This window comes from Microbacterium sp. EST19A (assembly GCF_019969685.1).
Taxonomy (GTDB): Bacteria; Actinomycetota; Actinomycetes; order Actinomycetales; family Microbacteriaceae; genus Microbacterium.
Genome location: NZ_JAHXYZ010000001.1, coordinates 1,736,922 through 1,850,274, shown reverse-complemented (window position 1 = coordinate 1,850,274; position 113,353 = coordinate 1,736,922). Strand labels below are relative to the sequence as shown.

The window sequence follows — 113,353 nt, the reverse complement described above, 5'->3', positions numbered from 1 at the left end:
GTCGAGGCCGAGCTCGGATGGGTGCTCGATCCCGCGTACACGGGCAAGGGGTACGCGACCGAGGCGATCCGCGCGGTGATGGACGTCTGCTTCGGACCGCTCGGGCTGCGTCGCGTGCACGCCGGATGCTTCGCCGACAACGAGCCCTCGTGGCGGCTGATGGAGCGTCTCGGGATGCGGCGCGAGGAGTTCAGCCGCAAGACTGCGCTGCACCGCTCCGGCGAGTGGCTCGACGGCATGAACTACGGCATCCTCGCCGAGGAATGGGCAGAGCGCTCGACCGCGTCCCTAGGCTGAGGTCATGAACTCACGCAGGGCCCTGATCGTGCGCGGCGGCTGGGCGGGCCACCAGCCGGTCGAGACGACCGACCTCTTCGTCCCGTTCCTCGAGCGCAGTGGGTTCGACGTGCGGATCGAGGACTCGAGCGAGACCTACGCGGATGCCGCGGTCATGGCGGAGACCGACCTGATCGTGCAGTCGGTGACGATGGCGGAGATCTCCGCGGCCGCCATCAAGGGGCTGCGCGACGCGGTTCTCGCCGGAGCGGGCTTCGCCGGATGGCACGGCGGCATCGTCGACGCGTACCGCGCCAACTCCGACTACCTGCAGCTGGTCGGCGGGCAGTTCGTCAAGCATCCGGCGAAGGCGCAGGAGCTGATCCGCGGAGACGGCGCCGACAGCTTCCTCCCGCACACCATCGACATCACCGAGCTCGGCCGCGATCACGAGATCACCCGCGGCATCTCGGACTTCGCGCTCACCACCGAGCAGTACTGGGTGCTGCACGACGACCTCAACGACGTGCTCGCGACGACGACGCATCCGGCCCGCGCCGATCAGCCATGGCACCGCCCGATCACCTCCCCGGCCGTCTGGACCCGTTCGTGGGGTGCCGGTCGCGTCTTCGTCGCCACCCCGGGTCACGACACGGGGGTGCTTCGCGACGCGAACGTGCGCACCATCGTCGAACGCGGGTTGCTGTGGGCGAGCCGAGGGGAAGCGGTCTAGCGCGGCATGGGCAAATGCTAGCGAGCCGTGCGGACACCGGGTTCACCCCGCGACGAGCGCCAGCACCAGCCCGGCGACAGCGACCGTCGGTACGGCCACCACTACTCCCCAGAGCATGAAGCGCGGCCAGCTGATCGTGACGCCGAGCGCGACGATGCGGTGGTGCCAGAGCAGTGTCGCGAGCGAGGCCCACGGAGTGATGAGCGGGCCGAGGTTCACGCCGATCAGGAGTGCCATCAACGCCACGGGGTCGCCCGCCGCGGGTTCGAGGATCAGGTAGGCCGGGAGGTTGTTCACGCCGTTCGCGGTGACCGCGCCCATCGCCGCGAGCTGCAGGAGCGCCCCCATGCCGTGTCCGCTCGGCGCGACGGACGTCAGGAAGTCCAGGATGCCGTTGGCGTGCGCCGCCTCGACCAGCACGAACAACGCCGCGGCCAGCCCCAGCGCCTGCCACGGCACCAATGAGAGTCGCAGCACGTGCCGACGCCGAACAGCGAAGAGAACCAGCATCAGCAGCGCTGCGGCCGTGGCCGGAATCCACACGTCGTGCGTGAGGGTGAGCATCGGCAGCAGCACCACCAGCACGCCGGCCGAACCCCAGAACAGCAAGCGGTCGGACGGGGTGCCTGCCTGCGGCACCCGGTAGGCGCCGAAGAGGGTGCGGCGATGCACGATCGTCAGGAGCGCGACGGGGATGAGCACGCCGACGAGCGTCGGCGCCCAGCTCAGCGCGAGAAACGCGGCAGGATCGGCGCCGATCGCGGGGGCGGCGAGCAGGTTGGTCAGGTTCGAGACCGGAAGAGCGAGGGATGCCGTGTTCGCCAGCCACACCGTCGCGAGCGCGAACGGCAGCGGGGAGACGCCGATGCTCTGCGCGAGCACCACGACCACCGGCGTCCCGATCACGGCCGTCGTATCGAGTGACAGGAAGACGGTGCTGACCACGGCGAGCGCGACGACCGAGGCCCAGAGCGCGATCACACGGCCGCGGCCCCAGCGGGCGAGCCGCTGCGCGAGCACGTCGAAGACACCGGCATCGCGGGCGAGCTCGGCGACGATCGTGATCGCCACCACGAACCCCAGAACCGGCGCTGTGCGCAGGCCGAGGGCACCGGCATCCGCACTCGGCAGGATGCCGCTGACGACGCACACCGCGGCGACGGCGATGAGCGCCAGGACGATCACCGTCCCCGCCCCGATCCGCCGCCTGGTCGCACCCACTCCGTGAGCATAGGGCCGGAGGCTGTGGTCGCGGTCGCAGTTCGTGCCGCCGCGCCGCATTCCGGTCGCAGGTCGTGCCGCCTTACGCGTTGAGGACGGCAGCAACTGCGACTGGAACCACGGACCGACCCGCCCGTCGTGAGGGCGGCGCATGGGTCGGGCGGGAACCCGTAGGGGAACCGTGAGGATCGTCGGATGCCGCCTCGCACGGGAGTTGTATCGACTCCGTGCTCGACATCATCTACATCGCGCTGACTCTCGCGCTGTTCGCCCTCGTCTCCCTCGTGGCCAAGGGGGTGGAGAAGCTGTGATCGTCTTCGAGATCATCGCCGCCGCCCTCGCGGTCGCCGCCGTCGTCTACCTCGTGGTCGCCCTCGTCGCTCCGGAGAGGTTCTGATGGATACGTCGATCTGGTTCGGCGTGCTGCAGGTCGTGGCCGTCGTCGTCGTGCTCGTGCTGCTCTACCGCCCGCTCGGGGACTACATCGCCCACGTCTATACGACCCCGCGCGACCTCCGCGTCGAGCGCGGCCTCTACCGGCTGATCGGTGTCGACTCCCGCTCCGAGCAGACCTGGCGCGCGTACGCCCGCAGCGTGCTCGCGTTCTCGGTCGTCGGCGTCGTGCTCGTGTACGCGCTGCAGCGGCTCCAGGCGTTCCTGCCGCAGTCGCTCGGCCTTCCCGCGGTGCCCGAGGGGCTCTCCTTCAACACCGCGGCCTCCTTCGTCGCCAACACGAACTGGCAGTCGTACTCGCCCGAGCAGACCATGGGCTACACCGTGCAGCTCGCCGGCCTCACCGTGCAGAACTTCGTCTCGGCGGCCGTCGGTCTCACGATCGCGATCGCCCTCATCCGCGGCCTCGCCCGCCGCGGCTCCACCACGATCGGCAACTTCTGGGTCGACCTGACCCGCGGCCTCGGGCGTCTGCTGCTCCCGATCGCCCTGATCGGCGCGGTGGCCCTCCTCGCCGGCGGCGTGATCCAGAACTTCGCCGGGTTCACCGACGTCACCACGGTGTCGGGCGGCACGCAGACGATCCCGGGCGGACCGGTCGCCTCACAGGAGGCGATCAAGCTCCTCGGCACGAACGGCGGCGGCTTCTTCAACGCCAACTCCGCGCACCCGTTCGAGAATCCCACCGGGTTCACGAACCTGGTGCAGATCCTGCTGATCCTCGTGATCCCGTTCGCGCTCCCCCGCACGTTCGGCCGCATGGTCGGCGATCACCGCCAGGGCTACGCGATCGCGGCCGTGATGGGCACGATCTTCCTCATCTCGACCTTCGCGCTCTCGGCCCTCGAGCTCGCCGGAGGCGGCAGCGCCCCCGAACTCGCCGGCGCCGCGATGGAAGGCAAGGAGCAGCGCTTCGGCATCCTGAGCTCCACGCTCTTCGGCACCGCGAGCACGCTCACGTCGACCGGCGCGGTCAACTCGATGCACGACTCGTACACGGCGCTCGGCGGCATGATGCCGATGCTGAACATGATGCTCGGCGAGGTCGCCCCCGGCGGCGTCGGCTCGGGTCTGTACGGGATGCTCGTGCTCGCGATCATCGCGGTGTTCGTCGGCGGGCTGCTCGTCGGCCGCACCCCGGAGTATCTCGGCAAGAGGATCGGGCCGCGGGAGATCAAGCTCGCGAGCCTCTACATCCTCGTGGTGCCGGCACTCGTGCTCGGCGGCACGGCTCTGAGCTTCGCGATTCCCGGCATCCGCGAGGACGTCGAGTCGACCAGCATCCTGAACCCGGGTGTGCACGGCATGAGCGAGGTGCTCTACGCGTTCACCTCGGCCGCGAACAACAACGGCTCGGCATTCGCCGGACTCACCGCCAACACTCCGTGGTTCAACACCGCCCTGGGCGTCGCGATGCTGCTCGGCCGCTTCCTGCCGATCGTGCTCGTGCTGGCGCTGGCCGGCTCGTTCGCGGCGCAGGAGCGGATCCCCGCCACCTCCGGCACGCTGCCCACCCATCGGCCGCAGTTCGTCGGCCTCCTCCTCGCCGTGACGGTCATCGTCACCGCACTCACCTACTTCCCCGTGCTCGCACTGGGACCCCTCGCTGAAGGACTCGTCTGACATGACACTCGACACCGACGTTTCTGAGCCCGACGTCTCGTCTCGCTCCTCTCGCTCGACGACCGACGCCCCGGCCCGCGCGTTCGGCTGGGCGCAGCTCGTGCAGGCACTGCCCGGCGCGCTGCGCAAGCTCAACCCGGCCTCGCTCGTGCGCAACCCCGTCATGCTGCTGGTCTGGGTCGGCGCGGCCTTCACCACGGCGCTGGCGATCGCCGAGCCGTTCCTCGGCGGCCCCGCCGACTCCGGCGGGACGCCCGTGCCCGCCCCGTTCACCTGGGGCATCGCGGTATGGCTGTGGCTCACCGTCCTGTTCGCGAACGTCGCCGAATCGGTCGCCGAAGGCCGCGGCAAGGCGCAGGCCGCGACGCTGCGGAAGACCCGGACCAGCACCATGGCGCGACGGGTCGTCGGTCACGACCTGGCCGCGGATGCCGCTGCCGAGCACGCGGACACCGTCGAGGTCTCGTCGGCGGAGCTCCAGCGCGACGACGTCGTGATCGTCGAGGCGGGCGAGCTCATCCCCGGCGACGGCGACATCATCGCGGGCATCGCGACGGTCGACGAGTCGGCGATCACGGGCGAGAGCGCGCCGGTCATCCGCGAGTCCGGGGGCGACCGCAGCGCCGTCACCGGCGGCACCCGCGTGCTCTCGGACCGCATCGTCGTGCGCATCACCTCGAAGCCGGGCGAGACCTTCGTCGATCGGATGATCGCCCTCGTCGAGGGCGCGAGCCGTCAGCGCACCCCGAACGAGATCGCGCTGAACATCCTGCTCGCCAGCCTGTCGATCGTGTTCGTCGTGGTCGTGCTCGCTCTCAACCCGATCGCGTCGTACGCCGCATCGCCCGTCAGCATCCCGGTGCTGATCGCCCTGCTCGTCTGCCTCATCCCGACCACCATCGGCGCCCTGCTGTCGGCCATCGGCATCGCGGGCATGGACCGGCTCGTGCAGCGCAACGTTCTGGCGATGTCGGGACGCGCGGTCGAGGCCGCCGGAGACGTGACCACCCTGCTGCTCGACAAGACCGGCACCATCACCTACGGCAACCGTCGCGCCCACGAGGTGCTCCCGCTTCAGGGCGTGGGAGACGCCGAGCTGCTGCGCATCGCCGCTCTCTCGTCGCTCGCCGACCCGACGCCCGAAGGAGCCTCGATCGTCGACCTCGCCGCGAGCCGCGGCATCCGGGTCGAACAGCCGACGGATGCCGTCATCGTGCCGTTCACGGCCCAGACGCGCATGAGCGGGCTCGACCTGGCCGACGGCACGCAGATCCGCAAGGGCGCCGGCTCCGCCGTGCGCGCATGGCTGGACCCGTCGTCGGGCTCAGGGACCGTGGAAAGGGACACGGAGCTGACCTCTCTGACGGATGCTGTCGCCTCCAGCGGCGGCACCCCGCTCGTCGTCGCGGTGAAGGGCCCTTCGACGGGCTCAGGCACCCAGGACGCCCGCATCCTCGGGGTCGTGCATCTCAAGGACATCGTCAAGGACGGTCTGCGCGAACGGTTCGACGAGCTGCGCAGCATGGGCATCCGCACCGTCATGATCACGGGCGACAACCCGCTCACGGCCGCCGCCATCGCGAAGGAAGCGGGCGTCGACGACTTCCTCGCCGAGGCGACGCCCGAGCAGAAGCTCGAGCTCATCCGGCGTGAGCAGGAGGGCGGCCGGCTCGTCGCGATGACGGGCGACGGTACGAACGACGCCCCCGCCCTCGCGCAGGCCGACGTCGGCGTCGCCATGAACACCGGCACCTCGGCCGCGAAGGAGGCCGGCAACATGGTCGACCTCGACTCCGATCCGACCAAGCTGATCGACATCGTGCGCATCGGCAAGCAGCTGCTGATCACCCGCGGAGCCCTCACGACGTTCTCGCTCGCGAACGACGTCGCCAAGTACTTCGCCATCATCCCGGCGATGTTCATGGGCGTCTTCCCCGGGCTCGCGGTGCTCAACATCATGCAGCTGCACTCCCCGGCATCCGCCGTCACCAGCGCGATCATCTTCAACGCCATCGTGATCGTGTTCCTCATCCCGCTCGCGCTCCGCGGCGTGAAGTATCGCCCCGCGAGCGCCTCGCAGATCCTGCAGCGCAACCTGCTGATCTACGGCCTCGGCGGCGTGATCGCCCCGTTCATCGGCATCAAGCTCATCGACCTCGTCGTGAGCCTGATCCCCGGCTTCTGACAGTTTGGAAAGGCCTCTCATGTCCTCCACCCGCACCGCCATCCGCACCACGGGCGTCGCCGTCCGCGCGATGCTCGTCCTCACCCTCGTGCTGGGTGTCGGCTACACCCTCGTCGTCACGGGGATCGGGCAGCTGCTGCTGCCGAACCAGGCGAACGGCTCTCCCCTTCCCGACGACAAGGGCAGCTCGCTGATCGGCCAGTCCTTCACGGACGCCGATGGTGAGGCTCTACCCGAGTACTTCCAGTCCCGCCCCTCGGCAGCAGGCGATGGCTACGACGGCACCGCGTCGAGCGGCAGCAACCTCGGGCCGGAGAACGCCGACCTCGTCGCCGCGATCGAGGAGCGGAAGACGGCGATCGCCGAGCGCGAGGGCGTCTCACCCGACGAGGTCCCGGCCGATGCGGTGACGGCATCCGGCTCCGGTCTCGACCCGCACATCAGCGTCGCGTACGCCCTGCTGCAGGTGCCCCGCGTCGCCGAGGCGCGCGGCATGAGCGAGCAGGACCTGCGCGCGATCGTGGAGTCTAGGATTCAAGGGCGGGATCTGGGATTCCTCGGCGAAGAGCGCATCAACGTCGCCGAACTCAACCTCGCGCTCGATGACGGGGAGGGTGCATGAGCGGAGCGCACGCGCGGCGCGGTCGCCTCCGCGTTCTCCTGGGTGCCGCACCCGGCGTCGGGAAGACGTTCGAGATGCTGGCCGAGGGCCGGCGTCTGCACGAGGAGGGGCACGACGTCGTCATCGCGATCGTCGAGACCCACGAGCGGGCCGCGACGCTCGCTCAGACCGTCGGACTCGAAGAGGTCCCGCGCCGGATCGACCAGCACCGCGGCGTCGCACTGACCGAGCTCGATCTCGACGCGGTGCTCGCCCGCTCGCCCGAGATCGCCCTGGTCGACGAGCTCGCGCACACGAACTCCCCCGGCTCGCAGCATCCGAAGCGCTGGCAGGACGTCGATCAGCTGCTCGCCGCGGGCATCGACGTGATCACGACCGTGAACGTGCAGCACATCGAGTCGCTCAACGCCGTGGTCGAGAAGATCACCGGCGTCGCCCAGCAGGAGACGATCCCGGATGCCGTGGTCCGAGCCGCCGACGAGGTCGAGGTCGTCGACCTCGCCCCGCAGTCGCTGCGGGATCGGCTCTCCGCCGGCCTCGTCTACCCGGCCGAGCGGATCGACGCCGCCCTCTCGAACTACTTCCGACTCGGCAACCTCACCGCTCTCCGTGAGCTCGCCCTCCTCTGGCTCGCCGACGAGGTCGACAGCGCCCTGCGCACCTACCGGGCCGAGCAGGGCATCGAGGGCACCTGGCAGGCGCGCGAACGCGTGGTCGTCGCTCTGACCGGCGGTCCGGAGGGCGAGACGCTGCTGCGCCGGGGCGCCCGCATCGCCGCCCGGTCCGCCGGAGGAGAACTCCTCGCCCTCCACGTGTCGGCGCAGGACGGCCTGCGGGATGAGACACCCGGCGCCCTCGCCGCACAGCGCACGCTGGTCGAATCGCTCGGCGGCAGCTACCACCAGGTCGTCGGCGACGACATCCCCGCGACCCTGGTCGAATTCGCGCAGGGCGCCGACGCCACCCAGCTCGTCATCGGCGTCAGCCGGCGCAGTCGCCTCACCGCCGCACTGACCGGCCCCGGCATCGGCGCCGAGGTGATCCGCCGCTCCGGTGACATCGACGTGCACATCGTCACGCACGCCGCAGCCGGCGGACGCCTCGCACTGCCGCGGATGACCGGCGGGGCCCTCGGGTGGCGGCGGCAGGTGCTCGGCTTCGCGGTCGCCCTCGTCTTCGGCCCCCTGCTGTCGTGGGTGATGTTCACGTTCCGCAGCCCCGAGTCGATCACGGCCGAGGTGCTCGCGTATCAGCTGCTGGTCGTCGTGGTGGCCCTGATCGGCGGCATCCGCCCCGCCGTGTTCGCGGCCGTGCTCTCGGGCATCACGCTCGACTTCCTCTTCGTCGCCCCGCTGTTCACGATCACGATCGCCCATCCCCTGCACGTGCTCGCTCTCGCGCTGTACGTCGTGATCGCGATCCTGGTGAGCATCATCGTCGATCAGGCGGCGCGACGCGCACGCACGGCACAGCGCGCGGCTGCCGAGGCCGAGCTGCTCGCCGCGGTCGCGGGCAACGTGCTCCGCGGAGACAACGCCGTGCTGGCCCTGGTCAGCCGCACCCGAGAGGCGTTCGGTCTCAGCGGGGTGCGCCTGCTCTCCCCCGACGGCGAGGTGCTGGCCAGCGACGGCGAGCCCGTGCCCGACGGCCGTGCGACGACCGTGCCGGTGGGGGTCGGCGCGAACGGCGCGGCCCGCGGCTCGCTCGAACTGAACGGCGAACCCCTCGCCGGGCCGGAGCGTCGCCTGCTCGACGCGATCGTGGCACAGCTCGCGGCAGCGATGGAGCACACCGACCTGCGCGCGACCGCGCTCGAAGCCGAGGCCCTCGCCGAGACCGACCAGGTGCGCAGTGCTCTGCTGTCGGCCGTGAGCCACGACATCCGTCGCCCGCTCGCCTCGGCCGTCGCCGCGATCGGAGGACTGCGCGGTGCGCACGAGCTCTCCGACGATGATCGCTCCGAGCTGCTCGCCACCGCCGACGAGAGCCTCGCCACCCTCTCCGCCCTGGTCACCGATCTGCTCGATGTGAGCCGCGTGCAGGCCGGTGTGCTCGCCGTGTCGGCGACGCGCCTGGAGGCGACGGCCCCGATCCTCGCGGCGGTCGACGAGCTCGGCCTCGGTCCCGCGGACGTCGAGCTCTCCCTCGATCCGGCCCTTCCCGTGCTGCAGGCCGACCCGGTGCTGCTGCAGCGGGTCATCGTGAACGTGCTCGCCAACGCGCACCGGCACGCCCCCTCGGGCACGCGCGTGCGGGTGTCGACGAGCACTCTCGGCGACCGCGCCGAGATCCGCATCATCGACCGCGGTGCCGGCGTCGCCCCCGAACGCCGCGACAGCATCTTCCAGCCGTTCCAGCGCTTCGGCGACACCGACAACACGACGGGGCTCGGACTCGGACTCGCGCTGTCGCGCGGATTCACCGAGGGCATGGGCGGTACCCTGACACCCGAGGACACCCCTGGCGGCGGCCTCACCATGGTCATCTCCCTGCCGCTCGCCGCGGCCCTTCGTCAGGCTCAGGGACCGCGAGAAACAGAGGCACAGTGAAGCTCCTCATCGCCGATGACGACCCGCAGATGGTGCGGGCGCTGCGGATCACCCTGGCGGCGCACGGCTACGAGGTGGTCGTCGCTCCGGACGGTGCCGCCGCGATCGCCGCCGCCGCGCAGACCCACCCCGACATCATCATGCTCGACCTCGGGATGCCGCGGCTCGACGGCATCGAGGTGATCCAGGCGCTGCGGGGGTGGACGAACGTGCCCATCATCGTGGTGTCGGGCCGCACCGGGTCCGCCGACAAGGTCGAGGCCCTGGACGCCGGCGCCGACGACTTCGTCACCAAACCGTTCCAGGTGGACGAGCTGCTGGCCCGGCTGCGGGCGCTCTCGCGCCGGTCGATGCCGGCGGGAGGCGAGTCGGTGGTGTCGTTCGCCGACGTGGTCGTCGACCTGTCGACCAAGACCGTCACCCGCGCCGGATCCCGCGTGCACCTGACTCCGACGGAATGGCGGATGCTGGAGCATCTGTCCCGGCACCCGGGCGCCCTCGTCACCCGGCAGGACCTGCTGAAGGAGATCTGGGGCAGCGAGCAGGTCTCCGACTCCGGCTACCTGCGGCTCTACATGTCGCAGCTGCGCAAGAAGCTCGAGCAGGAGCCGAGCGCTCCCGCGCACCTGCTGACCGAGTCGGGGATGGGCTACCGGCTCGTGCTCTGAGCGCTGCGGCGGCGGAGCACGGCCACGACGCCGGCGACGACGAGGAGGACCGCGACGATGATCGCCGTGACCGCGGTCGTGGTGCTCTCCGGCTCACCCGTCAGCCGCCCGACGGCGAGCCAGGCGAGACCCCAGGCCGTGGCGAGCGCCGGGGCGATGCGTCCGGTGAACCACGCGGATGCCGCGCCGATCACGAGCACGACGACGAGCACGGCCACCGCCCAGACCTCGGCCTGATCAGCCCAGCTCGCAGGGACCGTCTGCGTGAGCCATGCAGTGATGTTGGCGACGGTCGCGATGGTGACCCAGCCGAAGTGCAGGCCGTTCGCGCCGTCGGTGAGGATGCGGTCGGCGAGGTTCTTCGGACGGAAGCGACCCAGCAGCACGATGACGCGGCCGATCGTGGCGAGCAGCACCGCGATCACGATCCAGGTGAGGACCAGCGTGAGGAACTGCGCGGTGACGAGCCAGAGGCCGTTCAGCACCATCGTCGCCGCGATCCAGCCGCCGACCGCGCGCTGGCGCTCGTCGGCTCGCTGTGGCGGCAGCGCCTGCCACACGGTGTAGGCGATCAACCCGAGGTAGATCAGGGACCAGATCGAGAAGGCGGGTCCGGCCGGAGCGAGGTACGAACCCTGCGCCGAGAGGGCGCCGTCCTGCAGTTCGTTCACCGATGTGCCGCCGAAAGCGCCCGAACCGACGGCCGCGGCGATCAGCATGAAGGCTGCCGCGGCGATGATCAGTGTCTGGCGGAGGATGTCCTGCGTGCGGGATTCCATGGCAGGGACTCTAGCATTTAATCGCTAACCAGGTTAGTGACTTGCTTGGCTAGGCGGCGACCGCCGCGTCGATGAGCACCTCGGCGGCACGGCGCGCCTGCACCGCGACCTGCGGGTCGGCCGAGATCGCGGCTGTGCTCTGCGCACCCTCGGCGAGGATCGACAGCTGGGCGGCGAGCAGCGGAGACGCCCCGGCGCCCGCGACGAGCCCGGCCATGTACTCCTGGAACGACGCCTTGTGCGTGCGGACGATCTCGGCGACCTCGGGGTTCGTACCGCCCAGCTCGCCGAAGGCGTTGATGAACGCGCAGCCGCGGAAGTCGTCGGTGCAGAACCAGTCCTCGAGATATCCGTACACGGCGAGCAGGCGCGTGCGCGGGTCACCACCGGCATCCGTCACCGCGGCCGACAGGCCGTCTTCCCACTGCGCGTGCTTGCGCGCGAGGACGGCTGCGACGATGTCGTTCTTGGCGGGGAAGAGCGAGTAGAGGCGACGCAGCGACACGCCGGCCGCGGTGCGCAGCTCGTCCATGCCGACCGCCGCGTAGCCCTTGCGGTAGTACAGCTCATCGGCCGCCGCAAGGATCTGTTCACGCACCGTTTCCTCGTTCATGCTCTCAGTGTACTTGACATGAGAACGCACGTTCTCTATGTTGGACGTATCGAGCGAGAACGACCGTTCTCACCGGAACCGAAAGGATCAGGATCATGGGTTACATCACCGTCGGAAACGAGAACAGCGCCCCGATCGAGCTGTACTACGAAGACCAGGGAGCCGGTCAGCCCGTCGTCCTGATCCACGGCTATCCGCTCGACGGCCACAGCTGGGAGCGTCAGACCCGTGAACTCCTCGCCCAGGGCTACCGCGTCATCACGTACGACCGCCGCGGCTTCGGCCAGTCGTCGAAGGTGAACGCCGGCTATGACTACGACACCTTCGCCGCCGACCTGAACACGGTCCTCGAGACCCTCGACCTGCGCGACGTCGTGCTCGTCGGCTTCTCGATGGGCACCGGCGAGCTCGCCCGCTACGTCGCGAAGTACGGTCACGAGCGGGTCGCGAAGCTCGCCTTCCTCGCCTCGCTCGAGCCCTTCCTCGTGCAGCGCGACGACAACCCCGAGGGCGTGCCGCAGGAGGTCTTCGACGGCATCGAGGCAGCTGCCAAGGGCGACCGCTTCGCGTGGTTCACCGACTTCTACAAGAACTTCTACAACCTCGACGAGAACCTCGGCTCACGCATCAGCGAGCAGGCCGTCACCGGCAGCTGGAACGTCGCGATTGGCAGCGCTCCCGTCGCCGCCTACGCGGTCGTCTCCTCGTGGATCGAGGACTTCCGCGGAGACGTCGAAGCCGTCCGTGCGGCTGCCAAGCCCACGCTGATCCTGCACGGCACGAAGGACAACATCCTCCCGATCGACGCGACGGCACGCCGCTTCCACCAGGCGGTGCCGGATGCCGACTACGTCGAGGTCGAGGGCGCACCGCACGGCCTGCTCTGGACGCACGCCGACGAGGTCAACGCCGCACTGAAGGACTTCCTCGCGAAGTAGCAGCCGCCGGCTCCGGCATCCCCCTCCGTCTGGAGGCGGATGCCGGAGCCATCAGGCGCTGCGCCGCCTGCGGATCAGCAGGATGCCGCCGCCGAGCAGCAGCGCGCCGAGGGTCGCGGCGGCGGCTATCCACGCGCCGTCCGCTCCTGTCGAGGAGAGCGCGCCGGTCGAACCGCGCTCTGCCGGCCGCTCCGGGGAGCCCGGCGACCCGGGAGCACCGGGTGCTCCCGGTGATGCCGCACTCACCCGGACACCGGCGCCGATGCTCAGCTGATCCGGGGCGCCGGGCGTCAACGCGACCCGCACGAGGCCCGTCGCCGGATCGACATCCGAATCCGTCTCGGATCCGCCGACTCCGCGGAACGTGAACTCGAACCCTGCGGGGAGATCGAGGAACCCGACGTCGTAATCGCCCAGCGGCAGGTCGGGGAACAGGTACGCACCGCTCGGGTCGGTGCTCACGCGCTCGATCTCTTCGCCCGGCCCGCCGCCGGCCTCGTACAGGACCACGGTCACGCCGGGAACACCCGGTTCATCGGCGTCCTGCCGGCCGTCGCGGTCGCGGTCGTCCCAGACGCGGCTGCCGATCGATCCGAGCAGGGGAAGCAGGCCCGCATCCACGCCAGTCTCCCCGGGGGCCTCATCGGTGAGCGAGACCGGCGGAGTGCGACCCGTGTCGGGGGCGGGATCCGAGTCGAGCGCGCGGTCGTCGCCGACACCGGGGGTCGTGAGGACGGCCCCATCCGGGAGGCCCTCGAAGCCGACGGTGTAGTCCCCCTCCGGGAGCCCTTCGAACAGGTAGTTGCCGTGGTCGTCCGTCGCGGTGCGGTCGACCTCGGCGCCGTCACCGTTGCGCAGCACGACCGTCACGCCAGGCACACCCGGCTCGGTTGGATCCTGCACACCATCGCGATCGTCATCCGACCAGACCCGGTCGCCGATCGAACCCGGCGGCGGCGGGGCCACCAGACCCGCATCCACGTCGGTCACATCCGGCACCGCGGGCGTGGGGGAGATCGTGCCGGTCCGGCCTGTCGTGGGGTCCGCGTCCGAGTCCGTCGACGGATCGCCGCTCCGGGCGATCCCCGTGAACGAGAGTCCCACCGGAAGGCCCTCGAACCCGACGGTGTAACCGCCCAGGGGGAGATCGTCGAAGAGGTAGTGGCCGTCCGCATCCGTCGTCGTCCGAGCGACCTCGGCGCCCGCACCATCGCGCAGCACGACCGTCACGCCTGCGACGCCGGGCTCACCGGCATCCTGAGCGCCGTCCCGATTCTCGTCGCGCCAGACGGTGTCGCCGATCGAGCCCCGCGGCGGGCTGACCAGCCCCGCATCCACGTTCGTCACGTCGGGAACCGCGGGGGTGAGGGTGATCGTGCCCGTACGACCCGTCGCCGGATCTGCGTCCGAGTCGGTCGACGGGTCGCCGCTCAGCTTCGGTCCCGTGAACTGCAGACCATCCGGCACCCCCTCGAAGCCCACCGTGTAGCCACCCAGAGGGAGAGCGTCGAAGAGGTAGTTCCCCGACGCATCCGTCGTGGTCCGAGCGACCTCGGTGCCCGCGCCGTCGTACAGCACGACCGTCACACCCGGAACACCCGGCTCGCCGGCACCCTGGGCACCATCACGGTTCGCATCGCGCCAGACCGTGTCGCCGATCGAACCCCGCGGCGTCAGGAGACCCGCATCGACATCTGTGACATCCGGCGCCGTCGGAGGCAGAGTGATCGTGCCGGTCCGGCCGGTCGCGGGATCGGCATCCGAATCCACCGCTCGATCACCACCCGCAGCCCGCGGAGCGAAGGTCGAACCCGTCGGCAGGTTCGTGAACTCCACCGAATAGTCACCCATCGGGAGGCCGGTGAAGGAGTACTTCCCGCCGGCATCCGTCGTCTTCCGCGCGACCTCGTCGCCGGCACCGTCGCGGAGCACCACCGTCACACCCGCGACTCCCGGCTCCCCGGCATCCTGGATGCCGTCGCGATCGTCGTCGCGCCAGACCGTGTCGCCGATCGAACCCAGAGGTGTCACCAGGCCCGCGTCGACGTCCGTCACATCCGGCACCGCAGGGGTGAGAGTGACCGTGCCGGTGCGGCCCGTCGCGGCGTCGGCATCCGAATCCACGGCACGATCGCCGCCCACGGCCCGCGGAGTGAACGTCAACCCCGCCGGAAGACCGGTGAACTCGACGATGTGATCGCCCATCGGCTGGTTTCCGAAGCGATACTTTCCTGCCGCATCCGTGGTCGTGCGCGCCGTCTCGGCACCGGCACCATCGCGCAAAATGACGGTCACACCCGGAACACCCGGCTCGCCGGCATCCTGCACGCCGTCGCGGTCGCCGTCGCGCCAGACCGTATCGCCGATCGACCCCAGAGGAGACAGCAGCCCTGCGTCGACGTTGGTGAGATTCCTGTTCTGAGAAGTCAGCGTCAGGGCACCGGTCCGGCCGCTCGTGGGATCGGCGTCGGAATCGACCGTGTCGTCGCTGCCGGCCCGTGGTGCCGTGAGCGTGGCCCCGGTGGGGAAGCCCTCGAAGCCGACGGAATACACGCCGAGCGGCAGGAAGGGGAACAGGTACGTGCCTTGAGGGTCGGTCGCCGTCCGAGTGATCTCGGTGCCACCGGGTCCGTAGAGCACGACGGTCACGCCGGCGACTCCCGGCTCGTCGACATCCTGCCCGCCGTCGCGATCGTTGTCGAGCCATACCGTGTCGCCGATGGAACCGTACTCCCCGATACCGGCGTCGACGGTGAGGTTCGCGGGCGCTGCGGTGTCGATGCGCGCGACGCTGGAGAGACCGGTCGCCGGATCGGCGTCGGAATCCGCGTCATCGGCGCCGACGTTCGGCCGCGTGAACGAGAACCGGGCGGGGAGGCCCGTGAACCGCACCCGGTAGTCGCCGAACGGGAGACCCGGGAACAGGTACGAGCCGTCGGCCGCTGTCACCGTCGTGATCGGGTTGCCCGCAGTATCGGTGACGGGAGCGCCTGCGGCATCCGTCAACGTCGCGGCGACGCCGCCGACCCCGGGCTCGCCGGCATCCTGCACGCCGTTCCCGTTCGCGTCGTTCCAGACCCGGTCGCCGAGGGATCCCTGCTCGGGCAGACGGAAGGACACGCGCTGCAGGTCGGAGTTGTCACTGTCGCCGGGGTTGCCGGGAACGCGCAGCGTCTCCGTGAAGACGACGTTGCGCCCGTTGACGCCGTCGGCGCTGGTGGTGCCGTCGTTGGCGAAGTAGGCGGCGCCGGTGCCGAAGGTCGCCGCCGGGAAGGCACTGTACGGCGTCACCTCCGACGTGAGGTCGAAGGTCACCGCGGTGTACGTGCCGGAGAGGCGCACCGATCCGCACCCGGCGAAGTCCTTGTTCGGGCTGCGCGTGCGCGCACCCGCCGGCTGGTCCACCGCATTCGTGTCGCACCGGGCGTTCGTGTTGCGGTTTCGCACCTGCATGACCTTGTCGGTGATCGAGAGATTCGTGGCGCCGCTCGACGGCTGGGCGAACGACGCTCCCGCGCTCGTGATCGTCCAGATCGTGCTGTTGAACGAGCCGCGCTGATAGGCGCCGACGCCGGCCGCCGACCATCCCCCGAGACCGGAGATGTCGAGCACCACGTCGGTCATCGGCCGCGAGAAGGTGACCGTGAGCGTGCCGATGCTGCAGACACCGTTGAAGTTCTGGTGGGCGGCGCTGCCGAGCGGGCCGCCGCAGCCTTCCGAGCCGTTCGTGAGGATGCCGAGCGCCGGCAGCGCCGCGGGGGTCGGTGCACCCACGAAGGTCGCCGGCTGCGCGCCGTAGCTCGACTGGTTGGTGCCGGCGGCGAGGAAGCTGGCACCGGGTGTCCGGCCGGCGAGGGGCGTGAAACGCGCGTCGATCGCGACCGGACCCGTCGACGTCGGCAGCACGCTGGTCGCCCGACCCGTCGCCTGCGTCCGGTATGCCGTCGGCGTGTATTGGCTGGTCGCGGACCCCGGCGTCTGCAGGACCCAGGGGTCGTTGAAGACGTAGTCGTTCTGCTCGGCGGCGACGGATGCGGGCGCACTGACGACCTGCGCACCGAGCAGCCCGAGAGCGACCAGCGTCGCGCCCGTCACCATCGCGGTCGACCGCACGAACCTGTGTCTCTGCATGACGAAACCACCCCTCCGAGGACGAACCCCGGATCATGGTCGCAGAGGACAGATCCTCGATGTGCGGTATATTGATATTCTTTTGTTTATTACCGCGAGGAGACCTGCGTCGTCCCCGCAGACGCTCAGCCGCGCATCGCGACACCGCGACGCCAGTAGCCCATGAAGGCCACCTGCGACCGGTCGATGCCGAGGTCCTTCACCAGGTGACGGCGCAGCGTGGTGACGACACCGCTCTCACCGGCGATCCAGAAGTACCGCTCCGCCGGAGCGTCCGCCGCAGCGATCTCCTCGCCGAGGCCCGAATAGTCCGGGGTCTCCCAGACGAGGTCCTCGCTGTCGATGTCGGTCAGACGGATCTCCTCCGTCGCATCCGCGTCACCCAGGTATGCGAGCACGGCGGGGATGAGCGACAGGCCGTGCAGCTCGCCGGCGTCGCGGGGCAACCAGTGCACCTCGACGCCCTCCGGCACGTCGATCCGCAGGATGTCAGCCGGCGACGGAACCTCGATGAACGCGACGCCGCGCAGATCGCGCGGAGCGTCCTCCAGGATGCGGGCGATGGCCGGCGCGGCCGTCTCGTCACCCACGAGCACCACCGAACGGGCGCCGCCCGGCTCGTATTCCGCCCCTCCGTGCGCATCGGCATCCACTCCGCGGCGCGGGCCGACCAGGAAGAGCTCCTGCCCGACCTCGGCCCGGCTCGCCCACGACGACGCCGGGCCGGTGAGCCCGGGCTCGAGGTGCAGCACGAAGTCGACGACGACCTCGGTGTCGGCGCCGTCGACGCGCAGGTCGCGCACGGAGTAGGTGCGCATCGACCCGCGGTCCTCCTCCGGCACGGCGAGGAACGACTGCCACCAGTCGTCCGTCGACCGATCGAGCGGAGGAAGGATGCCGGATGCCGGCGGGAACACGAGCTTGATGCGCGAATCGAAGACCTCGCCCGGGGTGGCGAACTCGAACAGCTCGTCACCGCCGAACGTCACCCGCACGAAAGACGGGGAGACGCGGTCGACCGCGCGCACCTCGGCGCGGGCCAGGACGTAGGTGGGGCGCTCGGTGGTGGTCGTCTCAGCGGACATGATGCCTCCCGATAGGTGTGACCATGGGCTTTCCGGAAACCGGGTCGGTGGTGATCTGATTGGCGAGGCCGAAGACCTCTTCGACGAGGTCGGCGGTGACGACGGCCTGCGGGGTGCCGGCGGCGTGCACCTTCCCCTCCTTCATCGCGACGAGCTCGTCGGCATAGCGCGCGGCCATGTTGAGGTCGTGCAGCACCATCACGATGGTCGTGCCGCGCGAGACGCTCAGATCCGTGAGGAGGTCGAGCACCTCGATCTGGTGCGCGACGTCGAGGAACGTCGTCGGCTCGTCGAGCAGCAGGATGTCGGTCTCCTGCGCGAGCGCCATCGCGATCCAGACGCGCTGGCGCTGCCCGCCGGAGAGTTCGTCCACACTGCGATCGGCGAGATCCGTGGTGCCGGTCGCGGCGAGGGCGTCGGCGACGACCTCGTAGTCATGCGCGCTCCAGCGCGACAGCATCCGCTGATGGGGGTGACGGCCCCGGCCCACGAGGTCGGCGACGGCGATGCCCTCGGGCGCCACCGGCGACTGCGGCAGCAGACCGAGGATGCGCGCGACCTCCTTCGTGGGGCGGGCGTGCACCGACTTGCCGTCGAGCACGATCTCGCCGGACGTCGGGGAGAGCAGGCGCGCGAGCGAGCGCAGCAGCGTCGACTTGCCGCATCCGTTCGCGCCGACGATCGTGGTGATCTTGCCCGGTGCGATGGTGAGGTCGAGCCCGTCGATGATGGTGCGATCGCCGTAGGCGAGGGTCACCCCCTCGGCCGACAAGGTGTGCGAGACGGTCATAGCGAACCCCCGGAGCGGTTGGTGCGGACGAGCAGATAGATGAGATACGGAGCGCCGAGCACGCCGGTGACGACGCCGACCGGGTAGCGCTCGCCGAACGCGAACTGCCCGATCATGTCGCCGCCGAGCACCAGCACGGCCCCGACGAAGGCGGACGGCAGGAGCAGGTTCGCGCCGGGCCCCGTGAGACGGGCGGCGATCGGGCCCGCCATGAAGGCGACGAACGCGATCGGTCCGGTCGCCGCGGTGGCGAACGCCAGCAGCGACACGGCCCCGAGGATGAAGAGCAGACGCGTGGCATTGACCCGCACTCCCAGGCCCGACGCGGAGTCATCGCCGAGCTGCATCGCCCCCATCGCCCTGCCGCGCAGGAGCATGACGGGGACGATCACCGCGACGACGATCGCGAGCGGGATCACTCGCTCCCAGGAGGCGTTGTTCAGGCTGCCGGTGAGCCACTGCATGGCGGTCTGGATGTCCCACTGGACGGCGCGTGAGAGCAGGTAGGAGATGACGCTCTGCAGCATCGCCGCGATGCCGATGCCGATCAGGATCAGCCGTGTGCCGGCGAAGCCGCCCTTGATCGAGAGCAGGTAGATCACGCCCGCCGTCAGCAGCGCCCCGCCGAGGGCCATGAGCGAGACGACCGGCCCGTTCAGCGACAGCACGATGATGCCGATGACGGCGGCGGCTCCGGCACCGTCGGAGATGCCGATGATGTCCGGCGAGGCGAGCGGGTTGCGCAGCAGCGTCTGGAAGCACACACCGGCGATGCCGAAGGACAGGCCGGCGAGCACGGCCAGCACCGCGCGCGGCAGCCGCAGCTCGCCGACCGTGAAGGAGGCTCCCGGCACGGTCTGGCCGAGGATCACCTGGACGACATCGACCGGGCCGTAGAAGGTCTTGCCGACCATGAGCGCTGCGGCGAACAGGGCGAGGGTGAGGATGCCGAGCACGATCGACGCCCGTGCGTGCTGGCGATGGCGGGCCCTTCGACCGGCGATGATCGCGGCCGCGTCGGCACGGACCTCTGCGGCGGCAGGACCGCGGGCGGTGCGGAGGATGCTCACAGTTCCCTCACCTTCTGCCGACGGACGATCCAGATGAAGAAGGGGGCGCCGATGACGGCGGTGATGATGCCGACCTGGATCTCCTCCGACGACGGGGCGATCACGCGACCGATCACGTCGCTCGCGACGAGCAGAGCCGCGCCGGCCAGCGCCGAGAAAGGCAGCAGCCAGCGGTGGTCGGTGCCGATCAGCATCCGGCAGGCGTGCGGGACGACGAGACCGACGAATCCGATGGGCCCGGCGACCGCGGTCGCGGCACCGGCAAGGATCACTGCACCGACCGCCGAGATGAGGCGGGTGCGGAACACGTGCTCGCCGAGACCGGCGGCCATGTCGTCGCCGAGCGCGAGCGAGTTCATCCCGCGCGAGCTCGCGAAGCAGATGAGGGCGCCGAGCGCGAGCACGGGCAGGGTGAAGGCGATGCGCGGCCACTCCGCCCCGCCGACACCGCCGATCTGCCACGACTGGAAGGCCTGCAGCAGATCGACCCGAGGCAGCATGATCGCGCTGATGAGCGAGGCGAAGGCCGCGGAGGTGGCTGCGCCCGCCAGTGCGAGCTTCAGCGGAGTGGCGCCGCCGCGACCCAGGGAACCCACGCTGTACACGAAGGCCGCAGCCACCGCCGCACCCGAGATCGCCAGTGCCATCTGTCCGTACGGATCGGTGAGGCCGAAGAAGGCGAGCCCGAACACGACCGCGAGCGAGGCGCCGTTGGAGACGCCCAGGATGCCGGGATCGGCGACCGGGTTGCGGGTCACGGCCTGCATGGTCGCGCCCGACAGCGCGAGGGCGGCACCGACGACGATCGCGAGCACCGTCCGCGGGATGCGCTTGATGATGGCGGCCTGCGAGAGGGTGCCGTCCTGTCCGGAGAGAGCGGCGAAGACGTCGTCGACCGTCACCGCCCTGACGCCGAACGAGAGGGAGAGGATGCTGAGGACGACGATGATCGCGAGTCCGACGAGCAGCCAGAGAGTGCGCACCACCACCGGGCGCCGCAGATCTGCGGCGCCCGGGGCGATCGTGGCAGTTGTCGTCACTGAAGACTCATTCCGCGAGGGCGGACGGAGGAGTTACGGAGCCAGCGGCGCGGCCAGAATGCCGAGGTAGTCGCTGAGCCCCCACGGGATCGACAGGGGCGAGGGGTTGGCGGATGCCGCGATCGGGGTCGCGTCGGGGAGCACCGCGATGCGTCCCTCGGCGATGGCCGGGATCTTCGACAGCAGCGGGTCGGCCTGCAGCATCGGGATGATGGACTCGTCGCCGTAGGTGATGAACAGGTCGACGTCCTCGAACTTCGCGGCCTCTTCGGAGCTGACCGTCAGGTAGAACTGGTCGCTGTCCGCGTTCTCCTCGACGATCGAGGGGAACGGCAGGCCCAGTTCATGGATGTAGCCGGGACGCGTGTCGATAGCCGTGTAGTAGCCGATCTGGCTGAGGTCGGCCGGGTCGATGTACGAGAAGAGGACCTTCTTGTCCTTGAGGACGCTGTTCGCCTCGAGGGCGGCATCCGCATCGGCGTGCAGCTCCTCGATCAGAGCCTCGCCCTCGTCTTCGAGACCCAGGGCCTTCGAGTTCATCTCGATCATGTCGTCGACCGAGGTTCCCCAGGCGACTTCGGGGTACGCGATGACGGGGGCGATCTTGGAGAGGGTGTCGTACTCCTCCTGCGTCAGGCCGGAGTAAGACGCGAGGATGACGTCGGGCTGCGTGTCGGCGACGGCCTCGTAGTCGATGCCGTCGCTCTCGTCGAAGAGCACGGGGGTGTCGGCGCCGAGCTCTTCGAGCTTCTCCTCGACCCAGGGCAGCACGCCGTTGTCGTCGTCATCTCCCCACGCGGCCTTGCTCATGCCGACCGGGACGATGCCCAGCGCGAGCGGCACCTCGTGGTTCGCCCAGGCGACCGTGGCGACGCGCTCGGGCTTCTTCTCGATGGTGGTCTCGCCGTAGACGTGCTCCACCGTGACGGGGAACGCGTCATCGGATGCGGGGTTGCCGCCGGCGGACGAGGTCGACTGCGGGGCATTGGACGAGCAGGCGGCGAGGCCGACGGCGAGCACGGCGGCTGCGCCGAAGGCCAGGAGACGGGAGGTGCGCACGGGCGTTCCCTTTCGGGTTGCGGGTGAGGGTGTCGGCGCGAGATTCGCGCCCGAGGCTTTGGTAAGCCTGGCCTAATCTAACAGAAGGTTAGGCAAGCCTCACATCGAGTCGCTCCCCCGCATGGCCGCGCGAGAGGTCTGCGGCCACGAAGTTCTGCGGCCATCTCCAACTTCTGCGGCCTTGAGGGGCCGGTGAGGCCGCAGAACTTCGGATGGGCCGCAGAAGTTTCGGCCCCGGGCACACGAAAAACCGGCCGGATCCGTGAGGATCCGACCGGTTTCAGGAAGTCAGCGCGCGCTCAGAGAGCGCGGATGTTCGCCGCCTGCATGCCCTTGGGGCCACGCTCAGCGTCGAATTCGACCTTCTGGTTCTCGCGGAGCTCCTTGAAACCGGAGCCGGCGATAGCCGAGTAGTGGGCGAAAAGGTCGTCCGAGCCGTCATCGGGAGCGATGAAGCCGAAGCCCTTTTCCGCGTTGAACCATTTCACAGTGCCAGTGGCCATGTGTTTTCTACTTTCTATTTGACTTAGCCGTTTGCACGGCCTACGCGGAATCGGAACATCCGACACGCGCGCTTGCTCAAGGTACCACGGCTGGCTGACGTGCAGCAGAGAACGTCGGATTCTGTTGGATCAGCGCCGCTTCGGTGCGCGTGCTCACACCGAGCTTCCGCAGCACCGCCGACACGTGCACGCTCACCGTCTTGACGCTGATGAAGAGTCGCTCGCCGATCTGTCGGTTACTCAGCCCCTCGGCGATCAGCTCGAGAACCTGCCGCTCGCGGGCGGTCAGCGGGTCGACCTCGGAGCGGGAATCAGAGGCGGATCCGGCGGCAGGACGAAGTCCGGCGTCGGCAGCGAATCGTGCGACCGCCCCCTGCAGCCGCGCATGACCGAGAGACTCCGCGATGGCGGCCGCCTCGGCGAGCAGGTGCGTCGCCGCAGCGCGATCGCCGTCGTGCACCAGCATCCGTGCCTTCTCGAGGCGCAGGACGACGCGGAAGGCGACCGGCACGTCTTCGCCGTCGGCGCTGCGTAGACCCGCGTCGACGGCATCCGGGCGCGGGTCGAGGAGGGCGTCGAGGATCGTCGACCACGCATCGCCCTGCAGCTGCGCGGGTTGCGCGACCCACGCGGCACGCACGGAGTCGGCGTCTTCCTGGACGTCGGCACCCTCCGCACGCAGCTCGGCGATCAGGGCCGCACCTTCCAGCAGCAGGCGACGCTGATGCAGCAGCGCGGGCTGTTCGTCGTGCAGCATCTCGAGGATCGTGTCGAGCGCGCCGCGGAGATCACCCGCACTCTCGGCCACGGCGACGGTCATCATGACCCGGTCGTACCAGATCTGCCGCTCCGAGCCGCCCGTCTCATGGAACGCGGGCAGCCATTCCTTCAGCACCTCGGCGGCTTCGGCAGGCCGACCGCGCCAGGCGAGCACGCGCACCCGCGTCATGCTCATGTACATGCGGAACACGCGCAGGGTGCCCTGCATGAAGTCGCGTGCGAGCATCTCCTCCACCCGCTCGATCTCGCCGAGCTCGAGCAACGGCACGATCATGTTCTGCGTCATGATCGATCCCGTGGTGCGCTCGACACGGAGCTCCCGCGCCCGACGCAGCCCTTCTTCGGCGACCTCGACCGCCTCGCGGTAGCGGCCGAGCAGCGTCAGCAGGTCGGAGTAGTTGACGCGGTAGCGCATCTCGGCGTTCGATCCGACGGCCAGCTCTCGGGCTCGCTCGTACTCGCGCACGCCGGCCTCGACGTCGCCCAGGTGCGCCAGCGAGCCTCCGCGCACGTTCGCCGCGACCGACAACTGGTCGGTGGAGTCGGCGCGCACGGCTGCCCGCTCGGCCTCGTCGGCGAGACGGATGGCCTCGGCACGATCACCCGAGATCATGCGGCGGCTCGCGAGATGGTTGAGCAGCTCGGCGCGGAACACGTCGTCGTCGAGGTGCGCCTCGGCGATGGCCAGAGCCTGCTGCAGCAGCGGGATCGCCCCGAGACGCCCCAGGTTGACGAGGTACAGCGCCTTGTTGCGCAGCAGGCGTGCATGCTGACGCGGGTCGACCGTCGACGGGTCGAGCTCGTCGAGGGCGAGGTTCGCCACGGCCAGCGCCCGATCGCCGTCGCCGGCGTTCCGCAGGATCGAGCCCAGCAGGAGCAGCAGCTCGAGGCGCTCGGTGGCAGCGGCATCCGCGGCGTCGGGCACCTGCGGCCACAGCTCCAGCACGAGCTCTCCGAAGCGTGCGGCGCTCGCGAACGCGTAGCGCGCCTTCGCGTGGCGCATCGCTCGCGCGGCCGCGATGAGAGCACGCCGGTCGTCTTGCGCGAGCTGCCAGTGGTACGCGAGCGCCGCGTCATCGCCGCTCTCGGTGTCGGCGCAGTGCGCCTCGAGCGTCTCGGCGTAGGCGCGGTGGAGCCGCGCGCGCTCACCGGGGAGGAGGTCGTCGTGCACGGCCTCGCGCAGGAGGGCGTGCCGGAAGCGGTAGTCCTCGTCGACGACCACGAGGATGCCGGTGCGGGTGGCCTCGCGCAGGGCGTCTTCGAGCCGCAACTCGGGCAGGTCGGCGAGGAGCACGACCAGCGGATGCGACAAGGGACGCTCGGCGCCCGACACGACCTGGACGACGTGCCGTGCGTCGTCGCCGAGCCGATCGAAGCGCGCCAGGAGCAGGTCGCGCAGGCTGTCGGGCAGGGGTCCGTTCGAGCAGCCGGCGATCTCTTCGATGAAGAACGGCACGCCTTCAGCACGGTCCTGCATGCGCTCGAGTGCGGTCGCCGAGATCGGCTGCCCGGTGATCTGCTCGGCGAGCTCGCGCACGGCGTCGTGGTCGAGCCGGGCCAGCGTCAGGCGCTCGAGCAGGCGCGAGCGCGTGGCCTCGCCGATGAAACGGCTGACCGCATCGCCCCGGCGCACGTCGTCGGTGCGGCAGGTGATCAACAGCAGCACGCGGCCGCGGCTGAGCGCGCGCAGCAGGAACGACAGGATCGCGAGCGTCGACTCGTCGGCCCAGTGCAGGTCTTCCACCACGAGCACCTGCGGGGCGCGCTCGGACGCCGCCTCGATGAGCGACGCGATCGCGTCGCGGAGCCGCTCGGGACTCGTGCGCTCCCGATCCGTCGGGGCAGACGCGAGCTCGGGCAGCAGCATGCCGAGCGCATCGGCGCCCACACCGACGGACTCGCGCACGCGCTCGACCCCCATGCGCGCGACGATCGAGCGGAGGATGCCGGTCAGCGGGCCGTAGGGCGTGCGCGAGGCGCCGAGGTCGAGGCACCAGCCGACGTGCACGTCGGCCTGTTGCGCGATGTCGCCGCCGAACTCCCGCAGCAGCCGCGACTTGCCGATGCCGGCCTCGCCCTCGACCAGGAGGGCCGCGGGCACCCCGTCGCGCACGACGTCGAACAGTCGACGCACCTCGGCGAGCTCGGCGTCTCGGCCGACCATCGCGGCGCTGGGAGCGGACGGGGGCATGCGACCATCGTCCCACTCCCCTCCGACATGCGGGTCGATCCCGGCATCCGGAGCCGACCCCGAGGGCGTGACCGTCACTGCGCCGGTGCCGCCGCCCGGTCGCATCCCGCGGTCGCACGGTCGTCGACGGTCCGGGGCGCCGTGGTGCGCGTGGTCGACGCGGCCTCGCGGCCGCTGCCGGCCATGCGCCGCAGCATCCGACGGAACGCGCCTTCCCGACGCGGCACGATCTGATCGGCGTGCTCGCTCAGGAAACGGCGCTGCTCGGCCGCGCGTTCGATCTGCTGCTGCTCGAAGGTGGTGATCTGCTGGCTGAGATACGGGTGCTCGAACATGATTCTCCTCGCGGTTCGCTGTATCCCTACACTCCGCTCTGAGGGGGCCCGGCCGGATCGGACGGATGCCCTATCTTTCGGATGCCGATGCCTAGGTGACGTGGCGCCGGCCGTCGACGGCACGCGAAAGGGCCCGACGCAGCGGGAGGCTGCGACGGGCCCTGCGGTCCGGATGGATGCCGGTCAGGCGGGGACGTCACCGCGCCAGGCGCCGGTCTCAGCACCCTGGGCTTCGATGAACTCCTTGAAGTTCTTGAGATCCTTCTTGACCGCATGCGAGCCGGCTCCGACGAGGGAGCCGAGCTTCTCGAGAAGCCCCTCGGGCTCCCAGTCGATCTGCACGGTCACGCGCGTGGACGTCTCGGCGAGCTTGTGGAACGTCACCGCTCCCGCGTGCTCGGTCTCGCCGCCGGTGCTGTTCCAGGCGACGCGCTCATCGGCGTGCTGCTCGGTGATCTCGGCGTCGAACTCGCGTTCGATGCCGCCGACCTTGACCTTCCAGTGCGTGTGGGTGTCGCCGGTCTGCGTGATCGACTCGACCTCGTCGAGGAACTTCGGGAAGCTCTCGAACTGGGTCCACTGGTTGTACGCGACGTTGACGGGAACGTCGACGTCGATGGTCTCGATGATCTGCACCATGTGATGCTCCTCTTTGCTCGTCTTTCGTGTTCCTCCATTCAGCAGGCAGAGGTCACGAAGGGCGATGGGGTTGACAGCAGTGTGCGCTGGAGTCGCTCACCACGCTGGGAAGCGATCACGCCGCCAGTCGGCCCACCGCTCGCGCGCGGATGAGCACGGCCGTGCCGTCGGAGTAGGCGACGGGGAGCTCCTCGACCGCCACCACCTCGATCGTCTCGGGATCGGCCCCGGCGAGCCTGGCCCGCTCGGTCGCCTCGGCGGCGGCATCCGCGCGGGACGCACGCCGATCCGAAGGGTCCGCGCGGTAGATCTTCTCGATCTGGCCGGCGACCTCGCCGAGTGCGGCACCGACGGCGTTCGCCGCACCGAAGTGATCGGGGCGGATCAGCGAGGAGACCCCGTCGAGTTCCGAGGGCGCGATGATGCCTCCGCCGCCGACGAGGATCACCGGCACCGGCGCGGCGTTCGGCTTCATCCGGTCGATCGAATCCTCGAGGATTGCCCGCATCGCGGTCCATGCCGCGGAACCCTGCTCGGGGTCGACCGTCGGACCCGCCAGCCCGGCGATCTCCGCACCGCCGAAGGCGAGGGCGATGTCGGTGGCCGTGAGGGTGGCACCGCCGAACGCGAGGCTCTCCTGCGGCAGACGGTAGCCGACGCTGTCGGGACCGACGGTCACCCCGTCGCCGTGCGGGCGGATGATCGTGCCACCGCCGAGACCGACCGAGAGCACGTCGGGCATCCGGAAGTTCGTGCGGATGCCGCCGATCTCCACGGCGTGCGCGGACTGACGGGGGAAGCCGTCCACGAGCACGCCGATGTCGGTGGTGGTGCCGCCGATGTCGACGACGAGGGCGTCGGTCGCCCCGGAGAGGTGCGCGGCCCCGCGGATGGAGTTGGTCGGGCCACAGCCGATCGTCAGCACCGGGAACTCCAGCGCATACTCCAGCTGCATCAGCGTGCCGTCGTTCTGACCGAAGTACGGGGTCGCAGGGATCCCCCGCGCACGCAGCGCGGCGACGAACCCGCGGGCCATCTGGGTCAGCGTCTGCATCAGCGCCGCATTGAGGACGGTCGCGTTCTCGCGCTCCAGCAGTCCGAGCGAGCCGATGCGCGCCGACCGCGACACCGGAACGCTCAGCTCGTCCGCGACGATCGCGGCGACGCGCTCCTCCTGGCTCTCGTCGATGGGCGAGAACACGCCGACGACCGCCACCGCGTCGACCTCGCCGCGCATACGGTCGCACGCGTCGCGCACCGAGTGCTCGTCGATCGGCGCCAGCAGCCGGCCGTCGACCTCGAACCCGCCGGACAGCAGGTACGCGTGGTCGCCGATCGCGCGCCGCAGGTCATCGGGCCAGCCCTCGAGCGGCGGCACGGCGGTCGTCGCCGGAGCGCCGAGGCGCAGGATGCCGACGCGTCCGAGGCCCCGGCGTTCGACGATGGCGTTGGTGCAGTGCGTGGTGCCGAGCATCGCGTGCGACACGAGAGCGGGGTCGACGCCGGATGCCGCGAGCACGGCGTCGATCGCATCGGCGACCCCGTCTCCGGTGTCGCGCGTGGTGGGCCGTTTCACGGAGGCCACGACGGCGAGGCGGTCGTCGAGGATCACGGCATCCGTGTTCGTTCCTCCGACGTCGATCCCGATGCGGTAACCGGCCATCAGGCGGCCTTCCCTTCCGTCGTCCGCGCGATGGCCGGAGGAGTGGCGTGCTCGCGCGGGATGTCTTCGACGGGCACCCAGTCGACGTCGTATCCGAAGTGCGCGGGCCCGGCGGTGAGGAGTCCCATCGGCGTGCGCCACTTCTCGTGGCAGGGGATCGCGATCACCGCGACGCGCGCGCCGTAGCGCAGCGCCTCGGTCGTGATCGGCATTCCGGTGGCGAGGTCCAGCACCGTGATGAGGTCGGGCGTCACCGCGGCGAGCGCACCGTCGCGGCGGGCGAGCAGCATCTCGTTCTGGAAGTCGAGACGGAAGCTGCTGCCGCGGTCGGCTCCGACGCCGTCGAGTTCGGCCGCGCCACGGGTGAAGCCGCCGTCGACCGCGCGCTGCAGGTCGGCGACCTTGCCCTCGAACAGGCGCACCGCGTCGAGGTCGGCGCACAGGGCATCGATGCGCTCGTCGTCGCGGAGCTCTCGCCCGGCGGCATCCCGTCCGCGCAGGACGCGGCCGATCCGCTTCGCCAGGGTGAGGGTGCCGGGAATCGCGCATTCGCGCACGACGTCGCCGCCGTAGGCGTAGTCGATCATCGTCGCCCCGCCGCCCATCTCGACGGTCACGGCGCGGGCGATGCGCTCCGACCACGCGCCGTCGACCGGCCGGCTGACGACCTCGTTGCCGTGGTGGTCGACCATCACGGTGGCCCCGGGGCCGTAGCCCGCGAGGTGGAAGGTCACCATCTGGGCCTCGGGGAAGGCCCGGCCCATGGCGTCTCCGTCGACGACCGGGAGCCCCGCGAGCGCGGCCGTGGCGATCGGGATCATCGAGTTGCCTCCGCCGACCTCGATCGGCATCACCGCCGTGGGGCGGCGACCGACCGCGCGCTCGATGGCGGACAGTGCCGCGAGCAGCTCGGACTCGGCCTGGATGCGCTCGACGCTCACCGAGGGTGCGCCGATGCCGCCGATCGGGATCACGAAGTCGTCATCGGTGAGCTCGTCGACCTGGAGCAGGGCGACCGGGCCGTGCAGACGGATGAGGCGCTTCGCCATCAGCGAGCCGACATGCGGGTCTCCGCCGCCTCCGGTGCCGAGCACCGCGGCGCCGAGGGCGATCTCGTCGATGTCCCCCTCGGTGAGGTGCGCGCGGGTCATGCGCTGACCCCGTCGTCGAGGCGCGCGGGCTCGGCACGGGCAGGGGCGGATGCCGCGGCATCCGGCTCCACCTTGCGACGCAGCGGCACCAGCGCGAGGTACACGAGGAAGCCGACGATCAGACCGTCGAGGGCCGAGATCGTGGTGAGCGTGAACCAGCCGAAGCCGGGGCCGTCGGCGGGGTTCGTCGTCGCCACCGCCACGAGGATGCCGACCACCCAGGCCGCGATCGACCAGCCGTCGGCCGTGGGGACCGCGGCTCCGTGCTCCCAGCGCGGACCGCGTCGACCGGTGAAGAACGCCGCGAGGTACACGCCGCCGTACGGGGCGATGATGATGCCGATCACGAGGATGAAGGGCACGAAGTAGTCGGCGGCGCCGATCACTCCGATGATGATGCCGATGACGCCGAGCACAGCCGTGACCGTGCGGCGGTCGAGCCGCTTGCTGATCGCGGCGAACGAGAGTCCGGCCGAGTAGAGGTTCGTGGTGTTCGTCGTCCACTGCGCGAGGATCAGCACCACCACGGCGACGCCGCCGAGGCCGAGGGCGAAGAAGATGGCCATGAGCTCGGTGCCGTCCATGATCCGCGCGAGCAGGATCGACACCACGATGATGATCGAGTTGCCGAAGAAGAAGCCGACGAAGCCGGCGATCATCGCCTGCTTCGGCGTGCGGGCCCAGCGGGCCATGTCGGGGGCGAGAACCACGCCCAGGATGAAGATGCCCATCACGAGCGAGACGGCGCCGCCGAAGGTGATCGTCTGCTCCACGGGCGCGTCGAGCCCGGACGGGCCGTTCACCGCGAACGCGACGATGACGCCGACCAGCAGCAGGAGGAGAAGCAGCGGCACGGCCAGGGCGCTCAGGCGGTTGATGGCGCGGTAGCCCCAGAACGCGGTGAGCGCCATGAGCACGGCGCCCACGCCGGTGAAGAGCTGCACGGGGATGTCGATGCCGGTGAACTCGGCGAAGGCGATCTGCGCGTTCGCGCCGAAGAATCCGGCCTGCACCGCGAACCAGCCGATGAGGCTCACCGAGATGGCGAGGGCGAGGATCGCGCCGCCGACCTTCCCGAAGACCGCCCGGGAGATCATGGCGCTGCTGAGCCCTGTCGACGCGCCGACGTAGGCGCAGGCCATGGCGAGCAGTCCCAGCAGGAGCGAGCCCAGCACGGTGGCGGCGATCGCGGGCCAGAACGCCATGCCCGAGGCGAGCGCGACGCCCAGGAAGGCGCCGGAGAGGTCGATGCCGATCGCGATCCAGACGGTCGCGATCGACAGCCAGCTCTTGCGCTGGTCCTGCGGCACGACACCGTGCTCGTAGTCGGTGGTGGTCATCATCTGCTCCTTCAGGAGTGGCCGTGCGGGGCCGTCCGCGGGATTCGGGTTCCCAGAGATGCGGAGGGCCCCGCAGGGCGGGTTTGTTTTCAGCGGGAGAGGATCGTGGCGAGGTGACGCCAGGCCTGCTCGAAGCGCTCGCCGTACACTTCGGGTGCGTAGTGCGTGAGCTGCAGGAAGAGGCCGTCCATGATGACGAAGACCAGGGCGATGAAACCGTCGGCGTCTCCGTCGATGAAGCTTCCGGAGGCGACGCCGTCGTCGTACGTCTGGCGCACGGCCGCGGCGAGCTTCGATTCGGAGTCGAGGAAGATCTCGCGGAGCTGCCGTCCGGCGGGGCCGTATTCGGTGACGGCGGCGCGCAGACTGAACTCGGCGAGGTCGGGGCGGTCGCGGTAGTAGGCCTCGATGCCGCCGAGCAGGTGCCGCAGGCGGGCGAGCGGCTCGAGCTCGCCGCTGCTGCGGGCCAGATCGTCGAAGAACGCCGTGTGCTCGATGGCGACCTCGGCGTAGACCGTCTCGTACAGAGCTTCTTTGCTCGAGAAGTGCGCGTAGAGGGAGGGCGTCTTGATGCCGACGGCCTCGGCGATCTCGCGGAGGCTCGTCTCGGCGTAGCCCTGGCGCGCGAAGATCGTGCGGGCCTCGGCGAGGATCGTTGCTCGGGTCATGATTGCCTAACGACTATTAGTTAGGCAGAGAGTATCCCCGCTTCTCGGTATCGCGCAAGACCCCTCTCGCGACATCCGCACGACTACCGTGGGACCCATGCGCATCCCCGCCGCCATCCGCGCCTCGCAGCGCTCGCCGCTGCTGCAGGTCGGGAAGTCGGCGGCGGCGACGATCGGCGCCTGGCTCATCGCGGGCTGGGTGTTCCCCGCCCAGCTGCCCGTGTTCGCCGCGATCGCCGCGCTGCTGGTCGTGCAGCCGAGCGTGAACCAGTCGCTGTCGAAGGCCCTCGAGCGCAGCATCGGCGTCATCGCGGGCGTGCTGATCGCCGTCGGGCTCGGACTGCTGCTCGGGTCGTCGAGCTGGGTCGTGCTGCTCGCGATCGTCGTGGCGATGCTCGTCGCCTGGCTCGCGCGCACCTCTCCCGGCACCGGGAACCAGATCGCGATCTCGGCGATGCTCGTGCTCGCGCTGGGCTCGTCGAGTCCGGAGTACGCATTCGCCCGCATCGTCGAGACCCTGATCGGCGTCGCGATCGGCATCGTGGTGAACGCGCTCATCGTGCCGCCCGTACTGGTCGCCCCCGCACGCCGCGACCTCGGTCTGCTCGGGAAGGAGCTCGCCGCGAGCCTCGACCGCCTGGCGGACGCACTGCCCGAGCCGCAGACGCCCGCGCGACTGCAGGAGCTGATGCTCGAGGTGCGGTTGCTGCGTCCGATGAAGGACGCCGCCGAGGCATCCCTCGCCGCCGGCGAGGAGTCGCTCACCCTGAATCCTCGTCGCTCCACGCATCGGGCCGAGCTGCGCGAGATGCGGATGCTGGTCGACAGGCTGTCTCCGATCGTCACGCAGACCATCGGGATGACCCGCGCCTACTTCGACCACTACGACGACTCCATCGGCGACGAGCCCGTGGCGACGGCGATCGCGGAGCAGCTGCGCCGCGCCGGGCACGATGTGCGGCTGGCAGTGCAGATCGCCGACGTCGCCCCCGAGCCCGAGGCGCTGACCTCGGCGATCCCGGCGCTGACCGCGCCGCTCGTCGTGCGTCCGCCGTCGTCGCAGCACTGGATCCTGATCGGCTCGCTCCTGGAAGACCTGCGCCGCATCCACGGAGGACTGCTCGGCGAGGACTGACGCCGCAGGCCTACCCTGGACGCATGCCCGACACGACGCTGGCCGAGGCGCTCGGCGATCTCGCCGCCCTCGAAGACCCGAAGATGCGCGCCGCGAACGAGAAGCGCGGCGACGACCACGGCATGAACCTCAGCCGCCTGAGGGCGGTCGCGAAGAGGATCAGGACCGACCAGCCGCTCGCACAGGAGCTGTGGGCGACGGGCGAGACCTCGGCGCGACTGCTCGCCCTGCTGATCTGCCGACCGCGCGACTTCACCGCCGATGAGCTCGACGCGATGATCCGCGAGACCCGGCCGCCGAAGGTCAACGACTGGTTCGTGAACTACGTCGCCAAGAAGACGCCGCTCGCCGAGGAGATGCGGCTGCGCTGGTTCGACGACGCCGATCCGACGGTCGCCGCGGCGGCCTGGTCGCTGACGACGGAGCGGGTGATCAAGAACCCCGAGGGCCTCGACCTGGCGCACCTGCTCGACCTGATCGAACGCGATATGAAGGATGCTCCGTCGCGCCTGCAGTGGTCGATGAACGAGACCCTGTCGAACATCGGCATCCACCACCCCGCGCTGCGCGCACGGGCGCTCGACATCGGCGAACGACTGCAGGTGCTCGCCGACTACCCCACCGCCCCGGGCTGCACCTCGCCCTTCGCCCCGCTCTGGATCGGCGAGATCGTGCGGCGGCGCGAGGGCTGACCTAGCCTGAAGGCATGAGCACGCACATCGCCGCAGAGCCCGGTCAGATCGCCCCCATCGTCCTCTTCCCCGGCGACCCGCTGCGCGCGAAGTGGATCGCGGAGACCTTCCTCGACGACGCCGAGCTGTACAGCGAGACCCGCGGGATGCTGGGATTCACCGGCACGTGGGAAGGACACCGCGTGTCTGTGCAGGGGTCGGGCATGGGTCAGCCGTCGATGGCGATCTACGCCAACGAGCTGTTCGAGTCGTACGGCGTCGAGACCATCGTGCGGGTCGGCTCGTGCGGCGCGCTGACCGAGAAGCTCGCGGTGCGCGACATCATCATCGCGAACGGCGCGTGCACCGACTCGGGCATCAACCGGGTGCGATTCCACGGGCTCGACTACGCTCCGGTCGCCGACTTCTCGCTGCTCCGCGCCGCCGTCGAGGCCAGTGAGTCCGAGCCCCCGGCATCCGCCGTGCACGTGGGACTGCTGATGTCGAGCGACCAGTTCTACAGCACGAGGCCCGAGCTCAACGAGCCGTTCGTGCAGCACGGCGTGCTGGGTGTCGAGATGGAGACCAGCGGCCTCTACACGCTCGCCGCGTACTACGGCCGGCGGGCGCTGAGCATCTGCACCGTCTCCGACCACATCGTCACCGGCGAGGCCACGACGGCGCAGGAGCGCGAGCAGACCTTCGGCGACATGATCCGCATCGCGCTGCGGGCGGCGACCGCGGGTTGAGCGTCGTTTCGGCGTCGCGAGAACAGGCGAACACGCGGGATCAGGCCGATTCTCGCGAGAACTGCCTGATTCCGCGCGTCTGCCTGATTCGGCGCGGCCGCCGGCAATTCACGCGGCGACGGACGTGCGCTCTCCCAGGTACTCCGCCCAGGTGCTCCCCGCCCGCACCGCCGTCTCGTCGGCGAGGTTGTCGCCCGCGCGGTAGGCGCGACCCACGCCGCCCGGGATGCGCAGCGGCAGCAGCCGGTGCGTGCGCCCGCGAGCCGCGTCGAAGGTGCGCACGAGATCCGCGACCTCCTGCACCTCGGGCCCGGCGAGATCCGCGACCCGGCCGGCGGGCTCGGACAGCGTGAGCTCCGCGAGCCGCGCCGCGACGGCATCCACTCGGACCGTCTCGAACCGCAGTCCTCTCGGCGCGATCCGCATGCGCGACAGCGCCTTCACGATCGGCAGGGCGAAGTCGTGCAGCTGGGCGACACGCACCACGGTCCACGGGATGCCGGACTCCGCGAACTCGCGCTCCGCAGCCGCCTTCATGCGGAAGTAGCCGATCGGCATGCGGTCCGCACCGACCACCGAGATGAGGATCAGGTGCCGCACACCCGTCCGCCGCGCCGCCGCGACGAGATTCCGTGCCGCGACGTCGTCGCCCTTCGCGCCACCGGCGAGGTGCAGCACGGTCTCGACGCCGTCGAGCGCCTCGGCGAGCCCGGTGCCCTTCACGGTGTCTCCTTCGAAGGAGCGGATGCCGGGGGCGGCGGCATCCGCGTGCCGGCTGAGGATGCGCACCTCGCGGTCGGCGGCGCGCAGCAGCGGAACCGTGTGGCGACCGATGTTGCCGGTGCCTCCGGTGACGAGAATGGGAGTGCTCATGATGGTCTTCCTTCCGTGTGTCGCGAGGGCCTGTCACATCTCGGCCGTCGCATCCGTCGAGATCATGACGAGCGGCGACGAGGAGATGTGACATGGACGACGAGGAACTGGCCGAGAGGTTCGAGGCAGCTCGACCACGGCTGCGGGCGATCGCGACGAGAATGCTGGGATCGAGCGCTGATGCCGACGACGCGGTGCAGGAGACCTGGTTGCGCCTCGCCCGATCGGATGCCGACACGATCGACACCCTCGACGCGTGGTGCACGACGGTCGTGTCGCGGATCAGCCTCGATATGCTCCGCGCTCCGCGGTCCAGTCGAGAGCGCTCGTGGGAGATCGAGCCGTGGCGCGACGAGCCCGTCGACGCCGCACCGGATCTCGCCGACCTCGTCGATCGCTCCGACCGCGTCAACGTCGCACTGCTCGTCGTGCTGGATGCACTGACGCCGGCGGAGCGGATCGCTTTCGTGCTGCACGACGTGTTCGGCCAGCCTTTCGACGAGGTCGCCCGTGCGGTCGACCGCTCCACCGACGCGGCGCGGCAGCTGGCCTCACGGGCGCGGCGTCGACTGCGCGAGGCATCCGTCCCGGACCGGGCCGACCGACACCGAGGGCGCGCGCTGGTCGAGGCGTGGCTGACCGCGGCGCAGGAGGGCGATCTGGCCGCGCTCCTCGGGCTGCTCCACGAAGACGCCACACTGCACGCCGACTACGGCACGAGCACGCAGGATCTCCATGGCGCCGCCGAGATCGGCGCCCAGGCAGTCCTCGCCGCGCGTCTCGCGGCGCACTCCATCCCCGTGCTCATCGACGGCCGCCCGGGTGTCGCGGCATCCTTCGGCGAGCGCATCGTGTCGCTCATGTCGTTCGAGATCGAGGACGGGCGGATCGTCGGCCTGCAGGTGCTCGCCGACCCCGAGCGGTTGGCCGGCATGACGATCTGAGATACGGCGGGCAGGGGCATCCGACCGGCTCAGGCGGACTTCTCAGCCTCGGGCGGACGATTGCTCGGGATTCCTCCGCCCGACGACGAGTTCTCCTCCCGACGCGGGTGCGACTGATCCGCAGCAGTAGGGGATGATCGAAGGATGCTCCTCGACGCGCTCCCCGACGGATCCGACCCGGATGCCGTCTACCTGGCGTTCGTCGAGTGGGCCGAGTCCACCGGCATCCGCCTGTACCCCGCGCAGGACGAGGCGGTCATCGAGATCGTCTCGGGCAACAACTTGATCCTGTCGACGCCGACCGGCACCGGGAAGTCGCTCGTCGCCGTCGGCGCGCACTTCGCCGCTCTCGTATCGGGCCGCCGCAGCTTCTACACCGCGCCGATCAAGGCCCTCGTGAGCGAGAAGTTCTTCGCCCTGGTCGATGTGTTCGGCGCGCAGAACGTGGGCATGATCACGGGCGACTCCTCGGTCAACGCGGACGCTCCGATCATCTGCTGCACCGCCGAGATCCTCGCGAACCTGTCCCTGCGTCAGGGCACCGAGATGGACGTCGGCCAGGTCGTGATGGACGAGTTCCATTTCTACGCGGATCCCGAGCGCGGGTGGGCGTGGCAGGTGCCGCTGCTCGAGCTGCCGCAGGCGCAGTTCATCCTGATGTCGGCGACCCTCGGCGACGTGACGACCCTCGCCGCCGACCTCACCCGGCGCACCCACCGCGAGACGGCATCGGTCACCGGCGTCGAGCGGCCCGTCCCACTGCACTTCTTCTACGAGACGACGCCGATCCACGAGACCATCGACGATCTGCTGGGCACCGGCCAGGCGCCGATCTACGTGGTGCACTTCTCGCAGGCCGCCGCGATGGAACGCGCCCAGGCCCTGTCGAGCACGAAGGTCGCGACCCGTGAGCAGCGCGACCAGATCGCCGACCTCATCGGAGAGTTCCGGTTCACCACCGCATTCGGCAAGACGCTCTCGCGGTTCCTGCGCGCCGGGATCGGCGTGCACCACGCCGGGATGCTGCCGAAGTATCGGCGCCTGGTCGAGCAGCTCGCCCAACGCGGTCTGCTCCGCGTGATCTGCGGAACCGACACCCTCGGCGTGGGCATCAACGTGCCGATCCGCACCGTGCTGCTCACGGCCCTGACCAAGTTCGACGGCACGCGGATGCGGCAGCTCAACGCCCGCGAGTTCCATCAGATCGCCGGACGAGCGGGACGCGCCGGCTACGACACCGCGGGCACCGTCGTCGCGCAGTCGCCGGAACATGAGAGCGACAACGCCGCCGCGGTGAAGAAGGCCGGCGACGATCCGAAGAAGAAGCGCAAGATCGTGCGCAAAAAGGCGCCCGACGGCTTCGTGTCCTGGGGCGAGCCGTCCTTCCGCAAGCTCATCGACGCGACCCCCGAGACCCTGACGTCGCACATGCAGATCACGAGCGCCATGATGCTCAACGTGATCGCCCGCGGCGGCGACGTGTTCGCGAATATGCGCGCATTGGTATACGACAACCACGAGCCCCGCTCTCGGCAGCGCGAACTCGCCATCCGTGCACTCGGGATCTTCCGCACGCTGCGCGAGTCGGGCATCGTCGAGCGGACGGATGCCGGGGAAATCCGTCTGACCGTCGACCTGCAGCCGAACTTCGCGCTGAACCAGCCACTGTCGCCGTTCGCCCTCGCGGCGTTCGAACTGCTCGACCCGGATCCGAGCGCTGCGGCGAGCTCCGCGTCGCAGGGCGTGGGCACCGGCTCGTACGCACTGGACATGATCTCGATCGTCGAGTCGACGCTCGACGACCCGCGGGCCGTGCTGAGTCAGCAGGAGTTCCTGGCGCGCGGCGAGGCCGTCGCCGCGATGAAGTCCGAAGGCATCGAGTACGACGAGCGGATGGAGCTGCTCGAGCAGATCACGTATCCGAAGCCGCTCGACGAGCTCCTCACCGCCGCCTTCGAGACGTTCAGCGCGGCGCAGCCGTGGATCCGCGACTTCGAACTGCATCCCAAGTCCGTGGTGCGCGACATGTACGAGCGTGCCATGTCGTTCGGAGAATATGTCGCGTACTACAAGATCGCCCGCTCCGAGGGAGTCGTGCTCCGGTACCTCTCCGACGCCTACCGCGCCGCCTCGCAGACCATCCCGGAGGAGGCGAAGGACGAGGACCTCCGCGACCTCATCGAGTGGCTCGGCGAACTCGTCCGCCAGGTCGACTCGAGCCTGCTCGACGAGTGGGAGGAGCTGCGTGCCGGCATCGACAACGGCCGCTTCGACGGCGGGCCCGCGAGCGACGAGCCGATCGTGCCCCCCGCTCCGAAACGGCTCACGAGCAACGTCCGCGCTTTCCGCATCCTCGTGCGCAATGAACTGTTCCGCCGGGTGCAGCTGGCGGCGCGGGAAGACGTCGGCACCCTCGCCGAACTCGATCCCGAGTTCGGTGCAGATGCGTGGAACACCGCGCTCGACGGTTACTTCGCCGACCACGACGAGATCCTCACCGGCGCGGATGCCCGCAGCTCGAAGCTCCTGATGCTCGAGCAGGGCCCCGCGCAGTGGACCGCCCGTCAGATCTTCGACGATCCCGCCGGAGATCACGACTGGGGCATCTCGGCGACGGTCGACCTCGCGGCATCCGATGAGGCCGGCGAGGCCGTGCTCGTCGTGACGGGCGTCGACCGCCTCTAGATCAGCATCTTCTAGATGGTCCGCCAGGTGAATCGGCCGCCCAGCAGGGTCGCCGCGACCTGCATCTCGCGCAGCTCGTCGCGGTCGCTCGCGTAGGGGTCCCGGTCGCTGATCACGAGATCAGCGGGCTGCCCGACGGCCAGCGACGTGCGGACGGATGCCGCGAGCGCGACGTCGAGCGGCAGACGCTGCTCCGGATGCCACGCGTCACGGTCGCCCCGACTGCGGGCGGTCGCCGCACTCAGCGAGATCCACGGGTCCAGTGGCGCCACCGGGGCGTCGGACCCCAGCCGCAGCGACACTCCCGCGCGATGCAGCGAGCCGAACGCGAACGCGCGCCCGGTGCGCCCCGCCCAATGGTGGTCGGCGACGTCGCGGTCATCCATAGCGTGCTCAGGCTGCACGCTCGCGATCAACCCGAGCCGCGCGAACCGCGCGAAGTCGTCTTCGCGTACGAGCTGGGCGTGCTCGATCACGCCCTTCATCCCGAGCGCCTCGAAAGTGTCGAGCACTTCGGTGTTCGCCCGGTCCCCGATCGCGTGCACGGCCGCCTCGATGCCCGCACCCCGCGCACGCTCCAGCAGCCGCCTCAGCTCGGGGATCGGCACGCTCTCCATGCCGCACGCGTGCGGATGCGCGGGGTCCATGCCGGGGTACGGGTCCCAGCACCACGCGGTGCGGGTGTTCAGAGACCCGTCGACGATCACCTTCAGGCGGCCGAAGGTGATGAGCCCCTGCTCGTCGACGACATCGCCGGTGCGTCGACCGTCGGAGATGACCGACTCCAGCCGATCGGACCACACGGCGATGTCGGCGCGGAGGCTCGTGATCCCGGCCGCCGTGCGCTCCGACCACTCGGCGACGTTGTCGGTCTTCTCGTACTCGACGATGCCCACGATGCCCCGCGAAGCCGCGTCGTCGGCGGCCTCCCGATACGCCGAGTGCGGCAGGTCGCCCGCCTGATCGAACGAGTGCAGCAGCTGGATCCAAGGGCCCTCGCGCAGCAACCCGGTCTCATCGAGCGCGAGACCGAACCGTCGCGCGGCCGCACGATTCATCCACCCGCAGTGCAGATCACCGCTCACCAGCACGACCGGCACGTCCGAGACGGCGGCATCGAGCGCGTCCAGCGAGGCAGGCACGGGCCAGAGGCCGTCGCGGAAGCCGTAGCCCATCAGCATCCCGTCGCTCAGCGGTGCTCCCTCGGCGCGGGCGCGCCGCACCACGTCGAGCACATCGTCAGCGCTGCGCGTCTCGGTCAGGTCGACACGACGACGACGGATGACGTGCTGCGTGAAATGCACGTGCCCATCCCACATCCCCGGTCCGATCCACCGTCCGCCGGCATCGACGACCTCGCCCTCGGCATCCGTCGCACCCGCCGGGGCGATCCGCGCGATGACGCCCTCGCGCACGACCACATCGACCGGCTCGCCGCCGTCGTAGGGACGGACGTTCCGCAGGGTGACATCACCCCCGGACGACGCGGTCATGCGCCGTGCTCCCGTCCGTGCACGCGCGTCATCCGCGCCGCCAACGCGGGGTTCCGGTACGGACCGGGCTCCCCGAGCGCATCGATCACACGGTCCACGACCGCGTCCGGCTTGTCCTGACTCATCTTCTCTTTCGCCTCGAATCGATCCACGCGCAGCCGGAAGCCGACTGTGCCGTGCACGATGCGCTCCGCATACGCGCTGTTCTCGAGGGTCCCTCGCATCAGGTACGGCTCGGGCAGCACGTTCTCGAAGTGCGCGACGAGCCGGTCGAGCACCCGCAGGTTCTCGTCGTCCGCCAGGAGCTCGGGGGTGCCGTGCAGGTGCGCGACCGCGAAGTTCCAGGTCGGCACGGCCGGCGACGCGTCGTACCATCCGGGCGAGACGTACCCGTGGGGACCGTAGACGATCACCATCAGCTCGTGCGCGCCGAGTTCGTGCAGGCGTTCGTCGGGACGCCCGACATGACTCACGAGCACGATGCCCTCGGCATCCTCCTCGAGCAGCAGCGGATAGTGCGAGGCGACGAGACCCTTGCCCGGGACGAAACTCACGATCGTGCCCCACGGGTTCTCGCGCACCAGGGCGCGCACGGTCTCGACGTCGTCGAGCATGTAGTCCGGCGTGTGTCTCATCAGGCACCCGCGATCGCGGCCAGTCGCGCGGCACGGCGCTCCTGCTGCACATCCGGGTCAGGGACGGGTGCAGCCGCGAGCAGACGACGCGTGTACGGATCTTCCGGATGCTCGAGCACCTGCGTGCGCGACCCGGCCTCGACGACGCGACCGGTGTTGAGCACCATCACGCTGTCGCACAGCTCGTCGATCACCGCGAGGTCGTGGCTGATGAACACGCACGCGAACGCGAGTCGGGACTGCAGCTCGCGGAACACCTCGAGCACCTGCGCCTGCACCGACACGTCGAGAGCACTGGTCGGCTCATCGGCGATGAGCAGCGCCGGATCGAGCGACACCGCCCGGGCGATCGCGACCCGCTGCTTCTGTCCTCCGGAGAGCTCGTGCGGAAAGCGGTCGGCGCGGTCCGAGAGCCCGACGGATTCCAGGAGCTCCTCGACGCGATCGTTCAGGTCTCGCCCGCGCAGCCCCAGGATGCTGTGGAGTGGCTCTTCGACGCTCTGCCGCGCGGTGTACCGGGGGTTGAGCGACAGCGCGGGGTTCTGGAAGACGACCCCGACGCGCCGACGCGTGCGCCGGCGCTCCGCGCGCGAGGCCGTGCGCATGTCGACGCCTTCGATCCGGATCGTGCCCTCCGTCACGGGAGCCGCGCCGATCACGGCGCGCCCGATCGTGGACTTGCCGCTGCCGGACTCGCCGACCAGCCCGAGGATCTCGCCCTTCTGCACGTGGACGCTCACGCCGTCGACGGCACGGAACGCACCGCGCAGTCGACTTCCGTACGTCACGACGAGGTCGTCGATCTCGAGGACCGCGTCGGCGGCATCCAACGACGCACCGGCGCCACGGGACCCGATGCGCGGCACGGCGTCGAGCAGCTGTCGGGTGTAGCCGGCCGTGGGAGTGAGCAGCACGTTCCGCACCGCTCCCTCCTCGACGAGCGCACCGTGGCGCATGACCACCACGCGGTCGGCGAGTTCGGCCACCACGCCCATGTCGTGCGTGATCAGCAGGATCGCCCTGCCCTCGCGGCGCCCGAGTCGGGCGAGCACGTCGAGCACCTCGGCCTGCACCGTCACGTCGAGCGCCGTCGTCGGCTCGTCGGCGATGAGCAGCTGCGGGTCGGATGCCAGGGCCATCGCGATCCCGACCCGCTGGCACTGTCCACCGGAGAGCTCGTGCGGATACTGCTTCATGCGGCGCGCGGGCTCGGGGATGTCGACGAGCTCGAGCAGCTCGATCGCGCGCCGACGAGCCGCGCGGGAGCTGAGCGAGCGGTCGTGCGAGCGGACCGCCTCGATGACCTGGAACCCGATCGTGAAGACCGGGTTCAGCGAGGCGACCGGGTCCTGCGAGATCAGCGCGATCTCGGCGCCGCGCACCTTGCGCAGCTCGTGCGCCGGCAGCCCCAAGAGCTCCCGGCCGTGCAGCCGGACGGAACCGGCGGCCGTCGCGCCGTCGGGCAGCAGGCCGATGACAGACAGCGCCGTGACCGATTTTCCCGAGCCGGATTCGCCCACGACCGCGACGACCTCGCCGGGGGCGACGTCGAGGTCGAGACCGTGCACCACCTCGACCGGTGCCCGCTTACCGAAGGAGACGCGCAGGTCGCGCACGCGCAGGACGGGTTCAGTGGCATCCATCGATCACGCTTCGTCCTCGCCCGCATCGCGAGCGCGCTTGTGCTCGTGCCAGTCGGCGAGCATCTTGTGGTGGTAGTCCTGCACCCATTCCAGGTAGTCGCGTCCGTTGCGCAGACGCACAGCGGCATCGGTCTCGGTCGGGCTGAGCCAGCGCAGGGCGGTGTCGAGCGAGCGGATCTCCCGATCGAAGTAGCGGCGCTCGTTGGCCAGGAAGCTTCCCCACGGGTCTTCCTCGGCCATGAAGTAATGGTTGCGGTCGCCGGGCAGCGAGTGACGACGGATGAAGTTCGTGTCGATCAGCCGCCGCGTCGCCATCGAGACCGCACCGGTGCTGGCGCCGAGAGCCGCAGCGAGATCCGCCGACGAGATGAACGGCCGATCCATGATCATCAGGTAGCCGAGCACGCGTCCGTCCATCCGCGAGGTGCCCGCCATCTCCCAGATGAGCGAGATCTCCTCGGCGAACTGACGGCGATACTGCTCGCGCTCGGTGGCGGCGACGTTGTCCTCGGTCATGCGTTCTTCCCTTCCGGCGGCGTTCCGATCAGCATGCCAGTCACCGTCTCTCCCGCGGATCGAAGACACTGCGCAGCTCTTCACCGATCGCGACGACGGCGAGCACCGTCAGCGCGAGGAGCACGCTCGGCAGCAGCAGCACGTGCGGCGACGCCTGGAAGACCCGCGAGCCTGCGGCGATCTGCAGACCCCACGAGATCGCGGGCGACGACAGGCCGACACCCAGGTAGGTGAGCGTGCTCTCGGCGACGATCACCGCGCCGATCGTGAGAGTGGCGAGCAGCAGCACCGGCTGCACGGCGTTCGGCAGCACGTAGCGCGACACGATGCGCCCGGTACTCAGTCCCATCGTGCGTGCGGCGAGCACGTGGTCGGCCTTAGCGACCGACCGCACCGAACCGCGCATGAGGCGGGCCATCATCGGCCACCCGAAGATGCCGAGCACCAGTCCGACGGTCAGCACGTTGCGGGCACCCAGCACGTTGAGCACGACGATCGCGGCGAGCAGGAAGGGGAAGCCGAGGAAGACCTCGGTCACGCGCGAGATGATCCAGTCCGCGACCGAGCCGCCCATGCCGGCGAGCGTCCCGAGCAGCAGGGCGATGACGAGAGCGATCGCGGTCGCGAGGAATCCGACCGACAACGAGGCCTGTGCGCCGTAGACGCCGTTCGCCCAGATGTCGCAGCCCTGCACGTCGAACCCGAACGGGTGCCCTGCGCTCGCGGTGCCCGCGCTGTCGGCGAGATCGCAGGCGCGCGGATCGCCGTTGCCGAAGAGCCAGGCGAACGGGGCCGGCGCGACGGCGAAGGCGCCGATGACGAGGAGCACCGCGGCCGCGATCCAGAAGAGCGGCCGGCGCACCAGCATCCGTCCCGCCCCCTCTCGTCGGGAGGCGAGCGGGATGGCGGTGGTCTTCGGCACCGTGATCTTCGCGGTGCCCGGGGTCGGGTTCAGGGGGTCAGCCACGTCGGATCCTCGGGTCGAGCAGCGCGTGGAGGGCGTCCACGATCAGCGAGGTGAGCAGGAAGATGATGATCAGTGCGGTCGAGATGCCGACGACGAGGGTCGCCTCGTGATCGCGGATCGCCAGGAACAGCAGGTTGCCGACACCGGGGAGGTTGAAGATCCCCTCGATCACCACGGCACCGCCGAGCAGGAAGCCGAGATCGGTCGCGAGGAACGTGGCCGTGGGGATCAGCGAGTTGCGCATGACGTGCAGCCCGACGACGCGTGACTCTCCGATGCCCTTCGCCCTGGCCGTGCGCACGTAGTCGGCATCGAGGTTCTCGATCATCGATCCGCGCACGAGACGAGAGACGGATGCCAGCCCGAACAGCGCGATCACCATCGACGGCAGGATGTACGCCAGCGGCCAGCCCTCGCGGATGCCGGCGACCGGCAGCCAGTCCAACCGCACCCCGAAGATGATCTGCGCGGTGATGCCGAGCACGAAGACCGGGATGCAGCTGAGGGCGATCGAGATCACCAGCAGTCCGCGGTCGATGATCGTGCCGCGCTTGAGCGCCGAGACGATGCCGACGGCGAGACCGAGGATGATCTGGATCGTCCAGGCCGTGAGAGCGAGCGTGATCGTGACCGGCCATCGGGAGGCGAGCTGATCGGCGACCGCACGCCCGCGCAGATCCACGCCGAGGTCGCCCGTGAGCAGGTTGCCGATGTAGTTCGCGTACTGGACCAGCAGCGGCTGATCGAGCAGGTAGCGCGCGTTCAGCGCGTCGATCACGGACTGCGGCAGCTGCCGGTCGCCGGCGAGCGCGCGGATGGGATCGCCCGGCATGCTGAAGACGGTGAAGTAGATGATGAACGTCACTCCGAAGAAGACGATCGCGAACCCCACCAGGCGCTGCAGCAGCTTCAGTGCGAGTCCCACGCGCGCGTCCCTTCGAGCTGCGCGTGCGCGGCGAGGATCGCCCCGTACTGCACGCCGACCACCGCGCTCAGCGGCAGCGGCGTGGATTCGCCGCGCTGGAGCGCCTCGTGCAGCCAGCCGTCGAAGAGGGTCTGGGCCTCGACGGCGACGCGGCGCAGCTCCGGAGCCGCGGTTCCGGCGTCGACCTCGGCGCGCAGCGCGCGCACCAGCATCCCGCCCCACCGCAGTCGGTGCAGGCGCACGAGGCCGGACAGCGTCTCGACCTCCGAGACCGTGGCGAGGCGGTCGGACTCCTGCGCGGCGCGGGCGAGACTCTCCTCACCGGCCCCGGTCGCCGCGGGCGCGAACACGCGAGCGGCGCGGAGCAGCGGGGTGTCGAGGCGCAGGTGCGGCTCGACGCGGGTGAGGAGCGCGGTGAGCCGGGTCCCGGCATCCACCAGCTTCTCGCCCGACTCGCGCAGCGCATCGCGGTAGCGGGTCTCGCTGATCGTGGTGTCGTCGGCGAAGGGGTCGCTGAACTGCGGCAGTTCGGCGATGAGCGACAGGGTCCCGTACTTCTGGGCGTACGACGTCGATGCGTCGCCGGCGGATCCGGGCGGGTAGGGGTCGAGGCCGTAGGCCTCCGTCCAGTCGTAGGCGTCCTGCAGAGTGCCCATCTCGTAGATCGCCGACGCGAGCACGGTGAAATGCGCACCCTCGGCCTCACCGGTGTGCAGCGGCACCCCGAGGGCTGCCGGCAGCGCATGCAGGATCGGGTACAGCTCTGGTACCGGACGCGAGAGGTAGAAGTAGGCGCCGCCGCCCTCGCTGTTGTGCAGTGGCACGTAGAGATCGGGTCGCGCGGTGTCGATCGCCCGGGCGAGCGCCTGCGTCTCGGGCATCATGGCGTCGAAGTACGCCTTCTTGTAGGAGAAGGGGAACGTCCACTCCACCTGCTCGTCCGGCGCCGGACGGTAGAACTCCCGCGCATAGCGCTCGCGGTCGGAGGGATCGGCGAACCAGCCCTCGTTGAGCCGCATGCCGTCGGGATCGGCGCAGGGCACGATGTGCCAGGTCGTGTCGAGCTCCTCGCGGAACGCGGCATCCGAGGCGAGCTGCTCGGTGAGATGCAGGATCGTCAGCGAGCCGATCGGCTCGTTCGGGTGCACTCCACCCACGACGAGCGCCGAGCGCGTGCCCTCGCCGATCGAGTAGAGCGTGATCGGCTCGCCGAGGCGGCTGGTGCCGATCCGCTCGCTGCGGATCAGGTCGGGGTGCTGTGCGCGGAGCGCCTCCATCTGCTCGTTCAGCGCGTCGACGGTCGGGAAGGAGGTGTGGCTGGGCGCCGCGCCGGCACGGCGGAGGATGTCCTCCACCGTGCCGGCGGTCGGTGCCGCTGCGGAGTCGTGCACGAGGCGTCGTTCTCTCTCTGTCGGATCAGGATGCCGCGGAGTCGGTGACGACCTTGGTGAGGTCGACGCTCCCCGACACCGTGGACAGGTCGGAGATGCGATCCGAGGTGACGTAGAGGTAGCGGTTGCCGAACAGCGGCACCGTGGGGAAGTCCTCGAGGATGCGCTCCTGCACCTTCACGTAGCCCTCGGAGGACTCGTCGAAGGTGGCGGCCGCGTTCGCCTCGGTGATCAGCGCGTCGACCTCGGGGTTCGAGTAGCCGCCGGCGCCGAAGTTGCCCTCGCCCGTCGCCGTGTAGACCGCGGTCAGCGTGTTCTGCTGGCTCGGGTACAGCGCACCCCAGCGAGCGCGGAACGGTCCGTTGACCTCGTGCGCGCCGACGGTGTCGACGAAGGCCGCGAAGTCGACCGACGGGGTCGCGACGACGCTCTCGATGCCGAGGTTCTGGCGCAGCTGGTTGGCGATCGCCTCGAACAGGTCCTCCTGGCCCCAGTTGGCGATGTAGTGCACCGCCAACTCGCCCTCGAATCCGCCGGCCTCCTCGAGCAGCGCCTTGGCTGCCTCCGGATCGAACTCGCAGTACTCGCCGCAGACGCCCTCGGGGTCGCCCGGCATGCTCGGCGCGGTGAGCGATGTCGCCGGCACCTGGGATCCGCCGAAGATGGCGTCGTTGATCGCCTCGCGGTCGATCGCCATCGAGATGGCCTGTCGGATGCGGGGATCCGCGAACCGCGGATCGGTCAGGTCGAATCCGAGGAAGTCGACACCGGGGGCGTCGAGCTCGTAGACGTGGTCACCGAAGTCGGTGCGCGCCTGCGCGACCTGCGATCCGGCGATGGCGACGATGTCGACCTGGTCGGCCAGAGCGTCGGTGTAGGCGGTCGTGGTGTCGAGGTAGGGCACGAAGGTGACGGCGCCGACATTCGGCTCGGTGCCCGCGTAGTCCTCGTAGGCGACGGTCTCGATCGGGTCGGTGTCGGACCAGCCGTCGACCAGGGCGAACGGGCCGTTGCCGACCGGCGCCTTCTCCCAGGCGTCGATGTCGTCGAGCGCTTCGGACGGGAGCGGGTACAGGCCGGTCTGCCCGGCGGTGAGCTGGAGCGGGAACTGCCGGTCCGGAGCGTTGAGCTCGACGGTGAAGGTGAGGTCGTCGACCACGGTGAGCCCGGCGAGCTCGGTCGCGGTCGGCTCGGCGCCCTCGGCGGGGTTCATGTCGGCGTAGCCGACCACTCCGGCGAGCTGTGCGCCGTTGACCCAGGCGTTCGGCCCGTAGGCGGCGTGGTTCCAGGTGTCGACGTAGTCCTGAGCGGTGACGGGGGTGCCGTCGTGGAACGTCCAGCCGTCGCGGAGCGTGATCGTCCACAGCTTCGCGTCGTCGGACTCGACGGACTCGGCGGCGACATTCGTGATCTCACCCGCGTCGTCGATCGCCGTCAGCGGCGAGAACAACGCGATCACGATGTTGTACGAGGTGAACTGGTTGGCCGGGACGAGGCTGTCGGGCTTCTCGACGGCGAAGCGGATCGGGTCGGCGTCGCCGGCGTCATCCGTGTCCGGCGACGACGCGGAACAACCCGCGAGCGACAGTGCCAGGACCGCGGACGCGGCGATCATCAGTCTTGCAGTGCTGTGCATAACTCCTCCTTGAGCCACACCTGACGGTGCCGCATCGAGTGTGGGCGGGCTCATACCTGCGGGATTTCGCAGGTGTTCCCAGCACGCTAGATCGCGGCGCTTCAACAATCAATGAAACTTCAGTAGAAATTGAAAGTTGTAATAGGAGTGAAACAGGAGGGACTCATGGGCGCAACAGAAGGGGTCGTCCGTTACCGAAACGTGACCGACGCCGTGCGGCGATCGGACCGGTGTTCGCCATCGGCCGGCGGACCGATGGCGAACCGTTCCTCGGTCAGTGACGGTCGCTGAACGCGATCACGGATGCGCAGAGCGCATCGGCGACAGCCTGCCCGTCGATGTCGAAGAGCACGTCGACGTTGGGCTCCCCCTGCCACCGATCGATCATCTGCACGACCGTCTGCCCGCGCGTGTGCTCTCCGTGCAGCTCGACGTCGACGTGCAGATGACGCACCGTGAACCAGTCGGGGTTGAGGGCGTACGCGACGCACGGCACATCGTTGAGGTGCATGCCCTCGGTCTTCCATTCCGGCATCTCGGTGGTGTCATCGTGGCGATCCGGGTACCCGATCATCTCGCAGAGCGCGCGGCCCATCGGCGACTGCGACTCCCAGAGGGCGGCGACATGGTCCGGCGAGAGAGCGAAGCTGCGCGAGACGTCCAGGCCGACCTGCGTGAGCGGAGCACCGGACTTGATGACGATCTCGGCCGCCTCCGGGTCGTTGTAGATGTTGGCGCTCGCGACGGGAGTGACGTTGCCCCAGGTGAGAGCCGCCCCGCCCATGTAGATGATGCGGCGCACCGAGCGCGCGAACGCCGGCTCGAGCTTGATCGCCAGCGCGACGTTCGTCAGCGGAGCGAGCGCCATGATGGTGACCTCGCCGGGAGACGACATGACCGTGTCGATCATCCGCAGCACGGCGTCCGTCGGCACATCGGCGTCCGGAGCAGGGTCGGGGTACTCCCAATAGCCCACGCCACCGGGGCGGTGGATGTGCTCTGCGTAGTGCGGCTCGCCGACCAGCGGCCGAGCGGATCCCTGCCAGATCGGAAGGTCGGGACGCCCGGCCAGGTGAGCGATCTTTCGCGCGTTCGCCGTCGCGGTCTCGACCCGCACGTTGCCGAAGACCGTGGTCAGCGCCTCGATCTGGAAGGCGTCGGACGAGAGCGCCCAGAACAGCGCACCCGCGTCGTCGATTCCCGGGTCGGTGTCGATGATCAGTCGTTCCATAGCCATGCTTTCTCTCCTGTCCTACCGGCGCACTCGCCGGTCGGACGCTTCACGGGGTTCCGAGGTCTCCGAAGTCGTCGCGCTGGCGGCGCGAGCGGCCCGGGCAGCACGTGCCGCCCGGAACAGGTACCAGCAGTTGATCAGGATCAAGGTGATGTTGAGGGCGACCATGGGTGCGCTGCCGAGCAGCAGGTTGTAACCCATGAGCAGCGAAGAGGCACCGAGGTTCACCCATCGCAGGCGCAAGATCGTCGGCTGGAGCAGCGACACGATCAGGAGGGCACTGCCGGCCCAGCCGACGACCTCACGCCAGACGTCCATCAGCGGGTCACTTCCCCACGAAGAGGCCGTTGCGGCGCTTGGCGACGATGTACAGCACGACGCTGATCGCGCAGAGGGACGCGATGTAGATCGGGAACACCCACAGCATCCCCTGGCTCTGCAGCCAGAGCAGCAGGTACGAGGCGGTGCCGCCGAAGATGGCCACGCCGAGTCCGTATCCGAGCCCGAGAGCGGTTCCTCGGATGTGCTGCGGCAGGAGCGAGTTGGCCACGACGACGAAGATCGTCATGTTGAGCAGCAGCACGATGGCGCCGCCGAACATCACGCCGGCGAGCGTTCCGACCCCCGGCTGCGAGTACAGCAGGGCGAGGAAGATCGTCGGGATGGCCAGCAGCCGCGCGACGACGAACCACCGCGACATCGGGAACCTGTCGAGGATGCGGCTCAGGACCAGGGCTCCGACCGTCAGGAAGATGCCCATTCCCGTCGTGATGGCGAACACCGCGGTGGGGTCCTCGCCGAAGGTGCCGTTCGCCAGGTTGGGGAGCCCGGCGATCCACGTGTAGTTGTACGCCTGGATCGCGCCGACGATGAACACGGCGGCGAGCACGCTCAACCAGTACTTGCGAACATCGCGCCAGACCGAGTTCTCCTTGGTGGGAATCGCACCGACGGTGCGGATCGCCGCGGTGTCGAGTGTCTCGGGCAGGGTGCGACGCAGCCACAGCACGAGCAGACCGAACACTCCGCCGATGAGGAACGGGATGCGCCAGCCGAAGGCGGCCAGTGCTGCCGGGCCGAGGAGGAGGCTGATGAAGAAGATCGACAGCGGTGCCAGCAGGTTGCCCAGGTTGTTGAAGAACGCGAAGAAGCCGGCGACGTAGCCGGGCCGGTTCGGCACGAGCTCGAGAGCGTACGCCGTTCCGAGAGGCGCTTCGACGCCGGCGGAGAGCCCCTGCAGGAGCCGCGCGAGGACGACGATGATCGGGGCGGCCACGCCGATGGTCTGGAAGTCGGGCAGCACTCCGATGATGAAGCTGCCCAGCGCGACGGCACCGACCGCGCCGATCATGATCTTCCTGCGTCCGAAGCGATCTGCCACGAACCCGAACACGACACCGCCGAGCGGACGTGCGACGAAGCCGACGGCGAACACGGCCAGCGCGTTCAGGGTCGACGCGAGCGGACTGTCCGAAGGGAAGAACGCGGCGCCGAGATAGACCGACAGCAGTCCGAAGATCGCCCAGTCGTACCATTCGAGTGCGTGTCCCCAGCTCAGCGCCCGGAGGTTCCGGCGCTCTGTCTTGCTGGCCTTGCTCGTCAACTGCGGCGGCTTCGCGGCCACCATCTCTTCAGTGCTCATGGAGCTCCCTTGCTCTGCCTCCGGGGCGGAGGGCGATCGACCTGTGCGTGCGGATAACTCCTGGTCATGGGCCGAGTCCTGTCGTACAGCAGGGTGCTCGCATCACGGGAAGCCGATCCGATTCTGACTATACTATAGCAATATTCTCCCCGATGATGGAAAGAGGAATCACGTGAGATCTCCGCTGAGCGACTCCGATGCGCAGCTCATCGACGCCGCATCCGACCTCCTCGTGCGCGCGCATGATGCCGACGCCCACCGCGTCGCCGCCGCTGCCCGCGGCGCATCGGGCGAGGTCTATCTCGGCCTCAGTCTGCGATCCCCGCGGGTGAGCGTCTGCGCCGAGAGCTCGGCTCTCGCCAATGCCAGGATCGGGGGCGAGGAGACCATCGAGGTGATGGTCTCGGTCGGACTGCGAGCCGACGGCACCGCGGTCGTCGTGAACCCCTGCGGCGTGTGCCGTGAGGTCGTGCCGGCGATCGCCCCCGGCATCCGCACCCTCGCCGACGAAGGCGGCGGCCGAGTCGTGTCGGTCGAGGCGGGCGATCTGCTGCCGATGCCCTGGGTGCGGGCGCGCACCTACGAATAGGCTGCCCCCGCGCGGCGACGCTCGACGTGCGAGGGCCGCCGCGCGGGCCGCATTCTCAGACCGTCAGCGCCACGGGAGCGGACGCCGAAGCACCTCGCCGATGCGCTCGAGCACACCGTCGAAATCCATGTCGAACACGACCCGGTGAACAGGCCGCGTCTCGTTCTTCACCGGATGCACTCCGGCGAGGTAGCGGTCACCCGTCTCGGGATCGAGGAATGTCTCCAGCGGGCGCATGACCGCGCCGGTCACGAGCTCGGGATGCAGCAGACTCGCGACCGCCATGCTGTCGTTGATGCCCATGACGCGTCGACCTTCCGGCTGCGGGTAGGAGCGCGAGTAGAACCCGGCGTAGTCCCGACTGATCTCGGTGATCAGCTGCGCCGGAGCGAAGCCGGTCCTCGACGCGATGTCGAGGAAGAAGTCCTCGGGAACGAGGGCCTGGCGCGTGACGTACGGTCCGCACCAGGTGACGTCGCCCGCATGCTGGGCGACGATGCGCGCGGCGTCGATGTCGAAGGACACGTTGGGGTCGCGCGAGACGCGGAACCGGCGATCCTCCCAGGGCGCGGTGTCGTGGTACAGCGCCGGTCCGAGCGTGCCGACGATCGTGGTCGACCGCAGCCGTTCGAGCAGCCGGGGCTCCGCATCGAGCGCGGTCGCGAGGTTCGTCTGCGGACCGAGCGCGAGGTAGTCGAGCTCTCCCTCGTGCTCATCGAGCAGGTCGAGCAGGACAGGGACTCCGCGAGGCTCCGACGCCACGGGGCTGGCCGGGCGCAGACCGGTGTTGCCGAAGCCGTCCTCGCCGTGGATGCCGGGATTCAGGCGAAGCTCCTGGAACAGAGGGGCATCCGCGCCCCGGTAGACCGGAACATCCTGGCGCCCGCAGGTCTCCAGCACGTAGCGGGCGTTGTCGGCGGCACGCTCTCCGGTGGTGTTGCCGAAGACGCTGATCACCGCAACGATCTCGACCTCGGGGTCGGCGGCCAGCAGCATCAGGGCCAGGGCATCGTCCACACCGGTGTCGGTGTCGACCACGACTTTTCTCATGGGTGTTCTCCTCGTACAGGGGTCAGGGACGGGACAGCCCGAAGGCGGCGAACGCGTCCTGCGCCGACGTCTCGGTCAAGAGGGTGACGAACCGCGCGGCATCCTCGCCCGCCCCAGGACGGGCGCCGACGGCGAAGCGACCGTACGACTGCAGGCCGTGCGGTATCGGCTCGACGATCTGTGCGCCGGACACCGACCGCAGCTCGCTGATCTGCTGGATGGCGACGTCGGCACGGCCGTCGAGCACCGCGTCGACCGTCAAGCCGCTCTCGAAGCGGACGGCTCGCTCGTCGATGCGCTCGAGGAGTCCGCGCTCGCGAAGGACCTTCATGAAGTGCAGGCCACTCGCCCCGCTGAGCGTGTACGCCACGGCGCGGGCCGCGAGCAGGTAGTCGAGGAACGCGTCCTCTGACGCCTCGGCGGGCGCGGGCGAGCCGGCGAGCCGCGCGAACCCCACGGCCGACACGGCGATCTCCGCGGTACGCGACGGGTCCAGCACGCCGTCGGCCGCGAGAGCGGTCACCGCCGACGAGACCCCCAGCACCAGATCCGGGCGCTCCCCCGCGGCGATGCGGTCGAGCAGCACGGTGGTGGGCTCGAACGTCGCCTCGATGCGGGTGCCCGTCTCGCGTTCGAAGGCGGGGATGACCTGCTCGACGAGGGGGTTCTTGACGACGAGACCGCTGTACAGGGTGATCACGGGTGAGTCCTTCCGGAGGGAGCAGCGAGCGCGCTCAGCTGCGCCGGGGTGAGGGGAGCCGTGGCCAGGCCGCGGGTGAGGAGGAAGAGCTGCGCCGTGTGCTCGAGCTCTTCGACGGCATCCAGCGCTGCGTCCAGGTCGACGCCGGCGACGACCGGACCGTGGTTGCGCAGCAGCAGGGCGTGCGACGCGCGTGCGGCCTCCTCGACCGCGCTCGTCGCGGCCGGGTCGCCCGGCGCGAAGTAGGGAAGCATCCGCAGCGTCCCGATCCGCATGCCGTAGTAGGCCGTGAGCGGCGGGATCGGATCATCGGCATCGATGCCGGACAGGCACGACACCGCTGCCGAGTGGACGGAGTGGGTGTGCACCACCGCGTGCGCTTCGGGGCGCACCCGCAGCATCGCGACGTGCAGGAACGCCTCCTTCGTCGGCGGCGGTCCGTCGATGTGCGTGCCGTCGAGAGCCACGACCGACAGTCCGTCCGCGTCGATGTCGGCGAGGCTGACGCCGGTCGGGGTGACGAGCACACGCTCACCCTCCCGCACCGCGAGATTGCCGGTGCGCCCGTGGGTCAGGCCCCGACGGTGGATGGAGTGCGCGACGCGCTCGATCGCGCGGCGGGCTTCCGCGCTCACGACCGCGTCCCCTGCCGCGCGACGTCGATGAACAGGTCTTCGTCGCCGAAGTTCCCCGACTTGAGCACGAGGTGCACGTCGCGCTTCTCGTCGTGGATCCACGGGGCGCCGGGCGCGACCTCCTCCTCCACGACGGCCACGGCCGTACCCAGGGACCGGATGACCTCACCCGAGGTCTCGCCACCGGCGATGAGCATCCGTGTCACGCCGCGATCGGCGAGCGCCGCGGCGACGAGACCGGCGGTGCGCTCGTACAGCTCGCCGGCGCCCGGCACCTCCTGGCGACGCTCCGAGGCGGGACTGGACGAGTAGATGAGCGCCGATGCATCGGACGGCTGACGGTCCCACCACTCCAGGGCGCGGGCGGCCAGATCCTCGGCGGAGTCGTCGGGTTCGGCAGCCACGCGATACGCGGGGAGCCCGGATGCGATGAACCCGTCGATCTGCTCCAGGGTGCGGCGAGAGCAGCTGCCCGCGATGATCGCGGTGCGGCCGGGAGGGGGTTCGGGGGCCGGTTCGCCGGCCACCGTCTCGCGCAGGGCGAGCGCCCCGACGAGGCCCGCAGACCCCGCGACGAGCAGCTCGTCTCCGGCGGCATCCGCGAGCACGGCGAGATCGGCGTCGGTGACGGCGTCGGCGATGAGCTGCCGGATGCCGTCGGCGCGGGCGCGATCCATCGCCTCTCGGACAGCGTCGGCACCTCGTTGCACGACCTCGAGCGGCAGCATCCCGACCGGGTGCGCGGACTGGGCGGCGAGCAGGCGGAGGACCGACGAGTCGCGCATGGGCGTCACGGGGTGATCGCGCATGTGGGTCTCTGCGAGCAGGACGTCGCCGACGAAGAGGTGGCCTCGGTAGACGGTGCGACCGTGCAGGGGCGCGGCGGGCGTCGTCACCACCAGGTCGGCGCCGAGCGCTTCGGCGACCGCTTCGGTGATCGGGCCGATGTTGCCCTCGGCCGTGGAGTCGAACGTCGAGCAGTACTTGATGTAGATGCGATCGGCTCCCCGCTCCCGCAGCACGGCGAGCGCGGCGAGGCTCTGCGCGACGGCCTCGTCCGCGGGCAGCGACCGCGTCTTCAGACCGATGACGATCCCGTCGGGGTCGACCGAGGCCTCGGCGATGTCGGTGCCCAGTGCGAGGAGGGTGCGCAGGCCGGCACGCCGCAGGGCTGCGGCCACGTCGGTCGCCCCGGTGACGTCGTCGGCGATGACGCCGATCATCGAGAACTCTCCTCGAGCGCGGCCGTCAGTCGGCGTGCGGCGGCGGACGGCCCGTCGAGGACCACCGCACCGAAGCGCTCGGCGAGGGGACCCGCGGCCTCCGCGAGCGAGTACTGGGCGAGCACGACCAGGTCGTACGGCTCCTCGACGCCGGAGATCGCCGTCGCGAGCACGTCGACGAGCGCCGACGCGGGAAGAGGCACCGCCGCCTCGGGGACGACGACGGTGTGCGCGCGCGCGGATGACCCGGCTTCGCTGAAGGCGCTCGTCAACCGCGTCGCACTGTCATCCGCGGCCGACTCGAGAGAGGCCACGAGCAGCACGCGGGCGGGTGCGGCGGCCACGGCCTCCGCGAACAGCGGACCGTCGGCGGAGAGGACGGCGGCGCCGTCGACCTCGCGCTCGCGCCGGTCGGCACGATCACCGAACTGGGAGCAGGTGAGCAGCACGCCGTCGGCGCCGCCCGCGAGAGCGATCTCGATGAGGCCGTCCATCCGGGCGGCGAGCGCTCCGGTGATGCCCCCCGCGGTGCGGGCGTCGGCGAGCAGTCGATCGTCGAGCAGGTTCCACACGGTCGCGCCGGGAAGGGCGGCGGAGATCGCGGCCGCGGCCGGCGCGATCGCGAGCGGCGTGGCGCTGATGAGCGCGATTCTGTGGTCGGTCATCGGATGCTCCTCTCGATCCAGGACAAGCCTTCACGGGTACCGGCGACGGGTGCGTACTCGCATCCGATCCAGCCGGCGTAGCCGCTCTGCGCGATGCGGGCGAGCACGCGCTCGTAGGCGATCTCGCCGGTGCCCGGCTCACCGCGCCCCGGGTTGTCGGCGATCTGCACGTGTGCGACCAGGGGATGCAGCTGCTCGAAGCGCTCGATGACGTTCCCGCGGTCGACCTGCGCGTGATAGACGTCGAACAGCACGCCGACGACATCCGGATCGACGGCCTCCGCGACCGCCGCCGCCGTCTCCATCGATGCCAGCCCGTAGCCGGGCTGATCGCGCTTGTTGATCGCCTCCAGCGCGAGACGCACTCCCGTACCCCGCGCCTGCTCGGCCGCCCACGCGATGTTCGTCACGTACGTCGCGAAGGCCGACTCGGCATCGGCCTCGGCGGGCTTGATGCCGGCCATGACGTGGACGACGCGGGCGTCCAGGACCGCCGCGTACTCGAGCGCGCGCAGCACGCCGTCGCGGAACTTCTGTCGCGCTCCGGGCACGTAGGCGGCACCCGAGGCCGTGCGAGAACCCGGAGCACCTGCCGGCGTGTTGATGAGGATCTGCGCCAGCCCGGCATCGTCCAGCAGCCGACGCACCTCGGTGGGCGCGAGCTCGTACGGCGACGCGAACTCCACCGCGGTGAAGCCCGCCTGGGCGGCGGCGGTGAAGCGCTCGGCGAACGGCACCTCGGTGAACATCCACTTCAGGTTGGCCGCGAGGCGCACCGGGCCCGACGACGTCTCGATGATCATGCGGACACCGCGTTGTACTGCGGGTTGACCACGAATTCCGGGGCCGCGCCGCCGAGGGCGCCGATCACGTTGCGCGCCGCCATGCGGCCCGACTCGCCTCGAGCCTCGCGGGTGGCGCCGGCGACGTGGGTGGTCGCGAGGATGCCCGGGGTGTGCAGGAGCGGGCTCGACGCGCCCAGCGGCTCGTCCGCGAAGACGTCGAGGGCGGCGCCGCCGATGCGCCCGTTCCGCACGGCGTCGACCAGCGCGTCCTCGTCGACGATGCCGCCGCGCGCGGTGTTGATGAGTACCGCGTCGTCCTTCATCAGAGCCAGACGGGAGGCGTCGATGAGGTTCCGCGTCGATTCGTCGAGGAAGAGATGCAGGGTCACGAAGTCGGCCTCGCGCAGCAGCTCGTCGAGACCGAGGCGACGGATGCCGTGGGTCGCGGCGAATCCCTCGTCGAAGTACGGGTCGTAGGCGACGATGTTCATGCCGAAGCCGGCGGCGATCGTCGCGACCGCCTTGCCGATCGATCCGAGTCCGAGGATTCCGAGGGTCGATCCGTGCAGTTCCCGGCCCGTGAGCTGCTGCCATGTCCCCGCGGCCAGGTTGCTCACGTTCTCGGGGATGCGCCGGGCACAGGCCAGCGCGAGGGCGAAGACGTGCTCGGCGACGGCCTGGCGGTTGGCGCCGGGCGTGACGCACACGGGTACCCGCCGTGCGGTGGCGGCCGGCACGTCGACGCTGTCGTAGCCGACCCCCGTCCGCACGATGAGCTGCAGGTCGGTCGCGAGCGCGAGGTCGTCCTCGCCGAGCGGCCGGGTCCCCGCGATGATCGCGCGCACGCCGGACAGCGTCCGGGCTCGGTCCGCCGGGGAGAGCTGCGCCAGCTCGGGCTCATGGTGGGTCGTGAGACCTGCGGAGCGCAGCATCCGATCCACTTCGTCGCCGGGTTCGAGGAACGCGGTGGTGATCAGCACATCGTGGGAGTCGGTCGAGGTCACCAGATCCCTCCTTCGTAGTCGGGGGCGGCGAAAGCGCCGCCGTGCAGGGTGGGTGCGGGGGCGGAGAGATCGACGCCGTCGGCGTGATCCGCTGCGTCGTCGAGCGGCACGTATCCGATGGCGGCCCAGCCGGCGTCGCCGTTCCACCAGCGGCCGGTGTTGGCCGAGCAGCCGTAGACGACCTGGCAGCCCACCGGCGCACTCTCGATCGCGCAGCGGAACAGTTCGACGCCGTCGCGCCAGCTCAGCCAGAGGGCGAGCTGACGGACGTCTTCGGGCTGCGGGCGGAAGGTGCCGATGCGCACGAGCACCGACTCGATCCCCCACTTGTCGTGGTAGAGACTGGCGAGCGCCTCGCCGAACGCCTTCGAGACGCCGTAGTAGGTGTCCGGCCGGAGCAGTGCGCTCTCGTCGAGGACCTCGCTCGCGGGATGGAACCCGACGACGTGATTGGAGCTCGCGTAGACGACCCGGCGCACGCCGGCCCGTCTCGCCGCTTCGTAGACGTTGTAGGTGCCGTCGATGTTGACCCGGCGGATGTCGTCGAACGAGGACTCGTCGGCGATTCCGCCGAGGTGCACGATGACGTCGACGCCTTCGGCGGCGGTCGCGAGCCCGTCCAGATCGGCGAGATCGCCGACGACGATCTCCTCGCCGGGGAAGAGCTGCTCATCCGACGCGGAGCGCGCGAACAGCACGACCCGGTCGTACCGGGCGGCGAGACCCTCGCGGATCACCCGGCCCATCCGCCCGGTGCCTCCGGTGTACAGAACTGTCGTCATCGTCGTGTTCTCCTCCTGCGTCATCGGCACTCAGCCGATGCTGCGGTCCTCTTCGCCGTGGGTCGCATCGGCGAAGTAGCCGATCGCCGCACGCTGCGGATGCTGTCGCCGCGCTTCGCCGTTCTCCCAGCGGAGCGCCACGTCGTGTCCTGGCACGAGAGTGGCTCCGGTGTCGGTCAAGAGCGAACGCAGCGCGCCGATGGTGGCCACGCTGGCGTCCGCGTCGAGTGTCGAGTCGACACGGCCCGAGGCCAGTTCGTAGACGTTCTTCACCGCGTCGCCGGCGAACACGCGCTGCTCATCGGCGCGCTCGAGATAGAAGGCGAGGTGATGCGGAGTATGACCGGGGCTGTCGATGGCGTGGATGCCGGGAAGCACCTCTTGTCCGCCGGACATCCGCGCGACACCGCTTGTACGCCGGAGCAGCTCCTGCACATGCAGGTCGGGGATGAAGGGGGTACCGGCCGGCTGATCCGCCGCCCAGCGCAGCTCGCGTTCACTGACCCAGGTGGTCGCGTGCGTGAACATCGGGAAGTTGGAGACATGATCCCAGTGCATGTGGGTCAGCAGCACGTCGGTCACGTCATCCGTCGTGAGCCCGTATCTCTCCAGGCCGGCGTGGATGAGAGGGACGTAGGCGGGCTGACCGGCGTCGATGAGCACTCGGCGGATGCCGTCATCGAGGAGCCAGAGACTGCTCCAGCCGAACGCGCCGTGGGAGCTCGATTTCCCGGGGAATCCGTCGATCAGCGGACGCGCGACGTATCCGGACGATCCCGTCGTTCCGGTCTCCGTCGTCGGCGTGACCTCGCTGTTCTGCGCTCGCATAAAAAATAGTATAGCGCAAACACCGAGAACTGCACCGAGGGATCAGGCGTCGAGAAGCCTCTCGGTCGCGCCGATGATGTGACGGCGCATCGCGTCGGCAGCCTTGTCCGCGTCACCCGCGGCGATGGCCTCGTAGACCTCATCGTGTTCCGGCGCCGCACTGACCGCTCCCGTGCGGCCGACCTTCGAGAATAGACGGAAGCGCTGGATCTGCCCACCGAGAGCGGCGTACGACAACTCCAGGAAAGCGTTGCCGGACTGCGCGGCGATCATCGTGTGGAAGCGGGCGTCGCTCCGCCAGTACAGATCGAAGCTCTCGGTCTCGGTGTCGGCGACCTTGGCCGATCGATAGAAGTCCTCGACGGCCTCCCGAAGTCCCTTCAGGAATTCCGGTGTGGCGCGCTGGGCGGCCTCGTAAGCGAGGCGCGGCTCGAGCAGCACACGCGCTTCACCCAGCTGCTCCACCTCGGCACGCGTCATGACAGGGGCGACGCGATAGCCGCGCAATGCCTCACGTTGGACGAGTCCGGTGTGCTCCAGTCGGGCGAGCGCCTCGCGCAGAGGCGTCTGGCTGACATCGAGCTCGCGGGAGAGGGCCCCGATGTTCAGGCTCTGCCCTGCCGCTCGCTCCCCCGACATGAACTGATGCAGCAGCACATCGTACATACGGTCGGCGATGGGCTGCTTCGTCGATCGCCCGGCCACATCGTCTCCTTACACTCCGTCCCTCGAACAGTATCGGCCGTCTTCCCAGGGACCGGGGGGACTCGCGGCCATCATCGGTTATTGGCCGGCCCGCACGCACAGCGACCGAGCACACCGGCCGTTCATGTGGCCGGCCGGTCGATCCGCGACACGACGTGCAGCGGCGGGTCGATCGGGTTGTCCGGCTCCATGTCCCCCTCGCCCACCCGCCGGAATCCCGCCTTCTCGAGCGCGCGCCACGAACCGATGTTGCCGGCGACGACGGGAACGATGATCGCGGGAGCGTCGGGGTAGGAGAGCCAGGTGTCGGCGACGACCGCGCGGATGATCGCCGTTCCCAGCCCGCGCCCGGTGCTCGCCGCGTCGGCGATGAGGTAGTCGATCGTCACCGCACGATCGGGCACGTCGACGATCGCCGCGAGCTCGTCGAAGTCCTCGGCGTAGTCCGCGATCCGTGAACGCTGCACGAGCGCCGCGGGCACACCGTCGATCGACACGAGCAGGTCCTCACCGGCCTCCTCACCCCGCGTGCCCGGCCCGAAGTCCCGTGCCACACCGGAGACCGAGAAGTCATGATGCCAGTAGCGGTGCACGTGCGGCCGCGACAGCCAATCGGCGAGCAGCGGGAAGTCGCCTTCGACGACGGGGCGCCAGGTGATCCGCGGAGCGACGGGACGATCCATGCGGCCATGATCTCACCGCCGGGCGGCGGTGATGCGGACGAACAGGCTGATCCACACGACGACCAGGATGCCGACCACGAGCTCGACGGCCGTCAACGTGTAGTACCCGGTCGCGAACAGGATGAACTGCACCACCAGGATCACGACGAACAGCCAGCCGAGCGCCGTGAAGAGCCGTGGCAGCCCGGGGATCAAGCGCGGCAGGAAGACGACCACGACACCGAAGACGATGGCCATCGCCGCGGCGCTCAGGGTGTGCGGCACGTAGAACGCGTCGGCGGGGAGGGCTCCGACCAGCATCAGCGAGATGCCGACGACGATGAGGCCGAGCCGCACGCGCGCGACGCCGCGGGCGGGTGCGGTGGGAAAGCGGCGGGTGGCGTACCGGGCGAGCGTGGTGACGATGAATCCGCCCACGACCAGCGTGACATTGAAGGCGACCGCGGATGGATCGTCGGTCTCGCCGAGCGCACTGAGATTCCTCTTCCACCATTCGCGATCACCGGCGGTCAGCATGCTCGCGAAAAGTCCCTCGATGAGGAACAGCGGCAGCAGCACGGCCAGAGACGACGCGCTCATGCGCGTGCCCGACGTGAACGCGATGTAGGCGCTCAGACCGGCGGTCGTCCCGGCGATGAGCATGCTCGGGAATCCGAAGACCGGTGCCCCGGTGAGTCCGCTCTCGACGACGCCGGAGAGGAGCGACCACGACACCAGGCTGATCACGCCGTGCGCGAAGGCCAGCGCCGCGATATCCAGCACGTTCAGCACCGGGTGCGTGCCGCCGGGCGCACGGACGACCCACCGACCGGCGACGAAGGCCACGGCGGCCACGATCGCCGATGCGACCGCACTGTACAGGCCGATGGACTCGTCACCGGTGATCGGCAGCGGACGCAGGCGGAAGATCACCAGGACGACCAGGGCGCTCGCGACCAGCGCGGTCGCGCCGACCCCGAGGGCGAGTGTCTCTCGTCGTCGGTCACCCGAGACCCCGGTGGCGACGAGGAATTCCCCTGATGATCGCCGAACGGCGTCGATCACCCGCGAGGGCACGTCCGGGCGCGCAGTCTCCGTCATCCATCAATCCCACCAGCGAGGTGCGGATGACGACAGTGTGCCTCTGTCACCGACCCCCGTGACATCTGTCAGAGAGCGCGGAGCGACCGGACGAGCCCGTCACCCTGTCAGCGCGGCCCGCACCATCCGGCTGACGAGGTCCGTGTACTCGACCCCGGCCGCCGCGAACATCCGCGGCACCTGCGACGCGGCGGTCAGCCCCGGCATCGTGTTCACCTCGTTCAGCACCGGGCCGTCGTCCGTGAGGAAGAAGTCCATCCGGGCGACGCCTGCGCACCCGAGGGCGTCGAACATCGCGATGGCCGCCCGCTTGAGCGCCGACGCCTCGGCGGCGTCGAGCGGGGCGGGCACCGTGAAGCGGGCACTTCCGTCGTACTTCGTCGCGGTGTCGAACAGTCCGTGCGCGTGGATCTCGAGCGGCGGCGCAGCCCAGCGGATCCCGCCGGCCTCGCGCAGCACCGCCACGTCGATCTCCCGTGCCCGCACGACCTCCTCGACGAGGATGCGCCGATCGAACCGCGCCGCGGTGCGCAGCGCCCCCAGCAGGTCGCCGGCCTCCGTCACGAGGCTCACGCCGTAGCTCGACCCTGCGGAGACCGGCTTGACGACGACCTCCTCCTCGAACTCCGCGTCGCCGATGTCGTCGGCAGAGACGAGCCGTCCTTTCGCGGTGCGGATGCCGACGGCATCCGCCACGAGCTTCGTCGCCCACTTGTCCATGCCGATCGCTCCCGCCCGGAGGTCGGAGCCGACGATCCTGGCGCCGGCGAGCGCGGCCAATGCGGCGAGGGCGCCGTCCTCTCCGAGCGCTCCATGCACCGCAGGGAATATGACGTCGGCCTCGGCGATCAGCGGCAGCGCGAGGGCCAGCGATTCTCCGGGCGTCGTGCAGGGCGGGATGCCGTCGGCCCGCCAGATCCCGTCTCGGTCGATCGTCACCGTGGTCACGGTATGACCCGTGATCCGGAGCGCCGCGGCGACGGCTCCGGCCGACGCGAGCGACACCTCGTGCTCGGCGTTCTGCCCGCCCCCGATGACCAGCACGTGCGGCATCACGCGATGCTCCGCTGCACCCGGGCGCCGATGCCGGTCACGATCGTGTGCGGGATGCTGCCCGCCCACCGCGCCCACTCCTGCACCGACGGCACCGCGCCGCCCTCCGGACCGAAGACCGTGACGGCCGTGCCGCGCGGGAACACGGCATCCCCCGTGTCGACGACGATCTGGTCCATCGACACCCTCCCCACGAGCGGATGCCGCGCCCCGCCGATCTCGACCGACGCGCCCTCTCGCAGCTCCCGCGGGATGCCGTCGGCGTAGCCCACCCCCACGACGCTGAGGTTGGTCGGACGCGACGTGACATGCGTCGCGCCGTAGCCGATGGGCGTGCCCGCCGGCACCGCCGCGCTCTGCACGACCGACGCCGTGAACCGCGAGGCCCCGGTCAGCGTCACCGAGTCCGACGGGTCGATGCCGACGAGCCCCGCTCCGATGCGCACCATCCCGAAGTGCGTCGCCGGATCGGTCAGCGCCCCCGACGTCGCGGCGAGGTGCACGAGCAGGGGCCCGAACCCTGCTCGCAGCACCGCGTCGCGCGCCTGCCGCATGCGCAGCACCGCGGGCTCGTTGGCCCGCGGGTCCCCCTCGTCGGCGCGCGGCAGATGCCCCATCACCCCCACCACCTCGACGCGCCTTCTCCCCTGCCGCGCGATGCGCAGCAGCTCCGGCCACTCGCCCAGTGGGCACCCTCCTCGCGACATGCCGGTGTCCAGGTGCAGGTGCACACGCACCGGCGCCTCCGCGTCGGCCACCAGCCGGCGCAGCTCCTCGACCGAGCCGACCGCGATGTCCACGCGGTGGCGCGCGGCCTCGTCGGCGTCGACCCCTGCGGGGTTCAACCACGACAGGATCGGTTCGCGAAGGCCGGCATCGCGCAGGGCGACCGCCTCCCTGACATCGGTGACGCCGAGCCACTCGGCCCCGGCGTCCACCGCCGCCTGGGCGACGGCGACCGCACCGTGTCCGTAGCCGTCGGCCTTCACCACCGCCATGATGCGGGCACGGGTCCCGGTGCGCACCCGGCGCACGTTCTCCGCCACTGCGGCGGGCAGCGTCTGGAGCGTGGGCGCCGGCAGGAGCGAGAGCGCGGTGCGCTCGGTGGCGAGCAGAGCGGTCATGGCTGCATCCTCGGGTCTTCTGTGGGGTCGGCGTACTGCTCAGGACAGCCGTCTGTCACGGCATCCGGTCGCAGTTCGTAGTGCCACGACTCGTTCGCGTAGGTCTGACAGAGGCCGTAGTCGGAGCCGTGCTGGGCGAGCCAGTCGAGGGTGGGCAGCGGACCGAGATCGACGGCCTTCCCCGACACATGGGCGGAGGTCTGCGGCGTGGCGACCCAGCGGGCGGCTTCCGCCTCGGAGCCGTACTGGCTGATCGCGTCCTGCAGCATCCGCTCCTGCAGCGCGGCGGACCGCCATCCGCTGTTCACCCGGAACTCGAGTCCGTCGGCGGCGGCATCGTTCGCAGCGCGCTGCAGGGCGTCGAGCAGTGCCGGGTCGAGGTTGCCGATCGCGACGCGATCGATGTCGAACACCGTGGGCTGGTCGCCGTCGCGGATCACGCCGTCGGCATCGCTCGGGGCGATCACCGAGCCGGGGATGTCCTGTGGCGGCGGCGCAGCGGTGTCCGTCGTCGGGGTCTCGTTCGAGACGGCGGCGGATGCGGCGGCGAGCGACTGCTGCACGGCGAAGGCGAGGAGTACGACGGCGACGAGGGCGATCGCGGCGACGATGAGTCGTCGGCGGCGCCGGATGCCACGGGAGACGGGGATGGTGCGGGTGTTCATGTCTTCAGTGAAGGAGGATGCCGGTTGCCGGGGCGTATGCGCTTTTCCATATGCTGCCGATATACGCGGGTGCGTAGGATCGCAGCCATGCGTGTGCTGATCGTCGAGGACGAGCCCTACCTCGCCGAGGCGGTTCGCGATGGGCTGCGCCTGGAGGCGATCGCGGCCGACATCGCCGGCGACGGCGACACCGCCCTCGAGCTGCTGAGCATCAACGCCTACGACCTCGCCGTGCTCGACCGCGATGTTCCCGGCCCCTCCGGCGACGACATCGCCCGATGGATCGTGGCATCGGGCACCGGCATCCCGATCCTCATGCTGACCGCCGCCGACCGCCTCGACGACAAGGCGTCGGGGTTCGAGATCGGGGCCGACGACTACCTCACCAAGCCCTTCGAGCTGCGCGAGCTGGTGCTGCGGCTGCGCGCGCTGGATCGACGGCGGCAGCGCGCTCGCCCGCCGGTGCTCGAGGTCGCGGGGCTCCGCCTCGATCCGTTCCGCCGCGAGGTGTACCGCGACGGCCGCTACGTCGCCCTGACCCGCAAGCAGTTCGCCGTGCTCGAGGTGCTGGTCGATGCGGGCGGTGGCGTGGTGAGCGCCGAGGAGCTGCTCGAGAGAGCATGGGACGAGAATGCCGATCCGTTCACGAACGCCGTGCGCATCACGGTGTCGTCGCTGCGGAAGCGCCTCGGCGAGCCGTGGCTGATCCTCACCGTGCCCGGCGTCGGGTACCGCATCGAGACGGATGCCGATGCCTAGGCGGCGCGGGATGAGTGCGCGGCTCAAGCTCACCCTGAGCTACGCCGGCATCGTGGTGTTCTCGGGCGTGCTGCTGCTCGCGGCGGTGGCCTTCTACCTCCTGCGGTATGTGCCGGACTCCGTCGACGTCTTCCCCAATCGCTCAGACCTGATCAGGGCGTTCGTGCCGGTGGCTGGCGTGGTGATGGTGGTGTTGATCGCGCTGGGGCTCGGCGGCGGCTGGATCCTTGCCGGCCGGATGCTGGCCCCGCTCGACCGCATAGGACGCGCGGCGCAGCTCGCCGCCCAAGGCTCTCTCTCGCACCGCGTCTCCCTCGAAGGTCCGCGCGACGAGTTCCGCGATCTCGCCGACGTGTTCGACTCGATGCTCGAGCAGCTCGAGGCGCAGGTCGCCGAGCAGCAGCGGTTCGCCGCGAACGCCTCGCACGAGCTGCGCACTCCGCTGGCAATCTCGCAGACGCTGCTGGAGGTCGCCCGCACCGATCCCTATCGAGACGTCGACGCGCTGATCTCCCGCCTGTACGAAGTCAACGCGCGAGCCATCGAGCTGACCGAGGCGCTCCTCATGCTCAGCCACGCGGAGCGTCGGTCGTTCCCCCGCGAAGTCGTCGATCTGTCGCTCCTGGCGGAAGAGGCCGTCGAGGCTCTCCTTCCGCTCGCGGATCGACGCGGGGTCGCCGTCGAGGTGGGCGGTGTCGCCGCTCCGGTGCTGGGCTCGTCGGCCCTGCTGCAGCAGCTCGTCACGAACCTCGTGCTCAACGCGGTCGTGCACAACCTGCCCTCCGGCGGGGCCGTCGCGGTGCGCACGCACCTGCAGCCGCACGCGGTGGCGCTGGTCGTCGAGAACACCGGCGAGGTGCTGCCCGCGTACCGGGTGGCGACTCTCACCGAGCCGTTCCAGCGCGGTGCCGAGCGCACCCGCGGCGAAGATCATGCCGGGGTGGGCCTCGGTCTCGCGATCGCTCAGCGCATCACCCAGGCGCACGGCGGAACCCTCGTGCTCACCCCGCGCGCGGAGGGTGGCCTGATCGTGACGGTGTGGCTGCCGCATCCGTATCCGGCGCCGCTGGGCTGAGCGCGGGGCCGGCACACCCGTCGGGAGTTGGCACGGATGTCGGTCCAGATAGCGGATCTCGCCCGGCATCCGTACTTTCTCCCGACAAGTGTGCCGAGCGGATGCCGATGCGGCCCGGTCAGCCCGCCCCGGACCCCCGCACCAGCCTCCCCGCGATCTCGACCATCGCCTGTCGCACCTCGTCGCCGTCGAGCACCTCGAACTCGATGCCGCACATGCCGATGTACAGCGCGAACTCCGCGGGCGAGCCGGATCCGGCGGTCAGGATGCTGGTGCCCTCGGTCTCGGGAACCACCTGCGCGACCGTCGCATCGAAATGGCGACTGACTTCGTCGGCCGGCGCCTGCATGCGGAACGTCGCGCGATACCGGTACGGCGCGGTCGTGATGCTGCGGGTGGTGAACCGGCGGAGCGCCTCGTCGGGGATGTCCTTCCGCGGGAACTCCTCGCGCAGGATGAGCGGATGCCGCATCCGATCGACCCGCAGCGTGCGCCATGCCTCCCGTTCCGGATCCCACGCGACGAGGTACCAGCGCTCGGCGGTGTGCACGACGCGGTGCGGCTCGATGACGCGGCGGACCTCCTCGCCGTCGTGGCGGGTGTAGTCGACCTGCATCCGTCGGCGCTCGGCGATCGCGGTGGCGATGGTCGTGACGACCGCGATGTCGACGTCGTCGTGGCGCGTGGTGAGCGGCACCATCGCCTGCTCGACCTCGACGATCTGCCGTCGCGTCGCCGGTGAGAGCGATTGCTCGAGCTTCGCGAGAGCGCGGGCGGAGGCCTCCTCGATCCCGGTGACGGCGGCGGTGGCCGCGGCTCGGAGCCCGACGGCGATGGCGACCGACTCGTCGACCGTGAGCGTCAACGGCGGCACCGCCGCACCCGCACCGAGGCTGTAGCCGCCATGCCTGCCCCGCGTCGCCTCGATGCCGTAGCCGAGTTCGCGCAGATCGTCGATGTCGCGGCGCAGGGTGCGGGCGCTCACCTCGAGCCGCTCCTGCAGTTCGGTTCCGCTCCATTCGCGTCTGGCCTGGAGCAGAGAGAGGAGCTCGAGGGTGCGTCCGGTGGTGCGGGTCATGTCCCCAGCCTCTCTTGCTATCCGGTCATATTGTGGCCGTTTAGGTCGAGAGAGTGAAGTCATGAACACGAATCAGATCGACTCCCGCGTCCAGCCCTTCCGCATCGAGATCTCCGACGACGCCGTGCAGGACCTGCGCGCGCGGCTGCGGAATGCTCGATTCCCGCAGCCCCTGCCGATCGACGACCGGAGCACCGGCATCCCCTCCGCCGAACTCCAGAGCCTCATCGCCCGCTGGGCGGATCACGACTGGCGCGCCACCGAGGAACGCCTCAACGCACTCCCGCAGATCATCACCGAGATCGACGGCCAGCCCATCCACGCGGTGCACGTGCGCTCCCCACATCCGGATTCGACGCCGCTGCTCCTGCTGCACGGCTGGCCGGGATCGTTCCTCGAGTTCGAGGCGCTGATCGGTCCGCTCACCGACCCCGTCGCGCACGGCGGCGACGCCTCCGACGCGTTCGACGTGGTGATCCCGTCGCTCCCCGGTTTCGGCTTCTCGACACCGCTGATCGGCGCGACCTGGGGAACCGGCGAGATGGCCGCGGTGATGCTCGAGCTCATGACACGCCTGGGCCACGACCGCTTCGCCGTGCAGGGCGGCGATGTGGGCGCCGGCGTCGCCCCGGAGATCGGCCGGCTCGCACCGGAGCGCGTGATCGGCGTGCACGTCAACGGCTCGCTCGGCAACTTCGCGGGCGACCTCGACGACGAGACCGTCGCGTCACTGACCCCGCTCGAGCAGGACCGCGTGCGGCGCATCCGGGAGTTCATGCAGAACGAGTTCGGGTACATCGCGATCCAGTCGACGCGCCCCGGACTCGTCGGACAGGTGCTCGCCGACAGCCCCGTCGGGCAGTTCGCCTGGATCCTCGACAAGCTGCAGGCGTGGACGCATCCGACCGACGCGTCCGCGATCGACGTCCTCGGCGAGCGCTTCGTGTTCGAGAACGCGGCGCTGTACTGGTTCACCGCATCGGCGGGCACGTCGGCCTTCGTCGGATACGCCCAGCAGGGCGACTGGGGCGCCGAGCCCGAGAGCTCGGGCGTGCCCACCGCCGTGATCGTGTTCGCGCACGACGTCGGTCTGCGCTTCGCGGAGGAGAAGGGTCACAACATCGTCCGCTGGACCGACGTCGAGGGCCGCGGCGGACACTTCGCCGCCATGGAGGAGCCCGAGATGCTGGTCGACGACGTGCGGGCGTTCATGCGGTCGCTGCGGTAGTCGGCGGCCACGGGTTCATCTGCAGGCAGAAAGTACGGATGCAGGTCCGGAACACCGTTTCGGACCTGCATCCGTGTTTTCGACCTGCAAGTGGGCCGATGCCGGGACGCGCGGATGCCGGGCCCACGGGCCTCGCGCCGTGAGCACCTTCTGCGGCCATTCCGAACTTCTGCGGCCGGATCCCCCGATCCGGGCCGCAGAAGTCGCGGATGGCCGCAGAAGTTGCGTCGGATGCTGCGGGTCAGGCGACCTGCGAGCCCCGCAGCGCGGCGACCTCGCGGCCATAGGCGACCGCGTCGGTCTCGGCGGCCTCCTTGAGCTCCTGCGCGGTGTCGGCGAAGGCGTCGAGCGCCGGGTTGACTCCCACGAGGGTGAACGGACGCTGCACGACGCGCAGGTCGAGGCCCCAGACATCCGCCAGTGCACGACGCAGCCAGCCGGTCGAGTGGTCCCAGCCGTCCTTGGGGGTGCCGGGCGCGTAGTTGCCGCCGAGGACCGTGACCAACGTCGCGGGCTTGCCGCGGAGCGCGGTGCCGGTCGGGTCGATGCGCGAGTCGGTGTAGGCGAGGTCGAACCAGGTCTTGAAGTGCTGCGAGACGCCGTAGTTGTAGAGCGGCACGGCGAACAGCAGCGCGTCGGCGCCGATCAGCTCGTCTGCGAAGGTCGTGGCGAGTGCGCGGGCCTCGTTCTGCGCGGGGGTCCGCTGCGCGGCGTCGACGAACCCGCCGGTCACGGCATCCGCCCAGGCCGTCGCGGGAACGGGGTCGGCGGCGACATCACGACGGGTCACCGTCGAGTCGGGATGGGATGCCGTCCACTCGGCCTCGACGAGGTCGGCGAGTGCGCGGCTGGCGGACGACGCGGGAAGGATGCTGGCATCCAGGCGGAACAGGGACATGTCTGACCTCTCGTTTTCGTAGTCGCTAGGTTTTTCTTAGCGACACTGGTTAACGTAGCACGAGTAGGATGGGGGCATGCCCGAGCTCGAGGAGGCAGTGCAACGGTGTGACGCCGCCGTCACACTCGCCTTCAGCGTGCTCGGCAAACGGTGGAACGGCATGATCGTCGCCTCTCTCGGCGCCGGCCCCTCGACCTTCGTCACCCTGCGCCGCGCGGTCGCCGGCATCAGCGACACGGTGCTGTCCGACCGGCTCGCCGAACTCGCCGAGACCGGTCTCGTGGCCCGCACGGTCGACGCCGGACCGCCCATCACCGTGTCGTACGCGCTCACCGCGAGCGGCGAAGGACTGCTGCCGATTCTCGACCAGCTCGGCGCCTGGGCGTCGACGAACCTGGAGCGGCGCGCGCGCTGACGCGACCGGCATCCCGCCGCCCCGGCATCCCGCCGTCCCGTGTCGTGGGCGTCCGGGCGCCGTCTCCGGAGTATGCTCGGCGCGGGATCTGGGGCCCTGTTCTCATGATCTGATCGGTCCCGCCTGCAGGAGGTCCCCGCCGATGACCGGCCCCGCCTCGATCGACCGGATCGCGCCCCGCGTGCCACGACGACCGCGGATGCATGTGCTCTCGGTCATCGCGATCACCGTGGTGGTGACGGTGATCGTCGCCGCCGCACTGGTCGTCCCCGTTCTGATCGGTGGTCTCACATCCACGGTCGACACCGAGGAGCGGACGGTGCACCTGACCGACGGGACCGCCGAGGTGCAGCTCGTCCTGCCGCCCGACTGGTCGTGGCGCGGGCACTTCGGCGATGAGTCCCGCGGCGTGGCCGGAAGCCCCGATCGGCGGATGACCATCGAGCTCGAACTCGCGGCCGAGGCGGAGCCCCTGGCGGTGATCGAGGGCATCGCGCCCGGCCCGCTGGGCCCCGCGAGCGAGGAGCCGCTCGTCGACGGCCCGGCCGACCTAGCGACCGTCGTGTACGCGCGGGTGCTCGATCAGGATGTCGTCGTCGGCGCGATCGCCGACGGCCCGGTGGTCGTGACATTCATCGCCTCGCCGTCCCCCGCCTACGACGCCGAGCTCGCCGATCTCCTGGCCACGCTCGAGGTGGTCCGGTGAACGGGCGACACCGGCGGCCCCTCCTCGCGGTCGGAGCCGTCCTGACACTCCTCCTCTCGGCCTGCGCGCCCGACTCCGTGGCGGGATGGGAGCCGCGGCAGTGGTCCGTCAGCGGCTCGATCGTGCGGTCTCCTGCCCCTACGGATCCGGGCCACGCGTCGACCCTCGACATGCGGCTGCAGAACGACGACGTCGACATCGATGCACGGTGGGCGTCGCTGCCCGGAGCGCCGGCGTTCAACACGGCGGTCGAGGCCGTCGTGCGCGCGGCCGTGCAGGAGCAGGTCGTGGTCAGCGGACGGCCCTATCGCCCGACCGCGCACCCGGTGGGCGCCGGCCTCGGCGAGCGCGGATGCGCACCGGGGTCGACGACCGCGCCGGCGGCCGAGGTCCTGGGGGAACGGACGGGCACGGTCGTGGTGTGCGAGATCGTGCTGGCCCGGGGAGCCATGTTCGGCGAGCGGATCCGCGTGCTCACCGCCAGGTCAGGCGGTGCGGTCGACGACACCTCGACCACGATCTACACGGATGCCGCCACGGGCACCGTCGCCACAGACACGCAGCTCTTCACCGATCCCGCGGCGCTGTGGCCCGCGTACATCGACACCCTCCGGCGCGACGCGGGCAGCGTGAGCCCCCTGCCGGTCGGCCCCCCGACCGACGCGCAGCTCGCGGTCTTCGAGGATGCTCTCGCGCACGCGGAACTCGCCGCCGGCGAGATCGTCATCCCGGTGCCGGCAGAGCTCACGGCGCGCGAGCTCGACGGACTGGCGGCCTGGCGGGAGCGATCGCTCGAGCATCCGCCCCGGGTCGCGCTGCGCGAGCCGCAGACGTCCGGCGCGTTGAGCCCGGTCGGCGAGGAACTGCTGGCCGCGGAGGGAGTGTTCACGGGGCAGCCCTCCGCGGGTGCCGGGTTCGAGCATGTGCCGTGCGACCTCGTGCCGTGCATGGCTCTCACGCTCGATGACGGTCCGTCGTCGCTCACGCCGCAGTTCCTCGATGTGCTGCGCGACGAGCACTCCGCCGCCACGTTCTACATGCTGGGGCAGAACGCGCAGTCCCATCCCGACACCGTTCGCCGCGTCGCGGCGGAGGGCCACGAGATCGGCAACCACACCTGGGACCACTCGTACCTGACCGGCCTGACCGACGCGCAGATCGGCTCCGAGCTCGGACAGACGGCCGTGCTGCTGCGCGAACTCTCCGGGCAGGCGGTGAGCACCTTCCGCCCGCCCGGTGGATACGTCAACGACCACGTCGTGGGCATCGCCGGGCAGCCCGCAGTGCTGTGGAGCGTCGACACACGCGACTGGGAGCATCCGTCCGACGACGATCTCGCCCGCTACGCGATCGAGACGCCCGACGTCTCGACGATCATGCTCATGCACGACATCCAGGCGGGATCCGCCCGTGTCTTCGCGGAGGTCGTCGCCGGCCTGCGCGACCGCGGCTTCTCGCTCGTCACGGTCGAGGCCCTGTTCGGCGGCACGGTGCCGGGCGGCATCGTGCGGCACGGCCCGCTGGTCTGATCGACGCGTCCGGTCTCACCAGTCGGGCGAAAGACGCGCGTCACCAGGGGCTGGATTCGTAGTCCTTCAGGAACACGCCGTGGATGTCTTCGCCGGCCTCGCCGCGCACGATCGGGTCGTACACGCGGGCCGCACCGTCGACCAGGTCGAGCGGAGCATGGAAGCCCTCTTCGGCCAGGCGCACCTTCGTGTAGTGCGGGCGCTCGTCGGTGATCCAGCCGGTGTCGACGGCGGTCATCAGGATGCCGTCGGTCTCGAGCATCTCGCCCGCACTCGTGCGCGTGAGCATGTTGAGCGCGGCCTTCGCCATGTTGGTGTGCGGATGCCCCGGACCCTTGTACCGGCGGGAGAACTGCCCCTCCATCGCCGAGACGTTCACGACGTATTTGCGGGGGGAATCGGATGCCGCCATCGACGCGCGCAGACGACTGATCAGCAGGAACGGTGCGGTGGTGTTGGCGAGCTGCACCTCGAGCATCTCCAGCGGATCGACCTGGTCGATCGACTGGACCCAGCTGTTGGTGCGGTTGACATCGGGCACGAGGCCGCCGGCATCGATCGCGGTGCCGTCGGCGTGCTTCTCGAGCGACGACGATCCGGGGGCCATGGCGAGGCGCGCGAGGTCCTCGGCGGTGAGCGCCTGGCCGCCCTGCTCGGCGACCGTGCCGCCGAGCGCCGCGACAGACAGCAGCGGATGCGCGTCGACCGAGGCCTGCAGCGCCTGCGGGTGCGGGTCTGCGGTGTGCCCGAAGGTCTCCATCTCGGGCAGCGGTCCGTCGGGAAGCGGCTGCAGTTCGGCATCCGCCAGCAGCGAGTACGAGCCCGGCGAGCGCCGCACCGTCTGCGCGGCGTTGTTGATGAGGATGTCGAGGGGTCCCTGCGCCGCGACCGAATCGGCCAGCCCGATCACCTGGGCGGGATCGCGCAGGTCGATGCCGACCACGCGCAGCCGGTGCAGCCAGTCACCCGAGTCGGGCAGCGCCGAGAAGCGGCGCACGGCGTCGCGCGGGAAGCGCGTCGTGATCGTGGTGTGCGCCCCGTCGCGCAGCAGGCGCAGTGCGATGTGCATGCCGATCTTGGCGCGGCCGCCGGTGAGCAGGGCGCGCTTGCCGGTGAGGTCGGTGCGGGCGTTGCGCTTGCCGTGGCTGAAGCGCGCGCAGTCGGGGCAGAGCTGGTGGTAGAACGCATCGACCACGGTGTACGGCTGCTTGCAGATGTAGCAGTTGCGCGGCTTGAGCAGCTCGCCCGCGATCGGGGCGTCGACGACGCTGGTCGCGAGATCGGCGCCGCGGGTCTCATCGTCGATGCGGTCGGGGGCGCCGGTCGCGGTGCGGGCGACGACAGCCTTGTCGGCCTCGGCGATCGCGTCGCGGATCTCCTTGCGGCGCACGCGCTTGACGGCCTTGAACATCGCGGCGGTCGCGTGGCGCACGGCGACGAAGTCCGGATGCTCATCGTCGATCTGATGCAGGTTCGCGAGTACCCGCAGGGTGGTCGCGAGATCGTCGGGGTCGATGCCGTCGCCGAGCACGTCGCGCAGCTCATCGCTCGCGGTGACCTCGCCCGCGGGGTCTCCGAGCTCGTCGAAGGGTCCAGGCGCGTCGGTCATTGTGCCGATTTTACGCGAGAGTCCTGGGGGTCAGCCGCGCTGCGTGTGCGGCATCTGCTCTCTCCCCTTGATATGCAAGTAGCGGCTTGCCTATCATGGCAGGCGTGACCGATCTGTTCCGTGCGCTCGACGACGAGACGAGGCGACTCATCCTCGACGAGCTGTCGGCGCGCGACGGGCAGACGCTCTTCGAGATCTGCACGACCCTCGCGATGCGGCACGGCGTGACCCTGACCCGTCAGGCCGTGTCGCAGCACCTCGCGGTGCTCGAGTCGGCCGCGCTGATCTCCACGGAACGGCGCGGCCGCTCCAAGTTCCACTACTTCCACCCGGAGCCCATCGCCCGCATCGCCGAGCGCTGGCCGAACACACGGAGCACCCCATGAGAATCGAACTGACCAGTATCTTCGTCGACGACCAGCGCCAGGCGCTCGCGTTCTATACCGATGTGCTCGGCTTCACGAAGCACCACGACATCCCGCTCGGCGACGCCGCCTGGCTCACGGTGAGGTCGACAGAGGCGCCCGACGGCCCCGAGCTGCTGCTCGAGCCATCCGACCACCCGGCCGTGAAGCCCTACCGTGACGCGCTCGTCGAGGACGGCATCCCGCTCGCCCAGTTCGCCGTCGACGATCTCGCCGCGGAGCACGCGCGCCTGACCGGCCTCGGCGTCGTGTTCACGCAGCCGCCGACCGACATCGGCAGGGCCTTCGTCGCGGTGCTCGACGACACCTGCGGCAACCTCGTCCAGCTGATCCAGATGAAGGCCGCCTAGCCCCGCTACGCGATGCCGCCGCCGTCGACCACGAGCGCCGAGCCCGTGACGTACGACGAGTCGTCGCTCGCGAGCCAGACGACGGCCTGCGCGACCTCGTGCGGCTCGCCCATGCGGCGCAGCGGACGGTCGGCGGCCTCGGCGAGGAACGCGTTCGTGTCCTGCGAGAGCTGACGGGCCTCTTCGCGCAGCATTCCGGTGTTCACATCACCCGGGTTGACCGAGTTGACGCGGATGCCGGCCGGCCCGTGGTCGATCGCCAGCGCGCGGGTCATGTTCACCACGGCGCCCTTCGAGGCGCAGTACGAGATCGCCTGACCGCCGCCCTTGAGGCCCCAGCCCGAGCCGGTGTTGATGATCGAGCCGCCGCCCGCAGCCTCCATGATCGGCACGATGTGCTTGCACATCAGGAAGATCGAGCGCACGTTCACGCCGAAGACACGGTCCCACTCCTCGACGGTGGTCTCGACCGCGGTCGTGCGGCGGATGATGCCCGCGTTGTTGAACACGACGTCCACGCCGCCGAACTCGGCCACCGCGGTCGCGATGACCCGCTCGATGTCGGGCTCGCTCGCCACGTCGGCGGAGATCGCGACGGCCGTGCCGCCCGCTTCGCGGATCTCGGCCGCGACGGCCTCGGCGGCCTCGGCGTTCAGGTCGACGACGGCGACCGACGCGCCCTCCGCGGCGAGGGCGATCGACGTGGCACGGCCGATGCCGCCGGCTCCTCCGGTGACGATGGCCTTCTTGTTCTCGAGTCGCATGGGATTCCTTTCGGGTGCTTTCAGACGGGGGTGAGTTCGGGGGCCGCGACGGCGTACAGGCTGCTCGTGCCGACGCCGGTGACGATGCGCACGTGCCCGGCGAGCCGCGCATCGAGCTCGAGATCGCCGGTGTCGACGAGCAGCGGGCGACCGAGCAGGTCGATGATCTTCTGTTCCGGCGCGACGACGAGCAGCGGGTCGTCGCCGAGGGCGCGGACGACGGATGCGGAGAGCTGCTGGTTGCCGCGACCGAGCAGGAAGCCCTGCCCGCCGATGACGGTGACGACGGCCTGTGCGGGCCCGCGGGCAATCTCGGCCAGGAGCTCCTGCTCGCTCGCCCCGCGGACGACGACCGCGCCGTCGAGCACGACGTCGACGCCGAGCGGGCTGCCCTCGACGCCGAGCTGCCGGGAGATCGCAGCGGTGGTGCCACCCGGACCGAGGAGGTAGCGGATGCCGGGCAGCATCCGCGCGACCGCTCCGCGCGCGGCGGCTTCGACGGCTGCGGCTTCGGATGCCGGGGTCGCCGCCTTCCGCGCTTGGGTGCGTCCGGCGAGGTACGGCACCCGCAGCATCCCGTAGAGAGTGGGGTCGACGCGCGCCCGTCGCATCGCCGCCTCGTCGATGTCGAGCACCTCGCGGTCCGCAGTGGGCAGCCCGCCCCGCGTCACCCAGTCCGCGGCGAGCGCACCGGCCGCCCGTGGACTCACCGCGAACACGGGCGAGTACATCTTCACGCCCGCCGGGATGCCGAGCACCGCCGGCATGATCTCCGCTCCGAGTCCGGCTGCCGCATCCCGCAGGGTCCCGTCGCCGCCGACCACCAGGATCAGCTCGGCGCCGGCCGCGGCAACCGCGGCGACGGCGCGCTTGGAGTCGACGGCATCCGTCGGCCGCGCCGAATCAGGCAGACGCGCGGAATCAGGCAGATCCAGCGGGAAATCGCCTGATTCCGCGTGTTCGCCTGATTCCGCGCGGGTGCGAGACGTCGCGGCCGCCGAGTACACGACGCACGGCACGAGCCCGGCGCCGCGCACGGCATCCGCTCCCATCTCACCGGCCGCGGTCGCCACGACCAGCCCCGGATGCTGCGCCGCCAGCACCGACAACGCCAGGGCCGTCCGTTCCTGCACCCGCGAACGCGCGCCCCGCGAGACCGCGAGGCGCTGCACGTCCGCACCGTCGGAGCCGGCGAGCCCCGCAGGCCCGCCGATTCCGGCGACAGGGTTGACGACCAGGCCGATCACGAGGCGATGGACTCCTCGAGCACCGGCTGCGCGACGGCATCGGTCGGCATCTCGTGGAAATACTTCCGCCGGTAGGCGCGCCAGGTGACGGCCCAGAGCGCCGGGTCGTCCAGGGAGTCGTGATGCGTGTGGTGCACGGTCTGGTTGTGCGGGGCGGTGCGCACGAGCTCCGGATCCTCCCGCGCCTCCTGCGCCACCCGGGCGAGCGCCGTGACGTACTCGTCGATCTCGGCCTTCGAGTAGCACTCGGTCGGCTCGAGCGTGAACGGCTGCGGCACCACGTAGGGGTGGTGGCTCGTCCAGTAGTGGAAGCCGTAGTCCGCCATGCGGATGCCGATCTCCTCCGACGTGATGCCGGTGTCTTCGAACAGCTCCTGCCAGGAGTACCGCACCTGCTCGATGCGGCGGCGGCCCGTCGCGTAGGGCGCCGAGGCTCCCGGGATCTCGAGCACCTTCTTCAGCAGGTAGTTGTTGTTCAGCACGGCGATCTGCGACGCGGTCAGCAGGCCTTCCGCGCCGAGTGCCATGATCCACGCGTACGCGCGCACCACATGCAGGATGACCCCGTGCGCCGGGGCGACGTGTCCGATCGACAGCTCCCCCGGCTCGCGCACCACGAATCCGTCGCCGACCTTCTCGACCCGAGGGCCGGGGAGGAAGGGCGCCAGGGCTGCGGAGACCGCGTTCGCCGCCGCGCCCGGACCGCCGCTGCCGTGCGGGGCCGAGAACGTCTTGTGCAGGTTGAACTGGCAGACGTCGAAGCCGGCGTCGCGGGCGCGGGTGATGCCGAGGATGCCGGCGGCGTTGGCCTGGTCGTACGAGGCGAGGGCGCCCACGGCATGCGCGGCGTCGACCCACTCCCGGATCGCCGGGTTGTAGATGCCGGTGTCCTCGGGATTGGTGACCATGATCGCGGCTGTCCGCTCGGACAGCGCGGCCTTCAGCGCGTCCAGGTCGGGGTAGCCGTCGGTATCCGGGTAGATCGTGATGATCTTGTACCCGGCGACCTTGGCCGCGGCGGCGTTCGACGGGTGGCTGAAGATCGTCGTGATGACCTCGTCGCGCTGATCTCCCTCGCCGCGGGACTCGTGGTGCGCCCGGATCATCGCGATGTTCGTCCAGATGCCGGCCGATCCGCCCGGGGAGGCGAGCGAGACGGCATCCATCCCGGAGATCTCCTGCATCATCTGCTCGAGTCGCCAGATGAGCTCCAGTGCGCCCTGCGTGTCGGCCGGGTCCTGCGCCGGGTGCAGCGCCCGCAGCTGCGGCACCTCGATGAGCTGGTCGTTGATCTTCGGCGAGTACTTGATGGTGCAGGTTCCCTGGCCGATGTCGACGTTCAGGTCGGAGCCGAGGTTCTCCTGCGACAGTCGCAGATAGTGCTTGAGCACGCGCATCTGCGCGATCTCGGGGAGAGCCGGAGGCGACGGCCGCCGCATGCCCTCGGGAAGGGATGCCAGGACGTCGCCGACCGCGTCGCGCACGACAGGCTCGACGGGCGTGATCGACACGCCCCGCTCGCCCGGGGTGGACAGCTCGAAGACGATCGGCTCGTTCCAGCTGGCCTGGTGGAAGCGGCGCGGGCCGGTGGTGGGGGCGATGGGGAGGCTCATGCGCCGTGCTCCTTCGTCGTGTCGGAAGATCCGGTGTCGGAGGTGAAGGCCGCGACCGCGTCGGCGAGACGGTCGATGTCGGCGGCCGAGGTGGCCTCGGTCACGCACACCAGCAGCGTCTGCTGGTCGAGCGCGATCCCGGGTTCGATGCCCTGGGCGCGCAGCGCCGTGATGACGTCGGCGGCACTCGTCGCGGCGAACCTCACCGTGAACTCGCGCAGGTGCAGCGCGGCGTCGCCGAGCTCGACGCCGGGGATCGCCTCGAGCTTCTGCTGCGCGTAGCGCGTGCGGGCCAGCAGCAGCTCGCCCAGCTCGGCCATGCCGGCGGGGCCCATGAGCGAGAGGTAGACGCCGGTGGCGATCCCCCACAGGGCGGCGGCGGTGCCGACCCATTCCTTCCCCTCTTCGCGCTGGGCGAAGGAGGTGCGCTCGTAGGCGACGTCGCCGAAGCCGTACTCGCCCGGCACATCGGTGGACTCCAGGCCGAACAGGCGGGACGGCATCTCCATCACGAACCGTTCGTCGTCGTGCACGGCGATGAAGCCGGCGTGCGCGCCGCCGAACCACTGGTGCAGTCCGAGCGACTGGATGTCGCCGGTGACGATGTCGGCGCCCTGCATCGACGGCGGGGTCAGCACGCCGTAGCCGATCGGGTCGGTGCCGACGACGACGATCGCGCCGACCGCGTGCGCGGCCTCGGCGATCTGAACCAGCCGGGTCTCGACGGCGCCGGTGGCGCTGGGCGTCTCGATCCAGACGGCCGCGACATCATCGCCCAGCAGACCCGTCAGGGCTTCGATGTCGGCGACGCCGTCGGCCGTGGGCACCTGCTCGATCGTGAGGCTCGTACGGATGTAGTCGTGCACCTTGGAGAGCTTCTCGGGCAGCACGTCGCTCAGCGCGAGCACGCGCCCCCGGCCGGTGAGACGGCCCGCCATCGCGAGCCCGGTGGCCGTGGCCTGGTAGCCGTCGTAGGTCGGCACGTTCACGACGTCCATCGCGAGCAGCTCGGCCATCAGCGACTGGTACTCGAACAGCGCCTGGAACCGCCCGTGGTCCTCGTACGGCTCGCCCGCGTAGGCGCTAAGGAACTCGCTGCGGCGGATCACCTCGTCGACGACGGCGGGCACGTAGTGGTTGTAAGTGCCGGCGCCGAGGAAGCTCAATCGCTCCTCGGTCGAGCGGTTGGAGGAGAGGATGCCGCGGACGTGGCGCGCGAGATCCTGCTCGGCGATCAGCGGCGCCGGCAGGTCGAGCGGTCGGTTCAGGCGCAGCGAGTCGGGGACGTCGGCGTAGAACTCCTCGACGGATTCGGCGCCGACGGCGGCGAGCATCGCCGCGCGCGATTCGGGTGCCGTGTTGGGGATGTACGGATGCACGAACGTCGTCATGCTTCCTCCTTCGGATCGTGGTCGTGCAGAGGCGAGGTCAGGGTGGCGAAGGGCACGGTCTCCGACCGCGGGGCCGCGAGCACCGCGACGCCGTAGCGCCCGAGTTCCAGCCGGCCTTCGTGGCGGATGCCGGTGAGCAGATCGGTTCCGGGACCGCGGAGGTCGAACGCGACCGGCGCGCGTCCGTGGTTCAGGTAGAACGTGTAGTCGGTGGTCTCGTCGGCCCGGGTGACGACCTCGACGTCGACGTCCGTGTCGTCGCGGGCCGGAAGCCCGGCAGTGCGCAGCACGTCGCGGAAGATCGGCAGCATCCCCTCCGGCTCGACCATCGCGCTGAGGTACCAGGCCGAGCCGTCGCCGACAGCACGACGCGTGACGGCGGGCAGCCCGTCGAGTTCGCCGCTCGCATAGGTGCCGCGCACCTCGACGTCGTCATCGGCCTCGAGCCACTCGCTCCAGCTCGGCACCGCGAGGCTCTCGCCGGCGTAGTCGATCGTCTCGGAGAGACCATCGGCGATCGGCCACTGCTCGTCGACCTCGATGCCGAGGAGATCGCGCAGCAGTCCGGGAGCTCCCCCCTCGTGCACCTTCTCGGTGGCGTCCACCACTCCCGAGAAGGGGCCGACGACGAGGTGGCCGCCGCGCTCGACGAACGCCCGCAGCGCATCGGCCTGAGGCTGCTCCACGATGTAGAGGTTCGGCACCACGACCACGTCGTACCCGTCGAACGGACCCGTGGCACGCACGGCATCCGTCGGCTGCCCCAGCGTGTACAGCGCGCGGTGCCACGACCGGGCCTGCGGCGCCCACTGCAGCCGCTGCGACGGCAGCGACTCGACCGCGCTCGTGCCCCACCAGGAGTCCCAGTCGACGACGAGGGCGACGCGCGAGCGCACGCGGGTGCCGCGCACCGGCTCGAGCTTCTTCAGCTCGAGCCCGAGGGTCTTCGTCTCCTGGAAGCTGCGCGACCGCTCGCCGCGGTGGCCGAGCATCGACGAGTGGAACTTCTCCTGGCCGTACTTCGCCTGGCGCCACTGGAAGAACATCACGGCATCCGACCCGTGGGCGACGGCCTGCATGCTCTCGACGCGGATCTTGCCCGGGGCCTTCGGCACGTTCACGTCGCGCCAGCTCGTGGCACTCGCCGACGACTCCAGCAGCAGCCACGGCTGCCCGCCCTTGAGCGAGCGCATCAATCCGTAGTTCAGGGCGGCGCCGACGTGCGAGGTCGGATCGACGGGCTCGGGGTAGGCGTCATCGGTGACGACGTCTTCCACGGCCGCGAAGTCCCAGTAGTCGAGGTCGCGGAACATGCTCATGAAGTTCGTGGTCACCGCGATGTCGGGCGTGACCTCGCGGAGCACGTCGATCTCGACCTGGAAGAGCTCCAGCAGGGCGTCGGACGAGAACCGCTCGAAGTCGAGGAGCTTGGTCGGATTGACCGGACCCGGCGCCTTCTTCGGCGTCTCGATGTGGTCCCACGACGTGTAGCGCTGACCCCACACGTTGACGCCCCAGGCCTCGTTGAGCCCGTCGAGGTCGCCGTAGCGGTTCTGCAGCCAGCGGCGGAAGTGCCGGGCCGACTCGGGGCACCAGCAGCGGGAGATGTGGTCGCCGTACTCGTTCGAGATGTGCCACATCGCGAGCCCCGGGTGCGCGCCGTAGCGCTCGGCCATGGCGCGGGCCATGCGCGCGACGTTCTCGCGCCAGATCGGCGACGAGGGGCAGTAGGTCTGGCGGGAGCCGAACTCCAGGCGGTGGCCGTCGGCATCCCACGGCGCCATCTCGGGGTGCGCCCGCAGCAGCCACGAGGGCGGCGTCGCGGTGGCGGTGGCGAGGTCGATCGCGATGCCCGCCTCCCACAGCAGGTCGATGATGCGGTCGAGCCAGGCCCAGTCGAAGACGCCGGGTTCCGGCTCCAGCTGCGGCCAGCTGAAGATCGGCAGACTGACCATGTTCACGCCTGCTTCGCGCATCAGGCGGATGTCGTCGCGCCAGGTCTCCTCCGACCACTGGTCGGGGTTGTAATCGCCGCCGTAGGCGAGCGCGTCGAGGCGGACGCGCCGGGTCGGCTGGTCGGCGGCGGATGCGGGCACGACGGCTCCTCTCTGAGTTTCGCCCCGGGTGCGTTCCAGCTCTGGTGCTTTTCCGTAACCGGTTGTATTCTGTATACAACACACTAGGACGTCGGTCGGAGGTCGTCAAGCCATAGGCTGACGAGCAGGCGGCAGAACGGGAGAGGCATGGCGATCGAACGCAGGAACCTGCGCTCGCAGGTGCGTGCGGAGCTTCTGGAGCGGATGCGGGCCGGCCTCGTGCAGCCCGGAGAAGGCATCAACGAAGTCCAGCTGGCCACCGAACTCGGCGTCAGCCGCACACCCCTGCGGGAAGCGCTCATCGCCCTCGAGTCCGAGGGGCAGATCGAGAGCGAGAACGGCAAGGGCTTCCGGTTCGTCCCGCTCAGCGCCTCCGAGTTCCGCGATCTCGCGCCCGTCATGGCCGCGCTGGAGAGCCTCGCGCTCGAACTCAGCCCGCCCGACGAACTGCGTGAGATCGGCATCCGTCTCAAGGACATGGCGGACGCCTTCGCCGACGAGCTCGTCGAGCATCAGCTCGTCATCACCAAGGACGACGAGTGGCACAGCGTCATGCTGTCGGCCTGCCCGAACACCCGTCTGCTCGCCGTCATCGAGAGTGTGCGCAGCTCGTTCCATCGGTACGAGTCACTGCTCGTTCCCGAAGACGTGAAGGTCGAACGCGTCGCCGCCGAGCACGCCGAGATCGCGCGGCGCCTCGCCGCCGGCGACATCCCCGGCGCCGTCGACGCACTGAAGCTCAACTGGCTGCACGGCATGCAGCGCATCCTCGACAACGCGACGAGCAGCTACTTCACCGCGTAGTCGCGCCGCTCGGCGCGCATCCTTCGGGGTCGTTCAGCGACCCCTGCTCACCGTTCCGCCGCCTGCTGCTCGCCGTTTCACCACCTTTCGCGTCCCTCTGGGCGGCTCGTCAGAAGAGCCGTAGTATGTCCACGTCAACATAGCGCCCACGGCTCATCGCTGAACGATCCTCATTAGTTCATGTCTCGAACTTGACCGCAAGAGCTTTCCGGAAGCTTCTCCCTGAATTCATGACCAGGGCGAGAAGGTAACGAAATGATCACGTCCGCTTGACTTCGAGACTCGAACTCAAGAAAGTAGGTCGAGCGAAGCCGACAGTGAAGCGGATTTCGCCCGGGCGTCGACAGCGACGCCCCCGTTCACAGCGAAGGAGCTTGGAATGAAGAAGAAGTACGCACTCGCCGCACTGGGTCTGGTGGGAGCACTCGCCCTCGCCGGCTGCGGTGGCGGCGGCGCCGGCTCGACGGCCGGCACCGACAAGGGTTCCGTCGACAAGGGCGACCTGCTCATCGGCGTCTCGATGCCGACGCAGACCTCCGAGCGCTGGATCGCCGACGGAAGCGCCGTGCAGGACGGCCTCGAGGAGTCCGGCTACCAGGTCGACCTCCAGTACGCGGGCGACGACATCCCCACGCAGGGACAGCAGATCGACCAGATGATCACCAAGGGCGCCGACCTCCTGATCATCGCCGCCATCGACGGTACGGCGCTCTCGTCGCAGCTCGACGCCGCGGCCGCCGCGAACATCCCCGTCATCTCCTACGACCGGCTCATCCGCGACAGCGAGAACGTCGACTTCTACGTCACCTTCGACAACTACAAGGTCGGCGTGCAGCAGGCGACCTCGCTGCTCACCGGACTCGGCGTGCTCGACGCGGAGGGCAAGGAGACCGGCGAGAAGGGCCCGTTCAACATCGAGCTCTTCGCCGGATCGCTCGACGACAACAATGCGCACTTCTTCTGGCAGGGCGCCATCGACACCCTCCAGCCGTTCATCGACGACGGCGTGCTCGCCGTGCCGTCGGGCCAGACCGATATCGAGCAGGCCGCGATCCTGCGCTGGCAGCAGGAGACCGCGCAGAAGCGCATGGAGGACCTGCTGACCTCGACGTACGGCGGCGGCACCAAGCTCGACGGCGTGCTCTCCCCGTACGACGGCCTCTCGCGCGGCATCATCACCGCGCTCCAGGGAACCGGCGGCCTCGGCCCGGACATCGCGGCCGGACTCCCGATCGTGACGGGACAGGATGCCGAGATCGGTTCGGTCAGCCTGATCAACCAGGGCGTGCAGTTCGCGTCGATCTTCAAGGACACCCGCAAGCTCGCCGAGCAGTCCGTGGTCGTCGCTGAAGACATCCTCGAAGGCAACGAGCCCGAGGCGAACGACACGAAGACGTACGACAACGGCGTGAAGGTCGTGCCGTCGTACCTGCTCCAGTCGGACATCGTCTACAAGGACAACATCGGCCCCCTCCTGATCGACTCCGGCTACTGGACGCAGGCCGAGGTCGACGCGGGCGTCGCCGAATAGTCCCACCTCCGTCGGGCGCGCGGCCACCGGCCGCGCGCCCCTCGGTCCGATCGGAAGGACCACATCTGATGACGTCACCCATCCTGGAGATGCGCGACATCGACAAGAGCTTCCCGGGCGTGAAGGCGCTGCAGGGCGTCAACCTCGACGTGAAACCCGGCGAGATCCTCGCGATCTGCGGCGAGAACGGAGCGGGCAAGTCCACGCTCATGAAAGTGCTGTCGGGGGTCTACCCGCACGGCAGCTACGGCGGGCAGATCATCTACGAGGGCGTGGAGGCGAAGTTCGGCTCGATCAACGACTCCGAGCAGGTCGGCATCGTGATCATCCACCAGGAGCTCGCCCTGATCCCGTACCTCAGCGTCGCCGAGAACATCTTCCTCGGCAACGAGCGGCGGGGCCGCGGCGGACTCATCGACTGGGATCGCGCGAACTCCGAGGCGAGCCGGCTGCTCGCGCAGGTCGGCCTCGACGAGGACCCGACCACCCCGGTCTCACAGCTCGGGGTCGGCAAGCAGCAGCTCATCGAGATCGCGAAGGCGCTGTCGAAGAACGTGCGGCTCCTCATCCTCGACGAGCCGACGGCCGCGCTGAACGACACCGACTCCGCACACCTGCTCGACCTGCTGCGGCGCCTGCGCGACGAGGGCATGACGTCGATCATCATCTCCCACAAGCTGAACGAGATCGCGGCGATCGCGGATCGCACCACGGTCATCCGCGACGGGCACTCGATCGACACCCTCGACATGAAGGATCCGGCGTCGACCCAGGACCGCATCATCCGGGCCATGGTCGGCCGCGACCTCGCCAACCGGTATCCCGAGCGCACGCCCGACCTCGGCGACGAGGTGCTGCGCATCGAGAACTGGACGGTGCATCACCCCACCCAGCCGGGTCGCGTCATGGTCGACGACGCCTCGCTCCACGTGCGCGCCGGCGAGGTCGTCGGCATCGCCGGCCTGATGGGCGCCGGACGCACGGAACTCGCGATGAGCGTCTTCGGCCGCACCTACGGGCGCAACGCCAGCGGGCGCGTCTTCGTGCGCGGCAAGGAGGTCAACACCTCGACCACGAGCGCCGCCATCCGTGCCGGTATCGCGTACGCGACCGAGGATCGCAAGAAGTTCGGTCTGAACCTCATCGACGACATCCGCCACAACATCACGATGGCCTCGCTGCGGCTGATCGCGCCCGGCGGGTGGATCGACGCGAACCGCGAGCTCAAGGTCGCCGAGCAGTACAAGGCGGAGCTCAACATCAAGTCGCCGACGGTGCTGCAGATGGTCGGCAACCTGTCCGGCGGCAACCAGCAGAAGGTCGTGCTCAGCAAGTGGATCCAGACCGGGCCGGAGGTGCTCATCCTCGATGAGCCGACCCGGGGGATCGACGTCGGAGCGAAGTACGAGATCTACACGATCATCAACCGCCTGGTCGCCGAGGGGAAGGGCGTGCTCGTCATCTCCTCCGAGCTGCCCGAGCTGCTCGGCATCTGCGACCGCATCTACACACTGGCCTTCGGCAGGATCACCGGCGAGGTGCCGGCCGCCGAGGCGACCCAGGAGAACCTCATGCAACTCATGACTGTCGAAAGGACGGCCGCGCCATGACCGGCGTCACGAATCTCTTCAACCTCGTCACACGGAATCTGCGTCAGAGCGGCATCCTGGTCGCCTTCGTGGCGATCGTCGCCTTCTTCGCGATCCTCAACCCGACGTTCCTGTCACCGGGGAACCTGACGAACATCGTCCTCCAGTACTCGTACATCCTGATCCTGGCGATCGGCATGGTGATCGTCATCATCGCGGGGCACATCGACCTGTCGGTGGGCTCGGTCGTCGCGCTCACCGGTGCGGTCGCCGCCGTGCTCGTGATCAGGGGCGGTCAGCCGTGGTGGGTCGGCGTGATCGCCGCGCTCCTCGTCGGCGTGCTCGTCGGCGCGTGGCAGGGCTTCTGGGTCGCGTTCGTCGGCATCCCGGCGTTCATCGTGACGCTCGCCGGCATGCTGCTGTTCCGCGGACTCACCTTCCTCGTGCTCAGCAACGTCTCGCTCTCGCCCTTCGGCGGCACCTACTACTCGATCGCGAACGGCTTCTTCAACGGCCTGTTCGGCGGGTACGGCGTCGACGTCTTCACGCTCGTGATCTTCGCGATCGGGGTCGTCGGGTATGCCGTCTGGCAGGTGCGCACGCGCCGCGGCAAGATCGCCCACCAGCAGACCATCGAGGCGCTCCCCTGGTTCATCGCGAAGATCGTGATCATCGCCGCCGTCGTCATGTGGTTCGGCTACCAGCTCTCGACGAGCCGCGGCCTCCCGTTCGTGCTGATCCTGCTGGCGGTGCTCATCATCGCCTACTCCGTGATCACGCAGAAGAGCGTTTTCGGCCGTCACGTCTACGCCATCGGAGGCAACCTGCACGCCGCCCTGCTGAGCGGCGTGAACGTGCGGAAGATCAACTTCTGGATCTTCGTGAACATGGGCCTGCTCGCCGGTGTCGCCGGCGTGGTCTTCTCGTCTCGCACGAACGGCGCCCAGCCGGGAGCCGGCAACATGTTCGAACTCGACGCGATCGCAGCCTGCTTCATCGGCGGCGCGGCGGTCACCGGCGGGGTCGGTCGCGTGGGCGGGGCGATCATCGGAGGCCTGATCATGGCGGTGATGAGCAACGGCATGCAGCTCATGGGTCTCGACCAGGCGACCCAGCAGGTCGTGAAGGGTCTCGTGCTGCTGATCGCGGTCGCCTTCGACGTCTGGAACAAGCGTCGGGCGGGGGCCGCCCGCTGACCTCGGCGGCGGCGTCCCCTCGCGGTAGGCTCCCGCTATGAGCAGATGGCCCGGCGGTTCCCAGTCGGGACTGCGTGAGGCCAACACGGCGAAGATCGTCGATGCGGTCAAGCGCTTCGGCGGGCTCACTCAGGTCGAGCTCGCCGAAGCGACGCGCCTGTCCACGGCCACGGTGTCGGCGATCGTGAAGGAGCTCTCGCAGACCGGCCTGGTCGAGACGCGGCCCACGTCGCGGAGCGGCCGCCGGGCGCAGCTCGTCACGATCGCCCGCCGCGCCGGGCTCGTCGCGGCCGTGCAGATCGGCAGCCGCAGCATGCGCGTGCGGCTCACCGATGTGGGCCAGGACGTGCTGGCCGACCGTTCGATGCCCCTCCCCGCGGACCACGCCGAAGACACGGTGCTGGACCGCATCGCCCTGCTCCTCGTCGACATGCTGGCGATGATCGCCGCGGATGCCGACGATCTGATCGGCGTCTGCATCGGCATCCCGGCACCGATCGACCCGGAGTCGGGGCTCGTCGCCTACCGCGGAGTGATGCGCCGGTGGGAGGACCAGCCCGTCGCCGAGGTGGTGCAGCAGCGCCTCGGCTGCCCGGTGCTCGTCGAGAAGGACGCGAACCTCGCCGCCCTCGCCGAGGCCACGCTCGGCACCGCCCGTGACGTCGCCGACAGCCTGTTCGTGCACGCCTCCTACACGACCAGCGCGGGCATCGTGCTGGGCTCGCGGCTCTATCGCGGGCGCTCCGGCACCGCCGGAGAGATCGGCCACGTGCAGGTCGATCCGTCGGGGTCGATCTGCACGTGCGGGCAGCGCGGCTGTCTGGAGACGCTCGTCGGCGCCGAGGCGATCACCGCGCCGCTGCGAGCGACGTACGGCCATGTGACCTTCCGCGACGTGATCGCGCAGGCCGCGTCGGGCGACCCGGGATGCGCGCGCGTGATCGCCGACGCGGCCACCCTGATGGGACGGGTGGTCGCCGGGGTCTGCCAGTCGCTCGCGCCCGAGGTCATCACCGTCGGCGGGGAACTGGTGGATGCCGGGCCGATCTTCCTCCTGCCGTTCGCCGCGGCCGTCCGGGAGCACGCGCCGCACAGCCGCGTCGCCCGTCGCGATCCGGTGCCGTCGTCGTTCGGCAAGGATGCCGTGCTCGTGGGGGCGACGATCCACATCCTGCAGTCGACCGATCCGTCGCAGCTGCTCGAGGTGCGCTCGTGAGCATCACCGCATCCCAGGCCGAACCGCTGCTCACGCTGCGCGGAGTGACGAAGTGCTTCGGCGCCGTCGAGGCGCTCACCGACGTCGACTTCACGGTCAACGCGCGCGAGGTCGTCGGACTCATCGGCGACAACGCCGCGGGCAAGTCCACGCTGGCCAAGATCATCTCCGGCGCGCTCGCTCCGACCGCCGGGGAGATCCACATCAACGGCGATCCGGTCGAGATCGGCTCACCGGCCGACGCGCACTCCCTCGGCATCGCCACGGTGTTCCAGGATCTGGCGGTGTGCGAGAACCTCGATGTCACGGCCAACGTCTTCCTCGGTCGTGAGCTCCGCACGTCGAAGGGCATGCTGCGCGAAGCCGACATGGAGACGGCGACCCGGCAGGCGATCGACGACCTCGGCGCCAGCATCCCCTCCATCCGCGTGCCGCTGAGCACGCTGTCGGGTGGGCAGCGGCAGGCGGTCGCGATCGCCCGCACCCTCATCAGCCAGCCGCGACTCGTGGTCCTCGACGAGCCGACCGCCTCGCTGAGCGTCGCCCAGACGGCCGACGTGCTCACGCACATCGAACGGTTGCGCGAGATGGGTCTGGGCGTGATCTTCATCAGCCACAACCTGGGAGACATCCAGGCGGTGTCCGATCGCGTCGAGGTGCTGCGGCACGGCAGGAACAACGGATCCTTCGCGGGTCAGGACGTGAAGCACTCCGACCTCATCGCTGCGATCATCGGGACATCGCGGGGTTCGCGCCCCTAGGAGTCCGCCGAACAGTGGAGTCCGCGCTCCGCGGGGGCTACGGTTGACGCCACGAGCGTCGAAGGGCAGCGAATTGGGCGGAATGGAAGAGGCGACCGAGCCGGTCGAGATGGATCCGATCATGTCTCCGACGCTGACGGATGAGCAGTGGGAGCGCCTGGTCGCGGCGGGGGTGCCCGAGGCTGTCGCGATCGGCGACTACGTCTTCCGCACCGGCGAATCGGGTTACGACCTCATCGTCATCGAGTCCGGCGAGATCGAGGTCATCCGCGACGCGCTGCGATGGGTGGGCGAGGTCGTCATCACGACGATGGGTCCGCGCACCTTCGCCGGCGAGCTGGGCCTGCTGAACGGGCAGGGCGCGTTCCTGTCGGCCCGCGTGACGAAGCCGGGGCGCGTCCACCGCGTGACCCGAGCGGCCCTGCGCACGCTGATGAACGAGGACGACGAGCTGTGCGACGTGATCCTGCATGCTCTCTGGGCGCGACGGGAATCGCTGCGCACGGGGCCTGCGGCCATGACGCTGAAGTTCCTCGGCACCACGACGTCGAGCGACTTCCTGGCGCTGCGTCGCTTCGCCGAGCGTCTCGACCTGGTGCACAAGGCGGTGGCCCTGTCGCCCGCCGAGCTCGACGACCTCGGCGCTCTCGACACGCACCAGTTCACCCTCGAGGACCTTCCTGTGGCCTTCATCCAGGGCGAGCCGCTCGTGCGTGCGACGCCCGGACTCGTCGCCGAGCAGCTCGGCCTCAGCTACCAGGCGCAGGCCGACGAGATCGTCGACCTGGTGGTCGTCGGCGGTGGGCCCGCCGGGCTCGCCGCCGCCATCTACGGCGCCTCCGAGGGTCTGAGCACGGTGCTGCTGGATGCCGTGGCACCGGGTGGCCAGGCCGCCGCGACGTCGCGCATCGAGAACTTCCTCGGGTTCCCGTTCGGTGTCAGCGGCGGCGACCTGATCGGGCAGGCGATCCTGCAGGCGCTGAAGTTCGGGGTGCGGGTCTACGCACCGTGCGAGGCCGTCGGGCTGACGCGCGTCGGGCCCGACCTGCTCGATGTCGCCCTGTCGGACGGCCGCCTGATCCGCGCGCGCAGCACCATCGTCACCTCGGGAGCGGCCTACCGGCGCCTCGACCTCGACCGCTGGGAGGACTTCGAGCGGTCCGGGGTCTACTACGCCGCCACCCCGCTCGAGCTGCGGCAGGTGCAGGGCAAACCCGTCGTGGTCGTCGGCGGGGCGAACTCCGCGGGGCAGGCGGCGCTCTACCTCGCGGCGCACGGGTCGCCGGTGCACCTCGTGGTGCGCGGCGCCGACCTGAGCACCCGCATGTCGAGCTACCTCGCCGACCGGCTCGCCGACGACCCGCGCGTGCGCGTGCACACCTCGTCGAACGTGGTCGGCCTCGAAGGCGACGGCACCCTGGAGTCGGTGCGCATCGACAGCGTCGGAGCCGTCGACGCCCGCGGCCTGTTCTGCTTCATCGGAGCGACCCCGGCGACGTCCTGGCTGCCGACGCTCGACCGCGACGCCGAGGGCTTCATCCGCACCGGGACCGACGTGGGCATCCAGACCCTCGAGCAGTGGCAGGGTCTCGGCCGCGAACCGCTGCCGTTCGAGACGTCGGCGCCCCGGGTGTTCGCCGCCGGAGACGTGCGACGCGGATCGATGAAGCGGGTCGCCGCCGCCGTCGGCGAAGGATCGAGCGCCGTGGCATCCGTCCATCGCGCCCTCGCGTTCTGAGACAGAGATATGAGTCGTTCTGAGAGAGGAAAGACATGACTTCCGACATCGACACGAATGCAGCGCCGTCCGGCACCGGATGCCGGGACTGCGACGAGCAGGACGGGTTCTGGGTGCACCTGCGCCGCTGCGCCGCCTGCGGGAACGTGGGCTGCTGCGACACCTCACCCGGCCAGCACGCCACCGCGCACTTCCGCGAGAGCGGGCATCGGCTCATGCAGAGCTTCGAGCCCGGCGAGGACTGGTTCTGGGATTTCGTCGACGAGGCGACCTTCGAGGGACCGGAGCTGGCAGCCCCGACCAGCCATCCCGCCGATCAGCCCGCGCCCGGTCCGAAGGGACGCGTGCCTGCGAACTGGCGCGACTACATCCACACCTGAGGCCGCGTCATCCCGACAGCGTGACCGCGAGGTCGATGAAGAGCGCGGCCGACCAGCCGAAAGCGGTCGTCGCGGTGCGGGCCTTCTGACCGGTGCGCGGGTTGAAGTACTCGTGCGGCCCGCCGCCGTGGATCACGAGTGCGACGGTCTGCTCGCGCAGCTCTCGCGCCCGATCGGCGTATCCGGATGCCTCGAGCCCCTCGGCGACGAGGACGTTGGTGTTCACCCAGACAGGGCCTCGCCACATCCGCTCGGCCGAGAACTCGGGATCGGATGCCGCCACCGTCGGCAGCCCCCACGCCAGCGCGAACCGCTCGGGGTCGTCGACAGCCGCACGCAGCCCCTCGGCGATCGGCTCCGGCAGCGTGCCGGTGAGAAGCGGCATCAGGCCGACGATCGTGTCGCTGAGCTGCACCTCCCCACCGCCCGCGGCGAGGAACCTGCCGCGCTCGGCATCCCACATCTCCAGCAGCAGTTCCTGCGTCGCCGCAGCCCGCGCGGCGAACCGCGTCAGGTCGGCACCCGGCTCGTAACGGGCGAGCAGTCCGGCGATCTCGAGATCCTGCCGCACGAGGTACGCCCCGAGGTCGGGCGCGGCAGTCGGCAGAGGGCCGTCGAAGATCGGGCTGTCGTCGAGACCCGACGAGTACGGATGCCCGTACTCCGGCATCCCGTCGTGATCGAGATCGCTGCCGGCGAACCACCAGTCCTGCGAGCGGATGACGCGGCCGAGCTGCTCGCGTGCCCAGTCGGGTGCGTCCTCCGCCTCGAGCACCTTGCGCAGCGCCCAGGCCGCGAGAGGCGGCTTCGTCAGGGGCACGGGAGCGCTCGGGTCGGCGATCTGCGAGCCCGCGCGGCGCAGGTTCGCGCGATCGCTCTCGGGCAGGTCGTCGCTCGTGGCGAGCACACCCTCCTCATGCACGACGTCGGGCAGCTGTCCGTCGGGCTGCGGGAACCGGAACGCGATCTCGAGCTGCTCGCGGGCGAGCTCGGGGTCGCCGTGACGCAGACCGACCGCGATGAAGTACGCGTCCCACTGCCAGAGTCCGACGTAGCCGATCTTCGACGGGACGATCGCCCGCGCATCGCCCAGCGACGGCAGCTCGACGATGTTCGCGCCGAGCACCCACCAGCAGAACGCGGTCATCTCCTGCAGGTCGTCGCGCACCGTCGGGCACTTCGCGAACCAGTCCGACCAGATGCGGTCCGTCGCCGCGAGCGCGGCATCGTGGTCGCCGGGCTCGACGGTCACGGAGCGGTCGGCGGCGATGCGGATCCGGATGCCGTCGCCGAGCGGATGCCGCCACACGCTGCCGTCCGGGAGCTCGAGCCGCACGGTCAGATCGGCGGTCCCGCCCAGACTCAGCGTCGACGGGTCGGCGAAGGTGAGCGTGGCGGTGGGATCGGGCGCTTCCCCGAAGGTGATCCGCCCCGGGAGCACGTCCGTCACCGGCAGCACCTGCCCGTCGGCATCCGACACCGTCAGACGATCGAGAACCCGGCACTCCGTGAGCCGCCGCTCGTACTCCGAGGTGTGCACCCGCACGCCGTCGCCCTCGCGGAACACGAGCACGCGCGACCGCGGGAGGGTGAACGGCGCCGACACCAGGTCGAGGTGGCGCCCGGCGAGGGCCGCGGCATCCGTCATCATCGTCCTCCGAGGCCCGAGGCGGCCATGCTGTTGAGGATCTTGCGCTGCCCGATCACGAACACGATCAGCATCGGGACGGTGGCGATCGCGGAGGCCGCCATCACGAGGCCGTAGTTGACCGAGCCCTGCTGACTCTCGAACGCGTTCAGCAGCAGCGGCACCGTGAAGAGGTCGGGCGAGTTCAGCAGCACGAGCGGGAAGAGGAACGCGTTCCACACGTCGAGCGCGACGATGATGCTGAGCGCGGCGAGTCCCGGCTTGAGGTTCGGCAGCACGACGCTCCAGAAGATGCGCCAGCGGCCGGCGCCGTCGACGATCGCGGCCTCCTCGAGCTCGCGCGGGAGTGCCAGCACGAACTGCCGCATCAGGAACACGGCGAACGGGTTCGCGATGACGCCCGGCACGATGAGCGCGAGGTGGGAGTCGACCCAGCCGAGGTTCGACATGAGCAGGTAGAACGGGATGAGCGTGACCTGCTTGGGGATCATCTGCGTCGCGAGGAACACGATGAACAGCACGCGGCTGCCGCGGAAGCGGATGCGCGCGAACGCGTAGCCGGCCATCGAGGCGGTGATGAGGGTGCCGACCACGACGAGCAGGGCGATGTACCCGCTGTTGAGATACGCCTGCCCGAACGGCACGGCGTTCCACGCCTCGGCGTAGTTGTCGAAGGTCCAGGGGTTCGGCAGGAACTCGAGCGGGTTCTTCAGCAGCTGCGGCAGCGTCTTGAACGAGGTGAGCAGCATCCACACGAACGGGAACACCATCGCGATGCCGGCGACGATCAGCACGACGTGCAGGGCGGTGGATCCGAGGCGTCGGCGCGATCGTCCGCCACCGGGTCCGCCACGACCGCGTCGGCGGTATCCGGGCGCGGTGAGCGCGATGGTCGAGTCGGTCGCCGGAGCAGGACCGGTCAGCGGCGGGGTCTGGGTGCTCATGCGGGGTCATCCTCGTAGTGGACGAACTTCTTCTGTGCACCGAACTGCACCAGCGTGATGACGAGGGTCAGCACGAGCAGGATGATGCTCGCGGCGCTCGACGGACCGAACTCGAACCGCCCGAAGCCCAGATCGAAGATGTGGTAGACGATCGTGCGGGTCGCGTTGTCGGGCCCGGCGTTCTGCACGAGCACGTAGACGGTGTCGAACGTCTGCAGCGACGAGATGAAGGCCACGACCGACGAGAAGAAGACGATGGGCGAGAGCAGCGGCAGACGGATGCTGGTGAACAGCCGCCAGGGACCGGCGCCGTCGATGCGCGCGGCCTCGATCACCGAGGGCGAGATGTTCTGCAGCCCGGCGAGGAAGATCACGACGTTGAGACCCATCGACGACCAGATCGTGACGATGCAGACGGCGAGGAGGGCGAGCTTCGGATCCTGCAGCCAGTCCGGCGGCGTGATGCCGAAGATCTTCGAGATGGTGACCGACAGCAGGCCGTCGGAGCGGAACATCTGCTGCCAGATCATCGCCACGGCGACCGTCGAGGTGACGACGGGGGCGAAGAAGAGGATCAGGTAGAGGGTGCGCGTCTTCAGCTTCTCGAGCGCGACCGCGACGATCACCGAGAGGCCGAGCCCGATCGGCACCGTCACGACGGCGATGATCAGGGTGTTGAGGATGGCGCGGCCGAGCAGCGGATCCTGCAGCTGATCGGCGAAGTTGGCGAAGCCCACCCAGGTGAGGTCGGTCAGGCCGTCCCAGTCCGCGAACGCGAGCACGAGGCTCGCGGCGAAGGGCAGCACCACGAAGAGGCCCATGCCGATCATCTGCGGGCCGACGAAGATGTACCCCCAGAGGCGATCCCGGCGGCGCCAGGGCGCCTCCTTGCGCAGGGGCGGGGCGGATGCCGCAGGTGCTGCCTGCGGCATCCGCCCGTTCTCGGTGAGAGTGGTCACTCTTACTTCTCCGACCGGTCCTTGATCACGTCGGCGATGGTGTCCAGCGTCGCCTGGGCATCCGCCTTGCCCTCGTAGAGCTTCAGGAACTCGTCGGCGATCGCGGTCGGGAGGCCCGGGACCATCGCCTCGGCCGGGTAGTCCTCGAAGCCGATGTCGCGCATGTCGAGGAAGGTCTGCGCGTGCGCCGGGTAGTCGCCCTCGAGCACGACGTCGTCGGCGCCCTTGATCGACGGGACCGCGTTGCCGCCGCCCTGGAGACGGAACGTCTGGCCCTCGGCCGAGAGGAACTCGGTCCAGAACGTGAACGCCGCATCCTTCACCTTGGTCTTGGCGTTGATCGCGAGGAAGCTGGTCGCCACCCCGGTGGGCGCCGCGGCGCCGTCGGGGGTCGGCCACTGCACGATGTCGTAGCTGTCCTGCTCGCCCGTCGCGTCGACCGTGCCGATCGTGTAGCGGCCCTGCACGAAGAAGCCGGCCTTGTGCGTCACGAACACGCTGTCGGCTCCGGCGCCGTCGGGGAGGGTGTCGGCGACGACGAAGGTGCCGTCCTCGAAGAGGTCGCCGAGCTGCTGCACGGCGTCGACGGTGTCGGCATCCTTGTTCGCGACGAAGGCGCCGGAGTCGTCGTACGGAGCGTCGAGGCCCTGCGACGACAGCCAGCTCCAGTGGGTGGCCCAGTAGTTCCAGTACATGGTGCCGGTGAGGCCCGCGTCGTGCAGCTTCGCGTTCATCTCGAGGAACTTGTCGGTCGTCCACTCGCCTTTCTCGGCCAGGGTCGCGGGATCCTCGGTGATGCCGGCGGCGGCGAGCGCCTGCTTGTCGTACCAGAACACGTCGGGGTTCGAGTCGTTCGGAGCCGCGTACACCTCGCCGTCGTTCTCGGCGGCGCCGAAGAGACCGGGGAAGAAGTCGTCCTTCTTCGTCTTGCTGTCCTTCGAGTCCATCAGCTCGTTCAGCGGCATGAGGCGCTTCGAGTCGACGAACTGGCCGATCTTGTCGTCGCCCACGTAGAACACGTCGGGGGCGGTGTTGCTGGTGAGCTGAGCGAGCAGCTTGGAGTGGTAGTCGCCGTAGTCGGCGACGGGCTGCAGTTTGACGGTGATGTCGGGGTGGCGCTCCATGAAGTCCTTGTTGAACTCCTCGTAACGGGTGAGCTCGTCGGCGGTGCCCCAGGTGGACCAGACGACCGTGGCCTTGCCGTCGGCATCCACGCCGCCGCCTCCGCCACCGCCGCTGCACGCGGCGAGCCCCAGTGCCAGAGCGCCGGCAGCAACCAGTGCCAGATACCGCGTCACGTTCGCACGTGCCATCTCGCTACCTCTTTCATCGTCGGAAGATCGTGTCGGGAGAGCCTCTCGGGCTCATCAGTATTCTGTATACAGAACGCAATCCTGTCAAGATGCGAGTGCTGCCGCCGCAGGTGGCGGAGAATGACGGGATGGATGCCACTGACCCGCATGTGCTCGGCCCCGGACTGCTTCCGACACCGTTCACCGCCGACGAGATCCGCGACGCGACGGGTGCGGGCAAGGTGATCCGGCTGCTGCTGGAGGGCCCGGACGGCCCGCTCGGCGAGCACGTCAACCGCTTCCGCGAGACGGATGCCGAGGGCGCGACCCTCGACCGGTGGGCGGCCGCCGACCCCAAGGCGATCGTGTCGAACCGGGTCACCTGGGCCGAGCTGCAGGGTCATGCCGCGTTCGACGCCGGCACGACGAGCGTGTCGACGGTGTCTCTGACCACTCCCCTCGGCGACCTGACCTGCCGGAAGTACGACACCGACGACGGCGTCTTCTGGTTCTCGATCGACCATCCCGGCATGCCGGTGCAGTACGAGTCCGACGGCATGCGCACCACGGTGCTCGCCATCGAGAAGGACTGACGGCACTGGCGCCCGCCCGAACTGCGCACGCCGAAGGCGGGCCCGCCTTCACGGACCCGCCCTCGGACCTCAGTGACCGGCGGCGCCGACCACCACGAACTCGTTCGGCACGACGCCGAGCGCCGCCGATGCCGACACCTCACCCGAGTGCAGATCGATCGCGAGGATCTTCTCGGACGCGGGCTCCGTCACGTAGGCGATGTCGCCGACGACGTGCAGACCCGGGTGGGGCTGCTGCCACTCCGCAGGGCTCTCCCACGGCTCGATGACGCTCCACTGGTCGATGACCGCGCCGGTCTCGTCGAGCAGCGACAGGTTGCCGTCGGAGCTCAGCACCACGATGTCGTCGTGCGCGTCGCGCCCGACCCCGCGCCAGGTGTACTCCATGCCGTCCGGCAGGTCGACGACGGAGAGCTGCTGCGTGTCGGTGTCGATCAGCGCGAGCGTGGACAGCAGGTAGCCCTCGCTGTCGGGGTCGGCGTTGTAGTCGCCCACCGCGATCGCGCTGGTGTCGGTGACGTAGGCGTTGCCCGTGCGGCCGAACTCGTCGGGAGCGTCGAGCTTGGTGAACCCGCCGTCGGAGAAGAGCAGCACGCCGTCCTGGCATCCAAACATCACAGTCTCGCCCTTCAGCGCTCCCTCGCCGTGCACGCTCGGGCACTGCTCGTCGCGGGCGAGCTCGGTGCCGTCAGCCGCCAGATGACGCACGCCCGTGCGGGCCTCCGCGGTGCCGATCGTCGACAGGGTCGTGCCGTCGGAGAGCTCGATCGCGACGCCGTGGTGGGCGGCCTCCGATGTGAGGGTGTCGAACTCCGGCAGCGTGCCGGTGCCGATGGCGTCGGTGTCGAACACGCGCACCTCGCCGGTGCCGTCGTCGAAGAGCGCCGTGCGCCCGGCATGCGGGGTGACGTGGCCGGCGGCTTCGGCCTCGAACACCTCGCCGGTGAACGCGACCTCGCCGGACGCGAGACCGGTGTCGAGCACGTGGAAGCCGTCTTCGGCGGTGACGAAGACGTGGCCGTCGTGGTCGCCGGCGCCGTTGACGCGCAGGAAGCCGTCGAGCTCGACCTGGTCGACGGTCTCGAGGGTCTCTCCGTCCAGCACGAGGACTCCGCCGTCATAGGTCACCGCGATGCGGGTGTCGGCCTCGTGCTCCTCTTCCGGTGCGGCGGATCCGCCGGATGCTGCGGGTGATGCGGTCGCGCATCCGGCGAGCGCGACGACCGCGAATGCGGCGAGCGCGCCTGCCGCGAGGCGGCTGCGGACGGGTAGGGACATGGTGTCTCCCTTTCTCTGTTCTGCGGGTGGGTGCGCGGGATGCGCGCGGCGACGGGTGCCGCCGAGGTGCGGGGTCAGCCGACCTGGCGGAGGAGCCAGGGGTCCAGGTCGGTGAAGGTGCGGGTGACGACGGCGTCGGCGTGGTCGATCTCGTGCACGGCTCCGGCGGCAGGATCGCTGACGTAGGCGTGCCGGGCGTCGACGACCAGCTGCACGCGGTCGCGGAGCGCCGGGTCGGCGACGGATGCCGCCAGCAGCGGTTCGGTGCGGGCGAGGACCGTGCCGTCGGACGACAGCACGCGCACGCGACCCTCGGCGTCGATCGCGACGGTTCGCCCGTCGTCGTCGCCGATCGCGACCGCGCGCACCAGCGGCACGTCGGAGGGGAGATGCGTCCACTGCCGCTCGCGCACGTCGAGCAGCCAGGCACCCCGGTCGCCCGCGACGCCGGCGAGATCAGGGCGGTCGGCGCGACCGGAGAGCTCGGTGGCCCCGGGGGCTCCGACGGGGTACGCGACGGTCTCGACGGCGAGCGCTCCGCCGACCTCGCGGGTGAAGAGCACGGCGCCCTCCGCACACGTGAAAACCGCGCCGACGCGCGTGATGTCGGCATCCGACGGTGAGGTGCACGGGGTCGTGAGGGCCGAGACGGGGGTGCCCGTCGTGTCGGTGACCGCGATCCCGGCATCCGCTGTCGCCAGCAGGTGGTCGGCGAAGGGGACGACGGAGCCGGTGGCACGGATGCCGGTGCGCGCGGCATCATCGAAGCCGGCGGCGAGGTCGTCGTGCGCGAGGACGACGAGGTCGCCGTCGTCGAAGCGGACCGTGGCGCGCTGCGCACCCGCGGTGATGGTCGCGTCTCCGGCGCCTTCGAGGGTGCCGACCATGCGGGGCTCGCCGAGGAAGGAGTGCGTGTGGTCGCCGTGCGGGGCGGTCCAGCGGGCGGTGTCGATGACGTCGACCGCCGTGCCTCCGCCGGCGGAGTGCGCGATGTAGACGAGGCGGCCGTCGCTGTCGATCTTCTCGATGTCGGGTCGCGCGGCGGAGATCTCCGAGCGCTCCTCGCTCTCGAGGTCGAGCAGGGTCACGGCGCCCTCGGCGTCGGCGATGACGAGGGCGAGGGCCGGTGATGCGACCTCGGCCGCCGTGCCGGCGTCGAGGCCATGGCCGTCGGATGCCGGCGCCGGCACGGCATCCGGGGCGGGCGGAGCGACGCAGGCGGCGAGCGACAGCACGGCGATCAGGGTCGCGGCGGCCGTCGCTGATCGGCGAGGTGGGAAGACGTCCATAGGCGTCTCACCCTATTGAGAATGATTATCAATCTCAAGCCGAGACCGCGACATATCGATATTCGGGCTGTGGCCGAACGTCCGATGCTGAACGTCCGCGGCCCGGCGTAGGGTCGCAACATGAGCAGCACAGCATCCTTCGAGCGTCACGGCGTCGTCCCCTCCTATCTCCTCGCGCGTCTGGCCGAGTCGGGCCGATTCCCCAGGGCGGCGGCCGCCGCTCGGAAGACGCTGACGGTCGGCAGGCCTCCGTTCCGCGCCCGCATCGACCTCTCGATCGACGAGAACGGCGACCTCGTCGCTCAGCTGTCCGACGCGCCGAACCGCACGATCAGCGACGCCGGCAACACGCAGGAGCTGCCCGGTGCGGTCGTGCGCACGGAAGACGACGCCCCGGTCGACGACGCCGCGGTGAATGAGGCCTTCGACGGACTCGGCGCGACGTTCGAGATGCTGCTGTCGGCGTTCGGCCGCAACTCGCTCGACGATGCCGGCGCGCCACTCGATGCGACCGTGCACTACGGCGTCGACTACGACAACGCGTTCTGGGACGGGCAGCGCATGGTGTTCGGAGACGGCGACGGCGAGGTGTTCCAGGACTTCACCGGCTCCACAACGGTCATCGGGCACGAGCTCGCCCACGGCGTCGTGCAGCACACCGCGAACCTCGAGTACCAGGGGCAGCCGGGCGCGCTCAACGAGTCGATCGCCGACGTGTTCGGCGCGCTGACCGAGCAGTACTCCCTCGGGCAGACCGCCGACAAGGCGACCTGGCTCATCGGCGCAGAGATCTTCACCGACGCCGTCGAGGGCAAGGCCCTGCGCTCCATGATCGAACCCGGCACGGCCTATGACGACGACGAGCTCGGCAAAGACCCCCAGCCCGCCCACATGAGCGACTACGTGCGCACGACCGAAGACAACGGCGGCGTGCACATCAACTCCGGCATCCCCAATCGCGCGTTCGCCGTCTTCGCGATCGACCTCGGCGGCAACGCCTGGGAGCGCGCCGGCACCACCTGGTACCGCGCCCTCACCGGAGGCCTGTCCAGCACCGCGACCTTCACCGAGTTCGCCGACGCCACGGTCGCCGCGGCGACCGAGATCGACGACGAGACTGCTGCTGCCGCTCGACGCGCGTGGACCACCGTGGGAGTCTATGAGGATGAGCGAGTCCCCTCCTCCGACTGACGTCCGCGTCGTGATCGCGGTGGTGCGCTCGGGCGGCATCGCCGGCATCCGTCGTCAGTGGCGGGTCGAGGCCGAGGCGCCCGACGCCGATGACTGGATCACGCTCATCGACAGCTGCCCGTGGGATCAGGAGGCGGATGCCACCGCCGGCGCCGACCGCTTCGTATGGAGCATCCGCGCCCGCACCCCCTCGGAGCGTCGCGAGCGCGACCTGAGCGACTCCGAGGTCGACGGCCCCTGGCGGGCACTCGTCGATGCCGTCCGCCAGGCGTCGAAGAGAGCCGGCTGACCGCTCCTCCGGTCCTGGTCGCGGGGCAGCCCTGCCCATACCTGCAGCAGCCGACCGTGCCTAGGCTCCGGGGTATGACTATTGCGAAGAAGCGCGTGTCCACTGTCGTCGCCGGTGCCATGGTCGCCGGAATCCTCCTGCTCGCGGGGCCTGCTCCGGCGCAGGCCGCGGGCCAGCAGTGGGGTGTCGGTCCGTTCTCCAGCCTGGCCGCCTGCCAGGCGGCGATCCCCGGTTACATCTCCTCCTGGACGAAGATCAGCCAGGGCTGCACGTACTACCCGGTGCAGGGCGGCTTCACCGCCAGCGGCTACTACTTCCACTACCGCACGATCGGCTGACCCCGAGGGTTCGCCGCTCTTCCGGCATCCGATCAATCCCGTGTGAATCCGGTCGCCCCGCCTCGCGGCGGGGCGACAATGGGACGTATGGGACTGTTCGATCAGCGCAAGGAAGAAGAGAACCAGTGGGCGGGCCTCCCGTCCGAACCGCTCGACCGGAGCGCCGCCGACCTGCTCGACACGGCGCCGCCGGTCGATCCGATGGCGCTCGGCCTCGGCGTCGATGTGAACTCGATCGTCTTCCCGGTCGCGGCTCCCGCGCCCGATGCCGTCACGATCGCGGATCGTGAACCCGAGGACGAACCGGGCGACTGAGACCCCACGTGCCGGTCCGGCATCCGGGCCACCCCCGGCTACGGTGGAGGGATGACGATCACCGCCGCCGCAGACGGCTCCGCCCTGGGCAATCCCGGCCCCAACGGGTGGGCCTGGTACATCGACGATGACAACTGGGCAGCGGGCGGATCCGCGCACGGAACGAACAATCAGGGCGAGCTGCAGGCGGTGCTCGAGCTGCTGAAGGCGACGGCGGGCACCGACGAGAAGCTGCACATCTGGTGCGACAGCCGCTACGTGATCGACTCGGTGACGAAGTGGATGCCGGGGTGGAAGCGCAAGGGATGGCGCAAGTCCGACGGCGGGCCCGTGCTCAACCGCGACCTGCTCGAGGGCATCGACGAAGCCATGCGCGGGCGCGACGTGCAGTTCTCCTGGGTGAAGGGGCACGCCGGCGACGACCTGAACGAGGCCGCCGACGAGCGCGCGAACGCGGCGGCCACCGCCTACAAGAACAAGCAGGAGCCGCGCCGCGGTCCCGGCTTCACGAGAGCGACGGATGCCGGGGCCGCCGTCGCGGCATCCGCTCCGATCGCGAGTTCTGCGGTTGCCGCGCCCGCAGCGCCCGTCGCCACCGCCGCGCCGGTCGAGACGCTCTGGGCCGAGGCATCCGATCTGCTCGACGGTCTCGACGCACCCGTCGACGACCCGATTGAGGTGCGCCTCGCGCTCTCCGGCGATGAGCACGCGCGGCTGCGCGATCGCGCCGAGGCGCAGGGCGTGTCGCTCGAAGAGGCGCTCCGCCGCCTCATCTGACAAGCGGATGCTGCGGCGTACACTCGCAGCATGTCGACTCCCGCCCGCACCATCGGCCGCCTCTTCCTGGGTTCAGCCCTCGTCTTCGCCGGGGTCTCGCACCTCACGTTCGCGCGCGAGGAGTTCCAGGCGCAGGTGCCCGAGTCGCTGCCGCTCGACCCCGACGTGACCGTCGTCGCCTCGGGCGTGGCCGAGGTCGCGCTGGGTTCGGCGCTGCTGCTCGCCCGTCGCCGCCGCGGACTGGTCGGCGTCATCGCCGCGCTGTTCTTCGTCGCCGTGTTCCCGGGCAACCTCGCGCAGTGGATGCATCACCGCGACGGCTTCGGGCTCGACACCGAGATCAAGCGCTTCGTGCGCCTGTTCTTCCAGCCCGTGCTCGTCGTGCTGGCCCTCTGGTCGACGCGCACCCCTCGACACTGACAAACGGCGAGGTCACGGGCGCCGATCCGTAGACTCGGCTGATGGCATGGACGGTGACGCGACGGTGAAGGCCCGCACGGTCTTCGGCGTGCTCCGTCTGGGCGCGGCCGCCATCTGCCTGGTCTCGCTGATCCATCGGCTGGCGTGGGGTCTCGCCTCGAACACGATCGCGAGCCAGAACTTCTTCGCGTACCTGACGAACCAGTCCAACATCGCGTTCGTGGTGCTGCTGATCGTCGCGGGCGTCATCGCGCTGCGGCGTGCAGAGGATCCGCGCTGGCTGACCGTCGCCCTCGCGCTCGTGCTCTCGTGGACGATCACGGCCGGAATCGTCTTCGCCGTGATGGTCTGGCAGGGCGGTGAGCGCGGCATCCGCATCGATGTCCCCTGGTCCGATCAGGTGCTGCACTTCTGGCTCCCCGCGTGCACGATCGCGGCGTGGGCGCTCGCGCCGGGCCACCGTTCCGTGCCGTGGCGGGTCGTTCCGATCACCCTGGCGTATCCGGTCATCTGGGGAGTGTTCACGCTGTGGCGCGGGCCGCTCATCGGCTGGTACCCGTACTACTTCCTCGACCCGCGGCAGGTGAGCGGGCCGGCGGAATTCTTCATCTTCTCGGGCGTGGCCCTCGCCGTGTTCGCCGCGGTCGCCGCGATGCTCGTCCTGATCAGCCGGATGCCGACGCGCGAGAAGTGGCGCGAGCCGGATGAAGGGGACCGGGTCGAGACGACGCGGCCCCTCGTGTCCGTGGGTCAGGACGCGTAGATCGCGAGGGACTCCATCGCCGACTCGAGAGCCTCGGTGTCGTCGAGCGCCGCGAACTCCTCAGCGGCCGCACCGCCGACGATCCCCACCAGGATGTTCTCGCCCGTCGCCGGCCGCAGGTTGATCCAGGTGCGGATGCCGACATCGGCGCCCACCGTGTGCCAGACGGCCGCATCCACGTCCCAGAACGCCTCGTCGAACTGCAGCCAGATCGTCTCGATACGACCCATGCCGAGCGCGCCGATGGCGTTGCGGTTGCTGAACGGCAGCGGCGGATCGAACTCGAGATCCTGTTCCTGCAGCACGCCGAGCGGCACGGTCACGATGACCCGATCGAACGACAGGGCCTCGCCCGTGCCGAGCCGCACGCTCACGCCGGTGTCGTCGTAGGCGAGCCTGCTGATCGGCGACGACAGCGAGACCTTGACGCCGTCGAGGGCATCCTCGACGAGCGGGGTGAGGTCGTCGCGCGCGCCCTGCACGGCATCAGCACCGTCGACTGCGTCGGCGCCCTCGACCGGGTCGGAGGGCAGCAGAGGCGGGAACCAGCTCGAGAGGTCGGCGGCATCCGCTCCCGCTGACGTCGCCAGGAAGGAGAGAAGCGCGGCGGTCGACGGGTCGTCGGGGTCGCCACCGGCCGCGACGAGTGCCTCTGTCAGCGCGATGTCCGCCGGACCCGCCTGGGCCTCTGCGATCGCGGCTTCCAGGGGCTGATCGTCGACCGGTTCGACATCGCCTTCGGGCGCGCGCCACTGCGCGCCGTCGAGGTCGATCACACCGATGTCCCACGACTCCATGCGCCGGAGCAGGTCATCGTCCGCCGCGCTGAAGAGCCAGGCTCCGAGCTGCACCGGCATCGGCCAGGCGTCGTCGGTCACCGAATGGATGCGGCCGCCGATACGGTCACGCGCCTCGAAGACCGTGACCTGCATATCGGCCCCCACGAGGCGTGCCGCGACCGTCGCACCGGCCAGCCCTGCACCGATGACGGCGATGCGCTCCCCTGACGCCGCAACGTCCTCGACCTCATCCGCGGCGCGCGCGCCGGAGCGGATCGCGCCCCGCATCGTGCCAGGCTCGTCGGCATCCGTCGCCTCGCCCGCGAAGAAGACGCGGTCGCCGACGGGCCGGGCGAGCAGCGACCGGGTCTCGGCGAGGACCCCGACCGGGGTGAAGCTCACGGCGCCATACGAGAACGGGTCGGTGGTCCACGAGCTGCGGAGGCGAGCGGACGGCTCCGGCACACCCGGCTGCGGCTGCGGGTCGCGGGTCGGCGTGGGGGTCGGAGTGGGCTCCGGATCCGGTGTGCACGACGCCAGCAGCACCGAGACGGCACCGACTCCGGCGCCCATGAGCAGAGTGCGGCGCGTGATCCTCATCGTGTCGCCACTTTATCCCGCCTCGCAGGTGTGAGCGACAGCATCCGTCGGCGAGGGGCTCAACAAGTTCGGGTGAACGGGTACCGTGAGCGCATGAGCGAGGAGCGGAGCGCGTCCCTCGCCAGGACCGCCATCTGGGTCGCCTGCGTCGCCGGGCTTCTGCACGCGGCATCCAGTCTGTACTGGGCATTCGGGGGTCGCTGGCTGTTGCCGACCGTCGGTCAGTGGGCGGTCGAGGCCCTCGAGGAGTCCCCGCTCGAGGCGGGCCTGTTGCTCGGCGGCATCGGGGTCGTCAAGGCGCTCGCGGCGCTCATTCCTCTCGCCGTCGCCTACGGCCGGATGCCCGGGGCGCGATTCTGGCGTGCCGTCTGCGCGATCGGCGGAGTCGTGCTCATCCTCTACGGTGGCGCGAACGTCGTGGTGAGCGGTGCCGTGCTGCTCGGCCTCGTGCGACCCGAGGGCGGATACGACCGGCAGGCGATGATCGGTCACGCGTTGCTCTGGGATCCGCTCTTCCTCGTCTGGGGACTGGCGCTCATCGCGTGGTTGCGCCTTTCTGCTGTTCACAACTCAGGAAGAACCGCGGCCTGATGGCAGAAACCGGCCGATCCTCGAGGGGATCGACCGGTTTCTCCTGAGTACTGAACGCTCAGACGGCGAGCAGCTCCTTCTCGAGGCGGGCGTACGAGGCCTCCATGCCGTCGGCCATGCCGGTGGCGAGGATCATGTCGCGCGTCTCCTTGTCGGGGTACTCGATGTAGAGCGTGATCAGCGTCGCGCCGTCCTCCTCATAGAGGTTCAGGTCGTTGAGCGTCTCGACCGGCATCCCGATCATCCGCTCGGTCTGCACGGACCGGCGCGGGGCGTCGACCAGCAGCGTCTCGCCCTCGAAGCCGAACGGCTGGCCCTCGGTGTCGCCGATCGGCGCCCACGAGGTTCGGTACGACTGGCCGACCTCGGTGGCGACGACGCACTCCGTCATCTCCCAGCCGTCGGGTCCGAGCAGCCACTGCTTCATGAGCTCCGGTTCGTTGTGGGCGCGCCAGACGAGCTCGCGCGGTCCTTCGACGAGGCGGGTGATGCGTACGTGCACGTCGTCGAGCAGTTCGACGTTCGTGCCCTTGCCCTGCGCGTAGTCGCGGAGGTCCTGCAGCACGGTGTCGAGCTGGCTCATCGCGAGCTTGATGCCCTCGACCTGGCCCATCGAGACGACCTGCTCGATCGCGTCGACCGAGGCGAAGTGGCTCGTCGTCACCATGCGGGTGCCGTCGGCGGTGGACTCGAAGTCGAACGACATCCGCTGCGCCGGGAATCCCTCGAGCGGCTTGCCGTCTTCGTCGACGAAGGAATCGAGCACCTCGAACCGGTGCGGGGCGTCGATGGCGAGGAACTCCCACGAGCCGGACGAGCGCTCTCCGCGGGGTCCGTTCATCGTGTAGACGGCGTGACCGCCCACGGTGTGGTCCCATTCGCTGAAGGTGGCCGGCCATCCGGGAGGCCCCCAGAAGCGCTCGAGCTGGCGCGGGTCGCTGTACGCGCTCCAGACCCGCTCGACGGGAGCGGCGAAGTCGGCCACGACCGTCATGGTCAGGTTCTCGGTGTCGGTGATGACGTCGGTGACAGGCATTGTCAGTCCTCTTCCTTGGATTCGTTCTGCGTCGGTGCCGGCTCCGCCAGCAGGTCGTCGAGCCGGGCGATGCGCGACCGCCACAGTTCTTCGTATCGGGCGAGGAGCGCCCTGGCGCGGGCGATCATCTCGGGGTTCGCGCGGACGAGCCGCTCGCGTCCCTCGGCGCGCTTGACGATGAGGTTCGCGGCTTCGAGCACGGCAACATGCTTCTGCACCGCGGCGAACGACATCTCGTATTCGGAGGCGAGGGTCGAGACGGACTGCTCACGCTCGATCGTCCGACGCAGGATGTCGCGCCGGGTCGACGTCGCCAGTGCGTGGAACACACGGTCGACCTCCGCTTCGCTGAGTTCTCTTTGTACAACCATTTGGTTGTAGGTTAGGGCGAAGCGGAGGGCATGTCAAGTGTTTTCCGGGCTCACGTCGGCCCACCTGTTGGGAGCCTGCACAGATATCGGGTGAAGTCCTCGAATCCTCCCGACATCCGTGCTTTCTCCCGACATCCGTACCGCGGCGCACGAAGGCACCGGATGCCGCGGAACCGGGCCCCGCGGAACGCAGAAGTGCCCGCCACCTCACGGTGACGGGCACTTCCGGCGTTCAGAGCACAAGACTCACTCGTACGTTGCCAACCTCATCGTCGCGGTCGCGCTGTGCGCGGCCATGCCCTCGGAGTCGGAGATGACCTGCACGGCGTTGGCGAGCTCGGGCGTCGCCTCGCGCGCGATGCGCTGGTAGGTGAGGGGCTTGAGGAAGCGCGAGACCGAGAGGCCGGCGCTGTGCTTGGCTCCGCCGGCGGTCGGCAGCACGTGGTTCGTGCCGGCCATGCCCTTATCGGAGTAGGCGACGGTGCTCCACGGGCCGATGAAGAGCGAGCCGTAGTTGCGGAGGTTCTCGTGGTACCAGTCGTCGTCGGCGGTGAGCAGTTCGAGGTGCTCGGGCGCGAGATCGTCCATGAGAGCGGCGGCCGTCTCGCGGTCCTTCGCGACGGTGACGACACCGTAGTCACGCCAGGCTGGGCCGCAGATCTCGGCGGTGGCCAGCGTCTCGAGCTGACGCTCGACGGCGGCGATCACGGCGCGACCGTGATCCTCGGAGGTCGTGACGAGCGCGGCGGGAGAGTTCGGGCCGTGCTCGGCCTGACCGAGCAGGTCGGCGGCGACGATCTCCGGGTCGGCGGTCTCGTCGGAGATCACGGCGACCTCGCTCGGGCCGGCGAGCAGGTCGATCGCGACCGTGCCGAACAGCTGACGCTTGGCCTCGGCGACGAATGCGTTGCCGGCGCCCACGAGCATGTCGACGGGCAGCTCGCCCAGCAGGCCGTACGCCATGGCGGCGAGCGCCTGCACTCCGCCGATGACGAAGACGCGGTCGACACCGGAAAGGTGCGCGGCGTAGACGACGGCGTCGTTCGCGTTGCCGTCGGGCTGCGGGGGCGTGCACGCGATCACCGTCGGGACGCCCGCGGCCTTCGCGACGCCGACGGTCATGAAGGCGCTCGCGGTGAGCGGGAAGCGTCCGGCGGGCAGGTACGCACCGACGCGCGAGACGGGGATGTACTTGGCTCCGGTGACGATGCCGGGAACCAGCTCGGTCTCGAAGTCGCTGAGATGCTCCCGGGAGACCTTCGCGAACGCCTGGGTACGCGCGGCGCCCAGCTCGATCGCGGCCTTCAGGTCGGGGGCGAGGCGGTCACCGCTGGTCGCGATCTGCTCGGCGGTGAGCTCGATGTCGGTGCCCTGGTAGTTGTCGAGCTTGCGCGCGTAATCGAGCACAGCGTCGAGCCCGCGCTCGCGGATGTCGGCGAGCATGTTCGTCACGGTCTCGATCACGGCCGGATCGCGCTGCGCCGCCGGTGCGTCGATCAGCGGGGTCTTGAGGTGGTGGAACGACCCGTCGAGGCGGGAGAGGACTGGTGAGGAGTAACGCATGCTGGAAGGCTAGATCGCTGCGATCCATCCGACAAGCCTGATGGTCCGAGAGCAGTCATCGGGTTTACCATTGGCTGTGACCATCACCCAGTTGACCGCGTTCCTGGCGTCCCTCGAGCACGGATCCTTCACCGCCGCGGCCGCGCATCTCGACATGACCCAGGCGTCCGTGTCGGAACTCGTCGCCCGCCTCGAACGCGAACTCGGCGTGACGCTGTTCACCCGTGGGAGCCGTCGCCTCGTCCCCACGGAGGCCGCGCTCGAACTGCGCCCGCACGCCACCCAGGCCGTGAGCGCCGTGCAGAACGGCATCGACACGATCCAGGCGCTCACCTCCCTCGACCGCGGCACCTGCACGTTCGGCGTACTCCGCAACGCCGCCTACTACGCGCTCGCCGACCTCGCCGAGACCTTCCACCACCGGCATCCGAACGTGCGGCTGCGGCTCGTGGGTATCAACTCCGCACACGTCGCCCGGTCGATCGCGAGCGGCGAGCTCGAGGCCGGACTGCTGGTGCTCCCGGTCGACGAAGACGGCTTGGAGGTGCGCCCGCTGTTCCGCGACGAGGTGCTCTACGCCTCAGCTACCCGCCCACTCGACGCCGGCCCCGTCACGATCGACGAGGTCGCCGCGGCCAAGCTCGTGCTCTACGACGCCTTCGCCGGATGGGACGACCCGACCCGGCGGCAGCTGCTCGAGCGCGCGCGGCTGCGCGGCCTGTCGATCGAGCCCGCGGTGGAGGTCGAGAACGTCGAGACGGCGCTGAGCCTCGTCGCCGCGGGCGCCGCCGACACCATCGTGTCGCGGTCGATCACCGAGGCGGAGGGCTTTGCCACCGGCATCCGCACGTTCCCCTTCGCCGAGCCGATGCACGACACGATCGCCCTCGTGCAGCGGGAGGGGATGCTGCTGTCGCCGGCGACCAGCCGGCTCGCCGAGCTGGCCGAGCGGATGCTGCGCGAGAGACTGCCGGAACACGAGGGCCGCACCCCGCTCGGCTGACCCTTCGACAGGCTCAGGGCCCACCTAGGCTCAGGGTCCCCCGCTCGCCCGGGAGGACTTCGCACCCGTGGGCTGAGCCTCGGGCGCGGATGCTCCTCCCCACGCAGAGTTCTCCTCCCGACGGCGCGCCCTTCGACAGGCTCAGGGACCCACTCTCACTCAGGGGACCCACGGTCGCTCGGGAGGACTTCGCACCCATGGGCTGAACCCTGGGCGCGGATCCTCCTCCCGACGCGGAGTTCTCCTCCCGACGGCGCGCCCTTCGACAGGCTCAGGGAGCCACTCTCACTCAGGGACCCACGGTCACTCGGGACCCCACCTCAGTACAGGTCGCCCCGCCGGTCGTCGAACAGGTGGTTGTGCGGCGGCAGCGACTTCTCGCGCACGGCGGCGAGCGAGAGCACGGCGGTGGCGCCCATCACCGCACGGAATGCGACGATCCAGCCCTGCTCGTCGATGATGGCGGTGCCGTCGGTCCAGTCGACCCCGCGCTCGGAGCCCCAGCGGTCGGCGATGACCACCGGCAGGCGCGAGGAGCGGGCGGATGCCATGGCCTGGATCAGCTCCGGCGCGTGCTCCCCCTCGGGCCTCGACACGAGCGGCCAGTTCACCGACAGCGCGAGCACATCGGCTCCGGCGAGGGCCAGCCGGCGCGGCACCTCGGGGAACTCGTTGTCGTAGCAGATCGCGACGCCGAGGCGTCCGAACGAGGTGTCCACGACGAGGCCCGCCTCCGTGCCGTGGTCGAAGACGAGCTTCTCGGCACCCCAGAGATGCGACTTGCGATAGTCGGCCAGCCGCGCGTCACGCGTCAGCACGGCAGCGGTGTTGAAGAGCTGCTCCCCGGCGGACTCGGCGTAGCCGACGACCACGACGGCATCCGCCGGAATCGCCGCCTGAACCAGCGACCAGCGCGCGTCGTCCGCCGTGAGCGACGCCTTCTCGGCCTCGGCGCGATCCTCGAACACGTACCCGCTCGTCGCGAGCTCGGGCAGCACGATCAGTCGCGCATCGCGACGCCCCGCGGCCACGATCGCTTCCCGGATGCGTTCAAGATTCGCCTCGACGTCGCCGATCACGATCTCGGGCGACAGCGCGGCCACGCGCAGGTCATCGATGTCTGCAGGCATACCCTCATCCTCCCCCTCGGGAACGACGGAGCGCGAGGGGCCGAAAGCCCCTCGCGCTCCGTCGTTGTTCTCAGTCGTCTTCGGTCGCGGTGACCATCACTCCGAGCGGAGCGAGGTAGCCGTTCGGGTCGATCGTCCAGTCGGCTGCGGCGGCCGCCTCGACGACCTCCGGTGCCCACTCGAGGTAGACGCGGTCGTCGCCGCCGTTGATCACGAGCACCGTGCCGGAGCCGGTCTCGTCACCCTCGACGCAGCGGTACTCGCGCCACGCGCCCTCGGGAACGGAGAACGTGTCTCCGGCGCCGAGGTTCACGGTCGTCGACGGGTCACCGTTGAGGGTGACCTCCCAGCGACCGGTCTTGAACAGCAGCGCCTGCGTCTTGTCGTGACGGTGACGCAGCACGCCCTGGCCGGCCTCGGCCTTGACCCACGCGAGGTTGAACGAGTGGGGCTCGGTCACGTTCGGCACCTGGCGGCGGTTCTCCGACATGCCGTAGCCGATCACCGTGGCGAGCTCGACGCGGCCGCCCTCGACGGCCGAGGTCAGCAGCGCCGCAGACGAGTACTTGCGGTCGCCCGGCTGGATGACGCGCGAGCGCATGTCTTCGACCGTGTACGTGGTGAGCTCGTCGATGTAGTGCTGCTTCATCGGCGTGATCAGCGGCACATCGTCGGGCAGCACGTCGCCCGCGACCGTGTCGATGAGCTTGTTGTCGGCCGTGAGGTGCAGCCCGTAGGACTCCGCCTCGCGCAGCACCGACGGGCCCCAGATGATGCCGCCGTTGTCGTCGCGACCGAGCACCGTGTAGAGGATGCCGTCGTCGGGCCCCTCGTTGGTGAAGCCGCGGAAGATCCAGGTGGGGATCGTGACGATGTCGCCGTCGTGGCTGATGTACTCGCCCTGCTTGCCGTCCACGCCCCAGCGGAGGCGGAACTCGCCGCCGAGGTTGATGAAGACCTCGGCCGTGAAGTGCAGGTGGAGGTTGTTCGAGATGCCGTTGGGCATTCCGGCGGCTCCGGTGTTGAACCCGTGGTTGACCTCGAGGTTCACGTACTGGCTCGCGTTCTGCGAGACACCCGCGCCGATGAAGGAGTAGTTCTCCTTGCGGTCGGAGCCCGGCGTGCGGCAGTCGATGAATGCCGAGTTGCACGGCACCCAGTCGGTGCGGCGGATGGTCCGTCGCTCGATCTCGGACGCATCGACGATCACGTCGGTCGCGTCGATGATGGCGTTGCTCATTTCTTCTTCTCCTTGGTGATCAGTCTGTGATCAGTAGATGTTGGCGAAGGCGACGGGCTCGTCGCCGCGCTGGCCTTGGATCTGCGCGCGAAGCGCGATGTCGTCCCACAGACGGACCTCTTTGACGAGGGCGCCGTTGTGGAAGGTGAACTGCGAGATGCCGAGCACGTCGACCGGCTTGCCCGTGAGGGGTCCGTAGTTCGGGACGCCGTTGTAGTCGCCGACGAACTTCCACACGACGGCGACGCGGAGACCCGCGTACCGCACGTCGTAGTTGGTCTGGATGTCGCGGATCTCGAACTGCCCGCCGGGGAACGACTCGAGGAAGCGCAGCAGCGCTCGACGGTAGCCCTCCGGACGGATGACGAGGCGGTTGCCGACCGTCAGCAGCACGAGGTCGCGCTCGAAGAACTTCTCGACCTTCTGCAGGTCGCGATCGTTCCAGACGGTCTTGATCAGGTCGATGACCTTCTCGACCTCGGCGCGGTACTCGTCGGGGCGCTCCCCGGAGTCGCCCTTCGCGATCGGGTCGGCGGGTGCCGGCTCGTTCCACGATCCGGAGAAGCCGCGGAAGGTCTGCGCGCTGGCGACCACGTCGAGGTCCTCACCGCGTGCCAGGGGCCCGGCGAGCGTGTCGCGGACGACCCACTCCTCGACCATGCGGCCGCGACGGTAGAGGCAGTTGGCGATCGTGCGGCTGAACTCGGAGGTCTGCAGGTGACCGGAGAGGACGAGGTGGGAGCTGAGGAACGCGTCATCGCCGCGCGCCTCCCAGATGACGTCTTCGGCCTGACCGGTGCGGTCGGGCGTCGCCGAGATGCGCATGAGCGAACCCTCGATGACCTCGTCGCGGTTCGAGGACGTGCCGAGACCGCCGTGCACGATCGAGTCGGGCTCGTAGTTCTCGCGGATGTAGTGGATCGACCGATCGACCCAGATCAGGTCGGTGACCTCACGGATGAAGTCATCGGGGTCCTTGTACGGCAGATAGGCGACCGGATCGAGAGGCACGCTGTTTCACTCCTTAGAAGATGAGTCCGCGTTTCATCGATGAACGCGGGCTTCCTTCGTCAGTGTATGCGTATGCACAAACGAGTGCAAGAGAGAGTTTCCTGACACACGGGTGTCAGAGGCGGATGCCGGGTCAGCCGGCCTGCGCGGCCGCGAGGGTGCGGCGGGGCACGAGTGCCGACGCGAAGCGCATGTTCTCGATCGGCGCCTCGCGGTCCTCGATCCGCCGCACGATGAGGTCAGCGGCGGCCGACGCCATCCCGGCGATGTCGTAGCCGACGGTGGCGAGGTCGACGATCGGCCAGGCCGCTTCGGGGAGGTCGTCGAAGCCGACGACCGAGAGGTCCTCCGGAACGCGGAGACCGGCGCGGTGCGCGGCGTTGAGCACGCCGTAGGCGACGACATCGTTTCCGCAGAACAGCAGCGTCGGGCGATCATCTTCGCCGAGGAGGGATGCCGCGGCCTTCTCGCCCTCGTCGGCGCTGTAGCGCGGCACCTTGCGGGTGTACGCCTCGGCGAGCGGCAGACCGTGCGCGATGAGCGCGTCGCGCAGCGCGGACTCGCGCGCCTGCGCCGTACTGGTGTTGCCCGGGCCCAGGACGGCGCCGATTCGGCGGTGCCCCAGCTCGACGGCCCGGTCGACCGCCTGCCGGTAGCCGGCCACCGGATCTACCACCGTGGCATCCGCCTCGACGAGCGATCCGATGCGGTTGAAGTAGACGAACGGCAGGCCGCGGTCCTTGAGGCGCAGGGGAGCTGCGGACTCGACCGTGGTGGTGGCGAGGATCAGCCCGTCGAGCCCGTTGGCGAGCAGGCGCTCGACGATCGTGGCATCATCGGCGGTCTCGGTGTGGAGCATGAGCTGATAGCCGAGCGCCTCCAGCTCACGGTGCACCGGCGCGATGATGTGCGAGTAGAACTGGTTGTCGAGATCGGTCAGCAGCAGGCCGATGCGGCGCGTGCGGCCGGAGGACAGGGCGCGTCCCGCTTCGCTGGGCACGTAGCCGAGCAGCTGGGCCGCTTCGCGCACCCGCGTCTTGGTGGCGTCGGACACCCGGGAATCGTCACGCAGGGCCCGCGAGACCGTCGGTTGCGAAACTCCGGCCAGCCTCGCGACATCGCGACTCGTGACGACCATGTGACGCCTCCCCCTCAACGCTCGGAATTCTAGCGCCTTGACGCCCGCATGCATACGCGGTCATAATCAGAGCATACGTATGCAACGAAAGGATGGGCCATGCCCCTGCATCTGAAGTCCGCGCCGACGAAGACGTTCGCGGACACCGCGCAGCAGGATGTCGCAGAACGAGTTCGCGGGATCATCGGAGACATCCGCGAGAACGGCGACGCCGCCGTCCGGCGGTACGCCGAGCAGTTCGACAACTGGAGCCCGGAGTCCTACCGGCTGTCGGATGCCGAGATCGAGCGGATCATCGGCACCCTCTCGCCGCAGGTGATCCAGGACATCGAGTTCGTGCAGACGCAGGTCCGCCGCTTCGCCCAGGCGCAGCGCGACTCCCTCGTCGACATCGAGGTCGAGACCCTCCCCGGGGTCTTCCTCGGCCAGAAGCACGTGCCGGTGCAGGCCGCCGGCGCCTACATCCCCGGCGGAAAGTACCCGCTGACGGCATCCGCCCACATGACGATCATCACCGCGAAGGTCGCCGGCGTCCCCCGCGTCGTCGCGTGCACCCCGCCGATCCGCGGCGAGATCCCCGCC

The 113,353-nt window shown here is 69.8% G+C and carries 108 protein-coding genes (2 of these 108 only partly in view); 42 read left to right on the top strand and 66 right to left on the bottom strand.

All coding sequences use genetic code 11. The features are described from left to right. Both LC452_RS09150 and LC452_RS09145 read left to right on the top strand, forming a co-directional pair. Nucleotides 1–297, top strand: partial view of a GNAT family N-acetyltransferase gene (locus LC452_RS09150; protein WP_223624377.1) — the 3' portion only. The gene continues 294 nt to the left of window position 1, outside the view; 297 of the gene's 591 nt are visible here — the last part of the coding sequence; its start codon lies beyond the left edge, outside the window; its stop codon occupies nt 295–297. A gap of 4 nt (nt 298–301) precedes the next feature. Next, on the top strand, nt 302–1,009 hold the full coding sequence (locus tag LC452_RS09145) for a ThuA domain-containing protein (RefSeq protein ID WP_223624375.1): 708 nt from the start codon (nt 302–304) through the stop codon (nt 1,007–1,009). 42 nt (nt 1,010–1,051) lie between these two features. Here the strand turns inward: LC452_RS09145 and LC452_RS09140 are convergent, their stop codons facing one another. Continuing rightward, entirely contained in the window at nt 1,052–2,230 is a 1,179-nt protein-coding gene (locus LC452_RS09140; RefSeq protein WP_223624373.1) for an SLC13 family permease, read from the bottom strand. Nucleotides 2,231–2,537: 307 nt separating this feature from the next. Between LC452_RS09140 and LC452_RS22070 the strand changes: the two genes are divergently transcribed. From LC452_RS22070 to LC452_RS09110, 6 genes are read left to right on the top strand one after another with little or no spacing between them, the layout of a single operon-like run. Next, on the top strand, nt 2,538–2,627 hold the full coding sequence (locus LC452_RS22070; protein ID WP_136055757.1) for a potassium-transporting ATPase subunit F: 90 nt from the start codon (nt 2,538–2,540) through the stop codon (nt 2,625–2,627). Continuing rightward, nucleotides 2,627–4,306 (top strand): potassium-transporting ATPase subunit KdpA, encoded by a 1,680-nt coding sequence (gene kdpA, locus LC452_RS09130; RefSeq protein ID WP_223624371.1) that lies wholly within the window; start codon nt 2,627–2,629, stop codon nt 4,304–4,306. Before LC452_RS22070 ends, kdpA begins: the two co-directional genes overlap by 1 nt. A 1-nt stretch (nt 4,307) precedes the next feature. Further along, complete coding sequence (kdpB, locus tag LC452_RS09125; protein ID WP_223624368.1) at nt 4,308–6,491, top strand: potassium-transporting ATPase subunit KdpB; 2,184 nt, start codon at nt 4,308–4,310, stop codon at nt 6,489–6,491. A gap of 19 nt (nt 6,492–6,510) precedes the next feature. After that, nucleotides 6,511–7,113 (top strand): potassium-transporting ATPase subunit KdpC, encoded by a 603-nt coding sequence (gene kdpC, locus LC452_RS09120; RefSeq protein WP_223624366.1) that lies wholly within the window; start codon nt 6,511–6,513, stop codon nt 7,111–7,113. Further along, the gene (locus LC452_RS09115; RefSeq protein WP_223624364.1) at nt 7,110–9,662 is read left to right on the top strand and encodes an ATP-binding protein; all 2,553 of its coding nucleotides are present in this window, start codon (nt 7,110–7,112) and stop codon (nt 9,660–9,662) included. Before kdpC ends, LC452_RS09115 begins: the two co-directional genes overlap by 4 nt. Beyond that, the gene (locus LC452_RS09110) at nt 9,659–10,330 is read left to right on the top strand and encodes a response regulator (RefSeq protein ID WP_223624362.1); all 672 of its coding nucleotides are present in this window, start codon (nt 9,659–9,661) and stop codon (nt 10,328–10,330) included. Before LC452_RS09115 ends, LC452_RS09110 begins: the two co-directional genes overlap by 4 nt. On the opposite strand, the gene LC452_RS09105 is transcribed toward LC452_RS09110, so the two are convergent. Together LC452_RS09105 and LC452_RS09100 are read right to left on the bottom strand one after the other, a co-directional pair. After that, a complete protein-coding gene (locus tag LC452_RS09105) occupies nt 10,312–11,109 on the bottom strand; it encodes a TspO/MBR family protein (RefSeq protein ID WP_223624360.1) in 798 nt (265 codons plus the stop codon). The two genes, LC452_RS09110 and LC452_RS09105, sit on opposite strands and share 19 nt — an antisense overlap. Before the next feature lie 49 nt (nt 11,110–11,158). Then, a complete protein-coding gene (locus tag LC452_RS09100) occupies nt 11,159–11,722 on the bottom strand; it encodes a TetR/AcrR family transcriptional regulator (RefSeq protein WP_223624358.1) in 564 nt (187 codons plus the stop codon). Nucleotides 11,723–11,817: 95 nt separating this feature from the next. Here LC452_RS09100 and LC452_RS09095 point away from each other — a divergent pair, with 95 nt between their 5' ends. Then, nucleotides 11,818–12,660 carry an alpha/beta fold hydrolase gene (locus LC452_RS09095; protein WP_223624356.1) on the top strand — a complete coding sequence of 281 codons (843 nt, stop codon included), beginning with the start codon at nt 11,818–11,820 and terminating at the stop codon, nt 12,658–12,660. A 51-nt stretch (nt 12,661–12,711) separates the two neighbouring features. Here the strand turns inward: LC452_RS09095 and LC452_RS09090 are convergent, their stop codons facing one another. From LC452_RS09090 to LC452_RS09025, 14 genes are all read right to left on the bottom strand, one after another. Continuing rightward, nucleotides 12,712–16,791, bottom strand: a complete 4,080-nt coding sequence (locus LC452_RS09090; protein ID WP_223624354.1) for an SdrD B-like domain-containing protein — start codon at nt 16,789–16,791, stop codon at nt 12,712–12,714. A gap of 125 nt (nt 16,792–16,916) precedes the next feature. Next, nucleotides 16,917–17,876, bottom strand: coding sequence for a siderophore-interacting protein (locus LC452_RS09085; RefSeq protein WP_223624352.1), 960 nt, complete (start codon nt 17,874–17,876; stop codon nt 16,917–16,919). Further along, nucleotides 17,866–18,666, bottom strand: a complete 801-nt coding sequence (locus LC452_RS09080; RefSeq protein WP_223624350.1) for an ABC transporter ATP-binding protein — start codon at nt 18,664–18,666, stop codon at nt 17,866–17,868. Before LC452_RS09080 ends, LC452_RS09085 begins: the two co-directional genes overlap by 11 nt. Continuing rightward, a complete protein-coding gene (locus LC452_RS09075) occupies nt 18,663–19,730 on the bottom strand; it encodes a FecCD family ABC transporter permease (protein ID WP_374197767.1) in 1,068 nt (355 codons plus the stop codon). The genes LC452_RS09080 and LC452_RS09075 overlap by 4 nt, the downstream gene beginning before the upstream one ends. A 2-nt stretch (nt 19,731–19,732) precedes the next feature. Next, the gene (locus LC452_RS09070; RefSeq protein WP_223624345.1) at nt 19,733–20,776 is read right to left on the bottom strand and encodes an iron ABC transporter permease; all 1,044 of its coding nucleotides are present in this window, start codon (nt 20,774–20,776) and stop codon (nt 19,733–19,735) included. Between the two features lie 33 nt (nt 20,777–20,809). Next, the gene (locus LC452_RS09065) at nt 20,810–21,835 is read right to left on the bottom strand and encodes an iron-siderophore ABC transporter substrate-binding protein (RefSeq protein ID WP_223624343.1); all 1,026 of its coding nucleotides are present in this window, start codon (nt 21,833–21,835) and stop codon (nt 20,810–20,812) included. Nucleotides 21,836–22,134: 299 nt separating this feature from the next. Further along, nucleotides 22,135–22,338, bottom strand: coding sequence for a cold-shock protein (locus tag LC452_RS09060; RefSeq protein ID WP_017831237.1), 204 nt, complete (start codon nt 22,336–22,338; stop codon nt 22,135–22,137). 76 nt (nt 22,339–22,414) lie between these two features. Further along, nucleotides 22,415–25,309 carry a helix-turn-helix transcriptional regulator gene (locus LC452_RS09055; protein ID WP_223624341.1) on the bottom strand — a complete coding sequence of 965 codons (2,895 nt, stop codon included), beginning with the start codon at nt 25,307–25,309 and terminating at the stop codon, nt 22,415–22,417. A gap of 74 nt (nt 25,310–25,383) precedes the next feature. Next, nucleotides 25,384–25,644, bottom strand: a complete 261-nt coding sequence (locus LC452_RS09050) for a hypothetical protein (RefSeq protein WP_223624339.1) — start codon at nt 25,642–25,644, stop codon at nt 25,384–25,386. A 183-nt stretch (nt 25,645–25,827) separates the two neighbouring features. Next, on the bottom strand, nt 25,828–26,283 hold the full coding sequence (locus LC452_RS09045) for an SRPBCC family protein (protein WP_223624337.1): 456 nt from the start codon (nt 26,281–26,283) through the stop codon (nt 25,828–25,830). Nucleotides 26,284–26,398: 115 nt separating this feature from the next. Further along, a complete protein-coding gene (locus LC452_RS09040) occupies nt 26,399–27,946 on the bottom strand; it encodes a hydantoinase/oxoprolinase N-terminal domain-containing protein (RefSeq protein ID WP_223624335.1) in 1,548 nt (515 codons plus the stop codon). Further along, nucleotides 27,946–29,097: a DUF917 domain-containing protein gene (locus LC452_RS09035; RefSeq protein WP_223624333.1), complete on the bottom strand. Its 1,152-nt coding sequence runs from the start codon at nt 29,095–29,097 to the stop codon at nt 27,946–27,948. The genes LC452_RS09040 and LC452_RS09035 overlap by 1 nt, the downstream gene beginning before the upstream one ends. Next, complete coding sequence (locus tag LC452_RS09030; protein ID WP_223624331.1) at nt 29,094–30,437, bottom strand: cytosine permease; 1,344 nt, start codon at nt 30,435–30,437, stop codon at nt 29,094–29,096. The genes LC452_RS09035 and LC452_RS09030 overlap by 4 nt, the downstream gene beginning before the upstream one ends. A gap of 89 nt (nt 30,438–30,526) precedes the next feature. Then, nucleotides 30,527–31,105, bottom strand: a complete 579-nt coding sequence (locus LC452_RS09025) for a TetR/AcrR family transcriptional regulator (RefSeq protein WP_223624328.1) — start codon at nt 31,103–31,105, stop codon at nt 30,527–30,529. Nucleotides 31,106–31,202: 97 nt separating this feature from the next. Here LC452_RS09025 and LC452_RS09020 point away from each other — a divergent pair, with 97 nt between their 5' ends. The 3 genes from LC452_RS09020 to deoD are packed head-to-tail and all read left to right on the top strand — an operon-like array spanning nt 31,203 to nt 33,660. Beyond that, the gene (locus LC452_RS09020; RefSeq protein WP_223624313.1) at nt 31,203–32,240 is read left to right on the top strand and encodes an aromatic acid exporter family protein; all 1,038 of its coding nucleotides are present in this window, start codon (nt 31,203–31,205) and stop codon (nt 32,238–32,240) included. Between the two features lie 23 nt (nt 32,241–32,263). Beyond that, entirely contained in the window at nt 32,264–32,932 is a 669-nt protein-coding gene (locus LC452_RS09015) for a DNA alkylation repair protein (protein ID WP_223624311.1), read from the top strand. A gap of 14 nt (nt 32,933–32,946) precedes the next feature. Beyond that, nucleotides 32,947–33,660, top strand: a complete 714-nt coding sequence (gene deoD / locus LC452_RS09010) for a purine-nucleoside phosphorylase (RefSeq protein WP_223624310.1) — start codon at nt 32,947–32,949, stop codon at nt 33,658–33,660. Between the two features lie 108 nt (nt 33,661–33,768). Here deoD and LC452_RS09005 read toward each other — a convergent pair whose 3' ends face one another. Continuing rightward, nucleotides 33,769–34,533 (bottom strand): SDR family oxidoreductase, encoded by a 765-nt coding sequence (locus LC452_RS09005; protein ID WP_223624309.1) that lies wholly within the window; start codon nt 34,531–34,533, stop codon nt 33,769–33,771. 92 nt (nt 34,534–34,625) lie between these two features. On the opposite strand from LC452_RS09005, the gene LC452_RS09000 reads away from it, so the two are divergent. Continuing rightward, entirely contained in the window at nt 34,626–35,477 is an 852-nt protein-coding gene (locus LC452_RS09000; RefSeq protein WP_223624308.1) for a sigma-70 family RNA polymerase sigma factor, read from the top strand. 144 nt (nt 35,478–35,621) lie between these two features. Continuing rightward, entirely contained in the window at nt 35,622–38,162 is a 2,541-nt protein-coding gene (locus tag LC452_RS08995; protein ID WP_223624307.1) for an RNA helicase, read from the top strand. A gap of 11 nt (nt 38,163–38,173) precedes the next feature. Here LC452_RS08995 and LC452_RS08990 read toward each other — a convergent pair whose 3' ends face one another. The 11 genes from LC452_RS08990 to LC452_RS08940 all read right to left on the bottom strand — a co-directional run bounded on the left by LC452_RS08990 (nt 38,174) and on the right by LC452_RS08940 (nt 50,244). Next, on the bottom strand, nt 38,174–39,655 hold the full coding sequence (locus LC452_RS08990) for an amidohydrolase (protein WP_223624306.1): 1,482 nt from the start codon (nt 39,653–39,655) through the stop codon (nt 38,174–38,176). Next, a complete protein-coding gene (locus LC452_RS08985; protein WP_223624305.1) occupies nt 39,652–40,290 on the bottom strand; it encodes an FMN-binding negative transcriptional regulator in 639 nt (212 codons plus the stop codon). The genes LC452_RS08990 and LC452_RS08985 overlap by 4 nt, the downstream gene beginning before the upstream one ends. Next, the gene (locus tag LC452_RS08980; RefSeq protein ID WP_223624303.1) at nt 40,290–41,933 is read right to left on the bottom strand and encodes an ABC transporter ATP-binding protein; all 1,644 of its coding nucleotides are present in this window, start codon (nt 41,931–41,933) and stop codon (nt 40,290–40,292) included. The genes LC452_RS08985 and LC452_RS08980 overlap by 1 nt, the downstream gene beginning before the upstream one ends. Nucleotides 41,934–41,936: 3 nt before the next feature. Further along, nucleotides 41,937–42,449, bottom strand: a complete 513-nt coding sequence (locus LC452_RS08975; protein WP_223624302.1) for a GbsR/MarR family transcriptional regulator — start codon at nt 42,447–42,449, stop codon at nt 41,937–41,939. A gap of 40 nt (nt 42,450–42,489) precedes the next feature. Further along, nucleotides 42,490–43,416 carry an ABC transporter permease gene (locus tag LC452_RS08970; protein ID WP_223624300.1) on the bottom strand — a complete coding sequence of 309 codons (927 nt, stop codon included), beginning with the start codon at nt 43,414–43,416 and terminating at the stop codon, nt 42,490–42,492. Further along, on the bottom strand, nt 43,409–44,341 hold the full coding sequence (locus LC452_RS08965) for an ABC transporter permease (RefSeq protein WP_223624298.1): 933 nt from the start codon (nt 44,339–44,341) through the stop codon (nt 43,409–43,411). Before LC452_RS08965 ends, LC452_RS08970 begins: the two co-directional genes overlap by 8 nt. Next, nucleotides 44,326–45,732, bottom strand: coding sequence for a M14 family zinc carboxypeptidase (locus tag LC452_RS08960; protein ID WP_223624296.1), 1,407 nt, complete (start codon nt 45,730–45,732; stop codon nt 44,326–44,328). The genes LC452_RS08965 and LC452_RS08960 overlap by 16 nt, the downstream gene beginning before the upstream one ends. 25 nt (nt 45,733–45,757) lie before the next feature. After that, on the bottom strand, nt 45,758–47,368 hold the full coding sequence (locus tag LC452_RS08955) for an ABC transporter substrate-binding protein (protein ID WP_223624294.1): 1,611 nt from the start codon (nt 47,366–47,368) through the stop codon (nt 45,758–45,760). A gap of 274 nt (nt 47,369–47,642) precedes the next feature. Beyond that, the gene (locus LC452_RS08950) at nt 47,643–48,605 is read right to left on the bottom strand and encodes a nucleoside hydrolase (RefSeq protein WP_223624292.1); all 963 of its coding nucleotides are present in this window, start codon (nt 48,603–48,605) and stop codon (nt 47,643–47,645) included. A 15-nt stretch (nt 48,606–48,620) separates the two neighbouring features. Beyond that, nucleotides 48,621–48,920: a YgjV family protein gene (locus LC452_RS08945; RefSeq protein WP_223624290.1), complete on the bottom strand. Its 300-nt coding sequence runs from the start codon at nt 48,918–48,920 to the stop codon at nt 48,621–48,623. A gap of 7 nt (nt 48,921–48,927) precedes the next feature. Further along, entirely contained in the window at nt 48,928–50,244 is a 1,317-nt protein-coding gene (locus tag LC452_RS08940) for an MFS transporter (RefSeq protein ID WP_223624289.1), read from the bottom strand. A gap of 172 nt (nt 50,245–50,416) precedes the next feature. On the opposite strand from LC452_RS08940, the gene LC452_RS08935 reads away from it, so the two are divergent. Further along, nucleotides 50,417–50,833: a hypothetical protein gene (locus LC452_RS08935; RefSeq protein ID WP_223624288.1), complete on the top strand. Its 417-nt coding sequence runs from the start codon at nt 50,417–50,419 to the stop codon at nt 50,831–50,833. Nucleotides 50,834–50,896: 63 nt separating this feature from the next. On the opposite strand, the gene LC452_RS08930 is transcribed toward LC452_RS08935, so the two are convergent. The 15 genes from LC452_RS08930 to LC452_RS08860 form a co-directional block, all read right to left on the bottom strand. Next, nucleotides 50,897–51,883 (bottom strand): nucleoside hydrolase, encoded by a 987-nt coding sequence (locus LC452_RS08930; RefSeq protein WP_223624287.1) that lies wholly within the window; start codon nt 51,881–51,883, stop codon nt 50,897–50,899. Nucleotides 51,884–51,905: 22 nt separating this feature from the next. Further along, nucleotides 51,906–52,583: a substrate-binding domain-containing protein gene (locus tag LC452_RS08925; RefSeq protein WP_223624284.1), complete on the bottom strand. Its 678-nt coding sequence runs from the start codon at nt 52,581–52,583 to the stop codon at nt 51,906–51,908. Beyond that, nucleotides 52,580–53,218, bottom strand: a complete 639-nt coding sequence (locus tag LC452_RS08920) for a class II aldolase/adducin family protein (protein ID WP_223624283.1) — start codon at nt 53,216–53,218, stop codon at nt 52,580–52,582. Before LC452_RS08920 ends, LC452_RS08925 begins: the two co-directional genes overlap by 4 nt. After that, entirely contained in the window at nt 53,215–54,441 is a 1,227-nt protein-coding gene (gene otnK, locus LC452_RS08915) for a 3-oxo-tetronate kinase (RefSeq protein ID WP_223624281.1), read from the bottom strand. The genes LC452_RS08920 and otnK overlap by 4 nt, the downstream gene beginning before the upstream one ends. Next, complete coding sequence (locus LC452_RS08910; protein WP_223624279.1) at nt 54,438–55,106, bottom strand: hypothetical protein; 669 nt, start codon at nt 55,104–55,106, stop codon at nt 54,438–54,440. The genes otnK and LC452_RS08910 overlap by 4 nt, the downstream gene beginning before the upstream one ends. Further along, a complete protein-coding gene (locus LC452_RS08905) occupies nt 55,103–55,909 on the bottom strand; it encodes a hydroxypyruvate isomerase family protein (protein WP_223624277.1) in 807 nt (268 codons plus the stop codon). Before LC452_RS08905 ends, LC452_RS08910 begins: the two co-directional genes overlap by 4 nt. Further along, on the bottom strand, nt 55,906–56,895 hold the full coding sequence (locus LC452_RS08900; RefSeq protein WP_223624275.1) for a phosphoglycerate dehydrogenase: 990 nt from the start codon (nt 56,893–56,895) through the stop codon (nt 55,906–55,908). The genes LC452_RS08905 and LC452_RS08900 overlap by 4 nt, the downstream gene beginning before the upstream one ends. After that, nucleotides 56,892–57,677 (bottom strand): NAD(P)-dependent oxidoreductase, encoded by a 786-nt coding sequence (locus tag LC452_RS08895; RefSeq protein WP_223624273.1) that lies wholly within the window; start codon nt 57,675–57,677, stop codon nt 56,892–56,894. The genes LC452_RS08900 and LC452_RS08895 overlap by 4 nt, the downstream gene beginning before the upstream one ends. Before the next feature lie 30 nt (nt 57,678–57,707). Then, nucleotides 57,708–58,505 (bottom strand): MBL fold metallo-hydrolase, encoded by a 798-nt coding sequence (locus LC452_RS08890; RefSeq protein ID WP_223624271.1) that lies wholly within the window; start codon nt 58,503–58,505, stop codon nt 57,708–57,710. A gap of 42 nt (nt 58,506–58,547) precedes the next feature. Continuing rightward, complete coding sequence (locus LC452_RS08885) at nt 58,548–59,210, bottom strand: GntR family transcriptional regulator (protein WP_223624269.1); 663 nt, start codon at nt 59,208–59,210, stop codon at nt 58,548–58,550. A 122-nt stretch (nt 59,211–59,332) separates the two neighbouring features. Continuing rightward, the gene (locus LC452_RS08880; protein ID WP_223624267.1) at nt 59,333–59,893 is read right to left on the bottom strand and encodes a GNAT family N-acetyltransferase; all 561 of its coding nucleotides are present in this window, start codon (nt 59,891–59,893) and stop codon (nt 59,333–59,335) included. A gap of 12 nt (nt 59,894–59,905) precedes the next feature. Beyond that, nucleotides 59,906–60,973, bottom strand: coding sequence for a DUF998 domain-containing protein (locus LC452_RS08875; protein WP_223624265.1), 1,068 nt, complete (start codon nt 60,971–60,973; stop codon nt 59,906–59,908). Between the two features lie 99 nt (nt 60,974–61,072). Next, nucleotides 61,073–62,026 (bottom strand): D-alanine--D-alanine ligase, encoded by a 954-nt coding sequence (locus tag LC452_RS08870; RefSeq protein ID WP_223624263.1) that lies wholly within the window; start codon nt 62,024–62,026, stop codon nt 61,073–61,075. Next, nucleotides 62,026–63,150, bottom strand: coding sequence for an alanine racemase (gene alr / locus LC452_RS08865; RefSeq protein WP_223624261.1), 1,125 nt, complete (start codon nt 63,148–63,150; stop codon nt 62,026–62,028). Before alr ends, LC452_RS08870 begins: the two co-directional genes overlap by 1 nt. After that, complete coding sequence (locus LC452_RS08860; RefSeq protein ID WP_223624259.1) at nt 63,147–63,815, bottom strand: M15 family metallopeptidase; 669 nt, start codon at nt 63,813–63,815, stop codon at nt 63,147–63,149. The genes alr and LC452_RS08860 overlap by 4 nt, the downstream gene beginning before the upstream one ends. Nucleotides 63,816–63,902: 87 nt before the next feature. On the opposite strand from LC452_RS08860, the gene LC452_RS08855 reads away from it, so the two are divergent. Next, a complete protein-coding gene (locus LC452_RS08855) occupies nt 63,903–64,574 on the top strand; it encodes a response regulator transcription factor (RefSeq protein WP_223624257.1) in 672 nt (223 codons plus the stop codon). A gap of 10 nt (nt 64,575–64,584) precedes the next feature. Next, nucleotides 64,585–65,649: a HAMP domain-containing sensor histidine kinase gene (locus tag LC452_RS08850; RefSeq protein ID WP_308116470.1), complete on the top strand. Its 1,065-nt coding sequence runs from the start codon at nt 64,585–64,587 to the stop codon at nt 65,647–65,649. A 118-nt stretch (nt 65,650–65,767) separates the two neighbouring features. On the opposite strand, the gene LC452_RS08845 is transcribed toward LC452_RS08850, so the two are convergent. Then, complete coding sequence (locus LC452_RS08845; protein ID WP_223624254.1) at nt 65,768–66,727, bottom strand: YafY family protein; 960 nt, start codon at nt 66,725–66,727, stop codon at nt 65,768–65,770. A gap of 61 nt (nt 66,728–66,788) precedes the next feature. Between LC452_RS08845 and LC452_RS08840 the strand changes: the two genes are divergently transcribed. Then, nucleotides 66,789–67,955, top strand: a complete 1,167-nt coding sequence (locus LC452_RS08840; protein WP_223624253.1) for an epoxide hydrolase family protein — start codon at nt 66,789–66,791, stop codon at nt 67,953–67,955. A 241-nt stretch (nt 67,956–68,196) separates the two neighbouring features. Here LC452_RS08840 and LC452_RS08835 read toward each other — a convergent pair whose 3' ends face one another. After that, nucleotides 68,197–68,853, bottom strand: coding sequence for an FMN-dependent NADH-azoreductase (locus LC452_RS08835; protein WP_223624250.1), 657 nt, complete (start codon nt 68,851–68,853; stop codon nt 68,197–68,199). 76 nt (nt 68,854–68,929) lie between these two features. On the opposite strand from LC452_RS08835, the gene LC452_RS08830 reads away from it, so the two are divergent. From LC452_RS08830 to LC452_RS22065, 3 genes are all read left to right on the top strand, one after another. Continuing rightward, a complete protein-coding gene (locus LC452_RS08830; RefSeq protein WP_223624248.1) occupies nt 68,930–69,268 on the top strand; it encodes a helix-turn-helix domain-containing protein in 339 nt (112 codons plus the stop codon). A 142-nt stretch (nt 69,269–69,410) separates the two neighbouring features. After that, a complete protein-coding gene (locus tag LC452_RS08825) occupies nt 69,411–69,974 on the top strand; it encodes a hypothetical protein (RefSeq protein WP_223624246.1) in 564 nt (187 codons plus the stop codon). Then, on the top strand, nt 69,971–71,503 hold the full coding sequence (locus LC452_RS22065) for a polysaccharide deacetylase family protein (protein WP_223624244.1): 1,533 nt from the start codon (nt 69,971–69,973) through the stop codon (nt 71,501–71,503). The genes LC452_RS08825 and LC452_RS22065 overlap by 4 nt, the downstream gene beginning before the upstream one ends. Before the next feature lie 40 nt (nt 71,504–71,543). Here the strand turns inward: LC452_RS22065 and LC452_RS08815 are convergent, their stop codons facing one another. Next, a complete protein-coding gene (locus LC452_RS08815; RefSeq protein WP_223624242.1) occupies nt 71,544–73,112 on the bottom strand; it encodes an SDR family NAD(P)-dependent oxidoreductase in 1,569 nt (522 codons plus the stop codon). A 104-nt stretch (nt 73,113–73,216) separates the two neighbouring features. Between LC452_RS08815 and LC452_RS08810 the strand changes: the two genes are divergently transcribed. Further along, complete coding sequence (locus tag LC452_RS08810) at nt 73,217–73,498, top strand: helix-turn-helix transcriptional regulator (RefSeq protein WP_223624240.1); 282 nt, start codon at nt 73,217–73,219, stop codon at nt 73,496–73,498. Continuing rightward, on the top strand, nt 73,495–73,887 hold the full coding sequence (locus tag LC452_RS08805) for a VOC family protein (protein ID WP_223624238.1): 393 nt from the start codon (nt 73,495–73,497) through the stop codon (nt 73,885–73,887). Before LC452_RS08810 ends, LC452_RS08805 begins: the two co-directional genes overlap by 4 nt. A gap of 5 nt (nt 73,888–73,892) precedes the next feature. On the opposite strand, the gene LC452_RS08800 is transcribed toward LC452_RS08805, so the two are convergent. Genes LC452_RS08800 through LC452_RS08780 form a run of 5 tightly spaced genes read right to left on the bottom strand, consistent with a single transcriptional unit; the run spans nt 73,893 to nt 80,998 of the window. Next, a complete protein-coding gene (locus LC452_RS08800) occupies nt 73,893–74,651 on the bottom strand; it encodes an SDR family NAD(P)-dependent oxidoreductase (protein WP_223624236.1) in 759 nt (252 codons plus the stop codon). Nucleotides 74,652–74,671: 20 nt separating this feature from the next. Further along, on the bottom strand, nt 74,672–75,898 hold the full coding sequence (locus LC452_RS08795; RefSeq protein WP_223624234.1) for an ATP-NAD kinase family protein: 1,227 nt from the start codon (nt 75,896–75,898) through the stop codon (nt 74,672–74,674). Continuing rightward, a complete protein-coding gene (gene gcvPB / locus LC452_RS08790; RefSeq protein ID WP_223624231.1) occupies nt 75,895–77,511 on the bottom strand; it encodes an aminomethyl-transferring glycine dehydrogenase subunit GcvPB in 1,617 nt (538 codons plus the stop codon). The genes LC452_RS08795 and gcvPB overlap by 4 nt, the downstream gene beginning before the upstream one ends. Then, complete coding sequence (gene gcvPA / locus LC452_RS08785; protein WP_223624230.1) at nt 77,508–78,902, bottom strand: aminomethyl-transferring glycine dehydrogenase subunit GcvPA; 1,395 nt, start codon at nt 78,900–78,902, stop codon at nt 77,508–77,510. Before gcvPA ends, gcvPB begins: the two co-directional genes overlap by 4 nt. Further along, complete coding sequence (locus LC452_RS08780) at nt 78,899–80,998, bottom strand: beta-galactosidase (protein ID WP_223624228.1); 2,100 nt, start codon at nt 80,996–80,998, stop codon at nt 78,899–78,901. Before LC452_RS08780 ends, gcvPA begins: the two co-directional genes overlap by 4 nt. A 147-nt stretch (nt 80,999–81,145) precedes the next feature. Here LC452_RS08780 and LC452_RS08775 point away from each other — a divergent pair, with 147 nt between their 5' ends. The 8 genes from LC452_RS08775 (at nt 81,146) to LC452_RS08740 (ending at nt 90,213) form a co-directional block, all read left to right on the top strand. Continuing rightward, on the top strand, nt 81,146–81,802 hold the full coding sequence (locus LC452_RS08775) for a GntR family transcriptional regulator (protein ID WP_223624226.1): 657 nt from the start codon (nt 81,146–81,148) through the stop codon (nt 81,800–81,802). 379 nt (nt 81,803–82,181) lie between these two features. Next, complete coding sequence (chvE, locus tag LC452_RS08770) at nt 82,182–83,333, top strand: multiple monosaccharide ABC transporter substrate-binding protein (RefSeq protein ID WP_223624224.1); 1,152 nt, start codon at nt 82,182–82,184, stop codon at nt 83,331–83,333. A gap of 68 nt (nt 83,334–83,401) precedes the next feature. Beyond that, nucleotides 83,402–84,943 carry a multiple monosaccharide ABC transporter ATP-binding protein gene (gene mmsA, locus LC452_RS08765; RefSeq protein ID WP_223624222.1) on the top strand — a complete coding sequence of 514 codons (1,542 nt, stop codon included), beginning with the start codon at nt 83,402–83,404 and terminating at the stop codon, nt 84,941–84,943. Beyond that, complete coding sequence (mmsB, locus tag LC452_RS08760; RefSeq protein ID WP_223624220.1) at nt 84,940–86,118, top strand: multiple monosaccharide ABC transporter permease; 1,179 nt, start codon at nt 84,940–84,942, stop codon at nt 86,116–86,118. Before mmsA ends, mmsB begins: the two co-directional genes overlap by 4 nt. 37 nt (nt 86,119–86,155) lie before the next feature. Then, entirely contained in the window at nt 86,156–87,334 is a 1,179-nt protein-coding gene (locus tag LC452_RS08755; RefSeq protein WP_223624218.1) for an ROK family transcriptional regulator, read from the top strand. Next, nucleotides 87,331–88,095 carry an ATP-binding cassette domain-containing protein gene (locus tag LC452_RS08750; protein ID WP_223624216.1) on the top strand — a complete coding sequence of 255 codons (765 nt, stop codon included), beginning with the start codon at nt 87,331–87,333 and terminating at the stop codon, nt 88,093–88,095. The genes LC452_RS08755 and LC452_RS08750 overlap by 4 nt, the downstream gene beginning before the upstream one ends. 121 nt (nt 88,096–88,216) lie before the next feature. After that, nucleotides 88,217–89,833, top strand: a complete 1,617-nt coding sequence (locus tag LC452_RS08745; protein ID WP_223624214.1) for a cyclic nucleotide-binding domain-containing thioredoxin-disulfide reductase — start codon at nt 88,217–88,219, stop codon at nt 89,831–89,833. Between the two features lie 35 nt (nt 89,834–89,868). Beyond that, a complete protein-coding gene (locus LC452_RS08740) occupies nt 89,869–90,213 on the top strand; it encodes a UBP-type zinc finger domain-containing protein (protein WP_223624212.1) in 345 nt (114 codons plus the stop codon). A gap of 7 nt (nt 90,214–90,220) precedes the next feature. On the opposite strand, the gene LC452_RS08735 is transcribed toward LC452_RS08740, so the two are convergent. From LC452_RS08735 to LC452_RS08720, 4 genes are read right to left on the bottom strand one after another with little or no spacing between them, the layout of a single operon-like run. Further along, nucleotides 90,221–91,864, bottom strand: coding sequence for an amylo-alpha-1,6-glucosidase (locus LC452_RS08735; RefSeq protein ID WP_223624210.1), 1,644 nt, complete (start codon nt 91,862–91,864; stop codon nt 90,221–90,223). Beyond that, a complete protein-coding gene (locus LC452_RS08730) occupies nt 91,861–92,805 on the bottom strand; it encodes a carbohydrate ABC transporter permease (protein ID WP_223624208.1) in 945 nt (314 codons plus the stop codon). The genes LC452_RS08735 and LC452_RS08730 overlap by 4 nt, the downstream gene beginning before the upstream one ends. Next, complete coding sequence (locus LC452_RS08725; RefSeq protein ID WP_223624206.1) at nt 92,802–93,764, bottom strand: carbohydrate ABC transporter permease; 963 nt, start codon at nt 93,762–93,764, stop codon at nt 92,802–92,804. The genes LC452_RS08730 and LC452_RS08725 overlap by 4 nt, the downstream gene beginning before the upstream one ends. A gap of 2 nt (nt 93,765–93,766) precedes the next feature. Beyond that, complete coding sequence (locus LC452_RS08720) at nt 93,767–95,077, bottom strand: sugar ABC transporter substrate-binding protein (RefSeq protein ID WP_223624204.1); 1,311 nt, start codon at nt 95,075–95,077, stop codon at nt 93,767–93,769. Nucleotides 95,078–95,205: 128 nt separating this feature from the next. On the opposite strand from LC452_RS08720, the gene LC452_RS08715 reads away from it, so the two are divergent. Continuing rightward, nucleotides 95,206–95,649: a hypothetical protein gene (locus tag LC452_RS08715; RefSeq protein ID WP_223624202.1), complete on the top strand. Its 444-nt coding sequence runs from the start codon at nt 95,206–95,208 to the stop codon at nt 95,647–95,649. A gap of 69 nt (nt 95,650–95,718) precedes the next feature. On the opposite strand, the gene LC452_RS08710 is transcribed toward LC452_RS08715, so the two are convergent. Continuing rightward, on the bottom strand, nt 95,719–96,927 hold the full coding sequence (locus tag LC452_RS08710; RefSeq protein WP_223624200.1) for a hypothetical protein: 1,209 nt from the start codon (nt 96,925–96,927) through the stop codon (nt 95,719–95,721). A 74-nt stretch (nt 96,928–97,001) separates the two neighbouring features. Beyond that, entirely contained in the window at nt 97,002–98,216 is a 1,215-nt protein-coding gene (locus LC452_RS08705; RefSeq protein ID WP_223624198.1) for a hypothetical protein, read from the bottom strand. Nucleotides 98,217–98,336: 120 nt separating this feature from the next. Between LC452_RS08705 and LC452_RS08700 the strand changes: the two genes are divergently transcribed. The 7 genes from LC452_RS08700 (at nt 98,337) to LC452_RS08670 (ending at nt 102,309) form a co-directional block, all read left to right on the top strand. Then, a complete protein-coding gene (locus LC452_RS08700; protein ID WP_223624195.1) occupies nt 98,337–99,407 on the top strand; it encodes a M4 family metallopeptidase in 1,071 nt (356 codons plus the stop codon). Further along, on the top strand, nt 99,382–99,696 hold the full coding sequence (locus LC452_RS08695) for a protealysin inhibitor emfourin (RefSeq protein WP_223624194.1): 315 nt from the start codon (nt 99,382–99,384) through the stop codon (nt 99,694–99,696). The genes LC452_RS08700 and LC452_RS08695 overlap by 26 nt, the downstream gene beginning before the upstream one ends. A 74-nt stretch (nt 99,697–99,770) precedes the next feature. Further along, nucleotides 99,771–100,034, top strand: a complete 264-nt coding sequence (locus tag LC452_RS08690; protein WP_223624192.1) for a hypothetical protein — start codon at nt 99,771–99,773, stop codon at nt 100,032–100,034. A gap of 87 nt (nt 100,035–100,121) precedes the next feature. Further along, nucleotides 100,122–100,349 carry a hypothetical protein gene (locus LC452_RS08685; protein WP_223624190.1) on the top strand — a complete coding sequence of 76 codons (228 nt, stop codon included), beginning with the start codon at nt 100,122–100,124 and terminating at the stop codon, nt 100,347–100,349. A 51-nt stretch (nt 100,350–100,400) separates the two neighbouring features. Continuing rightward, nucleotides 100,401–101,126: a ribonuclease H gene (locus tag LC452_RS08680; RefSeq protein ID WP_223624188.1), complete on the top strand. Its 726-nt coding sequence runs from the start codon at nt 100,401–100,403 to the stop codon at nt 101,124–101,126. A 30-nt stretch (nt 101,127–101,156) separates the two neighbouring features. Beyond that, a complete protein-coding gene (locus LC452_RS08675) occupies nt 101,157–101,546 on the top strand; it encodes a DoxX family membrane protein (RefSeq protein ID WP_223624186.1) in 390 nt (129 codons plus the stop codon). 46 nt (nt 101,547–101,592) lie between these two features. After that, a complete protein-coding gene (locus LC452_RS08670; RefSeq protein WP_223624184.1) occupies nt 101,593–102,309 on the top strand; it encodes a Pr6Pr family membrane protein in 717 nt (238 codons plus the stop codon). On the opposite strand, the gene LC452_RS08665 is transcribed toward LC452_RS08670, so the two are convergent. After that, nucleotides 102,297–103,688, bottom strand: a complete 1,392-nt coding sequence (locus tag LC452_RS08665; RefSeq protein ID WP_223624182.1) for an FAD-dependent oxidoreductase — start codon at nt 103,686–103,688, stop codon at nt 102,297–102,299. The two genes, LC452_RS08670 and LC452_RS08665, sit on opposite strands and share 13 nt — an antisense overlap. Nucleotides 103,689–103,781: 93 nt before the next feature. Between LC452_RS08665 and LC452_RS08660 the strand changes: the two genes are divergently transcribed. Beyond that, nucleotides 103,782–104,279: a DUF3995 domain-containing protein gene (locus tag LC452_RS08660; protein WP_223624180.1), complete on the top strand. Its 498-nt coding sequence runs from the start codon at nt 103,782–103,784 to the stop codon at nt 104,277–104,279. 58 nt (nt 104,280–104,337) lie between these two features. Here LC452_RS08660 and LC452_RS08655 read toward each other — a convergent pair whose 3' ends face one another. The 3 genes from LC452_RS08655 to hisD (LC452_RS08645) form a co-directional block, all read right to left on the bottom strand. Then, nucleotides 104,338–105,315 (bottom strand): SRPBCC family protein, encoded by a 978-nt coding sequence (locus LC452_RS08655; RefSeq protein ID WP_223624178.1) that lies wholly within the window; start codon nt 105,313–105,315, stop codon nt 104,338–104,340. 2 nt (nt 105,316–105,317) lie between these two features. Continuing rightward, complete coding sequence (locus LC452_RS08650) at nt 105,318–105,686, bottom strand: helix-turn-helix transcriptional regulator (RefSeq protein ID WP_223624176.1); 369 nt, start codon at nt 105,684–105,686, stop codon at nt 105,318–105,320. 246 nt (nt 105,687–105,932) lie between these two features. Then, a complete protein-coding gene (gene hisD, locus LC452_RS08645; RefSeq protein ID WP_223624174.1) occupies nt 105,933–107,249 on the bottom strand; it encodes a histidinol dehydrogenase in 1,317 nt (438 codons plus the stop codon). Between the two features lie 76 nt (nt 107,250–107,325). On the opposite strand from hisD (LC452_RS08645), the gene LC452_RS08640 reads away from it, so the two are divergent. After that, nucleotides 107,326–108,252 (top strand): LysR family transcriptional regulator, encoded by a 927-nt coding sequence (locus LC452_RS08640; protein WP_223624172.1) that lies wholly within the window; start codon nt 107,326–107,328, stop codon nt 108,250–108,252. A gap of 320 nt (nt 108,253–108,572) precedes the next feature. On the opposite strand, the gene LC452_RS08635 is transcribed toward LC452_RS08640, so the two are convergent. From LC452_RS08635 to LC452_RS08620, 4 genes are all read right to left on the bottom strand, one after another. Further along, nucleotides 108,573–109,382: a nitrilase-related carbon-nitrogen hydrolase gene (locus tag LC452_RS08635; protein WP_223624170.1), complete on the bottom strand. Its 810-nt coding sequence runs from the start codon at nt 109,380–109,382 to the stop codon at nt 108,573–108,575. 70 nt (nt 109,383–109,452) lie between these two features. Next, on the bottom strand, nt 109,453–110,622 hold the full coding sequence (locus LC452_RS08630) for a cupin domain-containing protein (protein WP_223624168.1): 1,170 nt from the start codon (nt 110,620–110,622) through the stop codon (nt 109,453–109,455). Nucleotides 110,623–110,652: 30 nt separating this feature from the next. Next, complete coding sequence (locus tag LC452_RS22060; protein WP_223624166.1) at nt 110,653–111,633, bottom strand: ester cyclase; 981 nt, start codon at nt 111,631–111,633, stop codon at nt 110,653–110,655. A gap of 133 nt (nt 111,634–111,766) precedes the next feature. Beyond that, nucleotides 111,767–112,771 (bottom strand): LacI family DNA-binding transcriptional regulator, encoded by a 1,005-nt coding sequence (locus tag LC452_RS08620; RefSeq protein WP_223624164.1) that lies wholly within the window; start codon nt 112,769–112,771, stop codon nt 111,767–111,769. A gap of 99 nt (nt 112,772–112,870) precedes the next feature. Here LC452_RS08620 and hisD (LC452_RS08615) point away from each other — a divergent pair, with 99 nt between their 5' ends. Continuing rightward, on the top strand, nt 112,871–113,353 hold the beginning of the coding sequence (hisD, locus tag LC452_RS08615; protein WP_223624162.1) for a histidinol dehydrogenase. Its footprint extends 846 nt past the window's final position; the window shows 483 of its 1,329 coding nt (coding positions 1–483); its start codon is at nt 112,871–112,873; its stop codon lies beyond the right edge, outside the window.

Bases quoted from the DNA above. Each gene is read 5' to 3' on its own strand.
- LC452_RS09145 (WP_223624375.1), top strand. From the start codon at position 302: ATGAACTCACGCAGGGCCCTGATCGTGCGCGGCGGCTGGGCGGGCCAC.
- kdpA (WP_223624371.1), top strand. From the start codon at position 2,627: ATGGATACGTCGATCTGGTTCGGCGTGCTGCAGGTCGTGGCCGTCGTC.
- kdpB (WP_223624368.1), top strand. From the start codon at position 4,308: ATGACACTCGACACCGACGTTTCTGAGCCCGACGTCTCGTCTCGCTCC.
- kdpC (WP_223624366.1), top strand. From the start codon at position 6,511: ATGTCCTCCACCCGCACCGCCATCCGCACCACGGGCGTCGCCGTCCGC.
- LC452_RS09115 (WP_223624364.1), top strand. From the start codon at position 7,110: ATGAGCGGAGCGCACGCGCGGCGCGGTCGCCTCCGCGTTCTCCTGGGT.
- LC452_RS09105 (WP_223624360.1), bottom strand. From the start codon at position 11,109: ATGGAATCCCGCACGCAGGACATCCTCCGCCAGACACTGATCATCGCC.
- LC452_RS09100 (WP_223624358.1), bottom strand. From the start codon at position 11,722: ATGAACGAGGAAACGGTGCGTGAACAGATCCTTGCGGCGGCCGATGAG.
- LC452_RS09095 (WP_223624356.1), top strand. From the start codon at position 11,818: ATGGGTTACATCACCGTCGGAAACGAGAACAGCGCCCCGATCGAGCTG.
- LC452_RS09090 (WP_223624354.1), bottom strand. From the start codon at position 16,791: ATGCAGAGACACAGGTTCGTGCGGTCGACCGCGATGGTGACGGGCGCG.
- LC452_RS09085 (WP_223624352.1), bottom strand. From the start codon at position 17,876: ATGTCCGCTGAGACGACCACCACCGAGCGCCCCACCTACGTCCTGGCC.
- LC452_RS09080 (WP_223624350.1), bottom strand. From the start codon at position 18,666: ATGACCGTCTCGCACACCTTGTCGGCCGAGGGGGTGACCCTCGCCTAC.
- LC452_RS09060 (WP_017831237.1), bottom strand. From the start codon at position 22,338: ATGGCCACTGGCACTGTGAAATGGTTCAACGCGGAAAAGGGCTTCGGC.
- LC452_RS09055 (WP_223624341.1), bottom strand. From the start codon at position 25,309: ATGCCCCCGTCCGCTCCCAGCGCCGCGATGGTCGGCCGAGACGCCGAG.
- LC452_RS09050 (WP_223624339.1), bottom strand. From the start codon at position 25,644: ATGTTCGAGCACCCGTATCTCAGCCAGCAGATCACCACCTTCGAGCAG.
- LC452_RS09045 (WP_223624337.1), bottom strand. From the start codon at position 26,283: ATGGTGCAGATCATCGAGACCATCGACGTCGACGTTCCCGTCAACGTC.
- LC452_RS09040 (WP_223624335.1), bottom strand. From the start codon at position 27,946: ATGGCCGGTTACCGCATCGGGATCGACGTCGGAGGAACGAACACGGAT.
- LC452_RS09035 (WP_223624333.1), bottom strand. From the start codon at position 29,097: ATGACCCGCGCGCACCTCACCGAGGGGGACATCGACGAGATCGCCCTC.
- LC452_RS09030 (WP_223624331.1), bottom strand. From the start codon at position 30,437: ATGACCACCACCGACTACGAGCACGGTGTCGTGCCGCAGGACCAGCGC.
- LC452_RS09025 (WP_223624328.1), bottom strand. From the start codon at position 31,105: ATGACCCGAGCAACGATCCTCGCCGAGGCCCGCACGATCTTCGCGCGC.
- LC452_RS09020 (WP_223624313.1), top strand. From the start codon at position 31,203: ATGCGCATCCCCGCCGCCATCCGCGCCTCGCAGCGCTCGCCGCTGCTG.
- LC452_RS09015 (WP_223624311.1), top strand. From the start codon at position 32,264: ATGCCCGACACGACGCTGGCCGAGGCGCTCGGCGATCTCGCCGCCCTC.
- deoD (WP_223624310.1), top strand. From the start codon at position 32,947: ATGAGCACGCACATCGCCGCAGAGCCCGGTCAGATCGCCCCCATCGTC.
- LC452_RS09005 (WP_223624309.1), bottom strand. From the start codon at position 34,533: ATGAGCACTCCCATTCTCGTCACCGGAGGCACCGGCAACATCGGTCGC.
- LC452_RS09000 (WP_223624308.1), top strand. From the start codon at position 34,626: ATGGACGACGAGGAACTGGCCGAGAGGTTCGAGGCAGCTCGACCACGG.
- LC452_RS08995 (WP_223624307.1), top strand. From the start codon at position 35,622: ATGCTCCTCGACGCGCTCCCCGACGGATCCGACCCGGATGCCGTCTAC.
- LC452_RS08990 (WP_223624306.1), bottom strand. From the start codon at position 39,655: ATGACCGCGTCGTCCGGGGGTGATGTCACCCTGCGGAACGTCCGTCCC.
- LC452_RS08985 (WP_223624305.1), bottom strand. From the start codon at position 40,290: ATGAGACACACGCCGGACTACATGCTCGACGACGTCGAGACCGTGCGC.
- LC452_RS08980 (WP_223624303.1), bottom strand. From the start codon at position 41,933: ATGGATGCCACTGAACCCGTCCTGCGCGTGCGCGACCTGCGCGTCTCC.
- LC452_RS08975 (WP_223624302.1), bottom strand. From the start codon at position 42,449: ATGACCGAGGACAACGTCGCCGCCACCGAGCGCGAGCAGTATCGCCGT.
- LC452_RS08955 (WP_223624294.1), bottom strand. From the start codon at position 47,368: ATGCACAGCACTGCAAGACTGATGATCGCCGCGTCCGCGGTCCTGGCA.
- LC452_RS08950 (WP_223624292.1), bottom strand. From the start codon at position 48,605: ATGGCTATGGAACGACTGATCATCGACACCGACCCGGGAATCGACGAC.
- LC452_RS08945 (WP_223624290.1), bottom strand. From the start codon at position 48,920: ATGGACGTCTGGCGTGAGGTCGTCGGCTGGGCCGGCAGTGCCCTCCTG.
- LC452_RS08940 (WP_223624289.1), bottom strand. From the start codon at position 50,244: ATGAGCACTGAAGAGATGGTGGCCGCGAAGCCGCCGCAGTTGACGAGC.
- LC452_RS08930 (WP_223624287.1), bottom strand. From the start codon at position 51,883: ATGAGAAAAGTCGTGGTCGACACCGACACCGGTGTGGACGATGCCCTG.
- otnK (WP_223624281.1), bottom strand. From the start codon at position 54,441: ATGATCGGCGTCATCGCCGACGACGTCACCGGGGCGACCGACGTGGCC.
- LC452_RS08910 (WP_223624279.1), bottom strand. From the start codon at position 55,106: ATGACCGACCACAGAATCGCGCTCATCAGCGCCACGCCGCTCGCGATC.
- LC452_RS08905 (WP_223624277.1), bottom strand. From the start codon at position 55,909: ATGATCATCGAGACGTCGTCGGGCCCGGTGCGCCTCGCGGCCAACCTG.
- LC452_RS08895 (WP_223624273.1), bottom strand. From the start codon at position 57,677: ATGACGACAGTTCTGTACACCGGAGGCACCGGGCGGATGGGCCGGGTG.
- LC452_RS08890 (WP_223624271.1), bottom strand. From the start codon at position 58,505: ATGCGAGCGCAGAACAGCGAGGTCACGCCGACGACGGAGACCGGAACG.
- LC452_RS08880 (WP_223624267.1), bottom strand. From the start codon at position 59,893: ATGGATCGTCCCGTCGCTCCGCGGATCACCTGGCGCCCCGTCGTCGAA.
- LC452_RS08875 (WP_223624265.1), bottom strand. From the start codon at position 60,973: ATGACGGAGACTGCGCGCCCGGACGTGCCCTCGCGGGTGATCGACGCC.
- LC452_RS08870 (WP_223624263.1), bottom strand. From the start codon at position 62,026: ATGCCGCACGTGCTGGTCATCGGGGGCGGGCAGAACGCCGAGCACGAG.
- alr (WP_223624261.1), bottom strand. From the start codon at position 63,150: ATGACCGCTCTGCTCGCCACCGAGCGCACCGCGCTCTCGCTCCTGCCG.
- LC452_RS08860 (WP_223624259.1), bottom strand. From the start codon at position 63,815: ATGAACACCCGCACCATCCCCGTCTCCCGTGGCATCCGGCGCCGCCGA.
- LC452_RS08855 (WP_223624257.1), top strand. From the start codon at position 63,903: ATGCGTGTGCTGATCGTCGAGGACGAGCCCTACCTCGCCGAGGCGGTT.
- LC452_RS08850 (WP_308116470.1), top strand. From the start codon at position 64,585: ATGAGTGCGCGGCTCAAGCTCACCCTGAGCTACGCCGGCATCGTGGTG.
- LC452_RS08845 (WP_223624254.1), bottom strand. From the start codon at position 66,727: ATGACCCGCACCACCGGACGCACCCTCGAGCTCCTCTCTCTGCTCCAG.
- LC452_RS08840 (WP_223624253.1), top strand. From the start codon at position 66,789: ATGAACACGAATCAGATCGACTCCCGCGTCCAGCCCTTCCGCATCGAG.
- LC452_RS08835 (WP_223624250.1), bottom strand. From the start codon at position 68,853: ATGTCCCTGTTCCGCCTGGATGCCAGCATCCTTCCCGCGTCGTCCGCC.
- LC452_RS08830 (WP_223624248.1), top strand. From the start codon at position 68,930: ATGCCCGAGCTCGAGGAGGCAGTGCAACGGTGTGACGCCGCCGTCACA.
- LC452_RS08825 (WP_223624246.1), top strand. From the start codon at position 69,411: ATGACCGGCCCCGCCTCGATCGACCGGATCGCGCCCCGCGTGCCACGA.
- LC452_RS08815 (WP_223624242.1), bottom strand. From the start codon at position 73,112: ATGACCGACGCGCCTGGACCCTTCGACGAGCTCGGAGACCCCGCGGGC.
- LC452_RS08805 (WP_223624238.1), top strand. From the start codon at position 73,495: ATGAGAATCGAACTGACCAGTATCTTCGTCGACGACCAGCGCCAGGCG.
- LC452_RS08800 (WP_223624236.1), bottom strand. From the start codon at position 74,651: ATGCGACTCGAGAACAAGAAGGCCATCGTCACCGGAGGAGCCGGCGGC.
- gcvPB (WP_223624231.1), bottom strand. From the start codon at position 77,511: ATGAGCCTCCCCATCGCCCCCACCACCGGCCCGCGCCGCTTCCACCAG.
- gcvPA (WP_223624230.1), bottom strand. From the start codon at position 78,902: ATGACGACGTTCGTGCATCCGTACATCCCCAACACGGCACCCGAATCG.
- LC452_RS08775 (WP_223624226.1), top strand. From the start codon at position 81,146: ATGGCGATCGAACGCAGGAACCTGCGCTCGCAGGTGCGTGCGGAGCTT.
- chvE (WP_223624224.1), top strand. From the start codon at position 82,182: ATGAAGAAGAAGTACGCACTCGCCGCACTGGGTCTGGTGGGAGCACTC.
- mmsA (WP_223624222.1), top strand. From the start codon at position 83,402: ATGACGTCACCCATCCTGGAGATGCGCGACATCGACAAGAGCTTCCCG.
- mmsB (WP_223624220.1), top strand. From the start codon at position 84,940: ATGACCGGCGTCACGAATCTCTTCAACCTCGTCACACGGAATCTGCGT.
- LC452_RS08755 (WP_223624218.1), top strand. From the start codon at position 86,156: ATGAGCAGATGGCCCGGCGGTTCCCAGTCGGGACTGCGTGAGGCCAAC.
- LC452_RS08745 (WP_223624214.1), top strand. From the start codon at position 88,217: ATGTCTCCGACGCTGACGGATGAGCAGTGGGAGCGCCTGGTCGCGGCG.
- LC452_RS08740 (WP_223624212.1), top strand. From the start codon at position 89,869: ATGACTTCCGACATCGACACGAATGCAGCGCCGTCCGGCACCGGATGC.
- LC452_RS08735 (WP_223624210.1), bottom strand. From the start codon at position 91,864: ATGATGACGGATGCCGCGGCCCTCGCCGGGCGCCACCTCGACCTGGTG.
- LC452_RS08730 (WP_223624208.1), bottom strand. From the start codon at position 92,805: ATGAGCACCCAGACCCCGCCGCTGACCGGTCCTGCTCCGGCGACCGAC.
- LC452_RS08720 (WP_223624204.1), bottom strand. From the start codon at position 95,077: ATGGCACGTGCGAACGTGACGCGGTATCTGGCACTGGTTGCTGCCGGC.
- LC452_RS08715 (WP_223624202.1), top strand. From the start codon at position 95,206: ATGGATGCCACTGACCCGCATGTGCTCGGCCCCGGACTGCTTCCGACA.
- LC452_RS08710 (WP_223624200.1), bottom strand. From the start codon at position 96,927: ATGTCCCTACCCGTCCGCAGCCGCCTCGCGGCAGGCGCGCTCGCCGCA.
- LC452_RS08705 (WP_223624198.1), bottom strand. From the start codon at position 98,216: ATGGACGTCTTCCCACCTCGCCGATCAGCGACGGCCGCCGCGACCCTG.
- LC452_RS08700 (WP_223624195.1), top strand. From the start codon at position 98,337: ATGAGCAGCACAGCATCCTTCGAGCGTCACGGCGTCGTCCCCTCCTAT.
- LC452_RS08695 (WP_223624194.1), top strand. From the start codon at position 99,382: ATGAGCGAGTCCCCTCCTCCGACTGACGTCCGCGTCGTGATCGCGGTG.
- LC452_RS08690 (WP_223624192.1), top strand. From the start codon at position 99,771: ATGACTATTGCGAAGAAGCGCGTGTCCACTGTCGTCGCCGGTGCCATG.
- LC452_RS08685 (WP_223624190.1), top strand. From the start codon at position 100,122: ATGGGACTGTTCGATCAGCGCAAGGAAGAAGAGAACCAGTGGGCGGGC.
- LC452_RS08680 (WP_223624188.1), top strand. From the start codon at position 100,401: ATGACGATCACCGCCGCCGCAGACGGCTCCGCCCTGGGCAATCCCGGC.
- LC452_RS08675 (WP_223624186.1), top strand. From the start codon at position 101,157: ATGTCGACTCCCGCCCGCACCATCGGCCGCCTCTTCCTGGGTTCAGCC.
- LC452_RS08670 (WP_223624184.1), top strand. From the start codon at position 101,593: ATGGACGGTGACGCGACGGTGAAGGCCCGCACGGTCTTCGGCGTGCTC.
- LC452_RS08665 (WP_223624182.1), bottom strand. From the start codon at position 103,688: ATGAGGATCACGCGCCGCACTCTGCTCATGGGCGCCGGAGTCGGTGCC.
- LC452_RS08660 (WP_223624180.1), top strand. From the start codon at position 103,782: ATGAGCGAGGAGCGGAGCGCGTCCCTCGCCAGGACCGCCATCTGGGTC.
- LC452_RS08655 (WP_223624178.1), bottom strand. From the start codon at position 105,315: ATGCCTGTCACCGACGTCATCACCGACACCGAGAACCTGACCATGACG.
- LC452_RS08650 (WP_223624176.1), bottom strand. From the start codon at position 105,686: ATGGTTGTACAAAGAGAACTCAGCGAAGCGGAGGTCGACCGTGTGTTC.
- hisD (WP_223624174.1), bottom strand. From the start codon at position 107,249: ATGCGTTACTCCTCACCAGTCCTCTCCCGCCTCGACGGGTCGTTCCAC.
- LC452_RS08635 (WP_223624170.1), bottom strand. From the start codon at position 109,382: ATGCCTGCAGACATCGATGACCTGCGCGTGGCCGCGCTGTCGCCCGAG.
- LC452_RS08630 (WP_223624168.1), bottom strand. From the start codon at position 110,622: ATGAGCAACGCCATCATCGACGCGACCGACGTGATCGTCGATGCGTCC.
- LC452_RS08620 (WP_223624164.1), bottom strand. From the start codon at position 112,771: ATGGTCGTCACGAGTCGCGATGTCGCGAGGCTGGCCGGAGTTTCGCAA.